This window comes from Methanolobus sp., assembly GCF_016278385.1.
Lineage (GTDB): Archaea > Halobacteriota > Methanosarcinia > Methanosarcinales > Methanosarcinaceae > Methanolobus.
Map to the genome: position 1 here is coordinate 1 of NZ_JADQBY010000020.1, position 102,792 is coordinate 102,792.

At 40.5% G+C, this 102,792-nt stretch carries 110 protein-coding genes and 2 pseudogenes; 44 read left to right on the forward strand and 68 right to left on the reverse strand.

Features of this window, described 5'->3' with window-relative positions:
* Window positions 1-477 precede the first annotated feature (477 nt).
* On the reverse strand, window positions 478-1,920 hold the full coding sequence (locus tag QZZ23_RS08760; RefSeq protein WP_292468995.1) for a dicarboxylate/amino acid:cation symporter: 1,443 nt from the start codon (window positions 1,918-1,920) through the stop codon (window positions 478-480).
* A gap of 61 nt (window positions 1,921-1,981) precedes the next feature.
* Window positions 1,982-2,500, reverse strand: coding sequence for an NYN domain-containing protein (locus QZZ23_RS08765; protein ID WP_292468998.1), 519 nt, complete (start codon window positions 2,498-2,500; stop codon window positions 1,982-1,984).
* A gap of 143 nt (window positions 2,501-2,643) precedes the next feature.
* On the opposite strand from QZZ23_RS08765, the gene QZZ23_RS08770 reads away from it, so the two are divergent.
* Both QZZ23_RS08770 and QZZ23_RS08775 read left to right on the forward strand, forming a co-directional pair.
* Complete coding sequence (locus QZZ23_RS08770; RefSeq protein ID WP_292469000.1) at window positions 2,644-3,342, forward strand: PspA/IM30 family protein; 699 nt, start codon at window positions 2,644-2,646, stop codon at window positions 3,340-3,342.
* Window positions 3,339-3,617: a hypothetical protein gene (locus QZZ23_RS08775; RefSeq protein ID WP_292469002.1), complete on the forward strand. Its 279-nt coding sequence runs from the start codon at window positions 3,339-3,341 to the stop codon at window positions 3,615-3,617. Before QZZ23_RS08770 ends, QZZ23_RS08775 begins: the two co-directional genes overlap by 4 nt.
* Before the next feature lie 33 nt (window positions 3,618-3,650).
* Here the strand turns inward: QZZ23_RS08775 and QZZ23_RS08780 are convergent, their stop codons facing one another.
* From QZZ23_RS08780 to QZZ23_RS08790, 3 genes are read right to left on the reverse strand one after another with little or no spacing between them, the layout of a single operon-like run.
* Complete coding sequence (locus QZZ23_RS08780; RefSeq protein ID WP_292469005.1) at window positions 3,651-4,223, reverse strand: hypothetical protein; 573 nt, start codon at window positions 4,221-4,223, stop codon at window positions 3,651-3,653.
* Window positions 4,223-5,107: a zinc metalloprotease HtpX gene (gene htpX, locus QZZ23_RS08785; RefSeq protein WP_292469007.1), complete on the reverse strand. Its 885-nt coding sequence runs from the start codon at window positions 5,105-5,107 to the stop codon at window positions 4,223-4,225. The genes QZZ23_RS08780 and htpX overlap by 1 nt, the downstream gene beginning before the upstream one ends.
* Window positions 5,108-5,161: 54 nt before the next feature.
* Window positions 5,162-5,929: a GTPase gene (locus tag QZZ23_RS08790; protein WP_292469009.1), complete on the reverse strand. Its 768-nt coding sequence runs from the start codon at window positions 5,927-5,929 to the stop codon at window positions 5,162-5,164.
* A 287-nt stretch (window positions 5,930-6,216) separates the two neighbouring features.
* On the opposite strand from QZZ23_RS08790, the gene QZZ23_RS08795 reads away from it, so the two are divergent.
* Window positions 6,217-6,882, forward strand: coding sequence for a nitroreductase family protein (locus QZZ23_RS08795; RefSeq protein WP_292469012.1), 666 nt, complete (start codon window positions 6,217-6,219; stop codon window positions 6,880-6,882).
* Window positions 6,883-7,162: 280 nt separating this feature from the next.
* A complete protein-coding gene (locus tag QZZ23_RS08800; protein ID WP_292469014.1) occupies window positions 7,163-8,995 on the forward strand; it encodes a PAS domain S-box protein in 1,833 nt (610 codons plus the stop codon).
* Window positions 8,996-8,999: 4 nt separating this feature from the next.
* Here the strand turns inward: QZZ23_RS08800 and QZZ23_RS08805 are convergent, their stop codons facing one another.
* From QZZ23_RS08805 to QZZ23_RS08815, 3 genes are all read right to left on the reverse strand, one after another.
* A complete protein-coding gene (locus QZZ23_RS08805; protein ID WP_292469017.1) occupies window positions 9,000-9,431 on the reverse strand; it encodes a nucleoside deaminase in 432 nt (143 codons plus the stop codon).
* Window positions 9,432-9,560: 129 nt separating this feature from the next.
* Complete coding sequence (locus QZZ23_RS08810; protein ID WP_292469019.1) at window positions 9,561-9,878, reverse strand: B12-binding domain-containing protein; 318 nt, start codon at window positions 9,876-9,878, stop codon at window positions 9,561-9,563.
* A 208-nt stretch (window positions 9,879-10,086) separates the two neighbouring features.
* Complete coding sequence (locus QZZ23_RS08815) at window positions 10,087-11,310, reverse strand: peptidase U32 family protein (protein WP_292469022.1); 1,224 nt, start codon at window positions 11,308-11,310, stop codon at window positions 10,087-10,089.
* A 196-nt stretch (window positions 11,311-11,506) separates the two neighbouring features.
* Here QZZ23_RS08815 and QZZ23_RS08820 point away from each other — a divergent pair, with 196 nt between their 5' ends.
* Window positions 11,507-11,758 carry a FeoA family protein gene (locus QZZ23_RS08820; protein WP_292469025.1) on the forward strand — a complete coding sequence of 84 codons (252 nt, stop codon included), beginning with the start codon at window positions 11,507-11,509 and terminating at the stop codon, window positions 11,756-11,758.
* Window positions 11,759-12,053: 295 nt separating this feature from the next.
* On the opposite strand, the gene QZZ23_RS08825 is transcribed toward QZZ23_RS08820, so the two are convergent.
* Genes QZZ23_RS08825 through ahbD form a run of 10 tightly spaced genes read right to left on the reverse strand, consistent with a single transcriptional unit; the run spans window position 12,054 to window position 20,979 of the window.
* Entirely contained in the window at window positions 12,054-12,833 is a 780-nt protein-coding gene (locus QZZ23_RS08825; protein ID WP_292469028.1) for a dihydroorotate dehydrogenase electron transfer subunit, read from the reverse strand.
* Window positions 12,833-13,735 carry a dihydroorotate dehydrogenase gene (locus tag QZZ23_RS08830; protein ID WP_292469029.1) on the reverse strand — a complete coding sequence of 301 codons (903 nt, stop codon included), beginning with the start codon at window positions 13,733-13,735 and terminating at the stop codon, window positions 12,833-12,835. Before QZZ23_RS08830 ends, QZZ23_RS08825 begins: the two co-directional genes overlap by 1 nt.
* Window positions 13,736-13,742: 7 nt before the next feature.
* Window positions 13,743-14,675 (reverse strand): hydroxymethylbilane synthase, encoded by a 933-nt coding sequence (hemC, locus tag QZZ23_RS08835; protein ID WP_292469032.1) that lies wholly within the window; start codon window positions 14,673-14,675, stop codon window positions 13,743-13,745.
* A 13-nt stretch (window positions 14,676-14,688) separates the two neighbouring features.
* The gene (gene hemL, locus QZZ23_RS08840; RefSeq protein ID WP_292469036.1) at window positions 14,689-15,954 is read right to left on the reverse strand and encodes a glutamate-1-semialdehyde 2,1-aminomutase; all 1,266 of its coding nucleotides are present in this window, start codon (window positions 15,952-15,954) and stop codon (window positions 14,689-14,691) included.
* Between the two features lie 15 nt (window positions 15,955-15,969).
* Window positions 15,970-16,944, reverse strand: coding sequence for a porphobilinogen synthase (gene hemB / locus QZZ23_RS08845; RefSeq protein WP_292469038.1), 975 nt, complete (start codon window positions 16,942-16,944; stop codon window positions 15,970-15,972).
* Window positions 16,923-18,221 carry a glutamyl-tRNA reductase gene (hemA, locus tag QZZ23_RS08850; protein WP_292469040.1) on the reverse strand — a complete coding sequence of 433 codons (1,299 nt, stop codon included), beginning with the start codon at window positions 18,219-18,221 and terminating at the stop codon, window positions 16,923-16,925. The genes hemB and hemA overlap by 22 nt, the downstream gene beginning before the upstream one ends.
* A 52-nt stretch (window positions 18,222-18,273) precedes the next feature.
* Complete coding sequence (locus QZZ23_RS08855; RefSeq protein ID WP_292469042.1) at window positions 18,274-18,948, reverse strand: bifunctional precorrin-2 dehydrogenase/sirohydrochlorin ferrochelatase; 675 nt, start codon at window positions 18,946-18,948, stop codon at window positions 18,274-18,276.
* A gap of 60 nt (window positions 18,949-19,008) precedes the next feature.
* Window positions 19,009-19,467 carry a siroheme decarboxylase subunit beta gene (gene ahbB, locus QZZ23_RS08860; RefSeq protein ID WP_292469045.1) on the reverse strand — a complete coding sequence of 153 codons (459 nt, stop codon included), beginning with the start codon at window positions 19,465-19,467 and terminating at the stop codon, window positions 19,009-19,011.
* Between the two features lie 4 nt (window positions 19,468-19,471).
* Window positions 19,472-19,927 (reverse strand): siroheme decarboxylase subunit alpha, encoded by a 456-nt coding sequence (gene ahbA, locus QZZ23_RS08865; RefSeq protein ID WP_292469047.1) that lies wholly within the window; start codon window positions 19,925-19,927, stop codon window positions 19,472-19,474.
* A 5-nt stretch (window positions 19,928-19,932) separates the two neighbouring features.
* Window positions 19,933-20,979: a heme b synthase gene (gene ahbD, locus QZZ23_RS08870; RefSeq protein ID WP_292469049.1), complete on the reverse strand. Its 1,047-nt coding sequence runs from the start codon at window positions 20,977-20,979 to the stop codon at window positions 19,933-19,935.
* 347 nt (window positions 20,980-21,326) lie between these two features.
* Here ahbD and QZZ23_RS08875 point away from each other — a divergent pair, with 347 nt between their 5' ends.
* The 12 genes from QZZ23_RS08875 (at window position 21,327) to QZZ23_RS08930 (ending at window position 32,256) form a co-directional block, all read left to right on the forward strand.
* Window positions 21,327-21,707 carry a cytochrome c maturation protein CcmE gene (locus tag QZZ23_RS08875; protein ID WP_292469053.1) on the forward strand — a complete coding sequence of 127 codons (381 nt, stop codon included), beginning with the start codon at window positions 21,327-21,329 and terminating at the stop codon, window positions 21,705-21,707.
* Window positions 21,708-21,719: 12 nt separating this feature from the next.
* Window positions 21,720-22,589 (forward strand): polyprenyl synthetase family protein, encoded by an 870-nt coding sequence (locus QZZ23_RS08880; protein WP_292469056.1) that lies wholly within the window; start codon window positions 21,720-21,722, stop codon window positions 22,587-22,589.
* Between the two features lie 25 nt (window positions 22,590-22,614).
* Window positions 22,615-23,805: a radical SAM protein gene (locus QZZ23_RS08885; protein ID WP_292469059.1), complete on the forward strand. Its 1,191-nt coding sequence runs from the start codon at window positions 22,615-22,617 to the stop codon at window positions 23,803-23,805.
* A 218-nt stretch (window positions 23,806-24,023) separates the two neighbouring features.
* A complete protein-coding gene (gene ahaH / locus QZZ23_RS08890) occupies window positions 24,024-24,350 on the forward strand; it encodes an ATP synthase archaeal subunit H (protein WP_292469062.1) in 327 nt (108 codons plus the stop codon).
* On the forward strand, window positions 24,343-26,295 hold the full coding sequence (locus QZZ23_RS08895; RefSeq protein ID WP_292469065.1) for a V-type ATP synthase subunit I: 1,953 nt from the start codon (window positions 24,343-24,345) through the stop codon (window positions 26,293-26,295). Before ahaH ends, QZZ23_RS08895 begins: the two co-directional genes overlap by 8 nt.
* A gap of 4 nt (window positions 26,296-26,299) precedes the next feature.
* On the forward strand, window positions 26,300-26,533 hold the full coding sequence (locus QZZ23_RS08900) for a V-type ATP synthase subunit K (RefSeq protein WP_292469068.1): 234 nt from the start codon (window positions 26,300-26,302) through the stop codon (window positions 26,531-26,533).
* Window positions 26,534-26,578: 45 nt separating this feature from the next.
* Complete coding sequence (locus QZZ23_RS08905; protein WP_292469071.1) at window positions 26,579-27,130, forward strand: V-type ATP synthase subunit E; 552 nt, start codon at window positions 26,579-26,581, stop codon at window positions 27,128-27,130.
* 7 nt (window positions 27,131-27,137) lie between these two features.
* A complete protein-coding gene (locus tag QZZ23_RS08910; protein ID WP_292469074.1) occupies window positions 27,138-28,214 on the forward strand; it encodes a V-type ATP synthase subunit C in 1,077 nt (358 codons plus the stop codon).
* The gene (locus QZZ23_RS08915; RefSeq protein ID WP_292469076.1) at window positions 28,214-28,513 is read left to right on the forward strand and encodes a V-type ATP synthase subunit F; all 300 of its coding nucleotides are present in this window, start codon (window positions 28,214-28,216) and stop codon (window positions 28,511-28,513) included. The genes QZZ23_RS08910 and QZZ23_RS08915 overlap by 1 nt, the downstream gene beginning before the upstream one ends.
* Window positions 28,504-30,240, forward strand: a complete 1,737-nt coding sequence (locus tag QZZ23_RS08920; protein ID WP_292469080.1) for an ATP synthase subunit A — start codon at window positions 28,504-28,506, stop codon at window positions 30,238-30,240. Before QZZ23_RS08915 ends, QZZ23_RS08920 begins: the two co-directional genes overlap by 10 nt.
* A 1-nt stretch (window position 30,241) precedes the next feature.
* Window positions 30,242-31,621, forward strand: coding sequence for an ATP synthase subunit B (locus tag QZZ23_RS08925; protein WP_292469083.1), 1,380 nt, complete (start codon window positions 30,242-30,244; stop codon window positions 31,619-31,621).
* 17 nt (window positions 31,622-31,638) lie between these two features.
* Window positions 31,639-32,256: a V-type ATP synthase subunit D gene (locus QZZ23_RS08930; RefSeq protein WP_292469085.1), complete on the forward strand. Its 618-nt coding sequence runs from the start codon at window positions 31,639-31,641 to the stop codon at window positions 32,254-32,256.
* A gap of 305 nt (window positions 32,257-32,561) precedes the next feature.
* Here the strand turns inward: QZZ23_RS08930 and QZZ23_RS08935 are convergent, their stop codons facing one another.
* Entirely contained in the window at window positions 32,562-32,954 is a 393-nt protein-coding gene (locus QZZ23_RS08935; protein ID WP_292469087.1) for a peroxiredoxin, read from the reverse strand.
* 323 nt (window positions 32,955-33,277) lie between these two features.
* Here QZZ23_RS08935 and QZZ23_RS08940 point away from each other — a divergent pair, with 323 nt between their 5' ends.
* From QZZ23_RS08940 to QZZ23_RS08955, 4 genes are all read left to right on the forward strand, one after another.
* Window positions 33,278-33,856 (forward strand): ATP-binding cassette domain-containing protein, encoded by a 579-nt coding sequence (locus tag QZZ23_RS08940; protein ID WP_292469090.1) that lies wholly within the window; start codon window positions 33,278-33,280, stop codon window positions 33,854-33,856.
* Window positions 33,856-34,647 carry an ABC transporter permease gene (locus tag QZZ23_RS08945; protein ID WP_292469093.1) on the forward strand — a complete coding sequence of 264 codons (792 nt, stop codon included), beginning with the start codon at window positions 33,856-33,858 and terminating at the stop codon, window positions 34,645-34,647. The genes QZZ23_RS08940 and QZZ23_RS08945 overlap by 1 nt, the downstream gene beginning before the upstream one ends.
* A gap of 167 nt (window positions 34,648-34,814) precedes the next feature.
* On the forward strand, window positions 34,815-36,626 hold the full coding sequence (locus QZZ23_RS08950) for a KUP/HAK/KT family potassium transporter (protein ID WP_292469096.1): 1,812 nt from the start codon (window positions 34,815-34,817) through the stop codon (window positions 36,624-36,626).
* 111 nt (window positions 36,627-36,737) lie between these two features.
* The gene (locus QZZ23_RS08955; RefSeq protein ID WP_292469099.1) at window positions 36,738-37,523 is read left to right on the forward strand and encodes a DUF1638 domain-containing protein; all 786 of its coding nucleotides are present in this window, start codon (window positions 36,738-36,740) and stop codon (window positions 37,521-37,523) included.
* A gap of 238 nt (window positions 37,524-37,761) precedes the next feature.
* Here the strand turns inward: QZZ23_RS08955 and QZZ23_RS08960 are convergent, their stop codons facing one another.
* From QZZ23_RS08960 to QZZ23_RS09035, 16 genes and pseudogenes are all read right to left on the reverse strand, one after another.
* Entirely contained in the window at window positions 37,762-38,586 is an 825-nt protein-coding gene (locus QZZ23_RS08960) for a nitroreductase family protein (protein WP_292469102.1), read from the reverse strand.
* A gap of 349 nt (window positions 38,587-38,935) precedes the next feature.
* Complete coding sequence (locus QZZ23_RS08965; protein ID WP_292469105.1) at window positions 38,936-39,118, reverse strand: hypothetical protein; 183 nt, start codon at window positions 39,116-39,118, stop codon at window positions 38,936-38,938.
* Between the two features lie 315 nt (window positions 39,119-39,433).
* Window positions 39,434-39,553, reverse strand: coding sequence for a GyrI-like domain-containing protein (locus QZZ23_RS08970; RefSeq protein WP_292469108.1), 120 nt, complete (start codon window positions 39,551-39,553; stop codon window positions 39,434-39,436).
* On the reverse strand, window positions 39,529-39,801 hold the full coding sequence (locus QZZ23_RS08975) for a MerR family transcriptional regulator (protein WP_292469111.1): 273 nt from the start codon (window positions 39,799-39,801) through the stop codon (window positions 39,529-39,531). Before QZZ23_RS08975 ends, QZZ23_RS08970 begins: the two co-directional genes overlap by 25 nt.
* Window positions 39,802-39,973: 172 nt before the next feature.
* On the reverse strand, window positions 39,974-40,255 hold the full coding sequence (locus QZZ23_RS08980) for a hypothetical protein (protein WP_292469115.1): 282 nt from the start codon (window positions 40,253-40,255) through the stop codon (window positions 39,974-39,976).
* Window positions 40,256-40,312: 57 nt separating this feature from the next.
* Window positions 40,313-41,560: an ATP-grasp domain-containing protein gene (locus QZZ23_RS08985; protein WP_292469118.1), complete on the reverse strand. Its 1,248-nt coding sequence runs from the start codon at window positions 41,558-41,560 to the stop codon at window positions 40,313-40,315.
* Window positions 41,561-41,744: 184 nt separating this feature from the next.
* A pseudogene (locus QZZ23_RS08990) lies at window positions 41,745-42,023 on the reverse strand (transposase); the annotation flags it as partial.
* A 624-nt stretch (window positions 42,024-42,647) separates the two neighbouring features.
* On the reverse strand, window positions 42,648-44,654 hold the full coding sequence (locus tag QZZ23_RS08995; protein WP_292469121.1) for a cation:proton antiporter: 2,007 nt from the start codon (window positions 44,652-44,654) through the stop codon (window positions 42,648-42,650).
* Window positions 44,655-44,898: 244 nt separating this feature from the next.
* Window positions 44,899-45,114: a hypothetical protein gene (locus QZZ23_RS09000; RefSeq protein WP_292469123.1), complete on the reverse strand. Its 216-nt coding sequence runs from the start codon at window positions 45,112-45,114 to the stop codon at window positions 44,899-44,901.
* A gap of 3 nt (window positions 45,115-45,117) precedes the next feature.
* Entirely contained in the window at window positions 45,118-45,312 is a 195-nt protein-coding gene (locus tag QZZ23_RS09005; RefSeq protein ID WP_292469125.1) for a hypothetical protein, read from the reverse strand.
* Window positions 45,313-45,733: 421 nt separating this feature from the next.
* Window positions 45,734-46,006: a CxxC-x17-CxxC domain-containing protein gene (locus tag QZZ23_RS09010; RefSeq protein ID WP_292469128.1), complete on the reverse strand. Its 273-nt coding sequence runs from the start codon at window positions 46,004-46,006 to the stop codon at window positions 45,734-45,736.
* A 563-nt stretch (window positions 46,007-46,569) separates the two neighbouring features.
* Window positions 46,570-46,839 carry an elongation factor 1-beta gene (locus QZZ23_RS09015; RefSeq protein ID WP_292469129.1) on the reverse strand — a complete coding sequence of 90 codons (270 nt, stop codon included), beginning with the start codon at window positions 46,837-46,839 and terminating at the stop codon, window positions 46,570-46,572.
* A 10-nt stretch (window positions 46,840-46,849) separates the two neighbouring features.
* Window positions 46,850-47,017, reverse strand: coding sequence for a zinc finger domain-containing protein (locus tag QZZ23_RS09020; RefSeq protein ID WP_292469132.1), 168 nt, complete (start codon window positions 47,015-47,017; stop codon window positions 46,850-46,852).
* 90 nt (window positions 47,018-47,107) lie between these two features.
* Complete coding sequence (locus QZZ23_RS09025; RefSeq protein WP_292469134.1) at window positions 47,108-47,743, reverse strand: amino acid kinase; 636 nt, start codon at window positions 47,741-47,743, stop codon at window positions 47,108-47,110.
* A gap of 56 nt (window positions 47,744-47,799) precedes the next feature.
* The gene (locus tag QZZ23_RS09030; protein WP_292469136.1) at window positions 47,800-48,789 is read right to left on the reverse strand and encodes a hydantoinase/oxoprolinase family protein; all 990 of its coding nucleotides are present in this window, start codon (window positions 48,787-48,789) and stop codon (window positions 47,800-47,802) included.
* Window positions 48,786-49,715 (reverse strand): ATP-grasp domain-containing protein, encoded by a 930-nt coding sequence (locus QZZ23_RS09035; RefSeq protein WP_292469139.1) that lies wholly within the window; start codon window positions 49,713-49,715, stop codon window positions 48,786-48,788. Before QZZ23_RS09035 ends, QZZ23_RS09030 begins: the two co-directional genes overlap by 4 nt.
* 575 nt (window positions 49,716-50,290) lie before the next feature.
* Between QZZ23_RS09035 and QZZ23_RS09040 the strand changes: the two genes are divergently transcribed.
* The 7 genes from QZZ23_RS09040 (at window position 50,291) to QZZ23_RS09070 (ending at window position 58,134) form a co-directional block, all read left to right on the forward strand.
* On the forward strand, window positions 50,291-50,449 hold the full coding sequence (locus tag QZZ23_RS09040) for a hypothetical protein (RefSeq protein ID WP_292469140.1): 159 nt from the start codon (window positions 50,291-50,293) through the stop codon (window positions 50,447-50,449).
* A gap of 411 nt (window positions 50,450-50,860) precedes the next feature.
* Entirely contained in the window at window positions 50,861-51,271 is a 411-nt protein-coding gene (locus QZZ23_RS09045) for a heat-shock protein (protein WP_292469142.1), read from the forward strand.
* Window positions 51,272-51,426: 155 nt separating this feature from the next.
* Window positions 51,427-51,945 carry a nucleotide exchange factor GrpE gene (grpE, locus tag QZZ23_RS09050; protein ID WP_292469145.1) on the forward strand — a complete coding sequence of 173 codons (519 nt, stop codon included), beginning with the start codon at window positions 51,427-51,429 and terminating at the stop codon, window positions 51,943-51,945.
* A gap of 108 nt (window positions 51,946-52,053) precedes the next feature.
* Window positions 52,054-53,907, forward strand: coding sequence for a molecular chaperone DnaK (gene dnaK, locus QZZ23_RS09055; RefSeq protein ID WP_292469147.1), 1,854 nt, complete (start codon window positions 52,054-52,056; stop codon window positions 53,905-53,907).
* Between the two features lie 101 nt (window positions 53,908-54,008).
* Window positions 54,009-55,169 (forward strand): molecular chaperone DnaJ, encoded by a 1,161-nt coding sequence (gene dnaJ, locus QZZ23_RS09060; RefSeq protein WP_292469150.1) that lies wholly within the window; start codon window positions 54,009-54,011, stop codon window positions 55,167-55,169.
* A gap of 173 nt (window positions 55,170-55,342) precedes the next feature.
* Complete coding sequence (gene trkA, locus QZZ23_RS09065) at window positions 55,343-56,677, forward strand: Trk system potassium transporter TrkA (protein WP_292469153.1); 1,335 nt, start codon at window positions 55,343-55,345, stop codon at window positions 56,675-56,677.
* 23 nt (window positions 56,678-56,700) lie between these two features.
* A complete protein-coding gene (locus QZZ23_RS09070) occupies window positions 56,701-58,134 on the forward strand; it encodes a TrkH family potassium uptake protein (RefSeq protein WP_292469156.1) in 1,434 nt (477 codons plus the stop codon).
* Window positions 58,135-58,455: 321 nt separating this feature from the next.
* Here QZZ23_RS09070 and QZZ23_RS09075 read toward each other — a convergent pair.
* The 10 genes and pseudogenes from QZZ23_RS09075 to QZZ23_RS09120 all read right to left on the reverse strand — a co-directional run.
* A pseudogene (locus QZZ23_RS09075) lies at window positions 58,456-58,650 on the reverse strand (hypothetical protein); the annotation flags it as partial.
* A 38-nt stretch (window positions 58,651-58,688) separates the two neighbouring features.
* Window positions 58,689-58,994 carry a class I SAM-dependent methyltransferase gene (locus tag QZZ23_RS09080; protein ID WP_292469159.1) on the reverse strand — a complete coding sequence of 102 codons (306 nt, stop codon included), beginning with the start codon at window positions 58,992-58,994 and terminating at the stop codon, window positions 58,689-58,691.
* A gap of 111 nt (window positions 58,995-59,105) precedes the next feature.
* Complete coding sequence (locus tag QZZ23_RS09085; protein WP_292469162.1) at window positions 59,106-60,320, reverse strand: NAD(P)/FAD-dependent oxidoreductase; 1,215 nt, start codon at window positions 60,318-60,320, stop codon at window positions 59,106-59,108.
* Complete coding sequence (locus QZZ23_RS09090; RefSeq protein ID WP_292469165.1) at window positions 60,317-60,490, reverse strand: 4Fe-4S binding protein; 174 nt, start codon at window positions 60,488-60,490, stop codon at window positions 60,317-60,319. The genes QZZ23_RS09085 and QZZ23_RS09090 overlap by 4 nt, the downstream gene beginning before the upstream one ends.
* Window positions 60,491-60,614: 124 nt before the next feature.
* Window positions 60,615-61,247, reverse strand: coding sequence for a 2-phospho-L-lactate guanylyltransferase (gene cofC / locus QZZ23_RS09095; protein ID WP_292469167.1), 633 nt, complete (start codon window positions 61,245-61,247; stop codon window positions 60,615-60,617).
* The gene (gene cofH, locus QZZ23_RS09100) at window positions 61,247-62,323 is read right to left on the reverse strand and encodes a 5-amino-6-(D-ribitylamino)uracil--L-tyrosine 4-hydroxyphenyl transferase CofH (protein ID WP_292469168.1); all 1,077 of its coding nucleotides are present in this window, start codon (window positions 62,321-62,323) and stop codon (window positions 61,247-61,249) included. Before cofH (QZZ23_RS09100) ends, cofC begins: the two co-directional genes overlap by 1 nt.
* A 7-nt stretch (window positions 62,324-62,330) precedes the next feature.
* Entirely contained in the window at window positions 62,331-63,449 is a 1,119-nt protein-coding gene (cofH, locus tag QZZ23_RS09105) for a 5-amino-6-(D-ribitylamino)uracil--L-tyrosine 4-hydroxyphenyl transferase CofH (protein WP_292469170.1), read from the reverse strand.
* A gap of 51 nt (window positions 63,450-63,500) precedes the next feature.
* Window positions 63,501-64,484, reverse strand: a complete 984-nt coding sequence (gene cofG, locus QZZ23_RS09110; RefSeq protein WP_292469172.1) for a 7,8-didemethyl-8-hydroxy-5-deazariboflavin synthase subunit CofG — start codon at window positions 64,482-64,484, stop codon at window positions 63,501-63,503.
* A 61-nt stretch (window positions 64,485-64,545) separates the two neighbouring features.
* Entirely contained in the window at window positions 64,546-65,829 is a 1,284-nt protein-coding gene (locus tag QZZ23_RS09115) for an NAD(P)/FAD-dependent oxidoreductase (protein WP_292469174.1), read from the reverse strand.
* Window position 65,830: 1 nt separating this feature from the next.
* The gene (locus QZZ23_RS09120; protein WP_292469176.1) at window positions 65,831-65,986 is read right to left on the reverse strand and encodes a 4Fe-4S binding protein; all 156 of its coding nucleotides are present in this window, start codon (window positions 65,984-65,986) and stop codon (window positions 65,831-65,833) included.
* Window positions 65,987-66,173: 187 nt separating this feature from the next.
* On the opposite strand from QZZ23_RS09120, the gene QZZ23_RS09125 reads away from it, so the two are divergent.
* From QZZ23_RS09125 to fpoO, 16 genes are all read left to right on the forward strand, one after another.
* Window positions 66,174-66,623, forward strand: a complete 450-nt coding sequence (locus tag QZZ23_RS09125; RefSeq protein WP_292469178.1) for an Lrp/AsnC family transcriptional regulator — start codon at window positions 66,174-66,176, stop codon at window positions 66,621-66,623.
* Between the two features lie 94 nt (window positions 66,624-66,717).
* Complete coding sequence (locus QZZ23_RS09130) at window positions 66,718-67,137, forward strand: DUF22 domain-containing protein (protein ID WP_292469180.1); 420 nt, start codon at window positions 66,718-66,720, stop codon at window positions 67,135-67,137.
* A 15-nt stretch (window positions 67,138-67,152) separates the two neighbouring features.
* Window positions 67,153-67,659 carry a hypothetical protein gene (locus QZZ23_RS09135; RefSeq protein WP_292469182.1) on the forward strand — a complete coding sequence of 169 codons (507 nt, stop codon included), beginning with the start codon at window positions 67,153-67,155 and terminating at the stop codon, window positions 67,657-67,659.
* A gap of 298 nt (window positions 67,660-67,957) precedes the next feature.
* Entirely contained in the window at window positions 67,958-68,350 is a 393-nt protein-coding gene (fpoA, locus tag QZZ23_RS09140; RefSeq protein ID WP_292469185.1) for a F420H2 dehydrogenase subunit FpoA, read from the forward strand.
* Complete coding sequence (gene fpoB, locus QZZ23_RS09145; protein WP_292469188.1) at window positions 68,338-68,898, forward strand: F(420)H(2) dehydrogenase subunit B; 561 nt, start codon at window positions 68,338-68,340, stop codon at window positions 68,896-68,898. The genes fpoA and fpoB overlap by 13 nt, the downstream gene beginning before the upstream one ends.
* 9 nt (window positions 68,899-68,907) lie before the next feature.
* On the forward strand, window positions 68,908-69,384 hold the full coding sequence (gene fpoC / locus QZZ23_RS09150; RefSeq protein ID WP_292469190.1) for a F420H2 dehydrogenase subunit FpoC: 477 nt from the start codon (window positions 68,908-68,910) through the stop codon (window positions 69,382-69,384).
* A gap of 10 nt (window positions 69,385-69,394) precedes the next feature.
* On the forward strand, window positions 69,395-70,519 hold the full coding sequence (gene fpoD / locus QZZ23_RS09155) for a F420H2 dehydrogenase subunit FpoD (protein ID WP_292469192.1): 1,125 nt from the start codon (window positions 69,395-69,397) through the stop codon (window positions 70,517-70,519).
* 2 nt (window positions 70,520-70,521) lie between these two features.
* Window positions 70,522-71,553, forward strand: a complete 1,032-nt coding sequence (gene fpoH, locus QZZ23_RS09160) for a F420H2 dehydrogenase subunit FpoH (RefSeq protein ID WP_292469266.1) — start codon at window positions 70,522-70,524, stop codon at window positions 71,551-71,553.
* Window positions 71,554-71,557: 4 nt separating this feature from the next.
* Window positions 71,558-72,001: a F420H2 dehydrogenase subunit FpoI gene (fpoI, locus tag QZZ23_RS09165; RefSeq protein WP_292469194.1), complete on the forward strand. Its 444-nt coding sequence runs from the start codon at window positions 71,558-71,560 to the stop codon at window positions 71,999-72,001.
* Window positions 71,986-72,264, forward strand: a complete 279-nt coding sequence (locus QZZ23_RS09170) for an NADH-quinone oxidoreductase subunit J (RefSeq protein WP_292469196.1) — start codon at window positions 71,986-71,988, stop codon at window positions 72,262-72,264. The genes fpoI and QZZ23_RS09170 overlap by 16 nt, the downstream gene beginning before the upstream one ends.
* Entirely contained in the window at window positions 72,254-72,562 is a 309-nt protein-coding gene (gene fpoJ / locus QZZ23_RS09175) for a F420H2 dehydrogenase subunit FpoJ (RefSeq protein WP_292469199.1), read from the forward strand. Before QZZ23_RS09170 ends, fpoJ begins: the two co-directional genes overlap by 11 nt.
* Window positions 72,559-72,861 carry a F420H2 dehydrogenase subunit FpoK gene (gene fpoK / locus QZZ23_RS09180; protein WP_292469201.1) on the forward strand — a complete coding sequence of 101 codons (303 nt, stop codon included), beginning with the start codon at window positions 72,559-72,561 and terminating at the stop codon, window positions 72,859-72,861. Before fpoJ ends, fpoK begins: the two co-directional genes overlap by 4 nt.
* Window positions 72,862-72,863: 2 nt before the next feature.
* Complete coding sequence (gene fpoL / locus QZZ23_RS09185) at window positions 72,864-74,876, forward strand: F420H2 dehydrogenase subunit FpoL (RefSeq protein ID WP_292469203.1); 2,013 nt, start codon at window positions 72,864-72,866, stop codon at window positions 74,874-74,876.
* Window positions 74,876-76,363, forward strand: coding sequence for a F(420)H(2) dehydrogenase subunit M (gene fpoM, locus QZZ23_RS09190; RefSeq protein ID WP_292469205.1), 1,488 nt, complete (start codon window positions 74,876-74,878; stop codon window positions 76,361-76,363). The genes fpoL and fpoM overlap by 1 nt, the downstream gene beginning before the upstream one ends.
* A 3-nt stretch (window positions 76,364-76,366) precedes the next feature.
* Window positions 76,367-77,818: a F(420)H(2) dehydrogenase subunit N gene (gene fpoN / locus QZZ23_RS09195; protein ID WP_292469207.1), complete on the forward strand. Its 1,452-nt coding sequence runs from the start codon at window positions 76,367-76,369 to the stop codon at window positions 77,816-77,818.
* A gap of 1 nt (window position 77,819) precedes the next feature.
* On the forward strand, window positions 77,820-78,182 hold the full coding sequence (fpoO, locus tag QZZ23_RS09200; RefSeq protein ID WP_292469209.1) for a F420H2 dehydrogenase subunit FpoO: 363 nt from the start codon (window positions 77,820-77,822) through the stop codon (window positions 78,180-78,182).
* Between the two features lie 73 nt (window positions 78,183-78,255).
* On the opposite strand, the gene QZZ23_RS09205 is transcribed toward fpoO, so the two are convergent.
* From QZZ23_RS09205 to QZZ23_RS09315, 23 genes are all read right to left on the reverse strand, one after another.
* Complete coding sequence (locus QZZ23_RS09205; protein WP_292469211.1) at window positions 78,256-79,545, reverse strand: GntP family permease; 1,290 nt, start codon at window positions 79,543-79,545, stop codon at window positions 78,256-78,258.
* A gap of 66 nt (window positions 79,546-79,611) precedes the next feature.
* Window positions 79,612-80,217, reverse strand: coding sequence for a hypothetical protein (locus QZZ23_RS09210; protein ID WP_292469213.1), 606 nt, complete (start codon window positions 80,215-80,217; stop codon window positions 79,612-79,614).
* A gap of 12 nt (window positions 80,218-80,229) precedes the next feature.
* Entirely contained in the window at window positions 80,230-80,856 is a 627-nt protein-coding gene (locus QZZ23_RS09215; RefSeq protein ID WP_292469216.1) for a hypothetical protein, read from the reverse strand.
* 109 nt (window positions 80,857-80,965) lie between these two features.
* Window positions 80,966-81,487, reverse strand: a complete 522-nt coding sequence (locus QZZ23_RS09220; RefSeq protein ID WP_292469218.1) for a hypothetical protein — start codon at window positions 81,485-81,487, stop codon at window positions 80,966-80,968.
* 40 nt (window positions 81,488-81,527) lie between these two features.
* On the reverse strand, window positions 81,528-82,154 hold the full coding sequence (locus QZZ23_RS09225) for a chemotaxis protein CheC (protein ID WP_292469221.1): 627 nt from the start codon (window positions 82,152-82,154) through the stop codon (window positions 81,528-81,530).
* A 15-nt stretch (window positions 82,155-82,169) separates the two neighbouring features.
* Entirely contained in the window at window positions 82,170-83,174 is a 1,005-nt protein-coding gene (locus tag QZZ23_RS09230) for a DUF3795 domain-containing protein (RefSeq protein WP_292469223.1), read from the reverse strand.
* A 52-nt stretch (window positions 83,175-83,226) separates the two neighbouring features.
* Entirely contained in the window at window positions 83,227-83,700 is a 474-nt protein-coding gene (locus QZZ23_RS09235) for a chemotaxis protein CheD (protein WP_292469225.1), read from the reverse strand.
* A gap of 2 nt (window positions 83,701-83,702) precedes the next feature.
* Entirely contained in the window at window positions 83,703-84,317 is a 615-nt protein-coding gene (locus tag QZZ23_RS09240; RefSeq protein ID WP_292469227.1) for a chemotaxis protein CheC, read from the reverse strand.
* A gap of 13 nt (window positions 84,318-84,330) precedes the next feature.
* Window positions 84,331-84,945, reverse strand: coding sequence for a chemotaxis protein CheC (locus QZZ23_RS09245; RefSeq protein WP_292469230.1), 615 nt, complete (start codon window positions 84,943-84,945; stop codon window positions 84,331-84,333).
* 53 nt (window positions 84,946-84,998) lie between these two features.
* Window positions 84,999-85,808: a protein-glutamate O-methyltransferase CheR gene (locus tag QZZ23_RS09250; RefSeq protein WP_292469233.1), complete on the reverse strand. Its 810-nt coding sequence runs from the start codon at window positions 85,806-85,808 to the stop codon at window positions 84,999-85,001.
* 15 nt (window positions 85,809-85,823) lie between these two features.
* Window positions 85,824-87,944: a cell division FtsA domain-containing protein gene (locus QZZ23_RS09255; RefSeq protein WP_292469235.1), complete on the reverse strand. Its 2,121-nt coding sequence runs from the start codon at window positions 87,942-87,944 to the stop codon at window positions 85,824-85,826.
* A gap of 1 nt (window position 87,945) precedes the next feature.
* Entirely contained in the window at window positions 87,946-88,563 is a 618-nt protein-coding gene (locus tag QZZ23_RS09260) for a chemotaxis protein CheC (protein ID WP_292469238.1), read from the reverse strand.
* Window positions 88,564-88,578: 15 nt separating this feature from the next.
* Window positions 88,579-90,618, reverse strand: coding sequence for a chemotaxis protein CheA (locus tag QZZ23_RS09265; protein ID WP_292469239.1), 2,040 nt, complete (start codon window positions 90,616-90,618; stop codon window positions 88,579-88,581).
* Between the two features lie 56 nt (window positions 90,619-90,674).
* Window positions 90,675-91,781 (reverse strand): chemotaxis response regulator protein-glutamate methylesterase, encoded by a 1,107-nt coding sequence (locus QZZ23_RS09270; protein ID WP_292469241.1) that lies wholly within the window; start codon window positions 91,779-91,781, stop codon window positions 90,675-90,677.
* Window position 91,782: 1 nt separating this feature from the next.
* Window positions 91,783-92,139 (reverse strand): response regulator, encoded by a 357-nt coding sequence (locus tag QZZ23_RS09275; RefSeq protein WP_292469243.1) that lies wholly within the window; start codon window positions 92,137-92,139, stop codon window positions 91,783-91,785.
* Between the two features lie 320 nt (window positions 92,140-92,459).
* Window positions 92,460-93,398 carry a nucleoside recognition protein gene (locus QZZ23_RS09280; protein ID WP_292469245.1) on the reverse strand — a complete coding sequence of 313 codons (939 nt, stop codon included), beginning with the start codon at window positions 93,396-93,398 and terminating at the stop codon, window positions 92,460-92,462.
* 325 nt (window positions 93,399-93,723) lie between these two features.
* Window positions 93,724-96,111 (reverse strand): endopeptidase La, encoded by a 2,388-nt coding sequence (gene lon, locus QZZ23_RS09285; protein WP_292469247.1) that lies wholly within the window; start codon window positions 96,109-96,111, stop codon window positions 93,724-93,726.
* 67 nt (window positions 96,112-96,178) lie between these two features.
* The gene (locus tag QZZ23_RS09290) at window positions 96,179-96,595 is read right to left on the reverse strand and encodes a MarR family winged helix-turn-helix transcriptional regulator (protein ID WP_292469250.1); all 417 of its coding nucleotides are present in this window, start codon (window positions 96,593-96,595) and stop codon (window positions 96,179-96,181) included.
* A 107-nt stretch (window positions 96,596-96,702) separates the two neighbouring features.
* Window positions 96,703-97,491, reverse strand: coding sequence for a winged helix-turn-helix domain-containing protein (locus QZZ23_RS09295; protein ID WP_292469252.1), 789 nt, complete (start codon window positions 97,489-97,491; stop codon window positions 96,703-96,705).
* Window positions 97,492-97,976: 485 nt separating this feature from the next.
* Window positions 97,977-98,270: a hypothetical protein gene (locus QZZ23_RS09300; RefSeq protein WP_292469255.1), complete on the reverse strand. Its 294-nt coding sequence runs from the start codon at window positions 98,268-98,270 to the stop codon at window positions 97,977-97,979.
* 328 nt (window positions 98,271-98,598) lie between these two features.
* The gene (locus QZZ23_RS09305; protein WP_292469258.1) at window positions 98,599-101,340 is read right to left on the reverse strand and encodes a UPF0182 family protein; all 2,742 of its coding nucleotides are present in this window, start codon (window positions 101,338-101,340) and stop codon (window positions 98,599-98,601) included.
* Window positions 101,341-101,350: 10 nt separating this feature from the next.
* Window positions 101,351-102,163: a dienelactone hydrolase family protein gene (locus tag QZZ23_RS09310; RefSeq protein ID WP_292469260.1), complete on the reverse strand. Its 813-nt coding sequence runs from the start codon at window positions 102,161-102,163 to the stop codon at window positions 101,351-101,353.
* Between the two features lie 127 nt (window positions 102,164-102,290).
* Window positions 102,291-102,792: transcriptional regulator FilR1 domain-containing protein (locus tag QZZ23_RS09315; RefSeq protein WP_292469263.1), on the reverse strand; the 502-nt coding region annotated here is incomplete at its 5' end.

Consider the following 102,792-nt stretch of genomic DNA (forward strand, 5'->3'; position numbering starts at 1 on the left):
TCTTCGGGAACTCTGGATCGCTGCCAACTCACTCATTAAATTACTAATAACTTTTTTTTAAACTATTATTCTGATTAGTTTTACTGTTGTTGTTAATCTTTCTAACTCTTCTCAAATATAAATATTTTATTTTCTATGGGTATGCATGCTTACCGCGATTCTTTCAGCCATTATTCATGATAGTTAATTTGTAAAATAAGAAATGAATGTATCCCGCGCAAAGCGCGGCACACATTCAGATACGCAATTTAGAATATTCACTATATTGGATTTCCTCTCAGGATTGTGTGGATAAATTCACACAAGATCTTATTAAATGCTTGTTCAAATTTACTGATCAGACATTGGATAAAAATATGCATGATTTTTCGTGATATGGATTTCAAGTATCAACTTGTATTTAGCATCTAGAGAATTGATGAGATATTATTGTTGAGATTACCCACACAATGTTGAAGAGAACCATTTTATTTGATATTACTGTTCTTCTGGTGCAGTAACAATTACATCTTCATTAAGGACTCTTCTTTTTGCTTCGCGTTTTGCCACTTCAATAAATTCCTCATTAGCAGTTTTCTTGCCGCTTACCCATTTATCCATTACAACACAAGTGACAAGGTCTCCGGTTACATTGACAGCAGTACGGCTCATATCAAGTATCCTGTCAACTCCGATTATAAGTGCTATACCAGCAGTGGGTATTCCTACGCTGTTCAATATCAGCGCAAGAATAACGATACCTACTCCTGGTGTAGATGGGGTGCCTATTGAGGCTCCTACTACAGTTATCATTATCAGTACCAATTCCCCAAAGCCAAGGTCTATTCCAAATACCTGTGCCAGAAATACAGCTGCAATACTCTGGTAAAGGGCTGTGCCGTTCATGTTAATTGTAGCGCCAAGGGGAATGACAAATTGGGATATAGATGGTCTGACCCCTATATTCTCTTCAGCCGTCTGAATTGACAGTGGCATAACTGCAGCAGAGCTTGATGTTGAAAATGCAAGCAACAATACATCTCTTATTGATCTCATGAAATTGATCGGATTTTTCCCTGTTACCACCAGAATTACTATCATATAGAATATCAGCATCATTAACAGTCCCAACAATACTGTGCACACATAGACCAGCATTCCCAGTAACGCATCAATTCCAAGATTGATGGTGAATTTGCTCATAAGCCCAAAAACAGCAATTGGGGCAAGCAACATGCTCCATTTTACAACTGTCATGCTAACCTCCTGCAAAGAACCTAACAACTCTAGCATTGGCTTTGATTGTACAGGTGACATCGAAACAAGAGCCACCCCTATAATCACAGAGAAGAGTACTACCTGAAGCATCTCTCCAGTTGCAAGTGATCCCAGGGGATTGGTTGGAACAATGGTGGTTATCATGCTGGGTAGCTCTGAAACATCAGGTGCGTTCATCTCATTACCTTTTACTGTCGTCACATCTGACATCATCGTGTCCTGAACAAGCTCGCTGCTGATGTAAGTTCCAGGATTTATCGTTAATGCAAGGGTAAGTCCGATGAGTATTGCAAGTGCAGTGGTGACAAGAAAATATGCAACTGTCCTGAGTCCTATCTTTTTCAGTTGTTCCATATCTTCGCCAGATGCGATTCCCCTGATAATGGATGCAAAAACAAGTGGTACAACTATCATTTGTAGAAGTGCAAGGAAGATATATCCCGGTAATGCCAGCCATTCACCAATGGTGTATGACATTTCCTTGCTTAAAATACTAGTAGAAGGACCGAGTACAAGTCCGGTGATAATTCCCAGCATCATCCCAATGAGAATCTTTAGCCAGAGTCTGCTTTTTACAAGTTCATGCAGATTATGATTCAAATGCTTTAGTGAACGTGGATGAATAAGTGTAAGAGGATCTGGTAAGTTATACCTGCTAGACATAGCAGTTAATTAATTTTTACCTTTATATGGGTTTATGTTCTTTTCCAACAAATATCCCTGCTCATTTTCTTCGAAGTATGCTTTCATCTATTGGATAATACTCTGTTGCTGAACTGATCAGTTCTGCTGCAGTGTTTCTCTCAAAGGAATGTACTTCAACACGTATTCCACAGGCTTTAAGGTGTTCTACAAGGGCAGTGAAATCACCATCTCCACTGACAAGTACAACAGTATCTACTTTTTCAGATATGGCGATTGCATCGATGGCTATCCCCATATCCCAGTCGCCTTTAGTAGATCCATCCGGTCTGATCTTGAGTTGTTTGGATCGTACTTCCCAGCCAAAGTTTCTTAAATGATACTTGAATCCTGACTGGTCTATATCATCTGTTTCAACCAGATAGGCAATTGCCCGTATGAGCTGTCTGCCTTTCAGTACCGTATTAAGCAATTTATCATAATCCAGCCGGCTGTCTGAATAATTATTTCTTGCAGAATAGAACATATTCTGGACGTCAGCAAACACAGCAAGTCTCTGGCTTCTGAATATGTGTTGTTCATACTTATTTGAATTGACCATGTTTAGCTTCTCCACCTTAAATGATATTATAAGCAGGATATGATGTTTTCTTCCTATTTATTTGAACCTCCACAATGTTTGGGAAGGCATTTATGCAAGTTTGCACTTTATATCTTTATTTGTATGTCATCAGGAGGAATAACATGGGATTATTTAATAGAATGGGAACAGTAGTCAAGTCTAAAATGAATAAATTAATGGATCGAATGGAAGATCCCAGAGAGACACTGGACTATTCCTATGAGAAACAGCTTGAAATGCTCCAGAATGTTAAAAAAGGTGTTGCAGAGGTTACTACATCTAAAAAAAGACTTCAGTTACAGCGATCTAAACTGGTACTGAATGTCGAAAAACTTGATGGACAGGCAAAGGAAGCCATTCAGGCTGACAGGGAGGACCTGGCACGTCTGGCACTTGAGAGGAAAAGTGCTCTTGCAACTCAGGTACAAGGTCTTGATCAGCAGATAGCTGACCTTGAAAAAGAACAGGAAAAGCTCATTGCAGCTGAAAAGCGCCTGTCAACCAAAGTAGAGGTATTCAGGACAAAGAAAGAGACTATCAAAGCCCAGTATTCAGCGGCTGAGGCACAGGTAAAGATCAGTGAGTCTGTTTCCGGTATCAGTGAAGAGATGGCAGATGTAGGCATGGCTGTAGAAAGAGCTGAGAACAAAACCGAAGAGCTGAAAGCCCGTGCATCAGCACTCGATGAGCTTATAGAAGTCGGTGTACTTGATGATTTCACCAGCAGTGGAAATGATATTGACAGAGAACTTGCAAAGATAAGTGCAACCTCAAGTGTTGAGCTTGAACTTGAAAACCTCAAAAAGGAGGCAGGCAAATGATTATAAGAATAGTTGGCGAAGGTCAGTATGAAGTACCTAGTGCTCTTTTTGATGAACTAAATGCCATTGACAACAAAATCGTGGATCTTGTTTCTCAGGATAATAAAGAGGAATATAATAATGAGCTATCAAAACTCATTTCTATGATAAAATCTAGTGGAAAACAACTTGATGATGTGGATATTGTAGAATCGGATATTATTGTTCCGCCAGGTGATCTTACCTTTGAGGAAGCAAAAGACATCTTCACAGGTGTCGGAATATTTGAAGATTAAAAGCCTGAATAAAATATTAAAATTGGTTTATGTCTAAAAGGGCATACTCCAAAGGGGATACCATTTCCCCACATCTTTTTCTATAGGCAGTTCTTTTTCCATAAGAGATTTTAGTCTGAACTCCAGAGTGCTATCCCTGTTGTTCTTTCCCTGGGGCGCAAATGGGTAGTAATTTCCCTGTTTGAAATTATATATCCAATAGACAGGTCCGTTGCTCTCAAATTTATAAACAGCACACAGTATCTGTTCCCCGAATCCCTGTTCTATAAGTGTCTGGGATATCATGTGTATGTTGGTTACAAGGTCTTCGAAGTCCTTGTCTTTCAGTATAACCCACAGGAAATTATATTCATCTTTCTCAATGTTGAACTCAGTGCCTGTTTCTTTAGTGCTGAATTGCAGTAATTGCTCAATTTCTTCCCGCGTGTTCTGGTATTTAGACATGTCTATGGATTTGAAGCATATTCCTGCAACTGCAGAAGGCTTCAGATTCAGGCTAAGTTCCAGGGTTATAACAGCTGTGGAAATAGCAAATATCCTGTCCGTTTTTGCCTCAGGTACTTTGCTTCTTCCAAGCACGGAGTTGAACATATCGCGAAAACCCATCAGAGTTCGATCTCCCTCTGTATCTTCTCAAGGGCGGCAATCCTCTTCTCCATTGAAGGGTGTGTTGATATCAGGCTCATCACAGAGCCGGATATTGCAGGTATTATGAAAAATGCATTCATACCCTCTACCTTACGAAGGTCTTCAGTAGGAACGTTTGCCATGGTCCCGCTAATCTTTCGGAGTGCAGATATCAGATTTGTCGGCTCTCCTGTAATGAGAGCAGATCCTCTATCCGCTGCAAATTCTCTGTATCTGGAGAGGGCACGTATAAGCAAGAAACTGATGACCCATACCAATATGGAAACTATCCATATTGCTATCAAAGCACCACCATTTGAATCTCTGCGATTACCTCCAAACCCTCCGAAATAGAAACTATATCTCACGATATAGAACGCCAGTGTCGAGATGAAACTTGCAATTGTCAATATTGCCATATCCCTGTTCTTGACGTGGCTTAGTTCGTGTGCAAGCACTGCTTCCAGTTCACCCTGGTCAAGTTTATGCATGAGTCCGGTGGTTACAGCCACAACAGCACTTTTTGGTCCTCTCCCTGTTGCAAAGGCATTGGGTACTGAGGTATTTACGACCGCAACAGTTGGCTTTGGCAGACCTGCTATAACACAGAGTCTGGTAATAGTTTCATGAAGTTTAGGTTCTTCTGATTCAGAAACCACCTTTGCATTTGTGGTCCACAGAACAAGCTTATCAGAATAGTAATATTGTGCTCCCATGAACAATGCGATAAACAGGAGCATGAATACTGCCGGGGTTCCCATATATGACAGGAATATGAGAAAGCCAAGATAAACTGCAGCCAGCAGGAACATAGTAAAAATCATTCTTCCTTCCAGCCCAAGATCCTTTTTCCATTCTACCATTTAAGCGCCTCACGTTTGAAATTTATACAATATATTGGACTTTTGGATTTATAGTTATTCTATCCTAAGTAATCCCTTTTGCCAGTCATGGATTATTTTGACCGCGGCTCTGGTTTCATCAATTTCGCCTTTCTGTTTTAGGAAATTACTTTTCATACCTATCATCTCAAGAATGTCATAGGAATTCTCATCTCTGATACTAACATTGTAAAAGGCTTCAAGTATTTCCTTGTTTTCATCGATTAATTTCTCAATGATTTTCAGAGCGACACCAATAGTATCTTTAAGGTGAGTTGAATCTTTTATCCCCAACAGTCCCTGCATGTACTCATCATGTTCGTCTAGGGGAAACACGCCAGGACTATCCAGAAAAACAATACGTGAGCCTGCATTGATTATTTGTACACCTTTTGTATACCCGGAGATTGATGATGTTGGAGCTTTACCCCTTCCGACAACGCTGTTGATCACCGAGGATTTACCGGTATTTGGGTATCCTATACAACCAACTGTTATGTTCCGATCCTGTATATCTGCAACTTCCAGTATTTTATATCTTAACATTGTGGTCCCAAATTTCTCTTTTGAGGACACAAAAATAGTCGGTGCTATTTTTGCCATGCGGTTTTTTGCCTTTTCAAGTTTTTCTTTTGATACAAGGTCACACTTGTTTAGTACTATTATGAATGGTTTGTTGAGGCGTTCTAGTTCACGTTCGATTTCACTGTTCCTTGTTTCATCGGGAAAACGGGCATCAACTACTTCCAGAAGAACATCAGCTTTTTTGATGATGTCCTTTACTATCATTTTTTGGCTTGCCATGATTAATTCTCAGTTAAAAAAAGTGCTATTATATATCTTGATGGTCCATACTCTTTGAAAGGATATATTATCTTTGATGTAATTCTGGTGTCAGCGATAAATGTTAGATTGTTTTGAATACGTCTTAATAAATGGAGTGTGTTCTATAAAATGGCATGATATCTATAAATCCTCAACTATGTACCCATCGCGGGATATGTGTCAATGTCCTTTTGGTATTATTCTTCCGGGAGGCGAGGATGAAATGCCTTTCATGCTGGATGCTAGGGGTGATATCTGTGTGAAATGTGGTAACTGCGAAGCTTTCTATCCCGAAGGTGCCATTTCCCCACAAAGCATTCTATTTTTTTGATTCCCTTTCTCATAATATTGGTCCGGAACATCTTGGTTATTATATGCGCAAACGCCGTTCTGTCCATAACTATAAACATGAGATTGTTGAGTGGAAAGCAATAGAGAATATACTTGATATTGTTCTTTATGCTCCTTCAGGGATTAATATCCAACCGGTCAACTGGCTTATTGTCCATGATCCGGAAGAGGTACGTAAGATTACCTCCTTGGCAATTGACTGGATGCGTGAATTTACTGAATCTGGTAGGGACCATTCATTAAAGCCCATCATGTTCTCTCTGACATCTGCTTATGCTAAAGGTTCTGATCCTATCTGCCGTGGCGCTCCTCACCTTGCAATAACCTATGGAACAGGTGTTCTGGTATATACGGATTGTGTCATTGCTCTTTCATGGTTCGAGATTGTCGCACCGTCATTTGATGTCGGTTCCTGCTGGGCTGGTTTTTTGAAAGTGACAGCAACCACATATAAGCCACTGATGGAAGAACTTTCCCTTCCAGTAGGTCATGTTGTACAGCATGCTATGATGTTCGGTTATCCTGAATATAATGTACATAATATCCCTGGCAGGAATGCTCCAAAGATAAGCTGGAAGTAAATCCTGTTACTTTATTTGGGCAAGGCTATATATCGGTGCATTAAACAGGAGGGAATAAAAGTCTTTTAATGATATATGTACGCGATGCATTCTTAATTAATAGTGTTTAATTAATTTAAATTACTATTTCTCCCGTTCTTGAACTAAAATCTAAATTTTAATAAAATTTAGTAATCCTTATGTATAATATGCCCTCTTAAGAGCAATCACTAATTATAATTATTATTAGGCTAATGGATTGAAAATAACCTGTCCTTGAAAGAGTTTAAACAATTTGATTATGGCCCTATCACATAAACCCCGCATCCTGATAGTAGATGATGAGCCAATGAACGTTGAGTTGCTTCAGGCATATCTACAATTGGATTATGAAGTCCTCCCTGCATATGATGGACAAGAAGCACTGGAAATAGTTTCCAGGGAAACCCCTGATATTATACTTCTTGATGTAATGATGCCAGGTATTAGTGGCTATCAGGTCTGTAAAAGTATAAAAAGCTCGGAAAAGACCCGGTACATACCTGTTGTTCTAGTCACTGCTTTATCCGGGAGGGAAGACCGGTTAAGGGGTATAGAGGCCGAAGCTGATGATTTTCTGACCAAACCTGTTGACAGGCTTGAACTTAAAATGAGGGTGAAGTCTTTACTCCGTATAAAAGAGCTTCAGGATAATCTAGTCAAAGAACGGGATCAGGCACAGAACTATCTTGATGTGGCAGCCGTAATGATGCTGGTTCTTGATTCAAATCACAATATTTCCCTTATAAACAAGAGGGGTATTGAGATTTTGGGTTATGAGGAAAATGAAGTATTGGGAAAAAACCTGTTTCAGGAGTTTATTCCCCCGGAGTTCAGGTCGGGGATAGAACGACATATTTTCGATACGTTTGACAATCGGGAAAATAACATCAATTATTACGAATGTCCGGTAGTTACTATGCAAAATAATCAATGTGTTGTATCCTGGTATTCCAAGCCCTTTACAGATGAATCTGGAAATGTTGTGGGAATTCTTTGTTCCGGTCAGGATATAACAAAGAGAAAGAAGGCAGAAGATAAACTAAAAAAGCATACTCGTGCCATGGAAGCCTCTATAGATGGGATGGCTATTATGGATAAAGATGGCGTTTATACTTATGTCAACAATGCACATGCACGTATCTTTGGATATGATGGTCCTGATGAACTAATTGGTAAAACATGGGACACACTTTATGCTGCATCCGAGATGGAAAGATTTGCCAATGAAATATTACCTGAGTTCCGGTTAAATGGAAAATGGAAAGGTGAACTACCTGGGATAAAGAAAAATGGTGATAGTTTTTTCCAGGAAGTATCTATAACGGCTCTTGATGATGGAATAATTTCTGTCGTGAGGGATATATCCGAGCGTAAAGAAGTAGAGTCTAAAATGAATCAGTATGCTTCACAACTTAAGAGTTCAAATGAGCTGAAAGACCTTTTTACCGATATACTTCGTCATGATCTATTGAATCCGGCAGGTATTGTTAAAGGATTCACTGATATGCTGCTATATGAAGAGTCTGACGAGAATAAGAAATACAAGCTCAAGCTGATTGACAGTAATGTTTCTCGTCTTATAGATATGATCGAATCGGCCGCAAAATTTGCAAGGCTTGAAGATATTGATGAACTGGAATTCAAATCTATGGATCTCATGGGCATACTGCGCAATGTGGTGGAAGAGTTTGAACCGCAATTCAAGGCAAAAAAAATAAGGCTTGATATAAGGGCAAGTGGTCCTCATCCTGCAATTTTGAATCCTCTGATTGAAGGTGTATTTGTCAATTTCATTTCGAATGCTATAAAATATGGTCCTTATGATAGTGTTGTTGTGGTCGATGTAAAGGATATTGGGGATGAATGGAAAGTAATGATTTCAGATTCAGGCGATGGCATACCTGATAAAGATAAACAATTGATTTTTAACCGTTTTAACCGTCTTAGTTCAAAGAATAAAGCAGTTAAGGGCTCCGGTCTTGGGCTTGCAATTGCCAAGAGGATGATTGATCTGCACGGTGGCAGGATAGGTGTTGAAGATAACACTGAAGGAAAAGGAAGTGTTTTCTGGGCAGTAGTAAAAAAAGCATGACGGTCTATTTGCCGATATCCTCGTACCAGATGTCAGGTTTTTCATGAATGAACTTTTTCATTATCTCTTTACATTCATCAATGTCAAGATCGACCACTTCAACTCCATGTTCTCTCATAAAATCAGCAGCTCCGTCAAAAGTCTTAGATTCTCCTGCAATGACTTTTTTTATCCCGAATTGCACAATAGCTCCTGCACAAAGGTAACATGGCATAAGTGTTGAGTAAATAATTGTATCTTTGTATTTTCCTATTCTTCCTGCACTTCGAATACAGTCAATTTCAGCGTGTGCCAGCGGGTCATCATGTTGTACCCTTCTGTTATGTCCTCTGCCGATGATCTCTCTATTTTTAACGAGAACAGATCCGATTGGGATTCCTCCTTCTTCAAGTCCATTTTTAGCCTCTTCAATAGCTGCTTGCATAAATTTGTCCATGTTCTTCCTCTTGTATACTAACAAACAGACTATAATATATTTGTATACAGATATATGGTTTGTTACTATTACTGGATAATATCTAAGAAAAGCAGAAAAAATAGTTGTGCTTATGCATACTTTTACCAATTATAATGTCAACATAAGGTTTCCAAGAAAACAGCTGTCTTCATGTACACTAATTGCTGCAGGTTTAAGTATTGAAATACCCTTGTTCATGGTTTTTGAAGCTGTAAGTACGTCTATCATTGACATTGTTCCTTCTTGGAACCTGTTTCCTATGGTTTTCATCCCTTCTATGAAATCTTCTTCAATTATGTCTATAGAATCTATTTCTAATTGGATGGTTTCTATTGCTACGGTTGTTGCTTCAGCATCATTGAAATTGATTACGGAGTTTTTTGCTTTGCTGATAAGCTCTTTCTTCGTAGAATTGTTAAGATTCATGATTTCATCATATCCTCATACTCTATTCTTTGAAATAATCGGTTTGTTTTCAGGATGTTTTTGTCTCATCCAGTGTTCCTACCTTTTGTTTTCATAAGAATATTATCTACCTAACATATATTTATTTCGTAAAATATATAGTTAATTTATTTTTAGAAAATCTATAGAGAATATGTCAAAAGGAGGAATATATAAATAAGGATCAAAATCATTGTTCACCTTTGTTAATCCTGAAAACCCGATCATTTTTGCGGACAATATCATTCACTTCCAGACCTATTTCATTTCCTCTTTCAATTTCGGTAATTCTTTCGTCTTCGTGGAAAATAGAAGTCACTTCCTGTTCCATATAGGTTGTATTGCCTTCAATTATGATAGTGTCTCCTACTTTCAGTCCTTTTTCCAACAATTTGACTGCTGCTACCGATTTCTTTGGGTAGTAATTTGTTACCACTCCCACAGCTTCACGTTTTACTGGGGAAGCATTCATGTCAAAATCATATGCCAGGCTGTCAGGCCCAGGATAGCCAAAATAGAATCCGGTTGAAAAACCCCTGTTATACTCAAGTGACATTTTTTCTTTCAAGGGAATTATTTTACTTTTCTCGTATGCTCCCTCTCTGAAAAGGTCAAGAGCCTGACGATAACATTTTGATACGGTGGCTGTGTATCCTGGGTTTTTAAGCCTTCCTTCAACTTTAAAAGCATCAACGCCTGCTTCCACCAGTTCTGGTATGTGCTCTATCATGCAGAGATCTTTTGCACTCATAAGGTACTTACCTTCAATATCCACAATTGCTCCATTATCGGAGTGTAGAGACCATTCCCAGCGGCATGGCTGGCTACATTCTCCACAGTTGCCTGACTTTCCAAGCAGGTAGGCTGAAAGGTAACATCTGCCGGAGATTGCCTGGCATACTGCTCCGTGCACAAATACTTCGATCTCTATTTTAGTATCGTTCTTGATCTCTTTAATTTGTTCAAGACTAAGCTCTCTTGCAAGTACGACTCTGCTGGCTCCCAGTGATCTGTAGAACTCTGCACTTACCTGATTTGATACGTTTGCCTGAGTTGATATATGAATTTTAAGGTCTTTGTCTGCAGCTTTGATTATAGTTGCGGGGTCCCATGCAATTACAGCATCTACATTTGCAGATGCAGCGGATTCAAGCACTTCATCCAGTTCTCCAAGGTCATCAGGGTAAATTACGGAGTTGACTGCAAGATATCCTTTCATTCCGTTCTTGTGTATCTCTTCAACAAAACTGGCAAGTTTTTCTGTTGTAATCTCCTGCGCTCTGGATCTGAGGCTAAGTCTGTCAAGCGAGAAATAAACAGCATCTGCATGTTCCTTGCATGCTTTAAGAGCTGCCAGATTTTTTACACCCATTGCAAGTTCCGGTATTTTGCTTTCGGTTTTATTAAAGGACATTGTTGTTAGGATTCGATAAAGATTTAAATCATTTGTGTTGGGAGGGCAAGTTAAATTGTTCAAAGGACAACTTTTGTTCAAAGCCGGGAACATATATATAGAATAAAACACTATATCGTAATATCGAGCAATATTAGGGGTGCCTAATTTTGCAAGGGTTATTAAATATATTCACTTGGATGTTGCTTTCTAAAAAATGACAGAGGTAAAAATGGCTCCGATTATACCGCTCGCAATGATGCCGGAAGGTAAGGATATTAAAATTATTTCTATTAATGCAGGTAACTCCCTGATTAATCGCCTCAGGTCCATGGGTTTTATAGAGAACGGTCTTATTAAGGTCAAAAAAGGAATTAGTGGTTCTCTGATTGTATCCATAAACGGATGTGATTATGCACTTGGCAGGGGAATGGCTTCAAAGATCATGGTGCAGGAATGCTCTGCATAATTAATACTTTTAGTCTTTTTTCAGCTCCATTAAGTTACCGGTAATATTAATTTAAGGACATATAATTCATTGAACTTTGTTTTTGTTTCCCATTATTTTATTGGATACAAATTTGAAAATGAAAGAAGAACTTCAGTAGAACATCTCGATATTCAGGTGCTAATATGAATCCATATTTATTTGCAATGTACTCAGGTGTATAGATAATTTTTGCCAATTTAGCATGGATGATATAATCTACATATTTTCTCTAAAATGCTAAATAAAATATAAATAATTAATAAAAAAGTGAAAATTAAAACCGCTTTTTATTACCGCTTGGTCCTCTCATGTAATTACCGAATTCAGAATCTATAAGTTGCAGTCCATTGAAAACCGGTCCATCCTTACAGACGCGTAATCCTTCTTTGTCCATGCAGCAGGCTCCACAAACACCAATCCCGCATTTGAAATACCGGTGGAGGCTGAACTCGGTCTTTTCAAGGGCATCCTCTTTTTCAAGCATTCCAAAGATACATTTCATCATCATTTCGGGGCCACAGGTGTATATCCTGTCGTAAGCTGCAATATCGGTTTCAGCAAGAACATCAGTTACAAAACCACATCTATGTGCAGAACCATCGTCCGTTGTAAGGTGCAGTTCACCACATGATATAAAATGATCTACAAAAAGCAATTCATCCGCATTTCTGGCTCCGTGTATAGTGCTCATGCAAATACCTGCAGAAGATGCATATTCTGCCAGAGGTGCAAGTGGTGCAGCACCTACTCCGCCTGCTATGAGCAGTATCTTCTCATCCTTGCCCGGAAGTGTGAAGCCTTTTCCGAAAGGTCCTCTTATACCAAGGTTGTCTCCTTCCTCAAGCATGAATAACTTTTCAGTTGCATCTCCCACTTTTTGCACAGTGATGGAGTTCTTGCTTGACAGTCCCATTGGTATCTCATCAATACCTCTTATCCAGACCATTACGAACTGACCTGCAATTGCATCATTAAATGACCTGTCAAAGACAAAAGTTCTGGTTGATGGTGTTTCCCTGATGATCTTAGTTATTTTGACATTGATGGGGTACATTATAGCCTCCCATGTGCAATTCCGATAATATCAGATATATCTCTGTATTCTCTTTCAGAAACGAACTCTTCTATTCCTTTGGCAATTGAGCTGAAAACTTCCAGTCCTTCATAGACTGCAGAACCTATCTGGACTGCGGTGGCCCCTGCCATCATCATCTCGATAGCATCTTCCCATGTGTAAACGCCGCCAACGCCAATAATGGGTATATCGAGAGCAGTGTAAAGGTCATAGACGCATTTCAATGCAACCGGTTTCACAGCACGTCCGGATAGTCCTCCGAATCTGTTACCAAGTATGGGATAGCCACTGTTGATGTCGATTGCCATTCCCTTTACGGTATTGATGGCAACAACAGCATCAGCTCCACCTCTCTGTGCTGCTTCTCCTATTGTTACGATATCCGTGACATTGGGTGTGAGTTTTACCCATACAGGAATATTGACCGCATCTGTGACTGCTTTTGTGACGTTTTCCACAGCATCAGGATTGCTTCCAACAGAAGCTCCATATCCTAATGCATGAGGACAACTTACATTCAGCTCAAAAGCATCAGGTTTCGAGTCAATAAGGCCCAGAGCGACCTCTACAAACTCTTCTTCATTGCCTCCGAATATACTTGCGATAACCGGGGTATTTGTTTCGTTCTTTGCGATTGCGAGCTCATGCTTAAAATCAGGATATGAGGGGTTTGGCAATCCCATAGCATTTAAAAAACCATATCCAAGGTCAATCATGCTTGGATTCTTATGTCCTTCTTTTGGTTCAGGGCCGATAGACTTTGTAACAACCGCTCCTGCTCCTTCTTTAGCAACACGGACAAGAGATGCTCCTGTGGTGCCCATTATACCTGCAGCCAGGATAGTCGGATTCTCAAACTCAATTCCGGTGATATTGATCATATTGTCCTTACACCTCATCAGGCAGTGATGATGCTAGCTGGCACACAGCTCTCTGTACGAGTTCCTTCCCGCCCATCTGTACAAGTTCTCTTCCAATTATCCTTGCATATTCCTGGCACCTATCAGCCGGGATAACTTCATCGATACGCACATGCTCCGAACCATCTAGTGCCAATACTTCACAACAGATGCTGATCTCATCATCATTGATGAACTGTGCAAAGGAGCCTATTGGTGCTGTGCATCCTCCTTCTACGTCAGTAATTACTATGCGTTCGATCTCTGTTTCTATTCTGGTTCTCTGGTGATCAAGGTTAGATGTTACTTCCTCAGCCTCTGTTCCGGCAGGAGTGACCACAGCAATGGTTCCCTGGTTTGCAGAAGGGCAGAAGAATTGTGGATTAAGACGTTCAACGTCCATTTCCCAACCCATTCTCTGAAGACCTGCTTCTGCAAGCAGGATACCGTCATAAAGTCCCTCTTCGAGTTTCCTTATTCGGGTGTTGATGTTCCCTCTCAGGTCGTGAACATGAAGATCCGGTCGATATCTGAGTATCTGCGCTCTTCGGCGCATGGATGTGGTACCAAGTACAGCTCCTTCGGGAAGATCGTCCATTCTGGAGCCATCGGTAGTAAGCAGTACATCATATGGTGAATCACGTTTCAGTACTGCAGATATAGAGAGTTCTTCCGGGCGGACGGTTGGCAGGTCCTTCATAGAGTGGACCGAGATATCGATCTCACCTTCAAGCATTCTGTCATCGAGTTCCCTGACAAATGCACCGACACCAGCCACCTCATGCAGTGGCCTGTCTGTAAAAGTGTCTCCTGATGTTGTGATTATTTTCCTGGTAGTGCTTACTCCAAGTCTTGACAAGAGGCCTTCAATGGTCTCTGTCTGTGCAAGGGCCAGGGCACTTCCGCGGGTTCCTATTATCATGTGAGTTCACCGCTTATTTCAGATTTGCTTCGTAAGCAAGTAGTGTCTTCTCAATATCATCTTCGGTGTGTGCAGTTGAAATGAAATTCGTCTCGAACTGTGATGGTGGAACAAAAACACCGCTTTCAAGCATCTTAAAGAAGAATTTCAGGTATCCTTCCTTATCACATTTGAGGACATCCTGGTAATTCAATGGCTTGTCACCAAAGAATATCTTGAACATGGATGCAATACCAACGACATTGTAATCAAGTCCCATGTCTGCTACAATTTCGGATAATCTGTTCCTCATCATACTGCCTGTTGCATCGAGCTTTTTATGCACTTCTTCCTTCTTCAGTATATCAAGAACAGTGAGTCCAGCAGCAACCGATGCCGGACTTCCACTGAAGGTTCCTGCCTGGTACACACTTCCGGAAGGTGCTACCATCTCAATGATCTCTTTCATTCCTCCGAAAACACCAATAGGAAGTCCGCCACCGATAATTTTTCCAAGGGTTGTCATATCAGGTGTTACGCCGAAATATTCCTGTGCTCCACCCATTGCCAGCCTGAATCCGGTAATTACTTCGTCGAAGATAAGCACTACATCGTTCTCTTCGGTAACTTTACGTACATCTTTCAGGTAATCACCCTTAGGAAGTACGGGTCCTATGTTGCCCATTACTGGTTCCATGATGAGTGCAGCAAGGTCATCCTGATTATTTTCAATTACCTGGGTAAGAGCTTCTATATCGTTAAATGGTACTTGAAGCGTGTTTTTTGTAAAGTCCTCTGGTATTCCAAGAGAATCAGGTTTACCAAGTGTTGTTGCACCGGAACCTGCTTTTACCAGTACTGCATCGTGTGCTCCGTGGAACCCACCTTCTATCTTGATGAACTTGTTCTTACCTGTGAATCCCCTTGCTGCACGAAGCGCGCTCATGGTTGCTTCTGTCCCTGTGGATACAAACCTAAGCATGTCAATACTTGGGTATAGTCCTGCTATCTTTTCAGCAAGATTCACTTCAAGTTCAGTTGGAGTGCCGTACAACCATCCTTTTTCAAGCTGGGAGATGATTGCCTGCTTGATAGTTGGGTTTGCGTGTCCGAGTATGTTCGGACCGTATGCAAGACAGTAATCTATGTACTCATTACCGTCGATATCTTTGATCTTCGAACCACTTGCTGATTCAGTGTAGAATGGGTATGGTTTGATAGCTCGTACCGGACTGCTGACCCCACCTGGGAGGAGGGTCCTTGCTTTGTTGTATAGGTCTCTGGACTTATCTAATGACATAAAAACACCTTGTAATCATTTTAACATCTGCGCCATATCCTTGGCAAAATAGGTAATTATCATATCGGCGCCTGCACGTTTTATTGATAGGAGGGATTCATACATGACCGCTTTTTCGTCAAGCCAGCCGTTCTGGGCTGCTGCCTTGAGCATAGCATACTCTCCGCTGACATTATAGGCTGCAGTTGGAATCTCAAATTCGGTCTTGAGGCGGTATATTATATCTAAGTATGGAAGTGCTGGTTTAACCATAATTATATCGGCACCTTCTTCGATATCAAGAGCTGCTTCCATGAGTGCTTCATCTGAGTTTGCAGGGTCCATCTGGTGGGTAGACCGGTCTCCAAAGCAACATCCTGATCCCGCTGCATCCCTGAAAGGTCCATAGAATGATGAAGAGTACTTTGCAGCATAAGACATAATGGGGATATTCTGGAAATTATTCTCGTCAAGTGCACTGCGAATTGCAGTTATCATGCCATCCATCATTCCTGATGGTGCCACCATATCTGCACCAGCCTTTACATGGCTTACTGCTGTTTTTCCCAGCAGTGGCAGTGTGGGATCGTTCATTATTTCTTCTGTATCATAGTCGACCATTCCGCAGTGCCCGTGGCTTGTATATTCGCAGAGGCAGACGTCGGTGATTACAAGCATGTCCTTGCCGAGTTCATTCTTGATCTCGCGTATGGCACGCTGTACAACATCGTCATCTCCCCAGGCACTGCTACCATGTTCATCTTTTGTTTCTGGGATGCCAAAAAGTATCATTGCTGGTATGCCAAGGTCCGCAGCTTCCTTTGCATCGTCTGCAATTTTTTCCACAGGTATATTGAAGACACCAGGCATGGATGATACTTCCCGGGCAGAGTCGATTGTTTCATTCACAAATACTGGATATATCAGGTCATTGGCAGATAACGATGTTTCACGTACCAGGTCTCTAATCTTGCCGCTTCTCAGCCTTCTCATTCTGCGCTCGGGGAACATTTCACCATCTCATCATTTACTTTTGTGTTTAAGCTGGATTTATTAACGTTAAATAATTTTGCAACAGCGTTCAGCAGTTCATCATCGCCAATTTCTGCTGCATATCTCAGGACCTTTGTGGGCTCTGCAAGTATTTTATTTACTATTGAGTGAGTCAGGTCTTCAATTATTCTACTCTCAGTCTCGCCAATGGTGTGGTATGCACTCAATTTAGTTATTGCCTTATCCTTTTCATGTATTCGAAGCTTGTATGATTGTGCATACAGTTCAGATACAAGATTGTCTGCTTTTTGCCTCTTGTATTGTTTGTTGAGCAAATCGAACTCCTCGTCAATGATCGCCTGGGCTTTTTTTGCCTCTTCCATTCTCAGCTCGAGGTTCTTCTCATTGATTACCCTCAGATTGTCTATATTGTATAGTGTAACATGGGGTATATCTATGATTGAAGGGTCAATGTCCCTTGGATTTGCGATATCAATCAACAGAATTTCTTTATCTCTTAAACTCATAGCCTTTTTGACCTGTTCGTATTTCAGTACATAGTGAGGCGCACCGGTTGCACTAATGACTACATCTGCTTTTCTCAGGTTCTCGTCTATCTGGTCAAAGTGTACTGCATGTCCTCCCATCTCATCAGCAAGTTCTTTTGCTGCTTCATATGTACGGTTTGCAATGTACATTAACTCTATTTCCCGGTGAGAGAGCGCACGTGTGACAAGTGCTCCCATTTCTCCTGTGCCTATAACAAGTACCATTTTGTCCTTGAGGTCTCCGACAGTTTCTTCGGCAAGGTCCACAGAGGCAGATGCGATTGAAAGTGCTCCATGGTTGATCTCTGTTTCAGTTCTCACACGTTTGCCAACCTGGATGGCTTTACTGAATGCAGTATCTAGCATCCTTCCAGTCGTTCCAAGCTTCTGCGCAACCAGATAAAGGTCTTTTATCTGGCCAAGTATTTGATCTTCTCCGATTATCATGGACTGAAGACCACATGCTAACTTTAACAGATGCATTATAGATTCGTCATGGTCAAAAAAATCAATAATGTTTGAAGAAAGTCCCATTTTCTTTGCGAACTGGAATAAAACACTGTTTCCTTTCGGGGAAACTATGTATATTTCCACACGGTTGCAGGTTTTTAATACAACACATTCACAGACCAGATCATTGGAATACAGGTCCTTCAGCATATTTTCGATGTCCCCATCCCATGCTTCTTCGATTTCCTCTACTGTTGCTTTGGAATGGGTAATCACCATACTGGTTATTTCGGTCATGGGCACCTCATGTCTATATAGTAATTCGAATGGCAGTGGATATGGTACGTGTTCATCTGACTTTCTCGCTTATTTTCTTCCTTACAATATCCTGTGCTATCTTAAACCCTTTTTCATAGGATTCTTTCAGCGCAGCCCATACCTCTTCATTTTCGAGTATATTCCATAATATCTCTTTTCTTTCTATCTGGTCAGTAACTTCACTCTTCAGGTATGTCCTCATTTCATCCTGTATTTTGATCATGTCTGCAAATTCAGGAATGATGATTTTCTCTACTTGCTGCCGTGTAAACCTGGAAAATGCAGGGCTTGATCCGGTTGTAGATATGCTGATGGTCAGTCCTCCACGTTTAATTACCGCAGGTATTGTGACATCGCCAATGGCATCCACTTCATTAGTAAGTATTCCAACGGATTTTGATAGACTCACTATTCTTTCGTTTATAGTTCTGTCATTTGTTGCAGGTATCACAAGGAAAGCTTCCTTTATGATATCGTTGATATCTGCATCAGTGAGCTTACTGGCATCTGCTTTAATAAGTGTAATCCCATTCTTACGTTCCAGTTCAAAAAAAGTATCGTTAAAATTGCGGCTCACAACGGTCACTGGCGCATATGCTGAGAACAGGTTAACTTTCCTTTCTCCAACCGATCCACTTCCAAAAATAACGACCTTCTTATCGTTCATATCTATCAGCAGTGGCAGGAAGTGGTTCTTGTCTTTCATATCTCCATCTCCGGGAATGATTGCCTTCTGCTTTTTCTGTAAGTTAGTTAAAGATTGCGATTATAATCTAACTCCAGTTTTCTTGAATTCCCTGTCACTAAAAAGAAGTTTATAATCATTTATGTTGGTGGCTTCGGATATGTTTGCTGCAATTTCCTCACAGTCTTCTTTTGTGTAGGAGTGCACCATTGTGAAAAGGTTATAGTTCCATCCGGGAGCACGTGGTCTTTCATAGCAGTGTGTAACCTCTGAAAACCCTGTCATTATCGTTCCTACTTCTTCTGTTCTCTCATCGGGCACGTTCCAGACACACATTGCATTTGCAACAATTCCTATATCTCTGTGTCCAATGGATGCACCAAACCTGCGGATGACTTTTTTTTCCTTCATCTTTTTGAGGCGGTCGATTATTTCCTGCTCACTTATGCCGAGTTCATTGGCAATGTCTGCAAAAGGTGATTTTTGAAGGGGGATTCCGTTCTGTGTCAGTCTTATTATCTTCTCATCAATGTCATCCATATTATCACCTGATGTTGAACCTGACTCCTATCTTGAATAGTCTTTTTGTAGGCAGATCTACAAACTCAAGCCCTGTCTTTTCATGGAGTTCATCTAATATAGTATCTATTCTTTCTCTGCTGGGTGCAGATATTGTGAACCAGATGTTGAATTTCTCAGGACGATGGTAGTTGTGGGATACTTCCTGATATTCATTGATGTAGTCTGCAACCTCGTCTACTCTTTCTTCGGGAACGGTAGCTGCTACAAGGGTACTTGTGCCTCCAACTCCCTGACGGTTGATGATTGGTCCTATTTTTCGGACTGCTCCTTCATTTTGCAGTCTCTCAAGCCTTTCGATTACTTCCTCTTCACTGATACCCAATTGCTCTCCAAGTTTTTGAAACGGCTCGTTTTCAAGTGGGAAATCAAATTGAATTGTATTGAGTATCTTTTTATCTGCATCATCAAGAATTATCATTGAAATCACTGTTTTTTAGGTACATATATACAGTACGGTTCTTCTTCCAGATAATCTCCGGTGGCAGCATATGCACGTGCACGGCAGCCTCCGCATACTGTATTATATTCACATCTTCCACATTTTCCTTTAAGTTTAGAAACATCACGCAAATCGTTGAATACCTTTGAGTTTTCCCAGACATCTTTGAAACTCTGCTTTTTTATGTTTCCGGCCAGCACAGGAAGGTATCCGCATGGGAAAACATCTCCTGTACTTGATACAAAACAAAAACCAGTTCCTCCGAGGCAACCTTTTGTCATTGCTTCGTAACCGTGTGTCTTTACACTTATCTCGGTACCTTCTTTTTCTGCTCTCTGGCGCATTATCCTGAAGTAATGTGGTGCACAGGTGGCTTTGAGCTGGATTCCTGCATCCTTCTGCCTGTCGTAGAACCAGTTTAGTATCCTTTCATATTCTACTGGGGGTATCTCGTCGTTCTCAAGTTCCTTGCCCCTGCCTGTGGGGACCAGGAGGAATATATGAAGTGCATCGGCAGCAAGGCCTTTTGCCATTTCCAGTATGGCAGGAATTTCATCAATGGTGCGTTTTGTAATGGTGGGGTTGATCTGAAATCCTACTCCTGCTTCTTTCAGATTTTCTATTCCGGACAATGCACCGTCAAATGCTCCTGGCATGCATCGAAAATCATCGTGTGTCTGCGGACTTGAGCCGTCGAGACTGATGCTGACTCTCTGTATGCCGACACTTTTTATTTTCTCTGCTATCTCAGGTGTCACAAGTGTTCCGTTGGTTGCCATAGCAACACGCAGGCCTTTTTCCGTGGCATATCTTGCTATATCAAAGATGTCATCCCTGACAAGCGGTTCACCACCGCTCAGTATAAGAATGGGGTTTCCTATTTTTTTGATTTCATCTATGAAATGGAATGCTTCATCAGTTGTAAGTTCACCTTCGGGTTTTTTCTCAGTAGATGAGCCTCTGCAGTGCTTGCATGAAAGGTTACATCCTGCTGTTGTTTCCCAGGCAATGAGTCTTGGAGGTTTTACCATAATTGATCATAAGGTTTTTTGTTCGTATATCTATCTATATTACCTATTTATAGGATGGAACTATACTACTGCACACCCATATTAATACTTGATTATCAGATACAGGCCTCCAATGTATAAATTGGTTCATCCGTGTTCGTTTATTGTTGCAGGGGTTCGTCTTAATGCCCATGACGGATAAAGGTTAAACTGATATAGAGGTGATTCTTTATAGGCGCGTTAGAAGTTGCATTCGCGATTACATTGATTACATTGTCCGCATACGTTGCATATCAGTTGCGTTCTCGTAAGGGGCTACTGCAGCAATGTCGCAAAGTGGCAAAATAATGTTGTAATGAGGTACTTTTATGGATAAAAAACAGAAAACTGTTCTTGCAGTTGTTTTCATTGCCATCGTTGGTTTTGTAGGTCTCTGGAATGTGGACCTGTCTCAGGGTTATCCTATGATATCGGAGCTGTCAGATAATTCCGATAAATACGTGGGACATGATATTAACACTATGGGGACTATAAAGAACGGAACTCTGGAGATATCCACAGATGGTACTTCTTTTGTACTGCAGGATCTTGAAGATTCCTCTTTTGAACTGGATGTTGAATACGTAGGTTCTATTCCGGCTAATCTTGTGGAAGGGCAAAGTATTAGCATTAGTGGTAAAATGGTGTCAGAAAATATGGTTGAGGCTAACCAGATAGTAGTTAGTTGTCCTTCTAAATATTCGGAGTGAGCAGGCGGAAATATGATTCAAATAGAAGATCTGGCGGAATACCAGCTTATAAAAGCTTCTAAGGATGAGATGGTCTGTTCCATGGATGATCGCTCTCTGATGAAAAAGATGCTAATACATATCTGCAGTTCTGGTGGGAAAAATATCCGTCCTGTTATGCTTGTATTATGTACCGAGATGTGCGGTGGTAATTCAGAAAGTAGTATCAATGCTGCATTGGCTATTGAGTTTATTCATTCGGCTTCTCTTATACATGATGATGTGCTGGATGGAGGTCTTGTACGCAGGGGTGTGGAATCCGCACATAAGAAATATGGCATTCCTGCAGCTATTCTCTGCGGGGATTTTTTGATATCCAAGGCTATATCTCTGATATCTGGATATGGTAATAATGCTGTAAATGAATTTGGCAGGGCTGGAATGTATATGGCAGAAGGTGAAACGATTGACATTTCCAGTGTGGACGAGGAGTTCAGGGAAAGAAACTATTTTGAGTGCATCAGTAAGAAAACCGGTTCTCTTTTTGCAGCAAGTGCTGCAATCGGTGCATATGTCGCAGAAGCTGATGAAGGGACTGCCCTGAAACTAAGGGCTTTTGGGGAAAATGTTGGTAATGCATACCAGATAGTTGATGATCTGCTTGAGTATCTTAACAAACTTGAAGATAAAAGTTCTACTTATGAATCCGTCACGTTACCTCTTATTTATAGGAAGGTAATGGGGCATGATGATGCTGTTGAAAAGACTGTACAGCAGGTATGTATCTGCGTTCAGAATGCAAAAGATATCCTTGCTTATTTCCCCTCATCAGAAGCAAAGGATAAACTGGAGCTTGTAACTGATCTTATTACAGTTGATATGCTCCCTGGGGATATATTTTAATGTTATTTAATTGTCAGGTGACTTCATGAGGGTTTATGATAAATCAGTAGTTAAAGTAAATGCAAGCACTGAGGGCGGAAAAGTAGTTCTTGATGCAGAAGGTCCGTTAGCTCCTGTTGCAAAACCAATTTTGAAAAGGATCAACAAGATCTTCCTGGAAGAAAAACCGATCTATGCAGATGAGGAGAATATAATTTTCTCCACATGGGCTCCTCCTATGCCTGGTGAGGTATTCAATAGGATGATCAGTGCGCAGGTTGCTTCTATTTTAAAGAAGAGGGTGCCTGATCAGTTCTCGATAGGTATTACCACACACTGCCCCTATGATTGTATCCACTGTGGTGCGGCTGGTATTGTGGCAGATCCTATTGTTACTTATGATGAGGTCAATAGCGCCATACAGCAGGCAATCGATCTGGGTTCTTACTATATAGCCTTCGATGGTGGAGAGACTCTGCTCAGAAAGGATCTTGAGCAAATGGTGGCAAATGTGGATAAGACTCGTGCGGTAGCTGCATGTTTCACATCAGGGTTTGGTTTAACTGAGCAAAGGGCCAGGGATTTGAAGGCAGCAGGTCTTTTTGCTGCACACATGAGCCTTGACAGTCCAGATGAGAAAGAACATGATCGTGTAAGGGGACGTGAAGGTGCTTTCAAGAACACTGTGGTTGGTATAGAGCACATGGTGAATGCGGGTATTCTTGCTGATCTTTTTGTGGTAGTGTCTCCTGATAATATAGATGATCTTGATCGTTTCTACAATTTTGCAGTGGATATGGGTATGCAGGAGATGTCTATATATGAGATCATAGCTGTTGGACGTTGGATGGAGCATGAGGATGAAGTCATTACCTCTAAGGATGTTGATCGCCTTGGCAAGTTCCAGAGTTCAATGAACAAAAAAGAAGATGGTCCAAGGGTCACTTCATTCCCCAATTTCATGGGTCCTGATCAGTTCGGTTGCTTTGCAGGCAGGAGATGGATGCATGCAACAGCTGGTGGCGATATTCTTCCATGTGCATATACTCCTCTTTCATTTGGAAATATTCGCGAGGAAAAGCTTGCTGCAATATGGGCCAGGATGGGTCAGCATGAAGCATACAAATGTTCTGCTGAATACTGTATGATGCGCAACCCTGAATTCAGGAATAATTATATTCATACTATTCCAGAAGGAACCTCACTTCCGCTCAGGCTTGATAAATCTATGCATTGACTTACATTAATTGTTATTAGTTATAAATAGTCCGAAATCAATGCCTAAAGGCAACATTAATAATATTTAAAAGTGGACAATTCCTGTCATATTAATGATAAATCATTACCATTTATGGCTCGCTGGTATCTGGAAAACCGAATACTTTATATGTGAGTTAGCAATAGGAAAGGATGATTTATTCGGGATAATAAGCAATTCATCACATGAGGATTAGCATGGCCAAAGAGAAAATCTTGTCGGAAATCAAAGAGGCAGAAGACAATGCACACAAAATGGTTGACGACGGTAACAAAAGAAAAAATGACCGTATCGCCAGTGCACGTGCCGAGGCCAGAGAGATAATAAAACAGGCCGAGGTTGATGCACAGAAATCTGCACAAAGTGCAATGAAATCTGCAGAAGAGTCTATCGCTTCAGATAAAGCGAAAATCATCGAGAATGGTGCAAGTGAGGCTAAATCTATTGCCAGCTCCGCTTCATCAAATGTCGATGAAGCTGTTAATATAATTATAAACGAGTTCGAGAGGGCAATACATGCTTGAACCAAAGCAGATGAGTCGTGCCGTAATTGTTGGCCATAAAAGTATTTTTGAAGAAACGGTCGATGCTCTGCACAAAGCGAATCTGTTCCAGATCGAAGATTTTAATGAAGACGAATCTGGTCTCCTTATTGGCAGACCATTCGAAAATGTAGATGATGTTTCTAAGAAACTAATCAAGATCAGATCAATTGCCAGTTTACTGGGTGTAAAAGACGTTGGGTCAAAAAAGCAGGATACCAAATCTGTTATTTCCTCACTCGATGCCACTCTTGATAAGCTGGATGCTGAACTTGATGTAAAGGCTGAGCAGAAAAGTAAGCTTGAAGCAGAACTCAAAGAGATTGATTCTCTTAAAAAAGAACTAATTCCTTTTGCTAACATTTCTCTTGATTTTGACCTTTATCGTGGTTATGAACATCTTTCCGTATTCTCCGGATATGTAAAGGAAGATGTTGAATCTGCAGTTTCCAGAATTACTTCTTCATATGAGATATTCTATGATGCTAAAGAAAGTACTATGGTACTTTTCGTAACGAAAGACAAGGCTGCAGAGGTCGCGGATCTGCTTGCAGGATTTGCTTTCAGGGAATTCAGGATTCCAAATATAAGTGGGATGCCATCTGAATCTCTTTCTAGTATCACTTCAAAAGAATCCGGATTATTGAAACAGGTAAAAGCAATCGATGAAGAGATTGAATCTCTCAAAGATAAATACTCTGATTTCATTCTGGCTAGCAATGAAGTCCTTTCAATAGAGGCTCAAAAATCAGAAACTCCGCTCAGGGTAGCTACTTCAGACAGCACGTTCATTATAGATGGATGGGTTCCTGAAGACGAGTTCGTTGAACTGGAGCGTATTGTGAAAGCAGCTACTAACGGACGTGCGTTTGTTTCTAAACAGGAAATGATGAAGGAAGACGTTAATATCGTCCCAATAGAGTACAATAACTCTAAAATGGCAGCTCCTTTCCAGGAGATCATGGACCTTTATGCACGACCAAAGTATAAGGAACTTGATCCTACTACATTGATATTCATTTCTTTCCCGCTCTTTTACGGAATGATCCTTGGTGACATCGGCTATGCATTGATTCTGCTTGCAATGGCTGTTGGTATCAAAAAGATGATCTCTTCAGATGCTATCAAACCTCTCATGAATATTCTCATATACTGCCAGATATCAACTTTGATATTTGGTGTGATATATGGTGAGTTCCTGGGATTCCCTCTTGCAAGTCTGCATACGGAACACGGTGTGACTGAAGGGTTAATCAAAGGATTTGCAACTGTAAATCTTCTAGCATCCCCTGTTGCAGATGAAATGATTACATTTCCTGTTCACAGGACACACCTTGTGATGACCATGATCATTGCAACAGCATTGGTTGGTTTTATTCACATCAACATTGGTTATCTCCTTGGTTTCATCAATGAGAACAGGAAACACGGAATATCAGCAGCGATCTTCGAGAAAGGTAGCTGGTTTGTTATTGAAATCGGATTGTTTTTGGCAATACTTGGATACGCAGCAATGCTTCCTTCAGTCACAACGATTCTGGGTGTTGTTGTATTCTTAATAGGATTTGTAATGCTTCTTAAGGGAGAGGGTATTAAAGGACCTATCGAGTTGCCTTCACTTCTCAGTAACTCACTGTCTTACACTCGTATCATAGCTGTAGGATTATCATCCATCTATATTGCGTCAACTGTCAACCTGATTGCCTTTGAAATGATCTGGCAGCCAGGAACGCCAATTGGTGGAGCAACTATCTTTGCAATTATCGTGTTCTTGTTTGGACACGCATTGAATACTGTCCTGAGTATCATCGCCCCCGGTTTACACTCACTCAGGTTGCAGTATGTAGAATTCTTCGGAAAATTCTACGAAGGAGGGGGACGTAAATACGATCCATTTGGATATATTAGAAAATACACGGAGGAATAAGAAAATGGTAACAGAAACAATAACCGCAATGGACCCATCAGGTTTAAAAGCAATTGGTGCAGGACTCGCAGTAGGACTCACAGGTATCGCATCCGCTCTTGCAGAAAAAGACATCGGTAGTGCAGCAATTGGTGCAATGGCTGAGAACGAAAGTCTTTTCGGTAAGGGTTTGATCCTAACCGTTATTCCAGAAACAATTGTTATCTTTGGTCTGGTAGTTGCACTGTTGATTAAATAATTTAAGAGCGCATATTCGCTCTTAAATTTTCCAAAGGTGTTGAGCATGGGACTTGAAACTGTTGTAAAAGATATTATGGATGCTGCAAAGGCAGATGTTTCCAAAACGGATTCTGAAGCAGAAGCAGAGGTTTCCCTGATTCTGGATGAAGCAAAACAGAATGCTAAGAGGATTATGGGTGAACGTCTTGCAAAAGCAGAGGATGATATTAAAAAAGTCAGGAAGCAAGAAATATCCAGTGCAAACCTTGAAGTGAAGCGCACATTGCTCAATGCACGCAAGGAAGTACTCGAAAAAGTATATGTCCAGGCTGTAGAAACCATATCAGCGTTTTCTCCTGAGAAAAACGAAGAACTCCTCAAAGAGCTCATAACAAAAAATGAGTCAAATGGTAGCAGAATTTATTCAAATGCTGAATCCGAGGAGCTTGTTAAAAAGTTGTCTTCACTCGAATACGCCGGTAATATCAATTGTCTTGGTGGCGTTATCATCGAGAATGAAGATGCTACTATCAGATTGGATTATACCTACGATGTTATCCTTAAAAGCGTGAATGAGCGGTTGTTGAAACAGACATCTGATACCTTATTCGGGTGATTTCTAAATGCAGCTGTTGCAGAAATTTAAGCGTGGTAATTCTAAGAAATCCCCTTCGAAGGGGCATGCAAACTACGCATATACTACAGCACGTGTACGTGCAATGAAAAGTAAGATTCTGCCAAAGGAGACATATCCTCGGCTCATGAATATGAGCATTGATGAAATTACCAGATTCATTGGAGAGTCTGAGTACAAAGAGGATATCGATGAATTGGCAAGGAATTACGAAGGCGTAGATCTTATTGAGCATGCTCTTAACAGGAATCTTGCTGTAACCTTCACAAAACTACTCAGCATTTCAGAAGGTGACGTTAATTTCCTTGTGGGTGAGCAGCTCCAAAAGTATGATATCTGGAATATAAAGACCATTCTTCGTGGAAAATACTGTAATGCTTCCACAGATGAGATCCTTGATGCTATTGTTGCAGCAGGAAGGTTAAATTACACTTTCCTTTCAGAATTGGCTGCAAAAAATACTTACGAGGAAGTCATTTCTGAGCTTGCGAACACAGAATATCACTCCATACTGAAGAATTATGATGGTACAAATCTTTCTGATATTGAGAATCAGCTTGATAAAATTTATTATGTCGGGTTATTTGGCGCAATCGGAGAATCCAAATCCAAGGATCGCAAGCTTTTTGCGGAATTTACCCGGATGGGCATTGATCTGAAAAACCTTATGACACTTTTCCGTTTGAAGAAATCCGGAATCACAGATCCTGAAATGATGAATCTGATGATTGACGGCGGACTCAAATTGAAGCTTAAGGATATCCAGAGATTGTTATCTCTGTCATTTGCAGATTTTGTCTCTGAACTTGAGAAAAATTATTACTGGGACGTAATCTCAGATGTTGTAAGTCCGGATATGGTTTCGTTGATCGATGTCGAGAACCGACTGAAAAAACACAGGCTTAAATCTGCAGCAAGCTTTTCACATGTTTATCCGATCTCAATTGTACCAATCATGGACTACATGCTAAGCAAAAAGAATGAGATAAACAACTTGCGGATAGTAATACGTGGCAAAGCCGCCAACCTCGATGATGATATTATCAAGGAACAGTTGGTGATCTGATGGAATTAGCAGTGGTCGGAAGCGGCGAGTTTGTAACAGGTTTCAGACTGGCCGGTATCAAAAAGATATTTGAAGTTAATGATGGCGAACTTGAACTTACTGTAGAAAAAATACTTGAGGATCGAGAAGTCGGCATTCTGGTAATGCACGGTGATGATCTGATTAAACTACCGGAGATGTTGAGAAACACTATCAACGATTCTGTTGAGCCAACTGTTGTGACTCTCGGGGGTAGTGGTGAAAGTTCGAACTTAAGGGAAAAAATAAAACAATCGGTAGGTGTAGATCTGTGGAAATGAAAGGTGAAATTTATCGTGTGGCCGGACCAGTCGTTACGATTATGGGTATCAAGCCAAAGATGTACGATGTGGTACATATTGGTCACGAAGGTCTGATGGGCGAAGTTATCAGAATTCAACGTGACAAAGCTACTGTTCAGGTATATGAGGATACATCTGGTATCAAACCAGGTGAACCTGTAGTGAACACTGGAAAGTCTCTCTCTGTAGAACTCGGTCCAGGTTTATTAGAAAGTATTTATGATGGTATTCAGAGACCTCTGAAAGTACTCCAGGAAAAGATGGGAGACTTCATTGACAGAGGTGTTACTGCAAACGGTCTTGACCGTGAAAAAGTCTGGGAGTTCAAGCCAGTAGTATTAATTGGCGATTTCGTAAAGGGCGGTGCAGTAATTGGTACTGTACAGGAAACAATGAACATTGAGCACAAGATCATGGTGCCACCAACAGTTTCCGGTACAGTTGAAGAAATAAAGTCCGGAAAATTCAAGGTTGACGAAACCGTATGTGTCCTTACGGATGGCACAGAAATTTCCATGATGCAGAAGTGGCCTGTAAGAATGCCACGTCCAGTCGAGAAGAAGTTCATTCCAAACAGACCTCTCATTACAGGTCAGAGGATCCTTGACGGTCTCTTCCCAGTTGCAAAAGGTGGTACTGCAGCTATTCCTGGTCCATTCGGTTCAGGAAAGACAGTTACCCAGCAGCAGCTTGCAAAGTGGAGTGACACTGATATTGTAGTTTATATTGGATGTGGAGAACGTGGAAACGAGATGGCTGATGTACTGAACGAGTTCCCTGAACTCCAGGATCCACAGACCGGTCGTCCACTCATGGAACGTACAGTTCTTATCGCAAACACATCTAACATGCCTGTAGCTGCTCGTGAAGCATCTGTTTACACAGGTATCACAATTGCAGAATATTACCGTGACATGGGGTACGATGTATCACTCATGGCTGATTCCTCATCCAGATGGGCAGAAGCAATGAGGGAAATTTCCTCAAGACTTGAAGAGATGCCTGGTGAAGAAGGTTATCCAGCATACCTCTCTGCAAGGCTCTCTGAGTTCTATGAGCGCGCAGGTTTAGTAAAATCACTTGCAGGCGAGGAAGGTTCTATTACTGTTATTGGTGCAGTATCACCACCTGGTGGTGACTTCTCAGAGCCTGTTACACAGAACACCCTCCGTATTGTAAAAGTGTTCTGGGCACTGGATGCAAAACTCGCACAGAGGAGGCACTTCCCATCCATAGACTGGCTTACAAGTTACAGTTTGTACACTAAGGGTCTTTCTGGCTGGTTCGCAGAGAACGTTGCACCTGATTGGGTGCCACTCAGAGATCATGCAATGGAGCTTCTCCAGCAGGAATCCGAACTTCAGGAGATCGTACAGCTCGTTGGTTCCGATGCACTTCCTGAAGACCAGCAGTTGATTCTTGAGATCTGCCGTATGCTCAGGGAATATTTCCTTCAGCAGAATGCGTTCCACCCTGTTGACACATACTGTCCATTTGACAAGCAGTACAAATTATTAAAAGCAATCTCCAAGTACAGTGACATGGCACAGGCATCACTGGAAGCAGGTATTCCAATGAAGGATATCCTGTCCATTGAGTCAAAGGACGAACTTGCAAAGGTCAAGTTTGAAGAGGACTTTGAGGGTGCGCTGAATGTTGTAATGGAAAAGATGGACAAGGAATTTGCAGCACTTGGAGGCAACTAAAATGACCAAGGAATATAAGACGATCATAGAAATCTCCGGACCATTGATGTTCATCGAGAAGACCGAACCGGTAGGCTATGGTGAACTTGTTCACATCAACCTTCCAGACGGTACAACAAAGAGGGGTCAGGTCCTTGATACTTCTGCCGATGTTGTAGCAGTTCAGGTATTCGAAGGAACAGGTGGACTGAATGAGGAATCCGGCGTAGTATTCTCCGGCGAGACAATCAAACTGGCTGTATCAAAAGACATGCTTGGTCGTATCCTTTCCGGTTCAGGAGAACCATTGGACGGCGGACCACGTATCATCCCTGAAGACAGGCTTGATGTTAACGGTTCATCAATGAACCCTTATTCAAGGATGCCACCAGAGGACTTCATTCAGACAGGTATCTCAACCATTGACGGAACAAACACACTTGTCCGTGGACAGAAGCTTCCTATCTTCTCCGGATCAGGTCTTCCACACAATGAGATTGCACTTCAGATCGCACGTCAGGCAAAAGTTCCAGGTTCAGAAGAACCTTTTGCAGTAGTATTCGCTGCAATGGGTATCACAAACGAAGAAGCCCAGTATTTCATGCAGGACTTCGAGAAGACTGGTGCTCTTGAAAGAGCTGTGGTTTTCCTTAACCTTGCAGACGACCCTGCTGTAGAACGTATCATCACGCCAAGGATGGCTCTTACAGCTGCAGAGTATCTTGCATACGAGCATGATATGCACGTACTCGTAATTCTTACTGACATCACAAACTACTGTGAAGCTCTTCGTCAGATGGGTGCAGCTCGTGAAGAAGTTCCAGGAAGACGTGGTTACCCAGGTTACATGTACACTGACCTTGCATCACTCTATGAGCGTGCAGGTGTTATCAAGGGAAGGAAAGGATCTGTTACTCAGTTCTCAATCCTGACCATGCCTGGTGACGATATTACTCACCCGATTCCTGATCTGTCAGGATATATCACAGAAGGTCAGATCGTAGTTTCCAGGGAACTTCACATGAAGGGTATCTACCCGCCAATCAATGTGCTTCCATCCCTGTCACGTCTGATGAACTCAGGTATCGGTGAAGGAAAGACCAGAGATGACCATAAAGCAGTATCTGACCAGATGTATGCTGGTTATGCAGAAGGTCGTGACCTCAGAGGTCTTGTAGCCATTGTAGGTAAAGAGGCATTATCCGATAGAGACCAGAGAATTCTTGAGTTTGCTGACCTTTTCGAGAGTAGGTTTGTTCGCCAGGGAAGAGATGAAGACAGGTCAATTGAAGAAACTCTTACAATTGGCTGGGAAATTCTCTCCGAGCTTCCAGAAGCCCTGCTTACCAGGATTGATAACAAGTATATCGACAAATACCATCCTGCTCACAAGAGCAACTAATTGAAAGGTGATCCAACATGGGCGTGAAAGATGTAAAACCAACTCGTTCAGAACTTATTGAGTTCAAGAGAAAGATCAAGCTCTCTCAGAGTGGTCACAAGCTGCTCAAAATGAAAAGGGATGGTCTTATCCTTGAGTTCTTTGAGATCCTCAACAAAGCAAAGGATGTCAGAACAGAGCTGGATGCCGCCTATGAAGGTGCTTCCCGGAAGATAGGTATTGCAAATGCTGTTGACGGTACCATTACCGTCAAATCCACAGCTTTTGCACTTAAGAGCAAACCTGAGATTGAGCTGGAAAGCCGTAACATCATGGGTGTTGTCGTTCCAAAGATCGAGTCATCCAGTGTTAAGAAATCCATAACCGAACGTGGTTATGGCATTCTTGGTACAAGTTCATATACAGATGAGGCAGCAGATGCCTATGAGGATCTTGTAGAAAAGATTATCCTTGCTGCAGAGATCGAGACAACCATGAAAAAACTTCTTGATGATATCGAGAAGACCAAAAGGCGTGTCAATGCTCTTGAATTTAAGGTAATACCGGAATATCAGGAAGCAATGGCCTTCATTAGGCTCCGTCTTGAAGAGATGGAAAGGGAAAACACCTTCAGACTAAAGAGGATCAAGGGATAATCCTTTGATATTCTTTTTTTATGAATGATGATTCGGAAGATCGACCAAATATGGTCGATCGTTTTTTTCTTAAACTACTTTTACCTAAAAACCTTGGCAGGATTCTGAGGTGGGCGTGGATTATCTCATTATTGATGCTGGCACTGGGGTATATTATAATCTTTAGTACGATATCCGAATATCTTAACTTATAATCTATTTATAGTGTATATGGTACTCAGTTTTTTATTTCTCTGAGAGTGTCAAGTACTTTTTGTGCATGTTCGTTTGTCCTGATGTTGTCCCATATCTTAGCAATGTTGCCGTCAGTATCTATGAGGAAGGTTGATCTCACAGTTCCAAGATACTCCTTGCCATAGTTTTTTTTTCGTCCTCCAGACATCATACTTCTGGTGGACACTGGTATCTTCATCTGATAGCAGGTTTATTCCCAATTCTTTCTTCTCGATGAACCTTATGTGTGACTTGATGCTATCCTTGCTGACTCCCAGTATCGTTGCACCCTCTGCTTCAAAATCATGTTTGAGGGCTGTGAAATCCTGTGCTTCTTTTGTACACCCCGAAGTGTTATCTTTTGGGTAGAAGTAAAGTACGATCCATTTACCTGCAAGATATTTCAGGCATACTTCATTGTCATTCTGGTCCGGGAGGCAAAATTCGGGAGCTTTTTGTCCTTCTGTAAGTGAATTTTTACTCATGGTATATCCTATGTGTGTTTTCACTTAAAGACTTTAACTAGGTAGTATTACAAACATAAGTAAGGAAGGTATTGGGCTGGCTTCAAGAATCGGGGGCAGAGTTGTAAGCTATTTTTAGACCAACCCGTTTCTTACAAAGTAATAGTTCCATATATATTTGAGCATCATTATGTATATAGTACCCAATATTCTATATTGGTAAGTTATATTTGAGCATAGCTTGTGCCATTAAACAAATACATCAACCTGCACCTCCGGAGCAAATAAAAATGGGAATACTGGATATCCAAAATCTTTCAATTAGTTATGATGGGAGTTCGATCTTGTCAGAGTTCGATCTCTCTGTTTCAAAAGGAGAGAAGATTCTCATAAAAGGTAGGTCAGGCATTGGAAAATCAACGATATTCAGGTTGATAATGGGATTCGGTGTACGAAGCTCAGGGGAAATATCCCTGGATGGAGTTCCTGTGGATGCTGAGAATATATGGAACCTGAGGAAAAGAGTCGCTTACGTATCCCAGGATACGGATATTGCAGAGGGTAAAGTAACTGATCTTATTGAGGAGATATTTTCATTCAAAGCAAACAGGGCTGCATATGAAAGGGAAGGTCTTCAGCGAATAATATCTGACCTGTCTTTGTCCCCCGGGATACTGAACAAGGAATACACGAAGCTTTCAGGTGGGGAAAAACAGAGGATATGCCTTATGCTGGCATTGTTATCCGGGAAGGATTTCTTCCTGCTTGATGAGGTTACAGCTGAACTTGATGTTGGGTTGAAGCAGAAGGTTGTGGGTATGTTCTTTGACAACCCTCAGTGGACAGTACTTTCCATATCCCACGACAGGGAATGGGCAGAAAAGGCCACGAAGGTCATTGATCTTTCCGGTAAGGTGAACTGATGGAAAGCTATGATGTCAGTGTGGAAGGCATGTTATTTTCATTCCTTCTCCTGCTAATTCCGGTTCTTATAAGCTATTATCTGGGTCTGAACTTAATATCACCGACTATTGAAAGTGCTTTTCGTATGGTTATTCAGCTTCTTTTTGTGGGTGTTTTCCTTACCTTTGTTTTTGACCTGAACAATGCACTGCTAAACATTGCATGGGTACTTTTAATGATCTTTGTTGCATCGCACACGGTACTGAAGAACGCAGAACTAAAAACTGGTAAGCTACTTCCTATGCTTACGCTTTTCATGGCAGTTACAAACTATGCTATGCTGCTCTATTTCAACAGGTTCATAATAAACCTGAACGACCTTTTTGATGCAAGGTATTTCATACCCATTGGGGGTATGGTACTTGGCAATTCTCTGAGAGCCAATATTATAGGCATAGAGAATTTCTGCAGCGAGATTCAGAGGAACGAGAATAGGTACCTTTTTCGTTTATCAATGGGTGCCGAAAAGACAGAGGCACTTATTCCATACCTGCGTAAAAGTATGGGGGTTGCATTAAAACCAACCATTGCAAATATGGCTACCATAGGTATTGTCTTCATTCCGGGAATGATGACCGGACAGATACTTGCTGGCGCAAGCCCGTTGGTTGCCATAGAATACCAGATAACCATTATGATCGCCATTTATGTGGCAACAACTGTAAATGTACTACTGGGTGTACTTGTCCTGGTACACAGGGGATTTGATGAATATGGTATGTTCAAAAAGGATCTGCTTAGAAACGTTTGAACTCATTAGTTCACATGCTTATTGTTAAAGATATACAGGATTGACTGTTCATTTTCAGAAAAATGTGCCAGCGATTATATTTGTTGATTGCAGGGGATTTTGTACCAAATGCCTTTTGTATCACGCCTGTATCTAGAGGGGATACATATTTATCAGGAAGTCCTTCTATGAGCAGGAACATAGATATAAGAGGGGTAATGAACTCCATGGGTCTTGTCTTTGGAGATATCGGTACAAGTCCAATATACACTCTGACAGTCATATTTCTTATAACCCGTCTGACGGAGGAACACATGCTTGGTGTTCTGTCCTTGATATTCTGGACCCTTATCATACTTGTAACTGTCGAGTATTCCTGGCTTGCCATGAGCCTTGGTAAAAAAGGTGAAGGCGGAACGATTGTACTGAAGGAGATACTTGTTCCCTTGCTCAGGTCAGGCAGGAACGTAAGTATTATCACTTTTTTATCTTATGTTGGTATTTCTCTTCTTCTGGGGGATGGTGTTATCACACCCGCTATCAGTATCCTAAGTGCTGTGGAGGGATTGCGTGTCGTTCCCGGTCTTGAGACCATACACCAGAATACATTGATACTGATCGCTGGAATTATTGCGATAGCTCTTTTTTCCATACAAAGGAAAGGCACTGAAAAGATCGCATGGGTCTTTGGTCCTTTAATGGTTCTGTGGTTTGTAACACTCGCTTTTTCAGGAACAATTTCTATTTTGCAGACACCTGAAGTGGTAAAGGCCATTAATCCTTACTATGCAATTGAATTCCTTCTAAATAATGGATGGACGGGTTTTTTCGTACTATCTGAAGTGATCCTCTGTGCTACAGGTGGTGAAGCATTGTATGCCGATATGGGTCATCTGGGAAAGGAACCTATCATAAAGGCATGGCGCATAGTATTCGTTGCCCTGGTCCTGAATTACTTGGGTCAGGGAGCATTCATGCTCCGTAATCCTGAATCAACGAGTGTGCTTTTTGATATGATCTATCAGCAGGCACCTGCAATATATATTCCATTCCTTATTCTGAGTGTTATTGCCACTATTATAGCTTCACAGGCAATGATAAGCGGTATGTTCTCTATAGTATATCAGGGAATAAGCACAAGGATCGCTCCTCTCCTGAAGATCGATTACACTTCAGAGGAGATGAGATCTCAGATATATATCAGTGTGGTCAACTGGTTGCTCCTGTTATCTGTGTTGTTTGTGATGTATGGATTCAAGGAATCCCACAAATTAGCTGCAGCTTACGGGTTGACTGTGACCGGCAGTATGGCGATTACAGGGATCATGATGACCATAATCTTTTACATTAGAAAGCAGATGTTCATATCAGTTATCTCATTCCTAGTAACAGTGGTCGATATTGTGTTCCTGCTCTCCAATATGTATAAGATACCACACGGTGGTTACTGGTCAATCACAATAGCATCTATCCTTCTCAGTATGATACTAATCTATACTTCCGGGCAGAAAAAGTTATACAGGTTGTTAAGGCCAATATTGCTTGATGATTTTCTCCTAAAGTACAATGTGGCTTACACGAGGGCATCTAAAATAAAAGGAACAGCTCTTTTCTTTGCAAGGGATATTTCCTTTGTTCCGCAGTATATCACGCACACGATGTTCGAGAACGGGATAATCTATGAGAACAATGTTGTGATTTCTATCTTTGTAGGTGATGAGCCGTTTGGTATCAAGAGTGTCTTTAAAGAGGAAATTGCCAGGGGTATGAGAGTGTTCGAGCTCAAAGTGGGATACATGGAGGTCATCGATCTGGTGGGGATGCTCAAGGCCGAAGGAATAGACGAAAGAACAATATTCTATGGTGAAGAAGAGATTATTACTGATAATATCGTCTGGAAGATATTCGCTCTTATGAAGAAATTGTCCCCTTCATTTGTTAAGTTCTATGAGCTCCCATCAGACAAGCTCCATGGCGTTGTCACCAGATTTGAGATGTAAGTTCATCCTCTTATCATTTACGATAAAGTTCTTCATTCTTTTTCATATGGTTAAATTCTAATAACATGTGGTCTCACATAAACCAATATCTTTTTGTCGGAGTGTGGATCGGTGCCAGTAATAACCTTCATTGCCTGCCGGATGTTTGAGGATGAGATTGTACATATCGCTGAAATAGATGATTCAATAAAGAGCCTGCTAGTGGTGGATAGTGCTGATAGTGGAGGGCTCGCTGATAAATTGGATGATGCGGGTTGTGCTTATACGCTGGTATCGGGAAACAGGCTTTCAGATCACCTGCAGGAAGATGGCCTTATCCTTGTGGTGGAAATGCTTGAGCTTGCTCTGCATGCCAAACCTGAGCATCTCAAAGAGGTTGTTTACGACAAGGCACGTGAGATGTCAGAGTTTTCAGATGGCATCCTGCTTTTCTATGGTCTCTGTGGTAATGTCCTCGGTAAGGTAGACACAGAACTTGCGGAACTTCCCTGTCCTGTGCGTATACTGAAAGAGGACAATGGTGATGTCATCGACGACTGTATAGGTGCGGTGCTAGGTGGCAGGGCTGCATATCTTGAGAAACTGAAGAGTTTTCATGGGGTGGGTACCTTCTTCATGACACCTATGTGGGCAGCCCACTGGCGTGAGATGTTGGTATCGGCGGGAATGACACCCAACCCTGACGACATCAAGTTGTCAAAGTTCGTTTTTGACTACGCAGGATACAAAAATGTAGCTAAAATGGACACCGGACTGCATTATGAGAAGAATTTCGAGCCCATGGTAGAGGAGTTTGCAAGTCTCTTCGATTTTGATATTATTGATATGAAAGCAAGTCCTGATCTGATGCTGTGCTGCTACAAACAGATGAAAGATGAAATTGTGGGTTGTGAATAGTTTCTTTTTTGAAACCTTTGTCTAAAAAATAAGTGGATAATGAAGCATTATCCATTATTCTATTATCCAGGGAGATTATTCCCCTTTGTGTAAGTTCTTACAGATTCGACTTTCTCCCAGTCATAGTAGGTATTGACCTTCTGACCGGCTTCTTCCTCTGTGATACGTACGAACTGTTCTCCCAGGAAAAGTCAGGCAATCATTTTGTCTGCATTTTTCTTTCATACTTTCTTGATAATTATATCCATTTAATCTTTGCAGGATTCCTTCCAGGAACACTCTTTGCTTTGTACTTGGGATATCCGAACATCATGGCATACTGTACTGCATGACCCTCGGGCAGACCGAGTTCTTCTCTTATAGGCTCATATGAGTCTGCAGCTATTTTCAGGAAACCTGCCCAGCAGGCTCCAAGACCAAAACCGGGGGCTGCAAGTTCGAACCATGTTAGGGCGATAATGGAATCCGTAAAAGCCATAGGGTTTTCAGCAGGAGCATGAGCTATTGCAATATGAGGAGCACCACGGCAGATCGGGTCATTGCCTGCTTCAAAGCTGCCAATGAGTGCTGGCATGAATGGTTTTACCGGATGATCAACATCGCTTTCCAGTACGTTACGCATCCATTCGATCGAATGGGCTGTGAGTTTTTTCACCCTTTCAGTATCATGGACAATTGTCCAGTTCACAGGCTGGCTATTCATTCCTGACGGGGAATAGCGGACTATGTCCAGCATACTCTTTATTGTAGCCTTATCAACGGGCTTGCCCAGATAGTTGCGAATGGAACGGCGGTTGACCATGTAAGTGCCAAGTTGTTCCGAAGTGATGCCCGCAGTTCCAATTTCTGTTGTATCATAGTGTTCTGTCTCAAAAATGGGTGAGATACATTCAGTGGGACAATATGCCTCGCAAGCACCGCACTCTGAGCAGAAAGTTTCAGCCTCTGCAGGAATGAATGGTACATTGTCTTCTGCTCCAGGGATGATTATTCCAACCGGGCAGATCTTCATACATATTCCACAGTGTGTACAGGATTCAGGATCAATTGATATTTTAGTCATAGTAATACTTTCCCCGTTTTTGAATAAGCCGTTCTCTTTTTCATTGGGTAATTCAACTATATAGGTCATACGATTTGTCAGTGTGTGTCCTGTGCAGGTATAAAGTATCCATAAACGTAAGTTTAAAAAAAGGGGTTATTCATGAAAATTATAAATACCCTATTTTTACTTAACTATCTCAGATATTGAGATAATTAGTGGATAAAAGTATGAGGATGATAATTTCCTTACCTTTTGCAGGTAAGGAATGATTTTCACCTCTTCTTTCTCTGATTAGTAAACGCTGAAGGAAGGTTTTAAAAACCCAACAGCAGGCGGGGCTTTTTTTGATGCAAGATGCATATGGTTTTCATGGCTTTTTGCTGCCTGTTCCAATTCTTTCCAAACTCTGAAATGTCTGAAACGCTGTTGCGTCTTTCTTGACAATTTCCATTCCATTTTTTTCTCTCCAAATTTTCAGACTTAAAGCATTATTTTTAGTGGACCCACCACGAAGTTTCCCTATCGTTCCTGTGGTTCTATCTTTTCCCATATAAGGTAAATCTATGTAATTTATATAGACTATTAATATTTCCTTCTATTTACATATATTTTAATGTTTCGCACATGACATCCTCTGCTATGACCAGAAATGCAGTAAATATGGTCATACATTTGAAAATGGTGCAGGTTCTAAGAGAAATATGCATCTGGAAAACATTTTAGTGATCTTTATTGATGTGAAGGATTATTACAAAAAATCCCTGCTGAAAAATCCCTTATATTTTTTGAGAATGATCTTTGAAGATACATAGTCTAAAAAGTAATGAGGGAATATATCTTCTCTCACCTATGTTCAACAGTTCCTTCACTGTGCTTCAACAGGTATCTGTACCTCGGTCATAAGTTTTTCCTCGGGAACCTCATTCGGATCGTTAAAGTAAAGTGACCTTGAAGGGCCTGCTATCCGAAATCCGCTCTCCTCCATGCATTCAAATAAGCGGGTATAGACAACACTCTCTTCCTGATAAGGTCCTTGTAGATCGTTGAAACAACCTTTGCAGCCGGGAGTGTTGTCAGGTAAAACCCCATCCACGAAAGAGTACGTATTTTGCTACCTCTTTCTATCTGGTCATAAGTATAGCAACGATAATTTGTGAATGCATCCTTTTCCTCGGGCACAAGAAGACCTTTCCTGTCATAGAGGCGAAGAACTTTAGGGGTCAATTGTGTCATCAGTAGAAATCTTCACATTGTTAGTAGGTAATAAGCGACAACTTACCACAAATTGCACTTTAATAACAGTAGCAAAAGACATAATATAAGATATCTGCAAAATTAAGAGTTTAAATCATTCTGTCCAATAAGTTACAGGTTTATAAATAGAAAAGAAAAAAGATATAGGTATTCAATAACCTAATGAATATCCATTACTTTCGGTCACATAAGCAAAGGTTGGAATTGCAATATCAATTTGGTCTGCTATTACTCCGTTAACCTGCTCTATTCGAGCGATTTCCAGTACTTTCTCTTTGTTCCTTACGTCAACTTCACATATCTTATCTGCAACCTTAAAACCCGGATAGTCACCTGGGATACTGGCAACTATTGTTTTAAATCCACTATTTTTTGCTAAATTAATAATTGGAACCTGGCCTTTACCTGCTCCAAGGATCATTACCTTTTTCATACGAATGTCCCCCTAGTTGATAGTGTCCAACGCTTTTATGTTTATACTACTATAATCTCAATATATCATGGTGCTTTTGTTCATTTTAAGTTCGAACATATCGTATTGTAGAATTATTACCTGAATGAAATCACTGATATCAGGCATAAAAAAATCACGTTCACTTATACTATCAAACTCCAGAAGTACAACTCCAATCGTAGTATTTGATCCCACATATTCATGTACAGCATCTCCCTGATTCTGAAATATTTTGTGGAAAAATATATGATCCTTGATTTTATCGCTTATTCTGACATCCTGAAAGATGCCTTCCTTTTCAGAATGCAGTATATAGTAAGCACCTACTTTTGTGTTATACAATCGATCAGTGATTTGCAGGTTCAATCCAAGTGAGGAATATATTATTTTACTCATAAAATCGAACCCTGTAAGACGTTCCTGGATAATAGGGACATAGTTACCCCCATTTCTGGGGCTTACTTCTATAATATATACTTCTCCTAAATCAGTCACCCTTGCTTCAATATTTACAGGCCCGTCCATGTATCCGATGGCATTGCAGATGCCTTCAACCTGGTTTATAATTACATCTAATGTTCTAGTACCATAGTATTTACAGGGCCACCTTGTTGAAATTGGAATGAAATTCCTTGTTTTTGTATAAAAAAAGTGGTCACCTAAATATTTATAAATAAGTTTTCCATTCTGCACATATCCATCACCATGAATCTGGTCCCCGTCAATGTATTCTTCGATGATGCATCTCTTTGCTCTGGAATTCTCCAAGGCATATTCTATCGCATGATTCAATTCAGACGTATTTGCAGATGAATATGTAATTCCTTTACTACCACTGGAATCAACAGGTTTTACAACAAATTTTGAATTGCTGTTCATTAGTTCTTCAGGAATGACTGCCGAATTGACGACGTAGCTTTTTGGCACATTAAAACCGAGCTTTGAAAGTAAAGCCCGGAATTTGTCTTTTTCAGACAGGATGGTTACTGCATCCAGCGAAGGACCGCTCAGACCCAACGCATTGGCAACATAAGCAACCGTCGATATGGCAGGATCAGAAGAAAATGTTACTATTGCATCAATGTTAAGTTTCGTTGCTAATGCAAGTACTCCTTCTTTATCAGTTGTGCTCACATTATAGTACTCGTCTGATAATCGATGACCCGGATTGTCTGGCAAATAATCGCAAGTTATTACGTATAATCCCATCTCTTTAGCACGCGCTATTATGGGTAATTGAAAATTAGATCCACCAAGGATCATTATTTTTTTGCATGTAAACATGATTTAACCACATCAATACATTATGTACTTCTAATTCTTTCATTCCAGGGTAAGTAGGCAAGCACAGTATTCTTCTTGAAATGTCCTGGGAGATTTCTTTTTTTATCTGTCACTTTCAAATATGCCAGTGTGTTCGGGGGGTAAAAGTACCCTCTTGGGTTTATGTTGTTTTCCTTCAGCGTTTCCTGAACGATATTCTATCGATACATTGCCTTTCAAGTTCGGCATCAGAAAGATTATGCCATTGTTGCAAAACAAGTATTTTGAACATAACGATAACATCAGCTTCAGGCTTTCCGGCTGAAGCTGTTCTATTGTTATATATGGGTTCGAGAATCAGACGGAAAAGTTCCCAATTGATCAGTGATTCTATTTCGGCAAGCCTGTCTCCAACAGATTGAAGGCGTTTATATTCTTTATTGAGATCAAAATCAGTAAGTTTCTCCCTAAATATCAATTTCATTTGATTATATTTATATTTAATTAGGCAGTACTCTTTTATTGAAGGGGTTTATCGGAATTCTCTCTAATCATTCCAGATGGACCTCCTACAAGCCTCCCCACTATAACCAGTAAACCGGTCAAAGATGCCAATAACAAAGTTGTTTTTAGCGTGTTTCCCATTTTATATTTCCTCAATATCCCTCATTATCTGGGATCATGAGTTCTCATAAATGATCATATCTTATTGGAGTATTCATCTATAAAAGGCTAGTGGATACCTAGTAGAATCCTCGATGTTTAAGCTATAAACCCAGTTAGCAATTGTTTTAAATGCGCTTCACAGTATTGATAGTAACTGCAGATTTTAGCCCAATGATGTTGATTTAGATAGTTTTTCTACAGAACCCTTTTTTCTTTTTTATTTATAAACCTGTAACTTATTGGGCAGAATGATTTAAACTCTTAATTTTGCAGATATCTTATATTATGTCTTTTGCTACTGTTATTAAAGTGCAATTTGTGGTAAGTTGTCATTTATTACCTATTAACAATTGGTATTCAATCGAGTTTCATCTTGCTCAACACACAATTGGACTGTATCTATAGAATATAATTTTTTTACATTGGGGTATAGTTCGTTAACTTATGTGTCATCGGATGACTCTTTGAACAATTCTCTGATGCTGTGCAGTTTTTCCGGTTTCCCAAGTACGATACAGACATCTCCTGAATATATAGGAACATCACCGTCCGGATTTGTGATTGTAGCGTCATCTCTGCGTATGGCCAGAATTGTTGCCTTATGTTTTGTCCTTATATTGAGTTCTTTGAGTGTTCTTCCGTCCACAGGGCAGTTTTCTCCAACTTTAAAAGTACTTACTTCCATACCTGGAAGCTCATCTTTTAAGTTAAAGCTCATTTCCTGTTCTTCTGAATAGGATTTCCTCAACATGCTGTATCCATTTGCCCGAATTTCCTTGGTAAAATTATCAATATCATCCTCAGGAACGAGGTACTTTTTCAGTAGGCGTACAAATATCTCAACAGATGTTTCGTATTCCTCTGGAATCACTTCATCAGCACCAAGGTCATTGAGTCTTTTCATTTCATTTATATAACGGGTTCTGGCGATGATGTATATATCTGGATTCAGCCTTTTTGCCGTATCGATTATTTTTCTTGTGCCAACAAGATCTGATATACCTACGATTAGTATTCTTGCAGAATCAATGTTTGCAGAATTAAGTACTGCTTCGTGGCTAGCATCACCATAGTGTATCTTTTCACCTTTCTTCTTTTCCTGACGTACCGTTTCAGGGTTTGTTTCTATTATCACATATGGTATTCCTGCATTCCTTGCTGCATGTGATAAAGTCTTGCCATTAAATCCATACCCGATTATGATCAAGTGGTCTTTTATTTTTTCATCTTCATTCTTTGCAGTGAGACCGTTCGCGTAGAATCCATTGATGAGTTTCTGGAATGGGACTGTCTTGATTACCTTGTCTGAAACTCCATGTGAAGATGCTGTTATGAAGGGAGTTAGTGCCATTGTGATGATGGAAACTGCCAGGAATTGCTGGTACATGTTCTGGTCAAGAAGGGAATATTCAAGACCGACGGTAGAGAGTACGAATGAGAACTCTCCTACCTGTGCAAGTGCCAGTCCTGTGATGATTATTGTACGCAGGGGATATCCCAGGATGAATGTTGCAAGACCAGCAGTGGCAGATTTTATAATTATCACAGCAATTGCCAGAACCAGCAGGTAAACTAAATTACTGGTAAAGAAACTGATATCAAGCAACATGCCAATGGAAACAAAGAAAAAGCTCATGAAGATGTCCCTGAATGGCATTATGTTACCCATGGCCTGATGGCTGTACTCTGATTCTGAAATTATAAGACCTGCCATGAAAGCTCCAAGGGCAAGTGATAGTCCTATACTGGAAGTGAGCCAGGCAGTAGCCAGACAAATAAACACGATACTTAAAAGGAATAATTCCCTGTTTCTTGTTTTTACTATCTGGAACAGCAGGGCCGGAATTATCCACTTTGCACTTGCAAGGACCAGTACTATTGTCCCGACGGCTTTGAGCAGGAATAGGGTCAATGTGTCAGTAGATTCTGTAGGAGCACCTGCTATAATTGGTGTTATGAGTATCATCGGGACGATGATTACGTCCTGAAATATCAGTATTCCAAGCGATGTTTTTCCGTGTGGTGTATCAATCTCCGCTTTTTCCTGAAGTAGTTTGAGAACAATAGCAGTACTGCTCAATGATATAAGAAAACCTATGAATAGGGCTGTTCCTGAACTTAGTCCGAAAAAGATGCAAATGTAGTAGACAAGCAGAATAGTTATTGCTATCTGCAGAGTTCCACCAAGCAGGACAGACCTTTTGATATCCCAGAGTTCCTTGATGGACATTTCTACGCCAATGGTGAAGAGGAGGAGAATAATGCCTATCTCTGCAAGTGCTTCTACTTCATGCACACTGCTGATTATTCCTAACCAGTGTGGCCCTGCCAGCATACCGGTGACAAGGAATCCCAATACAGAAGGCAATTTCATCTTGTTGAATAAAAGCAATATGATTATAGAGAGTCCGAATATTATCCCGATGTCTGTGAATAAGGTTAGTTCCATGGTTTTTCACAACTTCCAGTATATATCATTGTATTTTTTATTTATTAACAGTGGTTGTTAGAATTTAAAATAGATTGTGTATGATGGGTTAGCAGTATTTATTCAGCTCTGAATCCTTCAAAGGCTGATGAAAAAGATAATGTACACCTTTTAGTTTTCCTTTATTTATTTTCCCTTCTTTTCTCAACGTTAATGATATCACAGCGATTACCGTGAGCGATATACTTGTTGCAAAGCCGGATGTTCAATTATGTTCTTCACTGCTACCACCTGTTCCTTCTGCTATTAAAGAATTGAACAGTTTTTCCGCCATTTCCGGCATATTATCTTCACTTCGGTCATACAGGCTAACATCCTCAATGTTCAGTATGGTACCTTCTGTGTTTTTACAGGACATACAGGTACTGAAGTTAAGCACAATGCTATCTTCAATATATGAGGGTTCTGAATGACTCATCATTGATTATGGGTCAAAGTCATTACTGCTATATTCGTTCCACTCATTGTAGATATCTTCATGTTGCCCTGTATGGCAGTTTCCGCAAAGTTCTGCAGATATGTATGATTGTGGTATTGCTTCAGAAGGGGTTGTGATATGTGAGTCAAAACCCTCCATCGGAGGCTGGTGACATATTTTACACTCTGGTGCTTCCAGCACCACCTCTCCATACTATCTGCTGTAAAGGTGTGATGTACTGGCGCCATGACATCGAAAACATGATTCTACACTCGGTTTATTACTTATAACTGTTTTAGTGAAGTGAGGAGATGTATCCCATGCATCATATTCTCCCGAATGGCAGGTTTTACAATCTCCTGTAAATGCCGCATTTACAGTAGTTACTGATGTAACTGTCAATATAAGAGCAATGAAAATCCTCAGCGCCAACATCATACATATCACTCACAAAGCTATAAAAAACATGGAAATGCCTTGTATATAGTTGTTTGTACGTGGATGATCTATGAACAATGGTCTATCTGTAATGAAATATAATATTGGAAAAAGAGTATTGGGCAAAGCATGCGAATACTTTGCCTCGGTTTTTAAAATTAGTTGAATATCAGATCAAGTGGGTCTAATATCTCTTTGGTGGCCTGTGGTTCTGGAAACATTCCCTGCAGTACACAGGTCTGCCTTCAGTTGGCTTAAATGGTACTTCAGTTTCCTGATTACAGTCTGCGCAGGTTGCCTTGTGCATCTCTCTTGGGCCGGTTGACCTGAAGTTTCCGCCTCCGTTTCCGCCTCTGAAACCTCCGCTTCCACCTCTGGAGCCTCCGTTTCCGCCTCTGAAACCGCCTTCGCTTCTGTCGCTTCCGCCTCTTGATCCACTGCTTCTATTATCTCTCATTTATTTGATTTCCTTTGTTGTTTATTTGACATATTAACATCGAGTTAAGATAATTCGCATGATTCGTTCTATGATTCTTACTAAGTCTACAATTTTGCAGCCGGAACAAACCCACTAATCATAGGACACAAGTAATTGTATAATTTACCTTGTTATTTCTTTGATCGTGACAATGTAGCAGTTTCTATTGAGACGGGAATCTTTATCCCGTAATCCATACGATGTACCCTTTGCTTTAGCAATAAGCTAAAAGGAGTAGCCCAATGGAATTTACCTTTGCTTAACCCGACAGTAAGTTAACTGTCAATAACTTCAAGGATTCTTTGATATAAAAAACTATGTTCCGGTTTTGGAGTAGGACTTCAGAAAAAGGAATTCTTTTTTGGTTGGTATATGCAATAGATAATAGTAAAATAGAAGACTCTCCGGAATCTATTGCTCTTAACCGGCGGTATTTGAACCCTCCACCTTAACGTTGCGAACGTACTGACCTTTTTCTACATAACAGGTTCAAAAAATACAAAAGTTACAAAAAAGAATGAAAAAAGAAATTATGGAGAGGTTTAGACAGGTCTTCCGACTTCTGTTACAGTTACGCTCTCAACACCTTCAACTGCTGCAAAAGCCTGCTCTACGGATTCAGTGCCGCCTTCAAGGTCACCTACGATTACAACCATTTTGATGGCCTTAAGTCCGAATGCTATAGGCTCTTCCATGTGGGTACCGTATTCTGCGCCCTCAGGAAGTGATGCGATAAGTTTGTCTTTAAGTTCCTCGAGGTTTGTATCGACATCCACAGGCATAATTTTAATAGTTGCTGCTACTTCGCCCATTCAATCTACCTCATGCACCTGTGAAGCCACATTTAGGGCATTTATATGGGTTGCTCTGCTGTCTGCAGCTTATACATCTTCCAAGCTCTCCGCCACAAACAGGGCATGGGAAACGTACATAACCTGCTTCCACAAGCCTCTTGTTGCATGTGGTACAATTATCAACTTTATTTGCCATTTAGAATCTCCTTACTGTAATAATATGTGATAAATATAAATACTGAAAAATCAACATGTCAGTGATTTCAGTACATACGCAGTATATAATTTAAATATTCCCCTTGATATGCGTCCCGATTACATTCTTTCCGATAACAGCATCAATAACTCTTTCGGGGTACATTCCGTTGACAACGACACAGTCCATCATGTTTTCCATCAAAAATCCTGGTAGTGAGCTATCTATGCATGTAATTCCCATTCTTGAAAGTTCCTTTGCAGTCATCCACTTCTGGACAATGTCATCTGCCATTACTCCATCCACATCTGTGACCTTTACAAAACGCGCTCCTGTCTCTTTGGCTATCCATGCTCCTATCGTGTCAGAGGTAACATTCCATGAATGCGGCAATCCATCGCTTTCTTTGAGTACCCTGTAAGGCAAGAGTACAGAAACCCCAGGGGGGACATTTGTAATGCTTTCGATTGAGTTCACTCCTGTCTTATCTACAATATAATGAGCATATTGTTCCATTGAAAGGATAGCCATCCAGTGAGCTGCATCATCACCGATCTCGAACTTTTCGCAAATCATTCGGATAGAATCAGCAAACATTCCACCGCCAGGAACGATCAGTATGGAATAATCGTTGCCATTGTTCCCCTCCAAATGTTTCTGAAGGGAGTCAATAATGGAAGGCGAATACCTTATAATACTTCCTCCAAGTTTTAAGACAACCCTCATAACATTTGCACCTTTTTCCCTTAGAATCCCTATTAACTATATTATTTCAATCAGACTTATTCTTTTCTTGAAATATTCACTTCCTCTTCCATTATCTTCGCTGCAGCATATGCAGGGAATACCTTTGAAATATCAGGTCCCCATCTAGCGGCAACAGAAATGCACTCGAATCCGAGTCTTTCTGCTGCTTCCTTTATGAGAAATTCCCCAAGCCCTGCCGAAGCTATTCTGTCAAGACCGTTTCGTTCAGAAACCACTGATATTGCCTGAGTCAGAAGGTTTACCTGTCTTTCCTTGACTTGTTGGGCGATATGATATATTTCATCTGCAGAGATCTCTGTCAGATCTGCGCACACAACACGTGCCAGTCGTCTCATGGCAGCTGTCTTATTTTTGCCTGCACCATCGGCTGTTTCGCACGTATACAACTCTTCTGATATATCTCCCAGCAGCAAGTATGCATCTGCAGTAGTCGAAAATAGTTCCGATGCGATGTGGCACTCTCCATTTGCAACGTTTACTTTTTCAAGCAGGTATACGAGATTTGTTCTGAGTGTTCCTGCATAGAACAGTTCACTGCGAACAAGCCTTGAGAAATCTGTAAGTCCTGCTACATGTTTTCCATCTTTGATTGGTATTATGTCACTGGTAGTACTTCCTACGTCTACAAAGATGCAATCTCCTATTTCAGAACCTATTAGTCTGGAAGATGCCGCCCAGTTTGCTGCTGCAAGGTCACGCAGGTTACTTGAACTTTCGGTGAAGTACCCACTACTATCAATATACTTCACTTCGCAATCAAAAGCATCATTAACAGAGCGCATAATAAAATCTATGCCCTGCAGCTTGTCTTCAAAACAATCTGCAAGTTCGCCTGTCATGACCACACTAACTTTATCAGGTTGCAATTCTTCTGCGATATCTTCCAGTGAAGTGGGTAATGTTGTATCCTTCCACAGCGGTATATAATGCAATTCTATTATTTCTCCGTCGGATGATGCAATTTTTGTATTGGCACCACCAATATCGATTCCGATTATTTTCATATGATGTCCTCAATGTCATCTTTTGTGAAAGAACATTCCCCTTCAAGGATTACTGAGTCGGGAAGTTTTCCAAATATGTTCATTAGCAAAAGTTCTCCAATTTCGCCTTTAAGGGTCTTCACCAGGCCAAAGATTGCAGTTGTGGGGCGGGGATTAACATCAATAACATAGGGTCTGTCTCCATAGACGACGTCAATTCCTACGTAACCATTACATCCAAGCGTTTCAACAGTTCTTTTTGCAATCTGGAATACTTCATCTTCATAGTCTGTTTTGTATGGTACCTGATTTCCTTTGTAATCGAAGATTGTATCTCCATTATCTTCTTTTATTTCGATAAATTGTTTATTAAGGCTTAGCAGAAGTACACTCTGACCGCACACCAGACTTACACTGAGGTGTTCCCCTTCTATGTATTCGGTTGCAATGTATCCCTTTTTCTCAGCTTCCATCTTTTCCGGGAATGTCATTCTTACTCCTTCAGATGCACATCCAAACCTTGGTTTAATGACATACCTTCCTTGGTATCCTTCACTGACTATTTTTGGTGTACTTATGGAATTAGAGTCAAGGATCTGTGTACACATCAGTTTATCTGCGCATAGTCGCACAGACTCTGCCGAACATCCAAGGTTAACTGTGCATGATTCCACAATCTCTGTCAGGTTTCCGAGAAGTTCATCAGGCCCGATAACAAGACCTGCATCATTATTCTTTGCCGCGTTTTCAAGTGTTGATTCAAACGTATTCTTATCAGATATGATAGCAGTTCCGTTTTTGAGCTTGCTTCCTGCAGTGAGGTATGTAACTTCATGTCCAAGTTGGGTGAAACTGTCAGCAAGAGTGCTAAGCATAGCTCTCCCTTCCAGTAACAGTGTGCCTCCCAGTCCTATTCCCATTGCATATTCAGCAAGCAGTATTTTCATGTTGGATGCAACTGCATTATTCGATATATCCTTTGCTATTATATGTATGGTTGTAGATGGGTATTTATGTATGATGGGAATTAATTCCAGATGAAATCCTTTATATATGAGTTTTGTATCGTATATAATACCTACAGTTCTTCAAATTACTTATCTAATGGTTTCTTGATAATGCTTTTTGAAATTATAACGGCTTTATAATTTGATACAACATCGTAATTTTTACTGGATTTATGTTATATATCACTATTACTAATTTGACTAATGTCGATTGAACACAGTCAGTTTCAATCGAAAACATCTGCGGGTTGGGGACTGGGAGTTTCTCAACAGTGAGTGGGGTTAAAGAAAATGGTATCATCCATGAGGAGATACCATCTAAACAAATGCAAGGCCATTGGGGTGGAATTGCATAAAAGGGCAAACAATGGTGGGAAATCTACATTTTTTGTAGGTGGTACGAAAGGGTAGACTACAAAGAGGCAGGATGGTTCTGATTCGTCCTGCCGTTTTCCATCCGGTTTGTGGTAAAAAAGCTCAATATGATTTTGAGTCTTAATAACGGGGTATAAAAAATGGGGTCATTAAATAAGTGTCCGGAATGTCATGGTGAATTCCATGCTGATGTAATGAGTGTACAGATTTGCAAAATATGTGGGTACTGGACAAAGCTAAACACCGTAAGGATGGAATCCCTGATGTTGTATGAGGAATCAGTAATGCTTTATGAGTGAGGGTTAAAAAATGGAAAACAAAACACAAAGATTATGTGTACGTTGCAGAAAATCGTTGAAAAGACTAACATTAGGCATGAACCTCTTTTATTATTGTCCGCAATGTGGTTGTATGACCAGTATGCAGGCAATTCAAACTTAAGCGATATAATATCATTTATCGCTGTTTCTCTATTTTTTAACAATTCTATGTTTTAATATGTTCGATGATATTCTTCATTTCATCCGGTTTTTTCTTCATTTTTCATGTGTTCTGCGAAAAGTGAGGATTGATGATTCTATTTATTTGAGTACTGATGCATTTCACTGGGATGTTTGGGTTTGGAAGCGAGATAATTAGTTTAGTAATATATAGTTCATATCTATATATTAACAATAACTATATACTATGATTACTGATAGAGGACTGGGATGAATATGGATGTAAATACTGAAAACCCATTTGTGCAGGCACTGGTAGTTTCTACTACAATGGCAGTCTTTATGGTAGGTGTAGCTTTTGGTTTAATGAACATGGTAACAAGTGGTCTGGACGTTCCAATGCCCGCAATGCTTCTTATTTTTGCGGTGATTTTTATAGCAGGTTCAGTCTATTTTGAATCGCGAGGTGCAGATTATATGGGTTCTCTTGCGGGCGGTGCAATAGTTTCTTTAGTGGCAACTTTCTCAACAACAGCATTTTTCAGCGGTGTAAAATATGCGGTTGAAGGCGGTATCTCAGTTCTTGGATGGGAGCAAGTCATTTCTGCACTTGCGGTGTGTATGATTGCAAGTATGTTTTTGATTCGTGTTTTACAGCATAAGTTAAAGGGTGCTTTTTGAAAAGCCATGTTTGTGATGTAGATGGATTCGATTTCTTTTTTGTTAACTTATTTCTTGTAAAACAAGGTCAAGGTGCAAAAGCTTTTTATAGAACATCAAACAATCACTAAACTGAATGCACATTACCGCGCATAGAAAATGCGGAGATATCTATAATGGCTGATGGACCAGAGATTTGTGAAGATTTAGATTCAAAACCAGTTGACGAAGAGGTAGTCACAGAATCTCCTGTGAAGGACGAGGCTGTAGAGCTTCGGGACAAACTTTTACGTCTTACTGCAGAATTTGATAATTTCCGGAAACGAAGTTCTCGGGAAAAAGAAGAGTATCGTAAATTTGCAGTTGAGCAGATTATTATAGAACTTCTAGAGGTCTATGATAATTTCGAACGTGCACTGGAATCTGCAAGACAGACCGATGATATATCGTCTGTGATCACAGGCGTTGAAATGGTCTTCAAACAGTTTACAGGGATACTTGAAAAGGAAGGCCTGCAAAAAATCGAGTGTGAAGGCACTGAATTTGATCCATTCCTTCACGAAGCGATGATGCATGTGGAACATCCTGAACACGACGAAAACACAGTTGTGGATGTCTGCAAGCCAGGGTATTACCTGCATACAAAGGTCATAAGACCTGCAATGGTAACCGTTTCAAAGAAACCTGAGAACTAGCACGCAAGAATTACAATGCTTTTTGCGCTTGTAGAAGGATATCTTCAATATAAATGACGTATAATAACTAATTACATACTACACTAATTCATATAAGAGGTAATAAAGATGGGAAAAATATTGGGAATTGATCTGGGAACTACAAACTCCTGTATGGCTGTGATCGAAGGTGGGGAACCTACAATTATTCCTAACGCAGAAGGAGGGAGAACAACACCTTCTGTTGTAGGTTTCTCAAAGAAGGGTGAGAAACTTGTAGGTCAGGTTGCAAAGAGGCAGCTTATCACCAACTCCGAGAACAGTGTAAGCTCTATCAAAAGGCACATCGGCGAGTCTAATTATAATGTAACTCTCAATGGCAAGGAATATTCTCCTCAGGAGATATCTGCAATGATCTTGCGCAAGTTGAAGGAAGATGCAGAATCATACCTTGGAGAAACCATCACACAGGCGGTAATCACTGTTCCTGCATACTTTAATGACTCACAGAGACAAGCTACAAAGGATGCCGGTACAATTGCCGGTCTTGACGTAATGAGGATTATCAATGAGCCTACCGCGGCCTCTCTTGCATATGGTCTTGACAGGGATGATGAAGACCATAAAATACTCATCTATGATCTCGGAGGCGGTACCTTTGATGTATCTATCCTTGAGCTTGGAGGGGGTGTTTTTGAGGTACTCTCAACTGCCGGTGACACACATCTGGGTGGCGATGACTTTGACCAGAGAATTGTAGATTATCTTTTCGAGGAATTCAGAAAGAACGAAGGTATTGATCTTTCCAAGGATAAGGCAGCTCTTCAGCGTCTAAAGGATGCTGCTGAGAAGGCAAAGGTCGAACTTTCAGGTGTAACTTCCACTAACATCAACCTTCCGTTCATCACAGCAGATGCTAACGGCCAGCCAAAGCATATTGACATTGATCTTACAAGGGCGCAGTTTGAAAAGATGACTGCTGACCTGCTTGATAAGACAATGGTGGCTGTTAACCAGGCAATGAAAGATGCAAAGGTAAGTTCAAATGATCTTGACAGGGTTCTTCTTGTAGGGGGTTCCACAAGGATGCCTGCTGTGGGAGAACTAGTAAAGAAAGCAACAGGAAAGGATCCATATAAGAACATAAATCCTGATGAAGCTGTAGCAGTTGGTGCAGCGATACAGGCAGGTGTCCTTGGAGGTGAGGTCCATGATGTGCTTCTGCTTGACGTTACACCACTTACACTCGGTATCGAAACCCTTGGAGGCGTATCAACACCTCTTATTGAAAGGAACACAACCATTCCAACAAAGAAAAGTCAGATATTCTCTACTGCAGCTGACAGCCAGCCATCTGTGGAGATACATGTACTTCAGGGTGAAAGAGGTATTGCATCTGGTAACAAGACTCTCGGAAGATTCACTCTTGACGGTATTCCACCAGCACCAAGAGGACTCCCACAAATAGAGGTTACATTTGACATTGATGCAAATGGAATCTTGCATGTCACTGCAACTGATAAAGGAACAGGTAAGGAGCAGTCCATCTCTATCCAGAAACCAGGTGGTCTTTCCGATGAGGAAATTGACCAGATGGTGAAGGATGCGGAAATGCATGCTGAAGAGGACAAGAAGCGTAAGGAAGAGGTTGAGGTCAAGAACACGGCTGAATCTCTTGTAAATGCAGCTGAAAAGACCATCAAGGAAGCAGATGAAATAGCAACCGATGAGCAGAAGTCAAAGGTTGAAGCTGCAGTCTCTGATCTGAAGGCTGCTCTTGAAGGTGATGATCTCGAAGATATTAAGGCAAAGGCCGAAGTTCTTCAGACAGCTATCTATGATGTATCCGCTGCAATGTACCAGAAGGCCCAGGAAGAAGCTGCAGCTGCAGCATCTACTGGTGAAGAACCAGCTTCATCAGATGATTCGGGCGACGAAACCATTGTGGATGCAGACTACGAAGTAGTTGATGACGACAAGTAAGTAGAACATGGATAAATGCGGTAAGATACTTTAATATTGAAGTATCTTACTAGCTTTAGTTTTAATCCGATAAACATCATACATTACAACAGGAATCATCCATGTCCACAACACGTGATTATTACGAAATATTAGGCTTATCCAAGGATGCCACTGAGTCCGAGATAAAGAAAGCTTACAGAAAGCTTGCAATGCAATATCATCCTGACAAGAATAAGGAAGAGGATGCTGAAGCGAAGTTCAAGGAAATATCAGAGGCGTATGCTGTTCTTTCTGACACTGAGAAGAGGGAGCAGTACGATAGATTTGGTCATGCAGGTATTGATGGTCGTTACAGCCAGGAGGATATCTTCAGAGGAGCTGATTTCGGTGGCTTTGATGACCTTGGGGACATACTTGGAAACATATTCGGTGGTGGCTTTGGTGGTTTTGGTGGCGGGCAAAGAAGACAGGGTCCGGCAAGAGGTTCTGACCTCCGCTATGACCTTGGAATAACTCTTGAACAGGCAGCTGAAGGAGTGGAAACCACTCTTAATATTCCGCGTGCTGAGAATTGTGAGGCATGTGGTGGAACCGGTGCAAAAGCAGGAACAAGCCCAAAAACCTGTTCAACATGTCATGGTTCGGGACAGGTTACCCAGGCACGCAATACTCCATTTGGAAGATTCATGTCAACCAGTACATGTAATGCATGTCATGGACGTGGTAATGTTATCGAGGAACCATGTCCTGCCTGTAAGGGTACAGGCAAGATGAAGAAGGTTCGCAAGATATCTGTTAAAGTGCCAAAAGGTACTGATAATGGACTTCGTCTGAAAGTACGTGGTGAAGGCGAAGAAGGAAGTCCAGGTGCACCATCAGGTGATCTCTATGTGGTCATCCATGTAGAGCCTCATGACAAGTTCCAGCGTGTTGGTGACGATATTCTTTACGAACAGCCTATATCTTTCTCAATGGCTGCACTTGGAGGAGATGTAATGGTTCCTACACTCCATGGTAAAGTTAAAATGAGCATTAAACCCGGAACTCAAACACATTCCATCCTACGTCTGAAGGGAAAGGGTATGCCTCACCTTCATGGGAATTCACATGGGGACCAACTTGTCAAAATTATTATCAGAACGCCTACAAAGCTTACCGGGGAGCAAAAAGATCTTCTCAATAAGTTTCAGGAGCTCGAAAGTGGTTCTGATGCTAAAAATCCAAAAGGTGGCAAAGGCATCTTTGGGAAGATGAAAGGCGCTTTTGAGGCCGGGATATAGTTGCTTTTCTAACTTACCCGGCTTCAATCTTATCCTTTTCACCTCTTTTTTGGACAGTTATTTATATAGTTGCTTCACTCATATGGTAAGATTTAAAAACCAATAAGGACATTATGCGGTTTTGCTTTCAGTTTCATTAAAATATCCTGTTCATGATGTTTTGTAGGTATATTATGAAAATCGTAATAATTGGTGCTGGTGAAGTTGGTTATCATATTGCTAAAGCTCTTTACAAGACAAATGATGTTGTTGTTGTAGACAAGAGTGAAAGTGCATGTGCACGTGCCGATGAACTCGATGTTCATGTTATGCAGGGCAATGGTGCAAATGTGTCAATTCTCCATGATCTTTTGGAGCGAGCCGACCTGTTGGTAGCTGTGACCGGGTCTGATGAGGTGAATATAGTTGCCTGCATGGCTTCCAAACTCATTGTCAAAGATAAAGATAAGTTGAAGACCGTAGCAAGGGTTAGTAATCCTGATTATATTGATAAACCTGTAGCCAAGAGACCCCAGATAGGCATAGATATCATGGTATGCCCTGAACTGTCTCTTGCTTCTGAGGTTGCAAAGATACTTGCAATTCCTTCTGCTATTGATGCTGAGTACTTTGCTGATGGCAAAGTTGAGATGATGGAATTCGTAGTTCCAGATGACCATTCTCTTGTAGGTAAACAGATGCAGGAACTCCATCTTGCAAACTGTTGTATCGTCAGTGCTCTTTTCAGGAATGCAGAGGTCATAATTCCACATGGTGAGGATATGATAGAAGGCAATGACCACATAGTTGTCATTGGAAAACCTGCTTCTATGAAAGAAGTGCGTGATCTCTTCGGTGAAAAAGAAGGAAAAAGAAGCAAAGTCATGATAATTGGTGGCGGAGTTGTAGGCTTCTATCTTGCAAAAATGGTTGCAAAGAGTGATTTTGACCTGAAGATAATCGAGTCTGATAAAGAAAGATCTGCTATCATTGCCCAAGAGCTTCCTGAGGTTCTTGTTCTTCATGGTGATGGTACTGATCTTAGCCTCTTAAAGGAAGAAGGGGTTTCTGAAATGGACGTGGTCATATCAGTGACCAATAGTGATGAAAAGAATCTCTTGTGTGCTTTGCTCGCCAAACAGCTCGGTGTGAAAAAAGTCATAGCAAGATCAGACCGAGCAGAATATGTCTCCCTTTTTGAGATGGTTGGTGTTGACAGTGCTGTAAGTCCAAGACAGGCGACTATTAATGAAGTCCTGAAACTTACTTTCGGACAGGGGATAGAATCCATCACTACTATTGAAGGCGAGCAGGCAGAGATCATTGAGTACACCACTTCTAAGAAATCAAAAATAGTAGGAAATCCTCTGAAAAATGTGAAGTTCCCTGCCGGTGCTATTGTCAGTATGGTGGTTCACAAAGGCAATACTGTAGTTCCTCGGGGCGAGTATGTTATCGAGGAGGGTGACAGGGTAGTTGTGTTCGCCTTGCAATCCGCAAATGCAGAGGTTGAAAGACTGTTTAAATAACAGTCATTTTAGGGGGTATACATTTGAATTATGGTGTTATTTTAAATGTTCTTGGCGGTCTTTTAAGGTTTCTGGGACTTATAATGATAGTTCCTTTACTTGTAGCTTTTTACTATGGTGATTCTTTATATCCGTTTTTAGTAGCAGTCCTTGTCACCGGTGGTATCGGTACTCTTTTTTTAAAACGCTATGGAGCTTCGGATGAATGGAAGATAAGGGAAGGATTTGCCATCGTTGCTTTTGGATGGCTTGCTGCTGCCGTCTTTGGCTCAATTCCTTTTATGCTGGATGGGATCTCTCCTATAAATGCTGTTTTTGAGTCAATGTCCGGTTTTACAACAACCGGAGCTACTGTTCTGCTGGATATAGAAGCCCATTCAAGGAGCATATTATTCTGGCGCAGTATGACTCAGTGGATAGGTGGAATGGGTATCATCATGCTTTTTATTGCTATTCTTCCAAAACTCGGGGTTGCCGGTCGACAGTTGTTCAGGGCAGAGGCTCCAGGTCCTACCGAAGATAAGCTTAAACCCAGGATAAGGGAAACGGCAAAGATTTTGTGGTTGGTCTATTTCTTTATTTCTCTTGCAGAGGTTGTGGCTCTGTTGCTGGCTAAAATGTCTTTGTATGATGCTGTCACTCATACTTTTACAACAATGGCGTGTGGTGGCTTTTCTCCATATGCTCAAAGCATAGCTGCATTTAACAGTCCTCTGATTGAGGGAATTATCACTCTCTTTATGTTTATTGCAGGGGCCAATTTCGCGCTTCACTATAGGACCTTGTACACTGACCGTTCCAGTCTTCTAAAGGATGATGAATTCAAATTCTATTCACTTGTTGTTATTATTGCAACACTTATACTGACACTAAGCCTCTGGACTTATATGGGCGAAACAATTTTAACTTCTTTCAGGTACGCAGTTTTCCAGGTAGTTTCCATAACTACTACCACCGGCTTTGCAACAGTGGACTTTAACCTGTGGACAGATTCTGCAAAAGTGGTGTTGCTGGCTGTAATGTTTATAGGCGGATGTGCTGGCTCAACTTCAGGTGGTATTAAAGTAGTAAGAGTACTTTTACTCTTCAAATATGCTAAGCGTGCTTTATTCAAATCCATACACCCAAAGGCTGTAAAGCCAATAAAATTCAACAACAAGGCAGTTCCTGATGATGTAATGCAGGCAATTGTTTCTTTTGTTGTCATTTACATTATGATATTCGCCATATCTGCTGGCCTTCTTTCACTTATGGGCATGGATCTTATAAGTTCTATTACATCTTCCATAGCTACACTTGGCAACATTGGCCCTGGGTTTGGTGTTGTCGGTCCAATGGCAAGTTTTGATGGAGTGCCATTTCTGGGAAAACTGTTACTTATAGCAAATATGTGGATTGGTAGGCTTGAAGTATTTACGGTTATAGTGCTTTTTACTCCTGAATTCTGGAAACGCTGATATCCATTTAGTTTATGTTTTTCTTGCCGTTCCAAGACATAAACTACATGTTTTCTTGTTTTCCTGCTGTTAAACAATATTCGTTTTCCTTTATCGAGCCTCAAAAATCGTATTCTTATTTTTTTACTCATGATTATGTATTTCAGCATTTTCCTATTAGGCCTGTAGTATCCAGAGCACCGCCTATGGCTTTAAAGCTGGCAAATATGTCTTTGAAACCTTGAAACGGGCGGTGCTCATGGAGTCTTATATCTGTAAACTCGGCATTCTAAAAATAATGTTGCCATTCTTCCGGTGTGTTCATCTGGAAAGTCAATCCAGTCACTTCTGTGGAGATGTTTCAGCTTCATCTATCTTTGATTTAAGATGAGGTTCTATCTTTTTATCTCTGTACATTTCATTTATGCCTGTATATCCTCCTGTGTTTAGCAAACATCTGAACTCATTGAAAGCCCGGCTCTTATCAAGGAATAGTGATACAAATTCGGTAATTACAACATCAAATGAAGATTCTCTGAAAGGAAGATTTTAAGCATCACCTGTTATGAATTCTGTCAGTTCCTATATATTTTTTTCAACGGTTTCTGTCGTGCATTCTCCACAGATGTGCTTGCAATATCTATTCCTACCACATGACCTCCTTTTCTTTTTGCCAGGTAGCAGGCACTGAATCCGCTTCCACATCCAACCATCAGTATCTTGCTGTTTTTGTCTATGTGGCATAATTCTGCAAGTTTCTCTGTTGCTAGGGGTCCTCCTATATGAAAATAAGGTACTCCTAAATAGCTCATTAAAGTGTAGTATTCCATTTCCTCAATTTCATTAATCATAGGTTTTCTTTTACCCATATCATATTCCATAGATTCCGCCATGCTAATCTCTGTGACAGAAGTTAAAAAATCGCATGCAGAAAATCAGGCATAAAAAAAGAAGTGGAAAAAGAGAATAAAGTGATAAATCAAATCACTTTATCAACGTTCAAAGTCAAGTTCGTACTTAACAACATTCTTGAAAAGTACTCTCAGGTCCCACAGGAGTTTCTTGTTTGCTCTAAAAAGTGCATACAAAAGGTCAAGAAGACTCATACTGGTAAAGTTTACTCCTTCCAGTGAGTGTGCTAGGGAATTTATTTCGTTATCTGTGAAATCGGTAAATGTCTCTTTGACTATCAGACTATTATTTATCTCATATCCTATTGATCCACGCCATCTGTCTTCGTATTCCTGAAGAGCTTTTGTTGAAACATCACCTTTGGTGATTGCATTATATGCAACTTCTCCTGCTATCTTTCCGGCTTCCATTGCGTTAATAATACCTCCACCGGTTATTGGGTCTGATTGTCTGGCTGCATCTCCTACAAGCATAAGTCCATTGACAATTGTCTTTTTAATAGAACCACTGACTGGTACGCCTCCAACGTCAATTTCCAGAATGCTGGCATCAGGATAATGTTTTTGCACGAAATCATTAAGGTAATCAATGGCATGTTTTTCACCTGATTTACTTCCCAGAATTCCAATTCCCACATTTGCAATATCCCTGCCCTTTGGGAATACCCAAATGTAACCTGCTGGTGCTATTTCATTTCCAAGGTAGAAATGACAATAGTTCTGATCGACTCCTGTTCCACTCATAAGGTACTGGGCACAGGTTTCAAGGTCTGCCGGTTTAAGGGATGTATTAATTCCTGCCCATCTGCCAATTTTTGATTCTACACCGTCTGCACCTATAACAATTTTTGCACGGATGTCATATGCTTCTCCAAGGTGCATAACCTTAACACCTTTTACAAAACCATTTTCAATAATGAGGTCAGTAGCTCTGGTTTTAACCATTACTTCTGCACCGGCCTTTGCACTTTCATATGCCAGCGCCCTGTCAAAGAGCTTGCGTTCAAGGACGTATCCTACTTCTCCTCCGGCAATCTCTTCAGCCATTTCTATCATTGTGCCGTCTGGTGCGAATATGCGGGATCCTTTTAGATCTGCACATATCCATCGGTAGTCAGGCTCTATGTGCTTTCTTAGCCATATCTTACTGACTCCTTCTGCACATCTGACAGGATCGCCTATCTCCTGCCTTTTTTCTATCATGAGGACGTTAAGACCTTTCTCAGCAGCAGTTTTTGCTGCAATCGAACCAGCAGGACCGGCACCTATAACCACGACATCGTACTCGCTCTTCACTTTTTCACCTCAATAGCTCCAACCGGACATATCTTTGCGCAAATGCCACAAGAAGTACATTTTTCATCGACTTCTATCCAGGTTTCGACCAATTCAAGTGCGCTAGTTGGACATACACTTACGCATGCGCCGCAATATCCGCATTTAAACTTGTTTACGTTGATGGTCACAATTATCACCTATATAATTTGTATATTTTGTCCATAATAGTTTAAGAGGAAATATATCTTTCTGATGCTTAAATTAGAATAACATTACTAAGGGAGCCATTATGGCATAAGCACTATATGTGATTTATGCATCTGAATAAGCAATTTTCGCTCTTGCCATGCCCGTTTCCATGTCAAATCTTTCTGTTACGTATTCCCGGGAATTCCCATGTCCATGAAGTATTATTTCTACAAGGTCATGAGGCTCATCTATATCCGTACTTAATAGAAAAGAATCATAAACATATACTGAACATTTCCGATCATTTGCTATATTGCAGTGGTTAAGGAAACTGGAGCCATAATATTTTACGTGGAAATTGGAAGGATCTTTTACAAAAATAATGTTGGTACCTCCTCCTTTCCCCGGGACAATCACGACATCTTCTGTTTTGGATATTATTTCCTTTATGTGTTCTGCTCTAACAAGTGGGAGATCTGCCATAATTATCAATATGGGTTTCTGTTCATGGCTAAGGTATTCATTAATAGCTTCATTAAGATCATGTTCGTTAAGCACGACCGTTGCTTGAAGATCCTTTGGTACGCCGTTGTCTGGAGTTGTAAGTATGTCAATCTCCTTAACTCCTGCTTCCTGGAGACTACTGACAACGTCTCTTAGCATGAGTTCTACAAATTCTTCCCGTTCTTCAAGCGTAAGTGCGGGTGAAAGCCTTGACTTGGCGTTTTTCTTTTTATAAGGGATCAATGCCTTCATTATACTGCCTCGTAAAGTGCATTTCTCTGTTTTGGTGTTCTGCTTGATTGGTTTATTATCCATTCAATCTCGCTTGCAGGAGTATGTTCTCCATTTGTTCCTCCAGAAGCAACTGTTATTTTGTCTTCCATAAGAGTTCCACCAAGGTCATTAGCTCCGCAGAACAATGCAACCTGTGCCAGCTTCTTTCCAAGCTTCACCCAGGGTGCCTGTATATTATCTATGTGTTTATGTAATATTATTCTTGATAAGGCCTGCAACTGGAGATCATCAATACCTGTGGTCATGAATTTTCCACCTTGCATCATTTCTTCTCCGATCCTGTTATTATACGGCATAAAAGGCATTGGTATGAGTTCGGTGAATCCGCCTGTTCGCTGCTGTATGTCGCGAATAGTAAAGATGTGTTCCAGTCTTTCCTCAACCGTTTCAACATGACCGTACATTATAGTTGAGTTTGTCCTAAGGCCTGTATTATGTGAAGCTTCAATTGTGTCTATCCACTGTTGCCTTGTCAGTTTTCCGGGGCATATTATTTCTCGGACACGGTCCACAAGTATCTCTGCAGATGTTCCGGTTAAAGTGCCTACACCACATTCCTTCAATGTGCTGAAAGCTTCATCCAGTGGAATATTATCCATGCCAGCAGCATAAAATACTTCCATGGGGGAAAGTGCATGTATGTTCATTGCAGGATAATTGGAGCTTATGGCATCAAATATCTCAGTATAGTAATCCATGTTGAGCTGGGGGATGTAGCCTCCCTGGACACATACCTCTATGGCTCCTGCATTTTGCGCTTTGTCAACTTCTTTAATTACATCCTCTGTAGAAAGAATGTAACCTTTATTATCTTTGAAGGCACAAAATCCACAGTTTCCTGCACACATGTTTGTGAGGTAGATGTTACGGTTAACAACATATGTGACATCATCTCCTACTGCATCATAACGCAGATCATTTGCAAGAGTGAAAAGTTCAAAGGGATTTGCATTCATTAAGAAAATTGCTTCATCTTTGCAGATTTCTCCCTTGTATGCACTTTCAATAATATCGTCAGTAATAGTAGAACCCATTCTTTCCTCAGGCAATTTTGAGTTTCATTTGTTCATGGATGCCGCTGAGGATTGGTTTATACGTGGTGTTCCTCTGAAGTGGTTTCCTTCCTGATGAATTGATGAACCATTCAAGTTCCTGTGCGGACATGAACTGGCCATTTGTTGAACCGGCTGAACTGGATATCTTTTCTTCCATAAGTGTCCCGCCAAGGTCATTGACACCGCAGAATAGTGCAACTTGTGCGAGTTTCTTTCCAAGTTTAACCCAGCTTGCCTGAATGTTCTCTATGTGTGTGTTAAGTATTATGCGTGCAAGTGCATACAATTGCAGATCCTGTATGCCAGGTGTGGCATATTTTCCGACCTTTATCATTTCGTCACCAATTTTGTTATTGTATGGCATAAAGGTCAATGGTACAAATTCAAGGAACCCGCCTGTCTTTTTCTGAATGTCCCTGATGAGCATTATGTGGTCGATACGTTCCTCGATGGTTTCAATATGCCCATACATGATTGTTGCTGTGGTGTTAATTCCTGCCTGGTGTGCCTGGCTAATAACATCTATCCATTCGCTAGTTTTGAGCTTGTTGGGGCAGATTATATCTCTGACCCTGTCGGAGAGGATCTCAGCAGCCGTTCCTGGCATTGTGTCAAGGCCTGCTTCCTTTAGGCACATAAGGGCTTCACCAACAGTTATTCCGCTTTTCTTTGCAGCATGGTATACTTCCATGGGTGAAAATGCATGTGTGTGGATGTGTGGAAACTCAGTTTTTACTGCTTTTATTATGCCTGTGTAAAAGTCGATGTTTACATCCGGGAGTAATCCTCCCTGAATACAGACTTCTGTGGCTCCAAGGCTTTCCGCTTCTTTCACTTTTTCAAGTATCTGCGGGATATCTAATATGTAGCCTGTATTATCCTTGAATGCACAGAAACCACAGGTTCCAATGCAGCGATTTGTAAAATTAATGTTACGATTAACCACGTAGGTTACAGTATCTCCTACTGTTTCATAGCGCAACCTGTCGGCAAGTTCAAAAAGCTTGAACGGAGGTATTTCCAGCAGAAAGAGAGCGTCTTCCTTTGTGATCTTACCTTCGTAGGCACGTTCTATGATCTCCTCTGGGATATTAGTAGGGTCCATATTTTCCTCCGATACATGTCATTCCTATTTAAAACGTGTGCCCATCGTAAATTATTTACGATACCCGTCTTCATCTGCTAAGCTATCTATCAGATTTTTTAGAGTATCGCTGTACCAACCTTTCTTTATATATTGCGGATATATTGGCAACCTTTCCTTCAGCGTCATTTCGCGTACCATTTCTTTCAGTCCTGAAACGCTGGGCCATTCTTTTTCCGGATTTATCCAGTCTATTGTTGTGGGCGAAACTCCTCCAAGGTCATTGGCACCACACTGTATCAAAAGATACGGATCAATAAGATTAGGTGCAACCTGGATTGCAATGTCATCGGGGAGTATTTCCCTTGCTATCAGGATTGTCTGCATCATTTCTTCTTCGGTAGGTGAAGGCATATCTGCCATGAGAGTATCCGGCTTTGGCGTGAAGTTCTGTATGATCACTTCCTGGATGTGTCCGTATTCTTCATGTAAATCTGCAATAGAGAGCAGGGAATTTATCCTATCGTCCAGATTTTCACCGATGCCAATAAGCAGTCCTGTTGTAAAAGGTATTTGCAAGTCCCCTGCATAACGTATTGTCTTTATCCTTGTAGATGGCACCTTTCCCGGTGATCCTTCATGTGCGGCAAGATTTGCAGTTGTTTCCAGCATAAGGCCCATGCTGGCATTCAAAGGTTTTAGTTCTTCCATTTCAGTGTAGTTTAGTACACCTGCATTAGTATGTGGCAGAAGTCCGATATCGATAGCAATTTTGCAGAGTTCGCAAATATAGTCTATAGTATTGGAATAGCCAATTTCTGTGAGCCACTCCTTATATTGCGGCACTTCTTCGGCATATTCTCCAAAAGTAAAAAGGACTTCTGTACATCCTGCTTTTTTTCCTTGCTCCAGGATGGGGGTAATCTCCTCTCTCTTCATGAGCTTTGCCTGCGAATCTTCAGGGTCTCGTCTGAATGTGCAATATCCGCAGTTATTCCGGCAGACGTTTGTTACTGGCACAAAAACATTTCTACAGAATGTGACAAAATTATCCATTATTAATTCCTTGATAAATCAGCAATTACATAAGTTTATTCACTTATGTTTATTATATAGTCTACTTTATCAAAAGATCTTGCATAGAGTTCTTAACTCCAAGTGCAATTCCTTCCACTTCTATACCACCCTTACCTTTTGCTCCATCTCCTACTACATATAGGTTTGGTATTGGTGTTTTATTTTTAAGGTCTGCACCGGAGGGTGATCTGTTGACAGGCCAATCGTTTGAATATGACTGTATCAGAAGTACTTCATATTCTTTTCCTGCAAAAATATCCATAAGGTCCTCAAGTCCGAGTTGTATCTCTTTTTCAAGATTGTCCATGTCGTTCCAGTGAACACATTGATGAGCCATTGTAAGGTGTTTTCCTTCCGGAGCCAGGCTTGGGTCAACATTTGTAACCTCATTGATTCCGTTCACTCTTTTTGCATAAGGTGTGAGCAGCACTCCTCCATGCCCAATAAGCGTTTTATCTGAAGACAGGCATATTTTTATTCCTGCAGAAGGTTTAAGTTCGGCTGCGTTATGTGCGTATTTATCCATTCCTAGAATGCCTGTTTCCTCACCGATCATTTTAGATGTGGCAGGATGTCCAATGTCGCTGAGGACAATATCTGTGTTGTATTCTTTCCCTTCAGCAATAACACCTGTAACTTTCCCATCTTCTGTAATAAGGCTGCTGACCTCGGATGAAGTATGAATTATTCCCCCGTTGGATCTTATCACATTTACCAGAGCATTTGTGATGCCTTTGCAGCCGCCCATGGGGACGCCGGGTCCTCCATAGTGGTAGAGGTTTTCTATAATTGCAAAACCTTCTTCTACAGGTACATCTGCAGCCTTCAGGCTGAGTGCCCATCCGAAGAATGCATCAGAGAGGCGATATGTCCAGTCCTGATCCAGATGTTTTCTGCACCACTGTTCAAAGGACTGTCCAGTTGGCGGATTTTTACGAGTGCTTACTATGTAGTAAATAAGCTTGATACGATTAAGTAGTGAGAACTGAGTCCTGAAATCCTCAAAGAGAATATCCTTGTGACCATATTTGTAATCGGTATCTCCTCTTTTTCTGGGAATTCTTATAACTACATTGGGTTTTCTACGAACTATTTCCACATTTACTCCGATTTCTTCGAGAAGCTGTGCAAGGGGTCCGGTGGGTCCATGTGGAAGCATATGTAATGCGCCGGTGCTCAGCTGAAAGCCTTTGTATGGGATATTTGTAAATCTTCCACCTACTATAGGCAGGCGTTCAAATACATCTACTTCATATCCTGATTGTGAAAGTTTAGCTGCGCTCAACAACCCTCCCAGTCCTGATCCGATAATTATTGCTTTCATCCTATGCCTCTATTGCTTTAACCGGGCAGTATGCGCTACATGTTTTGCAGTCTATGCAGGCAGCTGTCATATTTGCCTTCCCTCTTACTTCGATAGCATCAAGTTTACAAAAAGCAGTACATTGGCCGCATCCTACACAGTTATCGTTTACTTTCATAGTATATTCACCGGATTTCATTGTATAAGGTTTTCAATAATAAAAAGCCTTATTGCTCCCAAATTTCATGATTTTTTGATTCAAATATGTTTTTCTATGTGTTATTATTTGAGATTATATTCTCATATTATTCATATCCTCAAATATACGGAAATATTTATTATTATGAACGCATAATTATATTAACATGGATAAAGTTGACCTTGCGATACTAGAACACCTTTGCGCAAATTCAAGGATGCACAGCACAGAAATTGCAACATATCTTGATCTGGCAACATCTACGGTGCATAAAAGAATAGAAAAGATGCGTGAAACAGGTATTATCCGTGAATTTACAGTTAAAGTAGATACTTCTGAAGTTGGTCTGAACGTTACAACATTTATTGGAGTTAATATCGAACAAAGTAAAAGGATCAATATAATAAATCGCCTGAAGAATATTGAAGATGTGCTCGAGATATACGAATTGCTTGAGCCTTATGATATGCTCTTGAAGGTAAGGACCTTTGACATTCATTCCCTAAAGGAAAATGTTCTGCAGGTAATTGGAAATATGGACGGTATTAAAGACTCCCAGAGTATCCTTACTACTAAATGCCATAAAGAGAAAAGCTGTACAATTCTTAAAAAATAAAATTCATAATGGATATATGTATATAATGATTATTCGTGAAAGATGTGCAGTACTTATTTATAGTTAAAGGCCTATCTTATTTTTAGGTGGACTTATGAAGAAAGAAATAATTCAGGTCGTCTCCAGGGACAATGGGGAATTGACATCTAAGCAAGTCAAGGCTGCTCCATACGAGTTTACCATGGCCACACGTGCAAAGTGGGAGATGGTGATATCTGCTGAGGATACGGAAATACGTGCAGGTGAATTCAAAAAAGTCAACGTAAAAGAGATATATCTGGACCCTGACATGGTTGCTCTTCCATGTACTTTCTCTCACCATGCTGTTGTTTCATTGATTAAGGTTGGCGCAAAGGGAGGTGCTAAACCTGTTGACAATGAACGTATTATAAATTCCGCCTTTCTGCTGGGTCAGGAAAGTGGAAGGATAAGGGAAGGCGATCTGCTTGCAGTGCTCAACATCTTCCCTATTATGTTCACTCGTGAGGCAATGATTCCACGCTCCGTCAGGTAACCAGGGTGTGTTCAAATGGAAACCTGCGATATTTGTGGAGAGCTTCAGGACTTCAAAATTTTTGAAGAATATAGTATTTGCACTACTTGTGCAGACATTATGGAGGATGTCATGGGGGAGTATTTCCTCAGAACTATATGGAAAAGTGAGCCAAAGGCGCATGGTGCCTACCTGAAGTATCTTAATAACACCACAAAGTATATTTCCGACTATAAAAAACTCTCACAGAAATCTGATAAACATACAAAGGACGTCAGTGCCCGCGTTTCAGGCGTGCTTGAAAATGGCAGTGATCATCCTTCTAAAAAGAGATATTTCGAGCATATGCAGAAAGTGCTTGAATGGCTGGGGGCAACACCATATTTCTATCACTATTATTTTAAGGATTACTATGTGTGTCCTACGTGTCACGCTTCAATTTTTGAGAAATACACACGCAGGGATGTTGGTGACTGGATGGTTATATCGTGCTCAGAGTGTGATACTGTTATTAAAAAATATTTCTCGCCAAAAAGCGTCTAAAGGTGCTTTTCTATCAATTTTTTGTTTTGTTTACTTTTCAATACGTTTCATTTATTTCCCTGCTTCTTTCTTATTACTTTTTTTGGTTTGCTCTGAGGGCTTTCAACATCATAATTAAGACAATTTAAATATAATGAATTATTATCAATTACTAGCCAACACTATCTATTGAAAAATATATCAACAGATATTGTTTATCTATCTGCATATATTTGAGATGTATTTGTACTAGTACCTTACACGAAGGTGTTTTATACAAATAGTCTATCTACCTTTATAACTTTCAGGAGAATAGTTTATGTCAGGAATAATCGATATTAGTAACATAGCCAATAGTTACATACCGGTTGCAATCATTCTTATAGTGGCACTATTGATGCCTCCTATGACTATGTTCCTTGTGAAATCATTAAGTCCGAGGAGTAAATCATCAGCGAAGTACACGACATATGAAGCTGGTTCCCTTCCAATTGGAAGTGCCAGAATACAATTCAATGTTGGATACTATCTTTATGCCATTGCTTTTGTTCTCTTTGATATTGAAGTCCTTTTCCTTTATCCATGGGCTACGATCTTCAAAGGACATGGTATTACTGAAATAGCAACCGTCGAAATGTTAGTTTTTATTTTTGTTGTATTGTTTGGCTACGTGTACCTAGTCAAGAAGGAGGCTCTTAAATGGATGAAATAGAGCAGAAGAACGTCGAACACACAGAACTCAAGGACGTCGGATATGATGACGTTCCCGGTATGGTGCTTACCGACACAAATTTCATAAGCGACTTTATTAAGAAAACAAAGGTTCAGGATGTTCTTAACTGGGGTCGTAAGAATTCATTGTGGTTCATGGTAAACGCAATGGGTTGCTGTGGTGTGGAACTTCTTTCTACCGGTATGGCTCACTATGATACAGACCGTTTTGGTATCATTCCACGTAACTCTCCAAGACATGCTGATGTCATGATCGTCAGTGGGTATGTGACAAAGAAGTACCTGCCTGCACTAAAAAGGATCTGGGATCAGATGCCTGCACCAAAGTGGGTTATATGCTTTGGAGACTGCGCAATTAGTGGCGGTCCTTTCTATGAATCATACAGTACTCATCAGAACATTGATGAAATATTCCCTGTAGATGTTTTCGTACCGGGATGTCCTCCAAGATGTGAAGCTCTTATTCAGGGATTCGTTGAACTTCAGAAGAAGATTGACGCAAAGAAAGACAAAGGTACAGATTATTGAGGTGAATCAATGGACGCTAATTCTATAATGGCTTCGCTCACCGGCAAGTTCCCTGAAGATATCTATGACTCAAACATCGAGTCTGGCATAAGGATCGTTGCCAAGGTGAAGCCTCAAAATGTAGTGGAAGTATGCCGCTACCTCAAGGATGAACTGTCTTTCGGACATCTCTGCTGCGAATTTGGAGCAGACTATCCGGACAGGAATGAGATCGAAGTAATATACATAATAGGCTCCTACGACCATCCGGTCATTCTTACCATGAAGGCTCTCCTCCCAAGGGAAAACCCTGTGGTAGAATCCGTAGTGCCTGTTTACTGGAATGCTAATTGGTACGAAAGAGAAACGTACGAACTGTTTGGTGTGAAGTATCTTAACCACCCCAACCTTAAACCTCTTGTACTTCCACAGGAGATGCTTGGTGAGTGGCCGCTGCGTAAAGATTACGAAGGCTTCCCCAATAAGACTGCTAAAAATTTAGTGTGAGGGTTAAATTATGGAAGAAACAGTTGGACCTTCTGAAATGATAGTACACCTTGGCCCACAACATCCTATGATGCCAGGTCCTTTTAGGCTTAATGCAAAATTAAGGGGTGAGACCATTGTGGACTCTGAGGTTGAAATGGGTTATATCCACAAGGGTATTGAAAAGATCCTTGAAAATAAGACCTATCTTCAGGGTATTACCATTGTAGACAGGATATGTTACCTTGCTGCACTCACCAATGAAGAGGCATATGTTGGTTGTGTCGAAAAACTTGCAGGTATAGAGGTACCTGAAAGAGCTCAGTATATCCGTGTGATAATGGAAGAGTTTTCCAGATTACAGAGTCACATACTTGGTATGGGTGAATATGCAGGTTTTGTTGGATTTGTGAGTATGTTTATGTATACCATCAGGGACAGGGAAGATATTATGTCTCTTATGGATTCTGTTACCGGCGCACGTATCACGCATAGTTTCCTGCGTTTTGGCGGTGTGAAGGACGATCTGCCTGATGGGTTCAAAGATGACGTTAAATATGTCTTTGGGAATCTGAGAAAAGCAATTGATCAGTATGAGGAATTGTTCAGTTCTGATTCTATTTACAAAGCAAGAACAGTAGGTATAGGAGTACTTACAGCAGACGTCGCAAAGGATCTGGGAGTTTCCGGACCACCACTCAGGGCAACTGGTGTTGCTTTCGATATCCGTAGAGATGAACCTTACCTTGTTTATGACAAACTGGATTTCAAGGTATGTACTCAGAAAGCAGGCGATGTCTACGCCAGAATACAGGTACGTCTTGATGAAATGCGCGAAAGCATGTACATTATTGAGCAGTGTCTTGACCAGATTCCATCCGGCCCTCTCTTCCCAGAAGGTACGGCCTATGGTAAGAGGTCGCCTGTGATGAGAGTTCCTGCCGGAGAGGTTTTTCACCGTGTTGAAGACCCAAGAGGAGAAATGGGATTCTATATGGTTTCCGATGGTTCAGACAAGCCATACCGTGTGAAGATAAGAGGGCCTGTGTATCCTACTCTGCAGACACTACCACCACTTCTGAAAGGTGTGACTGTTGCTGATATTGTAGCAATTGCCGGAAGTATGGACACATGTACCAGTGAGGTTGACAGGTGATTATGATGATTCAGATAGAAGATATAATCTACAACCCGCTTTTAAGAGGTATTTTTGGCCTGTGCTTAATGGGTGGCGTCTTCCTCGGTGCAATGGCTGTTGTATGGTTTGAGCGTAAACTTTCTGCAGATATCCAGCAGAGATACGGTCCGATGAGGACAGGTTTCCATGGATTGCTTCAGCTTGTTGCAGATGCCATCAAGCTATTCACCAAAGAAGATATTATACCAAAGAATGCTGACAGATTACTGTTCGTTTCAGCACCTATCCTTCTGATGGGGTCTGTTTTCCTTATGCTTGTAGCAATTCCTTTCGGTGCGATTATCATCAACGGCGAAACTTACCCAATAGTAGCAACTGATATGGATATCAGTATTCTTTATATTGAAGCTGTTTCCGCTATTTCTGTTATCGGTATTTTCATGATCGCATACAGTTCAAACAACAAGTATTCTCTTCTTGGTGCTTTCAGGAACTTTGCACGTATGATAGGATATGAGGTTCCTCTTGGTATCTGTATTGTAAGTGTAGCCATCATGGCCGGTTCACTGAATATTATAGAAATAGCCCAGGCACAGAGTCCACTCTGGTTTATAATCAAGCAACCAATCGGATTCTTTGTATTTTTCATTGCTCTTATGGCAGACATGGGTCGTCTTCCTTTTGACCAGAACGAATCTGAGGAAGAACTCATTGCCGGATGGATCACTGAATATACAGGTATGAGATTCGGTCTTGGTTTCTTCGCAGAATATATCCACCTTATCCTTGGTTCAATGCTTATTGTTCTGTTGTTCCTCGGAGGATGGAACCTGCCTGCAGCACTGACTTCCAACGTTATTCTTGGTATTATCCTTCCAACTGCTTTCTACTTAGGAAAGGTAGCATTGGTAATTCTTACAATTATCATGATAAGATGGGCAGTTCCAAGATACAGGATCGATCAGGTAGTGGACCTGAGCTGGAAAAGACTTTTGCCATTAGCCCTACTTAATCTTGGATGGGTAATTGCACTTGGCTTGCTGGGGGTGTGAATGAATGGTTATTAAAAATATCATAACAGCAGTTAAAAATATTTATTTCGGCCCCACAGTAACAAGAATGTGCCCGGAAGTAGCTACTAAACTTTCAGACAGGTTCAGAGGCTTACAAAAACTGGATAAAGATAAATGTATAGGTTGTGGAATATGTGCCAATACATGTCCCAACAATGCTATCAAGATCATAAGGGCACGAATCAATCCAGAGAGTGATAAGCAGAGATGGTTCCCTGCAATAGATGTTGGTCACTGTCTGTTCTGTGGTCTTTGTATTGACCAGTGTCCAAAGGAAGCATTGTCGAGCACAAAGGTGTATCTGACAGGTGTTATTCGCTGGAACCATGAGGATCTTCTCTTTACGCCAGATATGCTGGCAAGGGAAGTTGACATTAATGCTGAAGCTGAAGCTGAGGAAGGGGTGAGCAGATGGACACCACAATAGGCTCAATAATTGAAATGATCATTTTTGCGATTCTGGCTCTTGCATCGATAGTGTTCGCACTGTTTGTGGTAACGGCTAAGGATGTAGTAAGGGCAGCCATTGCGCTTGTCGTTACAATGTTTATTGTTGCAGCTCTTTACATACTGCTCAATGCACAGTTCCTTGGTGTTATTCAGGTACTCGTATACATCGGTGCAATAGGAGTCTTGATCCTGTTCGCTGTAATGTTAACAAAGAAGGAGTTTGGTACAGATGCTGAATAAAAATATCTCATTCACAGCAATGGATGTTATCACATCTGTGTATAACTACTTCAGACCACGTATTCTGGGAATGGTTGTAGCACTTCTGTTCCTGTCAGTAATGGTTGTAGCAATTGCTTTTACAGGCTGGCCATCACTTGATCAGATTCCTCAGAATCTGGAAGACCAGAGTAATATTGAGGGTATAGGAATGCTTATCTTTACAGATTTCGTGGTTCCGTTCGAAATATTATCAATCGTATTGTTGTCCGCACTGATGGGCGCCATTTACATGGCAAAAGGAGATGATAATCAATGATACCTATCGCCTTTTACCTTGCTCTTGCAGCAATTATCTTTACCATAGGTCTCTATGGATTGATGACACAGCGCAGTGGTATTCGCGTTCTTATGTGTGTAGAACTGATGCTAAATGCAGCCAACCTCAACCTTGTAGTATTCTCTAGCTACAACGGTGACCTTACAGGACAGGTATTTGCACTGTTCTCAATCGCACTGGCAGCTTGTGAGGCAGCAATCGGCTTTGCTATATTGATGTCCATTTACAGAATGAAGGACACAATCAGTCTCGAAACTATTAATATACTGAGGTGGTAAAAATGGCAGTAGAAAATCTAGCATTCTTAATACCACTCCTGCCTGCACTGGCCTTTGTGCTGACCTTCTTCCTCGGGAAGAAACTGCCCACCGGCGGTGCCATAATTCCAATAGCAGCTATTGCGACATCATTTATCATATCACTATTAATTACATTGAACCTGCTTGCAAACCCTGAAGAAGTTGTACACTATTCATACAGCTGGTTCGCCATGCTCAACATAGGTATACTTATTGACCCTCTTGCAGCTGTTATGCTTACAATGGTCACATTAGTAAGTCTGCTTATCCACATCTATTCAACAGGTTACATGTCACACGACAAGGCACCTTCCAGGTACTTTGCCGAAACAGCATTGTTCACAGCTTCAATGCTTGGTCTGATCCTTTCAGACAACATCCTCCAGCTCTTTATTTGCTGGGAACTTGTGGGTGTTTGTTCATATCTGCTTATCGGATTCTGGTTCCATAAGCCATCCGCAGCATCTGCTGCAAAGAAGGCTTTCCTGACAACCAGAATTGGTGACGTGATGTTCCTTACAGGAATAGTTGTCCTATTCGCAGACCTTTACAAAATGTTCAATGGTGTCATTCCTGATGGTGTTTACATACTCAGGTTCGATGAGATATTTGCTCATATTCCGGAACTTGCAGCACTGAATTCAAATATTTTAGGAATGGAAATCAGCCACATCACACTGATAACACTCCTGTTCTTCGGTGGTGCTGTTGGTAAGTCAGGTCAGTTCCCACTTCATGTGTGGCTTCCTGATGCAATGGAAGGTCCAACAACCGTTTCAGCTCTCATACACGCAGCAACAATGGTTACAGCCGGTGTCTATCTGGTTGCAAGAACATTCCCAATGTTCATCGCAGCTCCTAGTTCACTCATGGTAGTAGCATATCTTGGTGCATTCACTGCATTATTTGCAGGAACAATGGGTATCGTTATGAACGACCTTAAACGTGTACTCGCATACTCCACAATCAGCCAGCTCGGTTACATGATGCTTGGTCTTGGTGTAGGTGCAGCTGTTGGTGCTGAAGCAGTTGGTTTTTCAATATTCCACCTGATCAACCACGCATTCTTCAAGGCTCTTCTTTTCCTGTGTGCAGGCAGCGTAATCCATGCAGTAGGTACACATGATATGAGACAGCTTGGAGGCGTTGCAAAGGTAATGCCAATAACGGCAGCAACAATGATCATTGCGTCCCTGGCACTCACTGGAATGGGTATTCCTGGAACAGTGATCGGAACCAGTGGTTTCTTCAGTAAGGATGCGATCATCGCGAGCGCATACCTTTTCGGGGAAACAACCGGATCATGGATACCATACGCATTCTCAATTGCTGCAGCTCTGCTGACTTCCTTGTACATTTTTAGGCTTATCTTCATGACATTCTACGGAAAGCCACGTACAGATTATGGCGGTCATGAGTCCCCTGCATCAATGACAATCCCACTATCAATACTTGCATTGTTCGCACTGCTCTTCGGTGGACTTACATCAAAGACATTCAACACTTTTGTAAGTGAAACATTTGTGAACAATTTCGTGAACATGGATATTTCAAGCCTTGCAACACTTGGTGGCTATCACCTTGCAGAACATGCAGGACATGAGCCAATGCTCATACTCTGGATGCCACTTATCGTAGCACTTGCAGGTCTTGTCATTGCTTACCTTGTATACGGACTGAAGATTGTCAACATGGACAGCCTTGTTTCAAGAAACAACCCAATTTACAAACTCCTGTACAACAGGTACTACCAGAACTCTCTGTTCACCAACTTTTTCTCAGTCAAGGTCATCTACGAAGGATTTGCCTTTGCAGGACGCGCCGTTGACAGAGGATTTGATTGGATGGTTAACTGGTTTAGCAACCTTACACTGGAAGCCGGTGAATCACTGCGCCAGTTCCAGACAGGAAAAGTACAGAACTATGCCACTGCAGTAATAACCGGAGTAAGTCTGCTGGTTATTCTTGTTAAAGTGGTAATGGAGGTACTCTGATGATGCCGATATTATCTATGGTCGTGCTGATACCTCTGATATTTGCAGCACTTGCGTTATTTACAAAAACAAAAGAACAGGCAAGAGCAATTGCCCTTGCGGGTACTGTTATCGTACTGTTACTTACAGTATACATGTACTTTAACTTCGATAGCACTATAGCAGACAACCAGTTCGAGGAACTTGCACAGTGGGTGCCTTCCCTTGGGATTAACTACCACCTCGGTGTTGACGGAATCTCAATGCCATTGATACTTCTCAATGCTATTGTCCTTCCACTGCTCGTTATGTTCACCTGGAACGACGAGAGAAAATCACCTAACAAGTTCTACGCACTTATACTCGCAACAGAAGGTGCAGTCATTGGTGTATTCACATCACTGGACTTCTTCCTGTTCTACATATTCTGGGAACTTACACTCATACCGCTCTTCTTTATGGTGAGCATATGGGGTGGACCCAACAAACACCACGCAGCAATTAAGTTCTTCATATACACCCACGTAGCTTCTCTTGTGATGCTGCTCGGTATATTCGGACTTTATTTCGCAGCATGGGATATGACAGGAACTCCTACATTGGACATACCAACACTTATTGGCCAGTTCCAGTACATTGAATCCGGAATTGCAAAGGATATGATATTCCTTGCACTGCTCTTTGGTTTCATTGTCAAGATACCAAGTTTCCCGTTTCATTCATGGCTTCCGGATGCATATACTGAGGCACCAACTGCCGGCAGTGTACTCTTTGTCATGCTCAAGATCGGTGGATATGGTCTCTTTAAGGTCATGCTTCCAATGTTGCCATTCACAGCGTCACCAAACCTGATGATTACGATCATGGCAGTTCTTGGTTCTGTAAGTATACTCTACGGTGCCTTCCTTGCACTCTCACAGAAGGACCTCAAGAGAATGGTTGCATACTCCAGTATTAGCCACATGGGATACGTAACGCTCGGAGCAGCCGGTCTGGTATCACTCTCCGTTTCCGGAGCAATGTTCCAGCAGTTCTCACACGGACTTATCATGAGTATTATGTTCATGTCATGTGGAGTAATCAACAGTACAACCGGCACAAGGATCATCAATGATCTCGGAGGCCTTGCAAAGAAGATGCCAAAACTGGCAGTCATAATGGTATTTACCTTCATGGCATCCCTCGGTCTTCCGGGACTCACCGGTTTCATTGCGGAAGTCTCAGTGCTTGCAGGAAGTTTCATAAACCTCCCTGCATACGTAATAGTTGCACTGTCAGCTATCGTAATAACAGCAGCATATCACCTGTGGGCTCTCCAGAGGGCAATGTTTGGTGTTTTCAATGAGAAACTCGGTACAGTCGTTGATATTAATGGTTACCAGACATTTTCAATGGGGATCATTGCGATACTTATACTGTACTTCGGACTTAATCCAAGCCCGGTGTTTGATATGATGTTGACGAATTCAGAACATATAATCAGCCTTATGGCTGTCATGGGGGTATAAGGAATGGATATGATGTTATTTGCACCTGAACTTACCCTTGTGCTCACAGGGCTGGCAGTAATACTAATCGGATTGTTCATACCGACAGACTCAAAGAAGATCCTTGGTTATCTGGCATCTCTCGGTGTCATAGTTGCCCTGTTCTTAACAGTCGCAAGTCTGGGGACCGAAGCAACAGCATTCAATGACACGGTATCAATAGATGCCCTGTCACAGTTCTTCAAGATAGTGTTCCTCGTGGTCGCATTACTCTTTACGATTTCAGGTATCAAGTACACTGAAGGCAACAGTCACACAGAGGAGTTCTTCGCACTCGGATTATTCGCAACAATTGGTATGATGTTCGTTGCATCTGCAAACGATCTCATGGTACTCTTTGTTGCATTCGAACTTGCAAGTATTGCAACTTATGCGCTCGCAGGTTTTGAGAAGAAGAACCCCAAGTCACTGGAAGCTGCCATGAAGTACTTCATCATAGGCTCACTTTCAGCAGCTCTTATGCTCCTCGGTATATCTTACCTGTACGGGGCAACAGGTACAACCAGCATTCCGGGAATCGCAGCCAACTCAGCTGTACTTGCATCAAGCCCAATGGGAATTGTTGCAGTGGTTCTCCTGATTGCAGGATTTGGTTTCAAGATCGCTCTTGTACCATTCCACATGTGGGCACCTGACACATACCAGGGTGCACCTTCAGTAGTATCCGCACTACTTGCAGCCGGTTCAAAGAAGATGGGTATCGTAGCAGCACTCAAGGTATTCGTGGTTGCACTCATTGCCCTTAAGGCAGACTGGCAGATTGCTTTTGCAATACTTGCAGTTGTCACAATGACATACGGTAACGTTGTAGCTCTTAACCAGACAAGTGTAAAGAGAATGCTTGCATACTCCTCACTTGCACAGGCAGGTTACATCACAATGGCATTTGTGGTACTCACTCCTCTGGCTCTTGGTGGAGGTATATTCTATGCACTGTCACATGGTTTCATGAAGGCAGGAGCTTTCATTGCAACTGCAGCTGTTACATACATGGTACTTTCAGAGAACAAGGATTCAACTGACCCTGACCACATTGATAACTTCAGAGGATTGGGTAAGAGAATGCCAATAACTGCTCTTTGTCTGACAGTGTTCGTATTTGCACTGGCAGGTATCCCGCTTACAGCAGGTTACATGAGCAAGTTCATTTTGTTCTCATCAACCATCCAGGCAGGATTTGTGTGGCTTGCAGTGATTGCAATACTTAACAGTGCAATCTCACTATACTACTATGCAAAAATCGTCAAATACATGTACTTCCTTCCAACTGACGGTGAAAAGATATCTGAACCGTTCCCATACACTGTTGCAATGATAATTGCAGTAATTGGTGTACTTGTGATTGGTTTCTGGTCTGAACCATTTGTCTACTGGGCAATGGAAGCAGCAAAAGTACTGATTCCTGGAGGTATGTAAAATGACAGATTGTGATCTTTGTGGAGTTGGAATCCCAACAGTTGTTCCTGTAAGGGTATTAAAACCAAAGTACGCACATTCCTATCCACATGGAATGTGGCAGGGACTTTGTGAAGGATGCCTTAATGCCGGAAAGAAAACCCATGACGCACAGGCCGAATCCCCAAGCTGCGGAGCAGCTGGTAAATGTGAATTATGTGGTGCTATCGCACAGTTATATGATGTCACAATCAGCAGACCTTCATTTTCAAAGGGTGCTGAGGAAGACACAGTACAGCTCTGCAAGAAGTGCCTTGTTTCAATAAGCGAGTCACATGAATCATGGGAACAGCAAAAGGCTGAAGACGAACACGCACATCATTAAGTATTAAAATAGAAGACCGGTCTGTCCGGTCCTTTTATTTCTTTTTTGGATTAATTCGCTTTTTTTCTGGATATCAGTAAAATAGCAGATCTGCTATACCTGTCAGCATTAAACAGGTAATCCCCATTACAACTCCACCCATTGTATAACTTCTCAGAACCTCGGAAGTTTCCAGTTCAGCCAGATCCTTGTATATCCAGAAGAACGGGTCATTGAAATGTGAAATAAGGAACGTTCCCGATGCCATGGAAAAGAGCACAATGACCGGTGGTAATCCAAGGACAGGTATAAGAGGTATCACAATTGATGGTGCCACCAGCATGGTAACCACACGGGAACCCTGAACGCTCTGTATGGCAACGGCAATGAGGAATGGAACAAGGATTGAAGGCAAAGGTAGTCCTGAAAGAAGGCTTCCAATTTCCTGTCCTGCTCCTGTCATGGCAAGGGTGGCACCAAGTGCACCTCCTCCACACATATCCAGAATGACAACACCACTTCTTTTGATAGCTTTTTCAATCCATTCTTTAACAACATCAGGACTGTATTGTCTGTATGCAAACAAAATAGCCATAATAACTCCGATGAGCAGGGCCATGTTTGGCTCTCCCAGAACATCAAATAATGCTATATTTGTGAATACGTCAGCAAGAACAAATGCAACAGAAAATCCGATTGGTGTGTAGGCTGCAAGTCTTCCGGAATTAACCGGGTCATTGGAAGCCGTTTCATCAATTCTGTATTCTAATATGTTTTCATCCCTGTTTCCAAAACGGCAGAACTTTGTAGCGTAAAAGTAGCCCGCCATAGAAACAATGAATGCAAGCAAAATCCCTGGCATTAATATGTCGCTTTTACTGATTCCAAGTTCTGTCACTGCTGAATAGACCACCGGCGATGGATAAACAAGGTTGTATGATGCCAGTGTTCCGAAAACAAGGGTTGATGCAGTGAGTACTTTTGGAAAATCCTGCTTGATCCTTATTTCTTTTGCCACAGGAATAAATATTACATAAGCAAGGATGCAGCACATGAGTGGTACTGCAAAGATAAATCCCAGGATATTAAGTCCGAACAATGGCTTTCTGGATATCGTAATGACATCAGCTGCAATGAGTTTTGCCCCACCTGTCCTGTGCAGTATAATCCCGATTGTGCTACCTGCAGCGATGATTATAGCAAAATGAGAAAATACCCTACCCATTCCAGTTGTAATTGCATCGATGGTCGTTGATGCTTCACCTGCAAGAATGCCTGTGAAAACAGATGTTAAAATAAGACCTAAAAAAGGATGTATCCTCAACCTTGCGGTAAAGAACAGAATGATTAGCAGTGAAAATACAAAAATAATTATAGGGTGCATCAATATAAATCGGTTTTAGAGTGGTATAAACCTTACTCTACCTACTCCAAACCAATTAGATTATTTTTACTCTTCAACGTAAAGCAGGTAAAGGCAGCTGTTCTCTCTCATCTCCATGAATCCCTGGGTTTCGGAAATTCCTGCTTTTTCCAGTAATACCTTCTTCCATGATTCAGGAGGAAGTGCTATCTTTCCGGTATATGCTTTAGCTGCTATCTGAGCATACTGCAAAGGCTTTCCACCAATCTTGATTCTCTTTGCCACTTCTTTACGGTAGGTCTGGTGCATCATACATGCACTGTGTGCAGCAGAAGGCTGTATAGTGTGGTTGTAGTGGTCAGTTGCTTCCATGTGTACTGGATTGAAGTTTCCAATACGTTTGATGTATTCCCTAATTGCCTTGGAAAAAGGACATACATTGGTGACAAATCCAAATTTGCTGATCTGTCCGATGCTTTCAAATGATGATAATACGGATTCACCATTTACAACTGCATTTGTGAAGTCATCCCATGTCTTGTATTCCTCTTCAGGAACTGATTTTGCAAGTGACTCTGCCTGCCCGACCATATAATTTGTAAAACCTTCTACACCCTGTTTATCAGAAATATCCTCAAAGAAGAGGAATACTGATACATCAACAAAAGGATTAGACTCAATGTTTTCAGCCATGTGTGTTCACCCTCAATCAATTATCTCTTCACCTGCGCTCTTACCTTTCACAATGAGGGCAAAGACACAGGATGCATTACGCAGTATGCTTTTAATGTGTCTTTCATCAACATTGATTCTGGAAAGGTTATCAGGTACCATTTTTACTTCACCGGTCATTCCTTTGTTTGCCAGTTGCAGGCATTCAAGTGCCTGTTTTGCAACAGTGATATTGTTTGCTGCAACTTCTCTGAATTTCTGGTGGGTTATGCAGTAATTTGAAACAGCAGAATCTCTGATACGGTTGTTGTAACTATCTGCTACATCAGTGTCAGAGTCTGGAATAGGTCCTATTCTGGAAATGTATCTTCCCATAGATGGTGCCATGGGGCATACTTTCAAGGCATATACATAGCCGATGACATCCCCGTCTTTATCAGTGATTGCAAGATCTGTCTGAACATTGACATCTCCTTCAACTGTAAGGGATGTTCTTCCATCTTTCATTGCCACATTAAAAGCAGGCCATCCTACATATGCTTCTTTTCCCATCCTCTCAGCGTAGCTTTCACCTACGCGAAGCCAGTATTCAACGACACCTTCTGTCCCTGCCTTGCTGACCATGTCATCAACAAGCGAGTATATTGCAATGTCCATCATGATTATAGGTCTCCTTTATCATCTCAAGCTTAATTTGTATTTCTACAACATTTATATATTAATTATCGTGATAGTTTTTATTCTTTACCATTGAATACATTAAAATATATTAAAGTGTGCTTATTTTAATCCATTTCAACTCAGAATTATCAGGATACAACTGTTCTGTGGTTGTGTTGTCCTCATCAATTATCTGCATAGCTTCTTCTTCGGATTTCACATTCATTTCAAAGGGACTTTCTCCTGCAACGTCATACCTGAGAATAAGTTGTCCACTTTCCGCCATCATAAGTCTCACGTGATCATTGTCAAAAGAATTAATTCCAAGTTCGTGTCCTTTCTGGCTTTTTGCGGCCCATACAGTAATCTCAGTTTCTGCTGCATATGGAGCATTAATATATTCATTATTTAGCAACATTCTGTCTTCATTCGTTGAATCAACATTCAGTTTCTCTTCAACAGAGTAAGATAAATCATCTGATGTGATGTCTCCTGATATGAATAGTCTAGTTCCTTCCGAATCATCGGTTGCTGTTTTTACAAGGGAATGCAACATCTTTGTGAATGTAGTTTCTTTGTTACGATCTTCTGTATTTGATCGTTCAAGATGCTGTGTCCATATATTTTTCATAGAGTTCAACCGTCAAAGTTAATTATGTTATGAGGCAAAGTTATTCCAGCATATTGCAGATTGAACTTTGCATTTTATCAAGTGATTCTTCGTCTAATAAAAGAAACATATCTCCATAGATAGTTCCGGCACCAACGTCTTTTTCAGATGAGTAGACCATGAACATCGTTTCAATATTCAATATTTTACTGGTTTTATTTCCCATCTTGGCTGTTCCTCTGTCGAGTATATCTTTTATGTATCCAATGCTGATGTCAGGTACAGAATGCAGTATTTTCATACTCAAAAACGATGATAATGAATTAAGGTACGATCCTGCGATTATGTTCCCGGTTTCAAGAAGTGCTGATTCATAGAGATTTGGATTGTCATTATGTTCAAAACCCTGTAGCAACATGTTGCTGAGATAAACAGCGTTACCAAATTCAAACATCAGCATCACAAGACCATTAAGATCTCCATGAATAGGAACCATTATGCCTGTCATAGTTATCGATTCAGGTATCATGTCAATGATTGCAGATGGTTCAAATAGCCGGGCATCAGATAAATTCAACTGGACTCTTTTTTCGATTAATTTAGACAGGGAAGTAGTTGCATTCCCCATTCCAATACTTCCAATTTCCTTGAAAGCGTCAATTATAAAATTATCCAGTTCCTTTTCCATCAAATCTCTCCTACATCATTCAAGTTTGACTTCAACATCCTGTTCCATGTAGAATTTCTCTCCAACGTAGAATCGGATGTATTCTTCTTTTCCACCTTTCAAAAGGCGAATCTTTGCTCCTTCTTCTTCTGCAATGTTGAGGAAAAGTCCTTCAAAACGAGAGGTAGTCTGTTCATTGTGTGCACTCTTGTTGATCATGCCCACAAGCAGGAGTTCATTTGCTGTGAACCTTTCAGCCATTTCTGATATGAACTTGTATGTCTTCTTCTCTCCTTCTGTAATAAGCAACTGGCTTATTGGCTCAAATATTACTGCACAACCTTTTGGAAGCTTGCTTGTAAGTTCAAAGAATTTATCAAGTTCATATGTTGGCAACTTAATTATTCCATCTTCATTGCTGACCTGTTCACTTGTGGATGATATTTCGATGAATTTCATTGCACCGATATCCATCAGATCTCCAATCTTTTCTTTGTACATAGCCGTACGTGGTTGGGTGGAAACAAGTACAATATTCACCATTTCTCCATAAAGGCGCAGGCAAATTTCGATGACGGAATCTTCATATCTGGTCTTTGGTGTGTATTCTATCAGTGTGGATCTGCTAAGCAGGCTGGAAATCTGATCAATTTCCAGAATGCTGTCGATATCTTCTTCTGATTTTGAAAATACCATTCCTTCTATTAGAAAATCTCCAAGTTTTTCCCTTGGTATTGTCTTAAAGGCCTGGTACATCAAAATTCCAGCTGAGGCAAAAATACTAGTATAAACCGCACCCCAGAAACCCATAAACAGTAATATTGCCTCAGTGATATCTGCATCCTGTGAAGTGATCGCAATTGATGGGAATATGGCTGTTGTGATAAGGAATATAGCTGTAAGCGCAAGGAGTAACCAGGCAACAGATCCTTTTTTTGTCTCAAAGTATACTTTGACCCAGAAATATATCGCTGCTAATCCACATGCCATTGATATGGAAACGAAAATGATGTGTATTATTGTTATATCCGGAGTTAACATCTTGCTGTCACCTATATTTCATTATCATATTATATTATTGTATTAATATATATTAGTATGTTTTTATGCCTTTACGTGCACTCTTGACAGTAAGTTCTCCATTTTCTGTGTCAAGTATTATTGTACGTCCGTAATTCTCTCCTGTATCCTGTGCAATAATGGGAATTTTAAGCTCTTTTAGCACTTGCTTTGTAGCGGCTACATTTCGTTCTCCTATATTGAGCTGGGTATTGGAATTAAAAGAAAACATACTGGCACCACCTGCTATTTTGGCCGTGGTCCTGTGTTTGTAAGCACCTATATCAACCATGCCATCAAGGAGTGCCGGTATGCCGGTATCTGCAAATTTTGCAGTATTTTCTTTTGATCTTGCCTGTTCAATACTCGGGAGCATAATATGTACCATCCCGCCAACGCCAGTGCTTTTGTCATAAAGTGAAATACCTACGCATGACCCCAGTCCAAGGGTCGTGAGTTTTCCAGGCTTTTTCACCACTGCACTATCGGCCATTCCCACTATTATCATGTTTATCTCGTACGCATTTCTTCTATCCTTTCAAGTATGGTTTGCAATGAAGCTGAATCAAGCATCATATACATGTCACCACTCAGGCTATGGTATTCGTCTTCACCTGCAACCTCAAACAGTGTTGTCAGGCCGAAAACATGTTCCATTTTCCCGTTTATGTGTTGTTTTGCTTTTGTGAATATTTCGTCAGAGCTACCTTCTGATATTTTCGGTATAGAAGGCACTATTGCAAGGTTCAGGAATTTTGAAAGAGCATTATAGTAGCTTCCTGCAAGGATGTTAGCAACTTCAACAAAGGCTGACCTTTTCAGGTATTCATCATCTTCAGAACTACTGTCTTTTAGAAGCATTTCAGCCAGTGCCTCTGAGTGAGTTTTCCTGATTATAAGTATGAATCCTCCATTCATATCTCCCATTACTCTCACAATTGCACCGATTCTGTCTTTATTTGTATTGTTGCTGATATCATGTGCATCCAGTAATGTAAGGGCTGAACTGCTGACATTGATTGATTTGTCTACAAGTTGTGACAAGGCAGTTGTTGCATTCCCCATCCCTATATTTCCTACTTCATTTAATGCATCATAATAAAACTTATCAAGTACTATGTTCATCATTTCACTCCTGTTAAATCATCGTGTCAATCCGCTCAAGTATAACGTCCATCGAATCAGGATCGAACAATGTCAGGAATATTCCATCCATTTCATGTCCCTCGATCGTGAACAATGTATCAAAAAGCAGTGCATTCTCTGCTTTCGTACTCATTTCTATGAGTATATGATCAATTATAGCACCAAGCATGTCAAAAGTTTGCATTGGTGGTGATATTTTTATATTAAGTCTCAGAAAATCTGATAGAGAACTGACATAGGATCCTGCAAGAATGTGAGCAACCTCTTCTATGATCGATTGGTTTAAAGGAGTCATAATGTCAGTATCTTCTTCATTGGTAATTGTTGTACAAATGGTTTTGGCAGATTCTTCAGAAAGCATCATCATTATATATCCATCGATGTCTCCTGAAACCTCCATAATTACACATGATACAATGGTATCTGCTCCACCGGCAACTTCCGGTACTTTTTCAATCAATTCTACTTTAAGTCCGGGGACTTCAATTCTGACCTCTTTTGAGATCATTTTAGAAAGGGAAGTGACAGCATTACCAACGCCGATGTTAACAACTTCTCTTAATGCACTGATTTGTAATTCAGTCAAGTTTGATATTTTGTATTTCATATGTTAACTCCTGGGTCATTTTGACACTATACTTCCTACAAAAAAGCAGCATGTCATTTTTGGTATATCCTCTCCTTCGAATTATATGGCTTGAAAGTATCTTTTGAAGGTCCAAGTAAAGTTTCAGTTTTGCCCATTATAAAGAACCCGTCTTTGGAAAGTGCATTATAGAAGTCCATGTAGAGTACTTCCTGCAGTTCTTTCTGGAAATAGATAGTGACATTCCTGCAGAAAATGGCATCAAAACCACTCATTTTAGGACCTGTTATAAGATCTTGCTTTTTAAATTGTGCAATTTTTTTAAGTTCGTCTGAAATAACGTAATCCTTTCCCTGTTTTGTGAAGTACTTGTTTAAGAAAGCAGGTCTTACATCTTTCATTTCAATCTCTGAGTAAATTCCTTTTTGTGCTTTCAAAAGACTCTCTTTATCAATGTCAGTGCCTGTTATTTTGATATTGTATTTATTGAAATCGTTACCCAACAGGTGGTGTAACAGCATTGCAATTGAATATGCTTCAACACCAATAGAACATCCTGCACTCCATATACGTATGGTTCGAAGTCCACTGTTTTTTGCCTTGATCAGGGCGGGCAATACTTCTTTTTCAATAATATCATAGACTTCTGCATTTCTAAAGAAATTGGTAACATTGACAGTCAGTGTTTCCATAAGTTCTGGATACTCATTCCTGTTGTTTTGTAGTAAATTTACATATTCTTTATATGTTTTTGAGTTAGTTGCACGTAATCTGACATCAATCCTTCTTTTAAAATGTGAATCCTTATATTGTTCACAATTAAATCCAAGCTTTTGTTGTATTAGTTTTTTAAGAAGTTCGTAATCTTCATCCTTTTTTTCCATCGTTTTAAGCATATTTTATCCCTCTACAAATTCTATTGTTACATTGTTCCCCTCTCTCAGCGGGGTTGTAAACCTGGCCGGAACATTGTTCACAAGAAGACGCATACTTTTGCCAACAAGTTCTTCCTTTTTAATATCCATAAATTCAAACAGATCTGAAAGAATAGGGTCTGCTTCATCACCATTTTTATACGTGACAGTGTCTCCATCATTGATTTTTGCAGAAATATCCGTCTTTTTCCCATTCAGGGTTATTTGTGGCAGTGACCCGTTGAATACCACTTCTTTACCATTGAGAAGTACTGTTATTTTTTGATCTTCTTCTGGTATTCCAAGAATATCTTTAAGCCTGTATTCGAACTCGGTCTTTTTAATGTCGATTGTATCGCCATCATCAACAAAAAGTGTAGAAAGCTCAGATGGGTCTGCAACATTGTTATTAAGCTTAATGACATACTTAGTACTGTCAAAATGTTGTATACGATTATTTATGATGATACTGATTTTCTCCGCTTCTGCAGAGTTGAATTCCTTGTCCAGGATATCCTGCAAACTGGGCATTCTGAGAATTACCTGTGCTCTGTCAGGGACATTATCATTAATTGATGCTTCCTTACCATTTATTGTAGCAAAAAGACCATTTTCTTCTTTTTTCCCGTTAACAGTTATTTTGAAGTTGTTTTTCATTTCCAATTTATCAATGAGGTCTTTAATCATCACCCGTGCATCTTTTCCATCAACTGGGGCTGTGAATTCAATAATTGTACCTTTATGAATCGGATCTCCAAGACTGGCTTTTTTCCCGTCAATCAATATACTGGCATGTTCTCCCAATTTCCCTTCAACGATGATAAATTCTGAATTGACATTAAAACTAAGTGCCATTCCCGGACGAGGATAAAGACGGTTCACTTTCGCAGCAACAAGTGCGTCCATAACTGCCAGTCCGTTAACGTCCATAAGGTGTATTTCAGAACCGTTTACTGTGACGTCAATGAATTCAATACCTTCATTTAGTACACCCATCCTGGCAATTCCAAGGGGTGTAATCATGTCAGCACCAGTTACCTTTCCGGTGCTATCTGAAAAATCTTCAATTTGCTTTGGAAGCCGGGAACCAATTCTTTGTGTTGGAAGTTCCAGATGCTTAGAAAGATGTTCTTTTAGTCCTGCGGTAAGTGACCCACCACCTACCAGGACAACAGCTCTCGGCGTTTTGCTGTTAAGTGATTTGATCTCTTCGGCAATATGGAGTGCCAGTTTATTTACCTCATTTTCAATATCAGAGATAATCTGGCTTACAGGAACCTCAGATATTATTCCAAAAATATCTTCCATCTCAATAGTTTCATTGCTTGTCAGAGCCTGTTTGATCATTTCACCTTTTTTAAAATCTACAAGGTAATGATCACATATAAAATCAGTAATTTCATCTCCTGCTTCAGGTACCATTCCATATCCGATAACAGTTCCATTATCAGTAATGGCTATATCAGATGTACCTGCTCCAACATCCACAAGTGCAATGTTAAGTTTGCGCATGTCTGCTGGTATTGCAACATTCAATGCAGCAATGGGTTCCAGTGTGACACTGGATGCTTCTAGTCCGCATCTGTCAAGGACTGCAAACATACTATTGATAACTGCTTCAGGAAGAAATGTTGCAAGCACTTCAACGGAAATAGTACTTCCTTTCTGTCCTACTATATTTGCGATTCTCTGACCATCAAGCTCATAGTTAACAACTGAATATCCTACACAATTAAATCCTTTATCTATTCCAAGTTCATTACCTGCCCTTGCAACAGCTTCAAACTCAAGTTCCAAAATATCTCTTTTTGTTATTTCTCTGTAGGGTATTTCCAGTGAAAGTTTTGCTTTAGATGTCTTCAGTGCTCTTCCTGCAACAGCAACTGATACTTTAGATAATTTGCTCCCAATTTGCTTTTCCAGATCATTTTTGACTGCTTCTACTACCTTTGCAACCTTTTCGACATCATGGATTTGTCCGTCTTGCATGCTACGTTCGCCATGTTCATGTATGCAGGCAGCCTTGATGTTGAGTTGCTCATTTTCTGTAATGAGCCCAACAACAGTCCTTGTTCCGATATCCAGCGCAAAATGGGCACTATTCATCTTATCCCATCATTTTTTTCATGATAGCTGCCATAATTATATCGGTGGCCCCGGGTTCGAAAAGCATATTAAATTCATGCTTTGAATTTGTGGACGGTATCATACATTCGCCTTTTACAACAATAAACTGATCAGCAAGAGTTCCGATTTCCTTTTGTATGAAATCACCTACTCCTTCCATGTTTACTTCAATGCTTGGGTCGCCTATACTAAGACTGATTCCAAGGAAATCATTTACAACACGCATATAGGAGCTACAGAGATTAAGCCCCATCTCACGAAGTTTCCTTATTTGTGGCTCTTCTATTTTTGTGGTCGTACCTATGGATTTCTTCATAAGCAAGTCGGAAAATGATAATGCTGAGAATTTAGGGAATAATATAAGAGTCCCACCAGTCACATCCCCAGTAATGTGCAGATGTATTCCTACGACACTTTTGTTTTTCCCTTCTTGATTGCTCCTTGCAATAATTTCATCCAGGCTAATCATTTCAACGATGGGTATGTCTATTTTAACGTCCCTGTTCACCATTTTTGAAAGCGAGGTAGCCAGATGGCCCATTCCAATATTTCCTGCTTCTTGAAATGCTCCTTTTGCCATTTCGTCTATTTCTGCCATGTTATTCCCTCTTATTTAGATTAATGTAGCAATATCAAGGATTAGCGCGACATTTCCATTCCCTAGAATTGTTGCACCTGCAAATCCTCTCATGTTCCTCAATATTTTATTATCAAGTGTTTTGATTATTACTTCTTGTTGTCCAAGAAGATCATCAACTACCAGTCCAATGTTGTTTCCCATTTTCTCAACAACAACAACAATCAGGTTCTTTTTATCTTCTTTTTCTTTAGGACAGTCAAGTATATCGTGCAGCCTTAGAAGTGGAAGTACTTCGCCTCTCAGCATGATTACTTCTTTTCCCTCTATTGACTTTATATCACTGGCTTTTATTCCCACGTCACGGATAACATTGCCAAGTGGTATGGCATAGGTCTCATCGGCTACGGTTACCATAAGTGATTGAATAATGGCTACTGTTAGTGGTAATTGCAGCTTCATAATACTGCCCTGACCAGACACGGAAGTTATTTTTACACTTCCTCCCAGGGATTCTATTTTGGTCTTAACAGCATCCATTCCGACACCCCTTCCGGAAATGTCGGTGACAACTTTAGCCCCGCTAAAGCCAGACATGAAAATGAGATTTAGAGCATCGGTATCAGAAAGTTTATCGGCTTCTTCCTTGCTCATTATTCCTTTTTTGACGGCCACTTCTCTTAAGTGTGCAGGATCCATTCCTTTTCCATCATCTTCAACTTCAATGAGAACACTGTTTCTCTGACGTGATGCAGCCAGTCTTACCATACCTGCAACAGGTTTTCCAAGCTGTTTACGGTCTTCTTCCGGTTCTATCCCATGGTCTACTGCATTGCGCAGCAAATGTACCAGTGGATCGCCGATCTCATCAAGGACGGTCCTGTCAAGTTCAATTTCTTTTCCTTCAATGATGAGGTTTATCTGTTTACCTTCGGATTTAGCCAGATCTCTTATCATTCTTGGGAATCTGCTGAATATCTGGTCTATAGGGACCATTCTTGATTCCATAACTTCCGTCTGTATCTCGTTAGTGAGGCGGTCAAGATTTGCAAGAGATTCATCAAGATCTTTCGCATTGAGATCAGAAGCAAGCTGGTTTAGTCTGATCTTGTTAATGATTAGTTCTCCGACAAGGTTCATCAGGTTATCAAGTCTTTCAATATTGACCCTGACACTCTGTATGCTTTTGACAGCATCTGACCTCTTGACTCCGGTGCTATTTTGTTGTTGTACCTCGCTTTCAGCTTCGTTAGTGTCCTGCATCTCTTTATCAGCAGGGAATGAGGTATCAGAAATTGTAGTTGGTATCACATCTTTGATCTCGGATATCTTCTTCAAAGTTCCACTAATTTCTTCATCAGCGTTCTTTGTCGCAAAGATAACAGTAAATTCGAGATCAAATTTTTCATCTTCAAGTTCTGCTTCACTTGGTTCACACTTTATTATCTCACCCATTTTGGTGACATTGATCAGTACTAGTGTCGATCGTGCTGACTTAAGTACGCATGATTCATCGAGGAGCACTTTTAAGGATACAATTCTGTTCCCGTCATTTGTAGCACTCTGAATTGCATGTTTCTCATTATCCGACAGCTCGATACCAATTTCAGATATTATATCTTCAACTGGTTCTGGATCAGCACTGAGTTCATGTTCAATAGTACTACTGCTCTGAGTCACAGAACATGTGTTCTCTTTTACAGGCAATGTACCTTCCATAGCTTTTAAAAGAGTAGTTTGCAGAGAGCAAATATCTACCTGTTCTCCACTATCCACAGTTTCTACAAGTGCTTCAAGTGTGTCAAGACATTCAAAGAGAATGTCTATAAGACCATTACTTACAGCAATCTGTGACTTCCGGACCATATCCATCAGGTTTTCCATTTCATGTGTCAGTTCGGCAATGGTGCTAAAACCCATTGTTGCTGACATTCCTTTCAATGTATGAGCTGAACGGAACATGGTAGTGATGTATTCTAGATCATTGGGGTTTTGTTCAAGTCCCAGCAATGAATCATTAAGTTGCTGCAGATGCTCTTCTGACTCTGCTTTAAATATTTCTTTATATTCTGACATATCCATGGTCACACCAACCCTGAGATCATTCGATCTTCTCCTTTTCCAAAAACATTTTAATCACCGGATGAATTCAACATTCGTACAATTTCAACTGAAACTTTATCAAGGGGTACAATACTGTCCGCAAGACCTCGTTGCACAACTGCTTTTGGCATACCATAAACTACACAGGTTTTTTCATCCTCTGCAATTGCTTTTCCTCCCGCACTTTTAATCTCCTCAACACCATCTGCTCCATCTGCTCCCATTCCAGTAAGAACAGCAGCTACAATGTTTTGTCCGTAGATTGGTATCAATGATTTGAAAAGTATGTTTGCACAGGGTCTTACTCCCTGTTCGCGAGGTTTCTGGTTAAGCGATACAGTTTGATGGTGAATGCCTCTTTTTTCTACGGTCACTATCTCCATGTGATAGTTTCCAGGGGCAAGGTATGCATGTCCGGGGTGAAGTACGTCTCCTTCCTTTGCCTCAGTGACTGTCAACTGGGATTGTCCGTCCAGTCGTTGTGCAAGTGATGCTGTAAATCCGGCAGGCATATGCTGGACAATTACCACAGGAACTTTCAAGTCACCAGGTAATTTAGGAATTACCTGTTCAAGGGCTCGAGGCCCTCCTGTTGAAGAAGCAATAGCAATGATTTTGCCATTTGTACGGTGTGTGTTCTTTTTGATTATCGTCTTCCTTTGTGCGGTAGGCAAGGTTTTTCCTTCATTTTCGCGTGCTTTTTTCACGTGTTCTTCCATGAACCCGAGTTTTTTCAGATCCACTTTAGATGCCATTTTTACTTTAGTGCGGATCTCTTGAGCAATATCCGCGATGTTTAAACTGATATTTCCTGATGGTTTCTGTATGAAATCCACCGCTCCATACTCAAATGCGTTTAGTGTGCTCTCTGCGGACTTGGAGTCAATTGCCGTTAACATCACTACTGGGGTTGGACACTCACTCATGATGTATCCTAAAGCATGCAGTCCATCAAGTACTGGCATCTCAACATCAAGTGTTACAACATCCGGCCTGAACTTTTCGACTTTTTCTACGGCGTCAAGTCCATTCCTGGCAGTGGCTATTACTTTAATTTCAGGATCTTCTGTCAGGATATCCGAGACAACTTTACGCATAAGCGCGGAGTCATCGACTACAAGTGCATTAATAGTCATATTAAACGACTTTTCCAATTACTTCAAGCACTTTAGCTGCATCAAATGGCTTAACTATAAAGTCAAGAGCACCTGTTTTGAGTGCATCGGTTACAACCGATTGCTGTCCAATGGATGAGCACATCACAACTTTTGCAGCCGGATCCATTTCCATTATCTTTTTGAGAGCATCGATTCCTTCCATATTTGGCATAACAATATCCATGAACACAAGTTCTGGTTTTATCTGCGGATATTTGTTTACAGCATCAAGCCCATCAACACATTCGCCAACTACTTCATGGCCATTTTTTGTTAGAATATCCTTGATCACCATGCGCATAAATGCAGCATCGTCTACAATCATTACTTTTACCATTTTATTCATTTCTCCCATATTTGGTACGATATAATGTGTGCAAATTTTGCACGGTACATTGGTATAACGTGGATTGTATCTCCACGTTATTATATAGAGGATAATATAATATATTAATTTATTGTTCATCTTTTTTTTTAAACAATAGGTCTGGATTTTCATTTATTTCTAAGAAATACAAAATAATATTATGTGTAAGTTATAATTCTAACACATGCACTATAAAAAGATAAAAATATCATCTATACTATTAATATTCAGAATAGTTCTTCATAAAAACGAATGCTGACTTATTCAGCCCCTAAAAAAGAATCCACATATTAGTTTGCTATTGAAAGTAATACGACGAGCACACAAAACCTGACAAGTATACTAATTCCTGTAGAGAATGCTACAATTCTTATTCCAATACGCGGACCAAATATGGATATGTATCTGGGCAAAAGTGATCTGATACTAAACACAGGAAGCATAAACATGCTTCCGAGCATAAGTACTATCATGGCTTGTATATTGGATATTCCATTATTACTTATCATGGGTCCCAACAGTGATATACCTAGAATAGGGCTTGCAACGTAGCTGGTAAGTGGTACAATACTTTCAGATGGTATTCCAAAAAGATCTGCTAGTGGCAACACATTGAATACCTCGAATGCTCCACGTTCCTTTAATATGAATACCAGTGTTGTCATAGATAGATAGATTACTGCTATCTTTGTGAACAGCTTACGGTTACGCTTCAAGGATTTTTTGACAGCACTTTTAAGGGTTACTTTCTTCGATGAGATATTTTCATCGTACATGCATCTGTTCTTTTTAAGAAATATCCTGCTAAGTAATATTACTGTACTGACTTTTACAATTGCGGTCAGTATAAAAACCATCACGTAGAACCCTCCAACAACAGGTCCAAGGGCAGGGAGTACAATAGGTATTTGGTAGGTTATTATTTCCCTTACGTATGCAGGTGTACTGTTTAGAAGTGCACAGAGCATGGTTTCCTTCTCATCGATACAACCTCCTTCCTTGAAGTTGACCACCATTCCGTTTGCGGCTACAGTAGAACCCAAAGATACCATAAACGCAGATGCACATGTGTCCGGAAGGTTTGTATATTTAAAAAGAGGCCTGACCAGTCCTGAAAATTTCTGCATGAATCCAAGTTCTATGAGGATACCTGTTCCAAAAAGACCTAGAAAAATCATTATTAATATTGGAATTGCAAAGTCCAGAACCTCAAAGAATATGGAAAACATGAAATATTGTACGGGTCAGGAAGTAAATTAAACTATTGTTCATCGAAGATATTTTTTGGAACATCAATGACAGTCGATGAAAACAAAAAACGATATCGAAGACTACGGAAACACAAAACCGGTCTGTGTCACAAAGACGTTTGATCCCGGGAGGATAAATGAAGCCATCGGGGCCGGGCCGCCATTATAAGAGAGAACAGGGTTCAGGAATTACTGAATGCCCAAATGTGTGGATATACCATATACCATATACCATTGATCATTTTCATTAAAATAGTGGTTACGGCCTGATGAGGCCGTAATCAATTCCTGCACTCGCATCCGTTCAGATATTCTGTGCAGTTGTCAAACGGTTTCCTGTATACGAGACTATCGGTCTGGGCAAATCAATCCCCAGAGCCTCTATCAAAACCTCCTCAATGTTCTCTACCGGAACAAACTTAAGCTCATTCCTGACATCTTCGGGTACATCTTCCAGATCCCTTTCGTTCTCTTTTGGAAGGATGACCTTTTTTATGCCTGCTCTGTGTGCTGCCAACACTTTCTCTTTAATACCTCCTACAGGCAGTACTGCACCACTCAGAGTGATCTCACCTGTCATGGCAAGTTTTGAGTCAACTGCCTTGCCGGTGATAAGGGATGTTAGTGCGGTGAAGAGGGTCACACCTGCAGAGGGACCATCCTTCGGGGTTGCACCTGATGGCACATGGATATGGATATCACTTGCAGTAAAGTCAAAGCTGCTTGCAGTGTTTGCAAGTCGTGACCTGACAAGACTCAATGAGATCTGTGCTGATTCTTTCATCACATCCCCAAGCTGGCCGGTAAGCGTAAGCTTTCCGTTTCCTGGCATGAATGTCCCCTCGATGAAGAGAATTTCTCCTCCCACAGGAGTCCATGCAAGTCCTGTAACCACACCGGGTACATTCTCATTTCTGGCTTCATCCTGACGGATCAATTCCTTTCCGAGGATCTCTTTGAGCATATCCGCCTTTACAATGTAAGGGAGTTCAGCTTTTCTTGATACGATCCTTTCGGACACAAACCTTGCAGTTCTAGCAAGCTGTTTCTTCAATCCACGAACACCTGCTTCACGGGTATACTTCTCGATGATCATCTTTAGAGCATCATCTTCAACTCTGAGTTTATCCGAATCAAGGCCGTGGTCCTCAAGTATAGTAGGGACCAGGTGATCCTTTGCAATTGCAAGTTTTTCGTTTTTCGTGTAGCCGGATATCTCAATTATCTCCATCCTGTCAAGCAGTGGCCCCGGGATAGTTGCCAGGGAGTTGGCAGTTGCCATAAACAGTACTTCTGACAGATCATATGGGACTTCCAGATAATGATCAGAGAACGTATTGTTCTGTTCGGGGTCAAGAACTTCCAGAAGGGCACTTGCCGGGTCTCCTGAATAGGAAGCTGAAAGCTTGTCTATCTCATCGAGAATGAATACAGGATTCTTTGTTCCTGCTTTCTTTATGCCCTGCACGATCCTCCCGGGCATAGCTCCGATGTATGTCCTTCGGTGTCCTCTGATCTCTGCTTCATCTCTGACACCTCCAAGGCTGACACGAACATATTCCCTGCCAAGGGCATCTGCAATACTCTTTCCAAGACTTGTTTTCCCGGTTCCGGGAGGGCCTGTAAAGAGTATAATGGAGCCTTGTTTCTCATGCTTTAGTTTCATTACCGCAAGATGCTGGATTATTCTCTCTTTGACCTTTTCAAGTCCGTTATGATTGTTTTCCAGCACATCACGGGCTTCGGTGATATCAATGCTCTTTTTCTCTTCTACAGTCCACGAAAGTTCAAGTAAGAGGTCCAGGTAGTTCCTGATAACATGGCTTTCAGGATTATGATTGCCTCCGATCTCCAGTTTCTTTAACTCTGAAAGTGCTTTCTTTTTTATTTCATCAGGCATCCTTGAATTCTCAATTCTTTCTCTGTATCCACCTTCACCAGAAACAGGATTATCGCTCTCATTGAGCTCTTCCTGGATTACTTTCAGTTGCTCACGTAGCATAGCTTCTCTGTGTGATTTGTTCACATTATCGGCAACTTTTTTTGCCACCTCGATTCGAACATTGATGTTCTCTTTCTGGTTTGTCAGAACATAGAGGAATGTAAGATAACGTTCACGAACAGAAGCAGTTTCCAGAAGATTCTGTTTGTCTTCCAGTTCAATCGGCATGAATGGCACTACGTGTCCCATAATCTGGTCAATGGTGTCCATCCTGTCAATAGGCCTGACGAACTGTTCCGAACTATGGAAACGATCACTTATCTCATGTATGGTCTTTTTTACATCTGCCACTATCTCTTTCTGGAGTTCTTCATTAAGATCATTGATATCAGGAACCGGTTCATATGTAGTATAGAATATTCCCTCTTTCTGATACAAGGAACTAGCCTCTACTCTCTGGATTGACTTTGCAGAAACCAGGTAGCCTTTATCAGTAGGTAGTACAGATATGATCTCAAGGAGATTTCCTATTTTGTACAAAGAATTTTCTGACATCTCTGAAAGCTTCGCTCCGCTTTTCATTGTCAGACCTACTGCATATGCAGATTCTTCATTTCCCATCTCAGACAGAAGTATTTCCCCGGTTGTTTTATCGGTCAGGAATTTTGTCTGACTTTTGGGGTAGACAACTATTTCAGAGAGTCTGATTACGATGTTCTCCCTGTTACTGTTACTTTGTTGTGGGGTCATTTTTTATCTTTTTATTCCTATTAAGTTATTTAGTTCAATTTAACCTAACTACATGTGAACAAAAAAATCATTTCACCTTTTGTAGAATCCGTACAAGAGTATCCATATCCTTTTCGTCCAAAGACCCTGTCATTCTTTCAATAAGTCTTAACAGAGAATTACGTTCTAAGCGAGCTATTGTCTGTCCTTTTTCGGTTAAACGGATGTAAAATATCCTGCCGTCAAGGGTGGATCTTTCCCTGTATACGCATTCCATTTTTACAAATTTGTTGACCATCTCCGTGATTGTGGGTTTTGAATTTCGAGTAATCTCAGCAAGCCTGCTGAATGTTACTTCCTCACATTCATCAATAGCTTTCAGATATCCCATTTGTTTTATGGTGATATCCGATAGCCCACATTCAGAGAAGATACTGGAAGAGCATTCACTTTTGACCCTGAGCAGTTTTTCAAAAGTTATAAATAAATGCTCTTTTTTGTTCATTATTTAAACCTAAGCAGTTAGTTAGTCATTGCCTAATTATAAAACTATTGGTCTAAATCCTCTAGTCCTCTTATGAAGAATATGCTGGCACAGACCAAAATGAAAGATCAATCTAACTTGGTTATTAGAACCGAATCTTTCAGATAATAATCAAAAAGCTCTTTTGTCCAGTCAACTGCACTCTGACCTCTACATAAGATAAACTTGTTATCGAACTCTCCATTACTTTTTAATATAGTTATCAGAGAATGAACATTATCAAATGTAAAATATAAAAACTTCATCTCTTTATTGTAGACATACATATTTAAGGATTTATTCTTCATGAAATTTGCAAATTCTGCTCGATATTCTGTTCTGATCTTGTTAAGTAGTTCCTGGGAAACGATATAGTATATAGTAACATTTCTTTCAAGCATTTCTGTGAATATCGAATTAAAGCCTGGGTAAAGTATAGTAGTAACTATATACACTGTGGAGGATACTTTATATTCAGGATTAAGCGATTGATGAATGGAAAATAGTTCTGTAATAGGTGGATTTATTATTTCACAATTCTTAAGTTCACCTATTTTTTCTAAGAGGTAAGATGGAATGAAATCAAGATTACGGGTTCCCCAGTAACTAATACCTTCATCAAAAACATCAGTGGTGCCTAATAAAGGAACCATCTTATCAACAACCAGTTTCCCAATGGTTGTCAATTCGTAAGTATCACCATGATGAGAAACAAGGTAATGATCTTCCAGAATCCTCATCTGTGGAAGTAATGCCGTTCTTGTTGTATCCAAAGCATTAAGGAGATCTTTCATTTTCTTTGCTCCATCCCTTAGCAATAAGAGACTTCCCTTTCTCTTACCAGAAGCAAATAACACATCAAGCAACGTTTTTTTCATGTACAGAACACCTAGTACGAATAATATATATATATAAGTTTTACACTAACACAATTATAGTATGTTAGTATCAATTGTTGCACATAAAGTTTACCCTCTTCTTCTGCATCATTCCAACCTTTTTTCTGCCTCTCAATGGCTTTTAATGATGAAGTTTAAAAAGCTCTTCTTGCAGGTACTGGCCTTAAAAGGGGTTATCTAATTAGCTCCTAATCCCTTCCATTCTAATTAGAAGGCCTCTAAAATCATGTACGTTTATTGCAAAAAAGTAATATTTCTAAACCCAAGGACATTCATGCCAATTTCTCCAACCTCTCTGTGAACTAGAAAGTAAAAGCAGAATGATAAAAAAAATGAACGAATAAACTTTCGATTAATTTACTAATTCATCCCTATTCTTATACAAATAACACATACCCAACATGCCGTAAATTCCAATTAAAGGAAAGACTATTTAATATGAAACATATTTATCTGGATTTAGGTTAAGAGCACTTTTGCCAATAAAGATAGTGATCAGACTGACGATTGGCCAATAAGTAGTAATTGCCATCGCTCCAAACATGAGTACACGCCCATGCTTTTCTTTTTAATAATCTGATTATTCCAATTAACAGCAGAGGAATGTATAATATAGTATCTGCAACTGCAAATGCTTTATCCCAGGATACGCCAACTTCACTTACTTCTTCTTCAGATTCCTGTAATCTAAGTGACACGGTCAAATCGTAATCTATCAATGAAAATGTCTGGCCTGACAGAAGCAGTATAGTCAGCATTACGCCAATAATGATAAGGATTTAAAAACCAATATTTTTTGTTCTACCATCATAGTTACTATTGTTTTGGCTCATTTGAGATTCAATCACTTGTTACTTTTTATATAGCGATATATGAAATGTCAATTCTAATATTGAACATTGAGAATTGATTTTTTTGCTGTATAAGTATAAGGTGAAAATGCCGTTCAGGAAGCAGTTTCACCATTACTATTACTACAATATAGGGAGATAGGAAGTATTGAAATTTGAATATTCAAATATCCCTTATCCTCCACTTAAGCTCATTGTGCTGTAGCATACCCCTATTACTTTTAAATCAGTCAAATCATTGCGAATTTACCTCCTCCAGAGTGAGAGACAGCTGGTTGAGAATTTCTTCCATCTTGTCAATCTCCTCTCCATATCCAGCCCAGTTGCCTTCTGCAAGATACTCCTGTGCTTTGTTATAATGGTCAAGTGCCTGCTGTGCAAGTTCTCGTGCTGTTCCTGGTATATCCGTCTGGCCAGTTTCGTCCTGCACATCGATTCTGCCTTCAACAAGCATTTGCAATGATTCTTGCAAATCCTCACCCATGACAACCTTCTGTCCTGATGAAACCACAACTCTCCTGAGTTCAGGTATCTCAGATTCCTCGGCACTTATGAATATAGGCTCAGTGTACAATATCGAATTACCAATTGGTACCACCAGCAAATTTCCTCTTGTTACTCTGGAACCTGTCTGGCCCCAGAGTGTCAGTTGCTCGGAAATATCCGGGTCCTGGTCTATCCTAGATTCGATCTGGGTAGGTCCGTAGATTAGTACTCCCTTTGGCAGTTCATAATGTTTGATCTCTCCGTAATTAGGTTCATCACATCTGGCTGCGATCCAGGCGATCATATTCTCCCTGTTTCGGGGTGTGAAGGGTTGCAGTAATACATATTCCAGTCCGCCACCGTTAGGGAGTTTTGTGATCATGTAATAGGGTTCCATTTCAATACTGCTTCCCCGGTAGACCTCATTTGGAATTTGCCACGCATCCTCTTTATTGTAAAATGTCTCAGCATCTGTCATGTGATAATTCTCGTAGAGGTCCATCTGGACCTTAAAGAAATCCTTAGGATAGCGGATATGCTCCTGTAGGCCTTCCGGCATTTCAGTGAAAGGTTTGAACAGTTCAGGGAATATCTTTGAATAGGTATTCACCACGGGTTCGTCTTCCATAATATAGAAGTCAACAGTTCCATCATAAGCATCCACAACAACCTTTACGGAATTTCGGATATAATTGATGTCATAGAATTTTGTCCCGTAGTAGCTTTCAGAATACGGATACTTATCAGCCGTAGTATAGGCATCTATTATCCAGTATACCTTTCCGCCAGAAATAACAGGGTAAGGGTCACTATCATATTCAAGGAACGGAGCGATTATCTGTGCTCTTTCTTCGATCTGTTGATGATACATCAAACGTGAATTATCATCCACATATTCACTCAGGATGAAGTTTGATTCACCAAAAGTGAATGCGAAGATCAGTCTTTTAACAAATGAATCAAGCACTATTCCACTTTTACCTTCATATTGCGTGAATACATTCTGTCCACCTTTTGGATAATCGAATTCTTCTTTTCCTGTATCTGCTATTTTATAGTCATTTGTGACCTCTCCATAGTAGATTCGTGGATTATCAACATCAAATTCACCTGTCGGCGGGATATCCTGCAAAACAAATTCGGGTCTGCCATCACTTGTCTTGGTACTTACCGGATTCATCACAACTCCAAAACCATGAGTATAGACCAGACGCTCGTTTACCCATGTTTTAGCTTCGGGTGCCAGCTGCATGGTATCCAGTTCCCTGGCTGATATCATATACTGTTTATAACCGTCGTCCATGTGGTACCGGTCCGTATCAACATCATTGAACGTATAATATGTTCTGATCTGCTGGAGCTGCTTGTAGGTTTGTTCAAGAGCTCGCCGGTCCCATATTCTTATGTTTTCAGTTAACTGGGTATTATTCTCCAGTTCCGACAGGGTCAGATCAGTATTGGCCTCAAAAGGTCTTTCTTCAATATCCGATAGACCAAAGGCCATTCTCGTATAATTTATATTATATTCCAGATACGGTTTTTCCAGCTGGATCTCAGTGGGTTCCACTTTGAATTGCTGATAAACATTAGGTACAAAAGAACTGGCCATGATGAACAATATTAGCAGAACTACACTGACAATTGGTATCTTAATATTCTTCAGTTTTACATTCGCCATTAAAGCGATAGCAGTCAGGAAAGATAATATTGTAAGTATGTTGAATATTGGAAGCCTTATGTGCACATCAGTATAGCCTGCACCTGATACTACTCCCTGCTGTGAGAACAATATATCATATCTATTAAGGTAAAATCCAAAAGCAATTAATGCAAACAGGAATGCAAGCAGTGCTGATATATGAATAAGGACTTTAACAGGCAGTTTATCCAGCATATCCTTTACACTATTTGTCGGATACAGGAAGTAGGATGATTCAGTATTATTCGTTTCAATTGTTTCGGACTTGAATACCGTTTCAAGTCTGATTACATAGAGAATCAGGACCATCATGAGTGAAATAACGGTCAGTATCAGGAATATCCCCCTTATCATGTGAATAAAAGGGAGCTGGAATACATAGAACCCTATATCGTTCATAAGAATAGGATCATTTATTCCAAACGATGTGCTATTCAGATAGAGGAGAATTGTTTTCCAGTTGCTGCTGAATGCCAGTCCGAAAATAAATGAAAATGCTGTAATTACTATAAATATAACCTGAGAATCGATCTCATCATGGGTGATGTTTCTCTCAGCAAGTATCTTTCGTATAGAATTCACTGCAAATTTTGCATTTATGTAAAGGAAGGCAAAAGCAAGTATAAATCCAGGTATGATCGTAATTATTTTCCATTGTAATATTGTTGTGAACACGGATGTATATCCGATCATATCAAACCATAGATAATCAGTATAGATTCCCACAAGGGGTCCTATCCCTAAGAAAAGTGCTAGAATTAAAAAAAAGAAAATTGTTCTTATATCTCTCATAACATACCCCTTATTTTAGTGTTCTATCGAAGAATGTAACCATCTGCCAGTAGGCATCCTCTGCTTCAAAACTCTGTGACAACTGACCATCTTCAAGCATGAATCCATGTGGCTGTTCCTGATATACTTTCAATTCAAAGTATTTCCCTGCAGCATCCAGTTCAGTACTATATCTGTAGATATCAGATATATTGCTAGCCTGGTCATTTGTTCCGTGTATCATTAACATGGGAACCTCTAGTTCTTCTATCACATCAACAGGTCTATCAGGTTGGGCTTCGGAGTCTCCTGAATAAGGAAAACCATACCATGCAACTCCAGACTTAAATTCCTTGATCTCAGGAAGTAAGAGCATTGTGTAGCGACCGCCTGCACAAAAACCTGTAAGACCAAGAAGTTCAGTATCAACATCGGACCTTGTTCCTAGATAATCAATTGAATCTCTTATCAATCGTTCTACAACTGCGTCATGTGGAGATGTCTCAAAGGTCTGCCATTCAGGAGCTACTACCACATATCCTTCTGAAGCCAGTTTGTCAATAAGTTCTATGTATCCAGGTTCCATTCCCCTGAATGAATGTAATAGGACAATTGCCGGTTTTTTGTATTCGGTTTCAGGGGCAGCTACGTAAGCAGGATATGTCAGATCACCGCTAACAATTTCCACTTCTGCCCCTTTTACCTGGAATTCTTTTGACTCGGTTGAGCTTGTTATACTTTCATTGCTCCCTATTTTATCATCAGCTATTTCATTTGTGTCGCTGAAACAACCCGATAAGCCAACGAAAACTATCATTAACAGACAAAGAAGCGAATATCTCATTTAAACCCCCAATTAAAATATAAGTACTATCTTATTTCTATAATGCGCCTAGCTACAGGTAAAAGCAGAGCTAATCTTGACAACTGCTACTTGGATAATACATTAAAATACGGAAAACAGAAAAAATCTATATTTCAATTATTGGTACGGTATCTTTCAGATAATAATCAAAAAGATTTTTACCCCACAGAAGTGCTTTTGAGTCTAAAAAAGATAACTGTTTGTTATCGTATTCGTTATTTTTAGACAACAATCGCAATATCAGGCAATAATCACTTAATGCAAAGGATACCATGTTGATATCTTTGTCATATAAGTAAAATTTAATGTTTTCAAATGCAAAATAAGATATAAATTCACCATCTTTCTCAGATTTTATTTTTCTTAGCAGTTCCTTTGTAATTATGATTGAGACATTTGTATTGTTTTCAACAAGTTTTGAAATTATTGGAGGGAAGCTGGGATGCACAAAAGTGAATATTAAATATACTGACTCAGACTTATCTATGGTTTCAATAAAATCTTTGTTTATCTCATACATATTAATTAAATTAGGACTTATAATCTCACAATTATGAGGATTTCGATAAACTGCTATCAATCCCCCATACAATTTAATAAAAATTAAA

Excerpts from the sequence above, each read along its gene's own strand:
- QZZ23_RS08760 (WP_292468995.1), bottom strand. The coding sequence starts at position 1,920 with ATGTCTAGCAGGTATAACTTACCAGATCCTCTTACACTTATTCATCCA.
- QZZ23_RS08765 (WP_292468998.1), bottom strand. The coding sequence starts at position 2,500 with ATGGTCAATTCAAATAAGTATGAACAACACATATTCAGAAGCCAGAGA.
- QZZ23_RS08770 (WP_292469000.1), top strand. The coding sequence starts at position 2,644 with ATGGGATTATTTAATAGAATGGGAACAGTAGTCAAGTCTAAAATGAAT.
- QZZ23_RS08775 (WP_292469002.1), top strand. The coding sequence starts at position 3,339 with ATGATTATAAGAATAGTTGGCGAAGGTCAGTATGAAGTACCTAGTGCT.
- QZZ23_RS08780 (WP_292469005.1), bottom strand. The coding sequence starts at position 4,223 with ATGGGTTTTCGCGATATGTTCAACTCCGTGCTTGGAAGAAGCAAAGTA.
- htpX (WP_292469007.1), bottom strand. The coding sequence starts at position 5,107 with ATGGTAGAATGGAAAAAGGATCTTGGGCTGGAAGGAAGAATGATTTTT.
- QZZ23_RS08790 (WP_292469009.1), bottom strand. The coding sequence starts at position 5,929 with ATGGCAAGCCAAAAAATGATAGTAAAGGACATCATCAAAAAAGCTGAT.
- QZZ23_RS08800 (WP_292469014.1), top strand. The coding sequence starts at position 7,163 with ATGGCCCTATCACATAAACCCCGCATCCTGATAGTAGATGATGAGCCA.
- QZZ23_RS08805 (WP_292469017.1), bottom strand. The coding sequence starts at position 9,431 with ATGGACAAATTTATGCAAGCAGCTATTGAAGAGGCTAAAAATGGACTT.
- QZZ23_RS08810 (WP_292469019.1), bottom strand. The coding sequence starts at position 9,878 with ATGAATCTTAACAATTCTACGAAGAAAGAGCTTATCAGCAAAGCAAAA.
- QZZ23_RS08815 (WP_292469022.1), bottom strand. The coding sequence starts at position 11,310 with ATGTCCTTTAATAAAACCGAAAGCAAAATACCGGAACTTGCAATGGGT.
- QZZ23_RS08820 (WP_292469025.1), top strand. The coding sequence starts at position 11,507 with ATGACAGAGGTAAAAATGGCTCCGATTATACCGCTCGCAATGATGCCG.
- QZZ23_RS08825 (WP_292469028.1), bottom strand. The coding sequence starts at position 12,833 with ATGTACCCCATCAATGTCAAAATAACTAAGATCATCAGGGAAACACCA.
- QZZ23_RS08830 (WP_292469029.1), bottom strand. The coding sequence starts at position 13,735 with ATGATCAATATCACCGGAATTGAGTTTGAGAATCCGACTATCCTGGCT.
- hemC (WP_292469032.1), bottom strand. The coding sequence starts at position 14,675 with ATGATAATAGGAACCCGCGGAAGTGCCCTGGCCCTTGCACAGACAGAG.
- hemL (WP_292469036.1), bottom strand. The coding sequence starts at position 15,954 with ATGTCATTAGATAAGTCCAGAGACCTATACAACAAAGCAAGGACCCTC.
- hemB (WP_292469038.1), bottom strand. The coding sequence starts at position 16,944 with ATGTTCCCCGAGCGCAGAATGAGAAGGCTGAGAAGCGGCAAGATTAGA.
- hemA (WP_292469040.1), bottom strand. The coding sequence starts at position 18,221 with ATGACCGAAATAACCAGTATGGTGATTACCCATTCCAAAGCAACAGTA.
- QZZ23_RS08855 (WP_292469042.1), bottom strand. The coding sequence starts at position 18,948 with ATGAAAGACAAGAACCACTTCCTGCCACTGCTGATAGATATGAACGAT.
- ahbB (WP_292469045.1), bottom strand. The coding sequence starts at position 19,467 with ATGGATGACATTGATGAGAAGATAATAAGACTGACACAGAACGGAATC.
- ahbA (WP_292469047.1), bottom strand. The coding sequence starts at position 19,927 with ATGATAATTCTTGATGATGCAGATAAAAAGATACTCAATACAATTCAA.
- ahbD (WP_292469049.1), bottom strand. The coding sequence starts at position 20,979 with ATGGTAAAACCTCCAAGACTCATTGCCTGGGAAACAACAGCAGGATGT.
- QZZ23_RS08875 (WP_292469053.1), top strand. The coding sequence starts at position 21,327 with ATGGATAAAAAACAGAAAACTGTTCTTGCAGTTGTTTTCATTGCCATC.
- QZZ23_RS08880 (WP_292469056.1), top strand. The coding sequence starts at position 21,720 with ATGATTCAAATAGAAGATCTGGCGGAATACCAGCTTATAAAAGCTTCT.
- QZZ23_RS08885 (WP_292469059.1), top strand. The coding sequence starts at position 22,615 with ATGAGGGTTTATGATAAATCAGTAGTTAAAGTAAATGCAAGCACTGAG.
- ahaH (WP_292469062.1), top strand. The coding sequence starts at position 24,024 with ATGGCCAAAGAGAAAATCTTGTCGGAAATCAAAGAGGCAGAAGACAAT.
- QZZ23_RS08895 (WP_292469065.1), top strand. The coding sequence starts at position 24,343 with ATGCTTGAACCAAAGCAGATGAGTCGTGCCGTAATTGTTGGCCATAAA.
- QZZ23_RS08900 (WP_292469068.1), top strand. The coding sequence starts at position 26,300 with ATGGTAACAGAAACAATAACCGCAATGGACCCATCAGGTTTAAAAGCA.
- QZZ23_RS08905 (WP_292469071.1), top strand. The coding sequence starts at position 26,579 with ATGGGACTTGAAACTGTTGTAAAAGATATTATGGATGCTGCAAAGGCA.
- QZZ23_RS08910 (WP_292469074.1), top strand. The coding sequence starts at position 27,138 with ATGCAGCTGTTGCAGAAATTTAAGCGTGGTAATTCTAAGAAATCCCCT.
- QZZ23_RS08915 (WP_292469076.1), top strand. The coding sequence starts at position 28,214 with ATGGAATTAGCAGTGGTCGGAAGCGGCGAGTTTGTAACAGGTTTCAGA.
- QZZ23_RS08925 (WP_292469083.1), top strand. The coding sequence starts at position 30,242 with ATGACCAAGGAATATAAGACGATCATAGAAATCTCCGGACCATTGATG.
- QZZ23_RS08930 (WP_292469085.1), top strand. The coding sequence starts at position 31,639 with ATGGGCGTGAAAGATGTAAAACCAACTCGTTCAGAACTTATTGAGTTC.
- QZZ23_RS08935 (WP_292469087.1), bottom strand. The coding sequence starts at position 32,954 with ATGAGTAAAAATTCACTTACAGAAGGACAAAAAGCTCCCGAATTTTGC.
- QZZ23_RS08945 (WP_292469093.1), top strand. The coding sequence starts at position 33,856 with ATGGAAAGCTATGATGTCAGTGTGGAAGGCATGTTATTTTCATTCCTT.
- QZZ23_RS08950 (WP_292469096.1), top strand. The coding sequence starts at position 34,815 with ATGAGCAGGAACATAGATATAAGAGGGGTAATGAACTCCATGGGTCTT.
- QZZ23_RS08960 (WP_292469102.1), bottom strand. The coding sequence starts at position 38,586 with ATGACTAAAATATCAATTGATCCTGAATCCTGTACACACTGTGGAATA.
- QZZ23_RS08965 (WP_292469105.1), bottom strand. The coding sequence starts at position 39,118 with ATGGGAAAAGATAGAACCACAGGAACGATAGGGAAACTTCGTGGTGGG.
- QZZ23_RS08970 (WP_292469108.1), bottom strand. The coding sequence starts at position 39,553 with ATGGAGGAGAGCGGATTTCGGATAGCAGGCCCTTCAAGGTCACTTTAC.
- QZZ23_RS08975 (WP_292469111.1), bottom strand. The coding sequence starts at position 39,801 with ATGACACAATTGACCCCTAAAGTTCTTCGCCTCTATGACAGGAAAGGT.
- QZZ23_RS08980 (WP_292469115.1), bottom strand. The coding sequence starts at position 40,255 with ATGAAAAAGGTAATGATCCTTGGAGCAGGTAAAGGCCAGGTTCCAATT.
- QZZ23_RS08985 (WP_292469118.1), bottom strand. The coding sequence starts at position 41,560 with ATGTTTACATGCAAAAAAATAATGATCCTTGGTGGATCTAATTTTCAA.
- QZZ23_RS08995 (WP_292469121.1), bottom strand. The coding sequence starts at position 44,654 with ATGGAACTAACCTTATTCACAGACATCGGGATAATATTCGGACTCTCT.
- QZZ23_RS09000 (WP_292469123.1), bottom strand. The coding sequence starts at position 45,114 with ATGATGAGTCATTCAGAACCCTCATATATTGAAGATAGCATTGTGCTT.
- QZZ23_RS09010 (WP_292469128.1), bottom strand. The coding sequence starts at position 46,006 with ATGAGAGATAATAGAAGCAGTGGATCAAGAGGCGGAAGCGACAGAAGC.
- QZZ23_RS09015 (WP_292469129.1), bottom strand. The coding sequence starts at position 46,839 with ATGGGCGAAGTAGCAGCAACTATTAAAATTATGCCTGTGGATGTCGAT.
- QZZ23_RS09020 (WP_292469132.1), bottom strand. The coding sequence starts at position 47,017 with ATGGCAAATAAAGTTGATAATTGTACCACATGCAACAAGAGGCTTGTG.
- QZZ23_RS09025 (WP_292469134.1), bottom strand. The coding sequence starts at position 47,743 with ATGAGGGTTGTCTTAAAACTTGGAGGAAGTATTATAAGGTATTCGCCT.
- QZZ23_RS09030 (WP_292469136.1), bottom strand. The coding sequence starts at position 48,789 with ATGAAAATAATCGGAATCGATATTGGTGGTGCCAATACAAAAATTGCA.
- QZZ23_RS09035 (WP_292469139.1), bottom strand. The coding sequence starts at position 49,715 with ATGAAAATACTGCTTGCTGAATATGCAATGGGAATAGGACTGGGAGGC.
- QZZ23_RS09040 (WP_292469140.1), top strand. The coding sequence starts at position 50,291 with ATGGGGTCATTAAATAAGTGTCCGGAATGTCATGGTGAATTCCATGCT.
- QZZ23_RS09045 (WP_292469142.1), top strand. The coding sequence starts at position 50,861 with ATGAATATGGATGTAAATACTGAAAACCCATTTGTGCAGGCACTGGTA.
- grpE (WP_292469145.1), top strand. The coding sequence starts at position 51,427 with ATGGCTGATGGACCAGAGATTTGTGAAGATTTAGATTCAAAACCAGTT.
- dnaK (WP_292469147.1), top strand. The coding sequence starts at position 52,054 with ATGGGAAAAATATTGGGAATTGATCTGGGAACTACAAACTCCTGTATG.
- dnaJ (WP_292469150.1), top strand. The coding sequence starts at position 54,009 with ATGTCCACAACACGTGATTATTACGAAATATTAGGCTTATCCAAGGAT.
- trkA (WP_292469153.1), top strand. The coding sequence starts at position 55,343 with ATGAAAATCGTAATAATTGGTGCTGGTGAAGTTGGTTATCATATTGCT.
- QZZ23_RS09080 (WP_292469159.1), bottom strand. The coding sequence starts at position 58,994 with ATGGAATATGATATGGGTAAAAGAAAACCTATGATTAATGAAATTGAG.
- cofC (WP_292469167.1), bottom strand. The coding sequence starts at position 61,247 with ATGAAGGCATTGATCCCTTATAAAAAGAAAAACGCCAAGTCAAGGCTT.
- cofH (WP_292469168.1), bottom strand. The coding sequence starts at position 62,323 with ATGGGTTCTACTATTACTGACGATATTATTGAAAGTGCATACAAGGGA.
- cofH (WP_292469170.1), bottom strand. The coding sequence starts at position 63,449 with ATGGACCCTACTAATATCCCAGAGGAGATCATAGAACGTGCCTACGAA.
- cofG (WP_292469172.1), bottom strand. The coding sequence starts at position 64,484 with ATGGATAATTTTGTCACATTCTGTAGAAATGTTTTTGTGCCAGTAACA.
- QZZ23_RS09115 (WP_292469174.1), bottom strand. The coding sequence starts at position 65,829 with ATGAAAGCAATAATTATCGGATCAGGACTGGGAGGGTTGTTGAGCGCA.
- QZZ23_RS09120 (WP_292469176.1), bottom strand. The coding sequence starts at position 65,986 with ATGAAAGTAAACGATAACTGTGTAGGATGCGGCCAATGTACTGCTTTT.
- QZZ23_RS09125 (WP_292469178.1), top strand. The coding sequence starts at position 66,174 with ATGGATAAAGTTGACCTTGCGATACTAGAACACCTTTGCGCAAATTCA.
- QZZ23_RS09130 (WP_292469180.1), top strand. The coding sequence starts at position 66,718 with ATGAAGAAAGAAATAATTCAGGTCGTCTCCAGGGACAATGGGGAATTG.
- QZZ23_RS09135 (WP_292469182.1), top strand. The coding sequence starts at position 67,153 with ATGGAAACCTGCGATATTTGTGGAGAGCTTCAGGACTTCAAAATTTTT.
- fpoA (WP_292469185.1), top strand. The coding sequence starts at position 67,958 with ATGTCAGGAATAATCGATATTAGTAACATAGCCAATAGTTACATACCG.
- fpoB (WP_292469188.1), top strand. The coding sequence starts at position 68,338 with ATGGATGAAATAGAGCAGAAGAACGTCGAACACACAGAACTCAAGGAC.
- fpoC (WP_292469190.1), top strand. The coding sequence starts at position 68,908 with ATGGACGCTAATTCTATAATGGCTTCGCTCACCGGCAAGTTCCCTGAA.
- fpoD (WP_292469192.1), top strand. The coding sequence starts at position 69,395 with ATGGAAGAAACAGTTGGACCTTCTGAAATGATAGTACACCTTGGCCCA.
- fpoH (WP_292469266.1), top strand. The coding sequence starts at position 70,522 with ATGATGATTCAGATAGAAGATATAATCTACAACCCGCTTTTAAGAGGT.
- fpoI (WP_292469194.1), top strand. The coding sequence starts at position 71,558 with ATGGTTATTAAAAATATCATAACAGCAGTTAAAAATATTTATTTCGGC.
- QZZ23_RS09170 (WP_292469196.1), top strand. The coding sequence starts at position 71,986 with ATGGACACCACAATAGGCTCAATAATTGAAATGATCATTTTTGCGATT.
- fpoJ (WP_292469199.1), top strand. The coding sequence starts at position 72,254 with ATGCTGAATAAAAATATCTCATTCACAGCAATGGATGTTATCACATCT.
- fpoK (WP_292469201.1), top strand. The coding sequence starts at position 72,559 with ATGATACCTATCGCCTTTTACCTTGCTCTTGCAGCAATTATCTTTACC.
- fpoL (WP_292469203.1), top strand. The coding sequence starts at position 72,864 with ATGGCAGTAGAAAATCTAGCATTCTTAATACCACTCCTGCCTGCACTG.
- fpoM (WP_292469205.1), top strand. The coding sequence starts at position 74,876 with ATGATGCCGATATTATCTATGGTCGTGCTGATACCTCTGATATTTGCA.
- fpoN (WP_292469207.1), top strand. The coding sequence starts at position 76,367 with ATGGATATGATGTTATTTGCACCTGAACTTACCCTTGTGCTCACAGGG.
- fpoO (WP_292469209.1), top strand. The coding sequence starts at position 77,820 with ATGACAGATTGTGATCTTTGTGGAGTTGGAATCCCAACAGTTGTTCCT.
- QZZ23_RS09205 (WP_292469211.1), bottom strand. The coding sequence starts at position 79,545 with ATGCACCCTATAATTATTTTTGTATTTTCACTGCTAATCATTCTGTTC.
- QZZ23_RS09210 (WP_292469213.1), bottom strand. The coding sequence starts at position 80,217 with ATGGCTGAAAACATTGAGTCTAATCCTTTTGTTGATGTATCAGTATTC.
- QZZ23_RS09215 (WP_292469216.1), bottom strand. The coding sequence starts at position 80,856 with ATGATGGACATTGCAATATACTCGCTTGTTGATGACATGGTCAGCAAG.
- QZZ23_RS09220 (WP_292469218.1), bottom strand. The coding sequence starts at position 81,487 with ATGAAAAATATATGGACACAGCATCTTGAACGATCAAATACAGAAGAT.
- QZZ23_RS09225 (WP_292469221.1), bottom strand. The coding sequence starts at position 82,154 with ATGGAAAAGGAACTGGATAATTTTATAATTGACGCTTTCAAGGAAATT.
- QZZ23_RS09230 (WP_292469223.1), bottom strand. The coding sequence starts at position 83,174 with ATGTTAACTCCGGATATAACAATAATACACATCATTTTCGTTTCCATA.
- QZZ23_RS09235 (WP_292469225.1), bottom strand. The coding sequence starts at position 83,700 with ATGATAATAGTGGGAATGGCCGATAGTGCAGTGGTGAAAAAGCCTGGA.
- QZZ23_RS09240 (WP_292469227.1), bottom strand. The coding sequence starts at position 84,317 with ATGAACATAGTACTTGATAAGTTTTATTATGATGCATTAAATGAAGTA.
- QZZ23_RS09245 (WP_292469230.1), bottom strand. The coding sequence starts at position 84,945 with ATGAAATACAAAATATCAAACTTGACTGAATTACAAATCAGTGCATTA.
- QZZ23_RS09250 (WP_292469233.1), bottom strand. The coding sequence starts at position 85,808 with ATGGAAAAAAAGGATGAAGATTACGAACTTCTTAAAAAACTAATACAA.
- QZZ23_RS09255 (WP_292469235.1), bottom strand. The coding sequence starts at position 87,944 with ATGAATAGTGCCCATTTTGCGCTGGATATCGGAACAAGGACTGTTGTT.
- QZZ23_RS09260 (WP_292469238.1), bottom strand. The coding sequence starts at position 88,563 with ATGGCAGAAATAGACGAAATGGCAAAAGGAGCATTTCAAGAAGCAGGA.
- QZZ23_RS09265 (WP_292469239.1), bottom strand. The coding sequence starts at position 90,618 with ATGTCAGAATATAAAGAAATATTTAAAGCAGAGTCAGAAGAGCATCTG.
- QZZ23_RS09270 (WP_292469241.1), bottom strand. The coding sequence starts at position 91,781 with ATGACTATTAATGCACTTGTAGTCGATGACTCCGCGCTTATGCGTAAA.
- QZZ23_RS09275 (WP_292469243.1), bottom strand. The coding sequence starts at position 92,139 with ATGGTAAAAGTAATGATTGTAGACGATGCTGCATTTATGCGCATGGTG.
- QZZ23_RS09280 (WP_292469245.1), bottom strand. The coding sequence starts at position 93,398 with ATGTTTTCCATATTCTTTGAGGTTCTGGACTTTGCAATTCCAATATTA.
- lon (WP_292469247.1), bottom strand. The coding sequence starts at position 96,111 with ATGACCCCACAACAAAGTAACAGTAACAGGGAGAACATCGTAATCAGA.
- QZZ23_RS09290 (WP_292469250.1), bottom strand. The coding sequence starts at position 96,595 with ATGAACAAAAAAGAGCATTTATTTATAACTTTTGAAAAACTGCTCAGG.
- QZZ23_RS09295 (WP_292469252.1), bottom strand. The coding sequence starts at position 97,491 with ATGAAAAAAACGTTGCTTGATGTGTTATTTGCTTCTGGTAAGAGAAAG.
- QZZ23_RS09300 (WP_292469255.1), bottom strand. The coding sequence starts at position 98,270 with ATGCTGACTATACTGCTTCTGTCAGGCCAGACATTTTCATTGATAGAT.
- QZZ23_RS09305 (WP_292469258.1), bottom strand. The coding sequence starts at position 101,340 with ATGAGAGATATAAGAACAATTTTCTTTTTTTTAATTCTAGCACTTTTC.
- QZZ23_RS09310 (WP_292469260.1), bottom strand. The coding sequence starts at position 102,163 with ATGAGATATTCGCTTCTTTGTCTGTTAATGATAGTTTTCGTTGGCTTA.